This is a genomic window from Staphylococcus capitis subsp. capitis, from assembly GCF_040739495.1.
Taxonomy (GTDB): domain Bacteria; phylum Bacillota; class Bacilli; order Staphylococcales; family Staphylococcaceae; genus Staphylococcus; species Staphylococcus capitis.
Map to the genome: position 1 here is coordinate 1,268,770 of NZ_CP145263.1, position 115,343 is coordinate 1,384,112.

Annotated in this window: 111 protein-coding genes, 1 other RNA gene, 1 pseudogene and 2 riboswitches (2 of these 115 only partly in view); of the genes and pseudogenes, 89 read left to right on the forward strand and 24 right to left on the reverse strand. The window is 32.7% G+C overall.

Features of this window, described 5'->3' with window-relative positions; translation table 11 throughout:
- Positions 1-418: the 3' end of an alpha-glucosidase gene (locus tag V6C74_RS06440; RefSeq protein WP_103175543.1), read on the forward strand. The gene continues 1,235 nt to the left of window position 1, outside the view; the window shows 418 of its 1,653 coding nt (coding positions 1,236-1,653); the start codon falls outside the window, past its left edge; the stop codon is at positions 416-418.
- A gap of 104 nt (positions 419-522) precedes the next feature.
- Here the strand turns inward: V6C74_RS06440 and V6C74_RS06445 are convergent, their stop codons facing one another.
- Both V6C74_RS06445 and zwf read right to left on the reverse strand, forming a co-directional pair.
- Positions 523-1,398, reverse strand: a complete 876-nt coding sequence (locus tag V6C74_RS06445) for an AraC family transcriptional regulator (protein ID WP_002433855.1) — start codon at positions 1,396-1,398, stop codon at positions 523-525.
- Between the two features lie 255 nt (positions 1,399-1,653).
- Positions 1,654-3,138, reverse strand: a complete 1,485-nt coding sequence (gene zwf, locus V6C74_RS06450) for a glucose-6-phosphate dehydrogenase (protein ID WP_002433925.1) — start codon at positions 3,136-3,138, stop codon at positions 1,654-1,656.
- A 408-nt stretch (positions 3,139-3,546) separates the two neighbouring features.
- Between zwf and rnz the strand changes: the two genes are divergently transcribed.
- Positions 3,547-4,470 (forward strand): ribonuclease Z, encoded by a 924-nt coding sequence (gene rnz, locus V6C74_RS06455; RefSeq protein WP_002453308.1) that lies wholly within the window; start codon positions 3,547-3,549, stop codon positions 4,468-4,470.
- 55 nt (positions 4,471-4,525) lie between these two features.
- Here rnz and proC read toward each other — a convergent pair whose 3' ends face one another.
- Entirely contained in the window at positions 4,526-5,341 is an 816-nt protein-coding gene (proC, locus tag V6C74_RS06460) for a pyrroline-5-carboxylate reductase (protein WP_002433940.1), read from the reverse strand.
- A gap of 166 nt (positions 5,342-5,507) precedes the next feature.
- Here proC and V6C74_RS06465 point away from each other — a divergent pair, with 166 nt between their 5' ends.
- Together V6C74_RS06465 and V6C74_RS06470 are read left to right on the forward strand one after the other, a co-directional pair.
- Positions 5,508-6,263 (forward strand): SDR family oxidoreductase, encoded by a 756-nt coding sequence (locus tag V6C74_RS06465; RefSeq protein ID WP_002453307.1) that lies wholly within the window; start codon positions 5,508-5,510, stop codon positions 6,261-6,263.
- A gap of 54 nt (positions 6,264-6,317) precedes the next feature.
- Positions 6,318-6,545, forward strand: a complete 228-nt coding sequence (locus V6C74_RS06470; protein WP_002453306.1) for a hypothetical protein — start codon at positions 6,318-6,320, stop codon at positions 6,543-6,545.
- Between the two features lie 194 nt (positions 6,546-6,739).
- Here the strand turns inward: V6C74_RS06470 and V6C74_RS06475 are convergent, their stop codons facing one another.
- The gene (locus V6C74_RS06475) at positions 6,740-7,648 is read right to left on the reverse strand and encodes an aldo/keto reductase (protein WP_049389195.1); all 909 of its coding nucleotides are present in this window, start codon (positions 7,646-7,648) and stop codon (positions 6,740-6,742) included.
- Between the two features lie 82 nt (positions 7,649-7,730).
- Here V6C74_RS06475 and V6C74_RS06480 point away from each other — a divergent pair, with 82 nt between their 5' ends.
- The 3 genes from V6C74_RS06480 (at position 7,731) to xerD (ending at position 9,803) form a co-directional block, all read left to right on the forward strand.
- Positions 7,731-8,273 (forward strand): NUDIX hydrolase, encoded by a 543-nt coding sequence (locus tag V6C74_RS06480; RefSeq protein WP_016898175.1) that lies wholly within the window; start codon positions 7,731-7,733, stop codon positions 8,271-8,273.
- A 104-nt stretch (positions 8,274-8,377) separates the two neighbouring features.
- Positions 8,378-8,827, forward strand: coding sequence for a Fur family transcriptional regulator (locus V6C74_RS06485; RefSeq protein ID WP_002453303.1), 450 nt, complete (start codon positions 8,378-8,380; stop codon positions 8,825-8,827).
- Between the two features lie 88 nt (positions 8,828-8,915).
- Entirely contained in the window at positions 8,916-9,803 is an 888-nt protein-coding gene (gene xerD, locus V6C74_RS06490) for a site-specific tyrosine recombinase XerD (protein ID WP_002433630.1), read from the forward strand.
- A gap of 52 nt (positions 9,804-9,855) precedes the next feature.
- Here xerD and V6C74_RS06495 read toward each other — a convergent pair whose 3' ends face one another.
- Positions 9,856-10,389 carry a DUF309 domain-containing protein gene (locus V6C74_RS06495; RefSeq protein WP_002453302.1) on the reverse strand — a complete coding sequence of 178 codons (534 nt, stop codon included), beginning with the start codon at positions 10,387-10,389 and terminating at the stop codon, positions 9,856-9,858.
- A 97-nt stretch (positions 10,390-10,486) separates the two neighbouring features.
- Here V6C74_RS06495 and V6C74_RS06500 point away from each other — a divergent pair, with 97 nt between their 5' ends.
- The 6 genes from V6C74_RS06500 to V6C74_RS06525 all read left to right on the forward strand — a co-directional run bounded on the left by V6C74_RS06500 (position 10,487) and on the right by V6C74_RS06525 (position 16,199).
- Positions 10,487-11,218 carry a segregation/condensation protein A gene (locus V6C74_RS06500; RefSeq protein WP_002453301.1) on the forward strand — a complete coding sequence of 244 codons (732 nt, stop codon included), beginning with the start codon at positions 10,487-10,489 and terminating at the stop codon, positions 11,216-11,218.
- Positions 11,211-11,753: an SMC-Scp complex subunit ScpB gene (scpB, locus tag V6C74_RS06505; RefSeq protein WP_002453300.1), complete on the forward strand. Its 543-nt coding sequence runs from the start codon at positions 11,211-11,213 to the stop codon at positions 11,751-11,753. The genes V6C74_RS06500 and scpB overlap by 8 nt, the downstream gene beginning before the upstream one ends.
- Positions 11,746-12,483 carry a pseudouridine synthase gene (locus V6C74_RS06510; protein WP_002433632.1) on the forward strand — a complete coding sequence of 246 codons (738 nt, stop codon included), beginning with the start codon at positions 11,746-11,748 and terminating at the stop codon, positions 12,481-12,483. The genes scpB and V6C74_RS06510 overlap by 8 nt, the downstream gene beginning before the upstream one ends.
- A 135-nt stretch (positions 12,484-12,618) precedes the next feature.
- On the forward strand, positions 12,619-13,344 hold the full coding sequence (locus V6C74_RS06515; protein ID WP_002453298.1) for a response regulator transcription factor: 726 nt from the start codon (positions 12,619-12,621) through the stop codon (positions 13,342-13,344).
- Complete coding sequence (locus V6C74_RS06520) at positions 13,328-15,094, forward strand: ATP-binding protein (protein WP_002453297.1); 1,767 nt, start codon at positions 13,328-13,330, stop codon at positions 15,092-15,094. The genes V6C74_RS06515 and V6C74_RS06520 overlap by 17 nt, the downstream gene beginning before the upstream one ends.
- 353 nt (positions 15,095-15,447) lie before the next feature.
- A riboswitch (FMN riboswitch) is annotated at positions 15,448-15,597 on the forward strand.
- A 62-nt stretch (positions 15,598-15,659) separates the two neighbouring features.
- Complete coding sequence (locus tag V6C74_RS06525) at positions 15,660-16,199, forward strand: ECF transporter S component (RefSeq protein ID WP_016898174.1); 540 nt, start codon at positions 15,660-15,662, stop codon at positions 16,197-16,199.
- Positions 16,200-16,347: 148 nt separating this feature from the next.
- Here the strand turns inward: V6C74_RS06525 and V6C74_RS06530 are convergent, their stop codons facing one another.
- Positions 16,348-16,596: a ferredoxin gene (locus V6C74_RS06530; RefSeq protein ID WP_002433578.1), complete on the reverse strand. Its 249-nt coding sequence runs from the start codon at positions 16,594-16,596 to the stop codon at positions 16,348-16,350.
- A gap of 108 nt (positions 16,597-16,704) precedes the next feature.
- Here V6C74_RS06530 and V6C74_RS06535 point away from each other — a divergent pair, with 108 nt between their 5' ends.
- The 4 genes from V6C74_RS06535 (at position 16,705) to ypdA (ending at position 21,855) form a co-directional block, all read left to right on the forward strand.
- Positions 16,705-17,667, forward strand: coding sequence for a helix-turn-helix domain-containing protein (locus V6C74_RS06535; protein WP_002453294.1), 963 nt, complete (start codon positions 16,705-16,707; stop codon positions 17,665-17,667).
- Positions 17,654-19,033 (forward strand): ATP-dependent DNA helicase RecQ, encoded by a 1,380-nt coding sequence (locus V6C74_RS06540; protein ID WP_002453293.1) that lies wholly within the window; start codon positions 17,654-17,656, stop codon positions 19,031-19,033. Before V6C74_RS06535 ends, V6C74_RS06540 begins: the two co-directional genes overlap by 14 nt.
- A gap of 243 nt (positions 19,034-19,276) precedes the next feature.
- The gene (gene ebpS, locus V6C74_RS06545) at positions 19,277-20,677 is read left to right on the forward strand and encodes an elastin-binding protein EbpS (RefSeq protein WP_016898173.1); all 1,401 of its coding nucleotides are present in this window, start codon (positions 19,277-19,279) and stop codon (positions 20,675-20,677) included.
- A gap of 191 nt (positions 20,678-20,868) precedes the next feature.
- On the forward strand, positions 20,869-21,855 hold the full coding sequence (ypdA, locus tag V6C74_RS06550) for a bacillithiol disulfide reductase YpdA (protein ID WP_002453291.1): 987 nt from the start codon (positions 20,869-20,871) through the stop codon (positions 21,853-21,855).
- Between the two features lie 56 nt (positions 21,856-21,911).
- Here ypdA and V6C74_RS06555 read toward each other — a convergent pair whose 3' ends face one another.
- On the reverse strand, positions 21,912-22,880 hold the full coding sequence (locus V6C74_RS06555; RefSeq protein ID WP_002453290.1) for an asparaginase domain-containing protein: 969 nt from the start codon (positions 22,878-22,880) through the stop codon (positions 21,912-21,914).
- Positions 22,881-22,957: 77 nt separating this feature from the next.
- Between V6C74_RS06555 and cmk the strand changes: the two genes are divergently transcribed.
- The 25 genes from cmk (at position 22,958) to V6C74_RS06680 (ending at position 48,129) form a co-directional block, all read left to right on the forward strand.
- Positions 22,958-23,617 (forward strand): (d)CMP kinase, encoded by a 660-nt coding sequence (gene cmk / locus V6C74_RS06560; protein WP_002453289.1) that lies wholly within the window; start codon positions 22,958-22,960, stop codon positions 23,615-23,617.
- A 406-nt stretch (positions 23,618-24,023) separates the two neighbouring features.
- Positions 24,024-25,202, forward strand: a complete 1,179-nt coding sequence (gene rpsA / locus V6C74_RS06565; protein ID WP_002453288.1) for a 30S ribosomal protein S1 — start codon at positions 24,024-24,026, stop codon at positions 25,200-25,202.
- A gap of 212 nt (positions 25,203-25,414) precedes the next feature.
- Positions 25,415-26,725, forward strand: a complete 1,311-nt coding sequence (gene der / locus V6C74_RS06570; RefSeq protein WP_002453287.1) for a ribosome biogenesis GTPase Der — start codon at positions 25,415-25,417, stop codon at positions 26,723-26,725.
- Positions 26,726-26,745: 20 nt separating this feature from the next.
- Complete coding sequence (locus V6C74_RS06575; RefSeq protein ID WP_002453286.1) at positions 26,746-27,744, forward strand: NAD(P)H-dependent glycerol-3-phosphate dehydrogenase; 999 nt, start codon at positions 26,746-26,748, stop codon at positions 27,742-27,744.
- A gap of 170 nt (positions 27,745-27,914) precedes the next feature.
- Positions 27,915-28,187, forward strand: coding sequence for an HU family DNA-binding protein (locus V6C74_RS06580; protein WP_002433931.1), 273 nt, complete (start codon positions 27,915-27,917; stop codon positions 28,185-28,187).
- 436 nt (positions 28,188-28,623) lie between these two features.
- Complete coding sequence (locus tag V6C74_RS06585) at positions 28,624-29,196, forward strand: heptaprenyl pyrophosphate synthase subunit A (RefSeq protein WP_016898172.1); 573 nt, start codon at positions 28,624-28,626, stop codon at positions 29,194-29,196.
- A gap of 1 nt (position 29,197) precedes the next feature.
- The gene (locus V6C74_RS06590) at positions 29,198-29,923 is read left to right on the forward strand and encodes a demethylmenaquinone methyltransferase (RefSeq protein WP_002453284.1); all 726 of its coding nucleotides are present in this window, start codon (positions 29,198-29,200) and stop codon (positions 29,921-29,923) included.
- 1 nt (position 29,924) lies between these two features.
- A complete protein-coding gene (locus tag V6C74_RS06595; RefSeq protein ID WP_002433857.1) occupies positions 29,925-30,884 on the forward strand; it encodes a polyprenyl synthetase family protein in 960 nt (319 codons plus the stop codon).
- Between the two features lie 145 nt (positions 30,885-31,029).
- On the forward strand, positions 31,030-31,479 hold the full coding sequence (gene ndk / locus V6C74_RS06600) for a nucleoside-diphosphate kinase (protein WP_002453283.1): 450 nt from the start codon (positions 31,030-31,032) through the stop codon (positions 31,477-31,479).
- Positions 31,480-31,670: 191 nt separating this feature from the next.
- Positions 31,671-32,837: a chorismate synthase gene (gene aroC / locus V6C74_RS06605; RefSeq protein ID WP_002453282.1), complete on the forward strand. Its 1,167-nt coding sequence runs from the start codon at positions 31,671-31,673 to the stop codon at positions 32,835-32,837.
- Positions 32,838-32,863: 26 nt separating this feature from the next.
- A complete protein-coding gene (gene aroB / locus V6C74_RS06610; RefSeq protein ID WP_049389289.1) occupies positions 32,864-33,928 on the forward strand; it encodes a 3-dehydroquinate synthase in 1,065 nt (354 codons plus the stop codon).
- 9 nt (positions 33,929-33,937) lie between these two features.
- Positions 33,938-35,239: a 3-phosphoshikimate 1-carboxyvinyltransferase gene (aroA, locus tag V6C74_RS06615; protein WP_002453280.1), complete on the forward strand. Its 1,302-nt coding sequence runs from the start codon at positions 33,938-33,940 to the stop codon at positions 35,237-35,239.
- A 3-nt stretch (positions 35,240-35,242) separates the two neighbouring features.
- A complete protein-coding gene (locus V6C74_RS06620) occupies positions 35,243-36,487 on the forward strand; it encodes a tetratricopeptide repeat protein (RefSeq protein WP_016898170.1) in 1,245 nt (414 codons plus the stop codon).
- Positions 36,488-36,501: 14 nt separating this feature from the next.
- Complete coding sequence (locus V6C74_RS06625) at positions 36,502-37,068, forward strand: YpiB family protein (RefSeq protein ID WP_002453279.1); 567 nt, start codon at positions 36,502-36,504, stop codon at positions 37,066-37,068.
- Positions 37,065-37,664, forward strand: a complete 600-nt coding sequence (locus tag V6C74_RS06630) for a DUF1405 domain-containing protein (protein WP_002453278.1) — start codon at positions 37,065-37,067, stop codon at positions 37,662-37,664. The genes V6C74_RS06625 and V6C74_RS06630 overlap by 4 nt, the downstream gene beginning before the upstream one ends.
- 44 nt (positions 37,665-37,708) lie before the next feature.
- Positions 37,709-38,404, forward strand: coding sequence for a zinc metallopeptidase (locus tag V6C74_RS06635; RefSeq protein WP_002433625.1), 696 nt, complete (start codon positions 37,709-37,711; stop codon positions 38,402-38,404).
- Between the two features lie 170 nt (positions 38,405-38,574).
- Entirely contained in the window at positions 38,575-38,892 is a 318-nt protein-coding gene (locus V6C74_RS06640; protein ID WP_002453277.1) for a nucleotide pyrophosphohydrolase, read from the forward strand.
- Positions 38,893-38,914: 22 nt separating this feature from the next.
- On the forward strand, positions 38,915-40,045 hold the full coding sequence (gene bshA, locus V6C74_RS06645) for an N-acetyl-alpha-D-glucosaminyl L-malate synthase BshA (RefSeq protein ID WP_016898169.1): 1,131 nt from the start codon (positions 38,915-38,917) through the stop codon (positions 40,043-40,045).
- A gap of 1 nt (position 40,046) precedes the next feature.
- Complete coding sequence (locus V6C74_RS06650; RefSeq protein WP_002453275.1) at positions 40,047-41,249, forward strand: CCA tRNA nucleotidyltransferase; 1,203 nt, start codon at positions 40,047-40,049, stop codon at positions 41,247-41,249.
- A complete protein-coding gene (locus V6C74_RS06655) occupies positions 41,236-42,207 on the forward strand; it encodes a biotin--[acetyl-CoA-carboxylase] ligase (protein ID WP_002453274.1) in 972 nt (323 codons plus the stop codon). The genes V6C74_RS06650 and V6C74_RS06655 overlap by 14 nt, the downstream gene beginning before the upstream one ends.
- Before the next feature lie 27 nt (positions 42,208-42,234).
- Entirely contained in the window at positions 42,235-44,937 is a 2,703-nt protein-coding gene (locus tag V6C74_RS06660) for a helicase C-terminal domain-containing protein (protein WP_002453273.1), read from the forward strand.
- A 125-nt stretch (positions 44,938-45,062) separates the two neighbouring features.
- The gene (gene asnS / locus V6C74_RS06665) at positions 45,063-46,355 is read left to right on the forward strand and encodes an asparagine--tRNA ligase (protein WP_002453272.1); all 1,293 of its coding nucleotides are present in this window, start codon (positions 45,063-45,065) and stop codon (positions 46,353-46,355) included.
- A gap of 96 nt (positions 46,356-46,451) precedes the next feature.
- The gene (locus tag V6C74_RS06670) at positions 46,452-47,144 is read left to right on the forward strand and encodes a DnaD domain-containing protein (RefSeq protein WP_002453271.1); all 693 of its coding nucleotides are present in this window, start codon (positions 46,452-46,454) and stop codon (positions 47,142-47,144) included.
- On the forward strand, positions 47,134-47,793 hold the full coding sequence (gene nth / locus V6C74_RS06675; protein WP_016898168.1) for an endonuclease III: 660 nt from the start codon (positions 47,134-47,136) through the stop codon (positions 47,791-47,793). Before V6C74_RS06670 ends, nth begins: the two co-directional genes overlap by 11 nt.
- Before the next feature lie 6 nt (positions 47,794-47,799).
- Positions 47,800-48,129: a YpoC family protein gene (locus V6C74_RS06680; RefSeq protein WP_002453270.1), complete on the forward strand. Its 330-nt coding sequence runs from the start codon at positions 47,800-47,802 to the stop codon at positions 48,127-48,129.
- A gap of 141 nt (positions 48,130-48,270) precedes the next feature.
- Here the strand turns inward: V6C74_RS06680 and V6C74_RS06685 are convergent, their stop codons facing one another.
- Both V6C74_RS06685 and recU read right to left on the reverse strand, forming a co-directional pair.
- Positions 48,271-50,508, reverse strand: coding sequence for a transglycosylase domain-containing protein (locus tag V6C74_RS06685; RefSeq protein WP_002453269.1), 2,238 nt, complete (start codon positions 50,506-50,508; stop codon positions 48,271-48,273).
- Positions 50,505-51,131: a Holliday junction resolvase RecU gene (gene recU, locus V6C74_RS06690; protein ID WP_002433974.1), complete on the reverse strand. Its 627-nt coding sequence runs from the start codon at positions 51,129-51,131 to the stop codon at positions 50,505-50,507. The genes V6C74_RS06685 and recU overlap by 4 nt, the downstream gene beginning before the upstream one ends.
- 369 nt (positions 51,132-51,500) lie before the next feature.
- Between recU and V6C74_RS06695 the strand changes: the two genes are divergently transcribed.
- From V6C74_RS06695 to V6C74_RS06735, 9 genes are all read left to right on the forward strand, one after another.
- Complete coding sequence (locus V6C74_RS06695; protein WP_002433589.1) at positions 51,501-51,833, forward strand: DUF1798 family protein; 333 nt, start codon at positions 51,501-51,503, stop codon at positions 51,831-51,833.
- Positions 51,834-51,844: 11 nt separating this feature from the next.
- Entirely contained in the window at positions 51,845-52,387 is a 543-nt protein-coding gene (locus tag V6C74_RS06700; protein ID WP_002453268.1) for a DUF1273 domain-containing protein, read from the forward strand.
- A gap of 36 nt (positions 52,388-52,423) precedes the next feature.
- Positions 52,424-52,762, forward strand: coding sequence for a cell division regulator GpsB (gene gpsB / locus V6C74_RS06705; protein WP_002453267.1), 339 nt, complete (start codon positions 52,424-52,426; stop codon positions 52,760-52,762).
- Positions 52,763-52,815: 53 nt separating this feature from the next.
- Positions 52,816-53,199: RNase P RNA component class B (gene rnpB / locus V6C74_RS06710), an RNA gene on the forward strand.
- Positions 53,200-53,389: 190 nt separating this feature from the next.
- Positions 53,390-54,526 (forward strand): class I SAM-dependent RNA methyltransferase, encoded by a 1,137-nt coding sequence (locus V6C74_RS06715; protein ID WP_016898167.1) that lies wholly within the window; start codon positions 53,390-53,392, stop codon positions 54,524-54,526.
- Positions 54,527-54,683: 157 nt separating this feature from the next.
- The gene (locus V6C74_RS06720; RefSeq protein ID WP_002453265.1) at positions 54,684-55,322 is read left to right on the forward strand and encodes an SDR family oxidoreductase; all 639 of its coding nucleotides are present in this window, start codon (positions 54,684-54,686) and stop codon (positions 55,320-55,322) included.
- Positions 55,323-55,532: 210 nt separating this feature from the next.
- Positions 55,533-58,973 (forward strand): dynamin family protein, encoded by a 3,441-nt coding sequence (locus tag V6C74_RS06725; RefSeq protein ID WP_016898166.1) that lies wholly within the window; start codon positions 55,533-55,535, stop codon positions 58,971-58,973.
- Positions 58,974-58,993: 20 nt separating this feature from the next.
- Positions 58,994-59,872 carry a 5'-3' exonuclease gene (locus tag V6C74_RS06730; protein ID WP_002453263.1) on the forward strand — a complete coding sequence of 293 codons (879 nt, stop codon included), beginning with the start codon at positions 58,994-58,996 and terminating at the stop codon, positions 59,870-59,872.
- A gap of 390 nt (positions 59,873-60,262) precedes the next feature.
- Complete coding sequence (locus tag V6C74_RS06735) at positions 60,263-63,523, forward strand: DUF1542 domain-containing protein (protein ID WP_256661459.1); 3,261 nt, start codon at positions 60,263-60,265, stop codon at positions 63,521-63,523.
- A gap of 64 nt (positions 63,524-63,587) precedes the next feature.
- On the opposite strand, the gene V6C74_RS06740 is transcribed toward V6C74_RS06735, so the two are convergent.
- A complete protein-coding gene (locus V6C74_RS06740) occupies positions 63,588-63,980 on the reverse strand; it encodes a ribonuclease HI family protein (protein ID WP_002453260.1) in 393 nt (130 codons plus the stop codon).
- Positions 63,981-64,215: 235 nt separating this feature from the next.
- Positions 64,216-64,920, reverse strand: a complete 705-nt coding sequence (locus tag V6C74_RS06745) for a queuosine precursor transporter (RefSeq protein WP_016898164.1) — start codon at positions 64,918-64,920, stop codon at positions 64,216-64,218.
- 273 nt (positions 64,921-65,193) lie between these two features.
- On the opposite strand from V6C74_RS06745, the gene V6C74_RS06750 reads away from it, so the two are divergent.
- The 29 genes and pseudogenes from V6C74_RS06750 (at position 65,194) to V6C74_RS06890 (ending at position 92,984) form a co-directional block, all read left to right on the forward strand.
- Complete coding sequence (locus V6C74_RS06750; RefSeq protein WP_049389296.1) at positions 65,194-65,388, forward strand: zinc-finger domain-containing protein; 195 nt, start codon at positions 65,194-65,196, stop codon at positions 65,386-65,388.
- A 12-nt stretch (positions 65,389-65,400) separates the two neighbouring features.
- Positions 65,401-65,655 carry a NifU N-terminal domain-containing protein gene (locus V6C74_RS06755; RefSeq protein ID WP_002433917.1) on the forward strand — a complete coding sequence of 85 codons (255 nt, stop codon included), beginning with the start codon at positions 65,401-65,403 and terminating at the stop codon, positions 65,653-65,655.
- A gap of 33 nt (positions 65,656-65,688) precedes the next feature.
- Positions 65,689-66,801: a conserved virulence factor C family protein gene (locus tag V6C74_RS06760; RefSeq protein WP_016898163.1), complete on the forward strand. Its 1,113-nt coding sequence runs from the start codon at positions 65,689-65,691 to the stop codon at positions 66,799-66,801.
- Positions 66,802-66,853: 52 nt separating this feature from the next.
- A complete protein-coding gene (brxA, locus tag V6C74_RS06765; RefSeq protein ID WP_002453256.1) occupies positions 66,854-67,291 on the forward strand; it encodes a bacilliredoxin BrxA in 438 nt (145 codons plus the stop codon).
- A gap of 188 nt (positions 67,292-67,479) precedes the next feature.
- The gene (locus V6C74_RS06770; RefSeq protein ID WP_002453255.1) at positions 67,480-68,436 is read left to right on the forward strand and encodes a thymidylate synthase; all 957 of its coding nucleotides are present in this window, start codon (positions 67,480-67,482) and stop codon (positions 68,434-68,436) included.
- Positions 68,437-68,503: 67 nt separating this feature from the next.
- Entirely contained in the window at positions 68,504-68,989 is a 486-nt protein-coding gene (locus tag V6C74_RS06775; RefSeq protein WP_002453254.1) for a dihydrofolate reductase, read from the forward strand.
- 10 nt (positions 68,990-68,999) lie between these two features.
- A complete protein-coding gene (locus V6C74_RS06780; RefSeq protein WP_002453253.1) occupies positions 69,000-69,839 on the forward strand; it encodes a DegV family protein in 840 nt (279 codons plus the stop codon).
- 105 nt (positions 69,840-69,944) lie between these two features.
- The gene (msrA, locus tag V6C74_RS06785; protein WP_002453252.1) at positions 69,945-70,472 is read left to right on the forward strand and encodes a peptide-methionine (S)-S-oxide reductase MsrA; all 528 of its coding nucleotides are present in this window, start codon (positions 69,945-69,947) and stop codon (positions 70,470-70,472) included.
- Positions 70,465-70,893: a peptide-methionine (R)-S-oxide reductase MsrB gene (gene msrB / locus V6C74_RS06790; protein ID WP_002433862.1), complete on the forward strand. Its 429-nt coding sequence runs from the start codon at positions 70,465-70,467 to the stop codon at positions 70,891-70,893. Before msrA ends, msrB begins: the two co-directional genes overlap by 8 nt.
- Before the next feature lie 12 nt (positions 70,894-70,905).
- Entirely contained in the window at positions 70,906-71,406 is a 501-nt protein-coding gene (locus tag V6C74_RS06795) for a PTS glucose transporter subunit IIA (protein WP_002453251.1), read from the forward strand.
- Positions 71,406-71,630 (forward strand): YozE family protein, encoded by a 225-nt coding sequence (locus V6C74_RS06800; RefSeq protein ID WP_002433965.1) that lies wholly within the window; start codon positions 71,406-71,408, stop codon positions 71,628-71,630. Before V6C74_RS06795 ends, V6C74_RS06800 begins: the two co-directional genes overlap by 1 nt.
- A 357-nt stretch (positions 71,631-71,987) precedes the next feature.
- Entirely contained in the window at positions 71,988-73,466 is a 1,479-nt protein-coding gene (locus V6C74_RS06805) for a S41 family peptidase (RefSeq protein ID WP_002453250.1), read from the forward strand.
- Between the two features lie 217 nt (positions 73,467-73,683).
- The gene (locus V6C74_RS06810) at positions 73,684-74,187 is read left to right on the forward strand and encodes a GNAT family N-acetyltransferase (protein WP_002453249.1); all 504 of its coding nucleotides are present in this window, start codon (positions 73,684-73,686) and stop codon (positions 74,185-74,187) included.
- A 17-nt stretch (positions 74,188-74,204) separates the two neighbouring features.
- Positions 74,205-75,278, forward strand: a complete 1,074-nt coding sequence (locus V6C74_RS06815; RefSeq protein WP_002453248.1) for an undecaprenyldiphospho-muramoylpentapeptide beta-N-acetylglucosaminyltransferase — start codon at positions 74,205-74,207, stop codon at positions 75,276-75,278.
- A 12-nt stretch (positions 75,279-75,290) separates the two neighbouring features.
- On the forward strand, positions 75,291-75,905 hold the full coding sequence (locus V6C74_RS06820; RefSeq protein WP_002433679.1) for a phosphatase PAP2 family protein: 615 nt from the start codon (positions 75,291-75,293) through the stop codon (positions 75,903-75,905).
- Positions 75,906-76,234: 329 nt separating this feature from the next.
- On the forward strand, positions 76,235-77,326 hold the full coding sequence (locus tag V6C74_RS06825; RefSeq protein ID WP_016898160.1) for an ABC transporter ATP-binding protein: 1,092 nt from the start codon (positions 76,235-76,237) through the stop codon (positions 77,324-77,326).
- Positions 77,323-78,279 (forward strand): sugar ABC transporter permease, encoded by a 957-nt coding sequence (locus V6C74_RS06830; RefSeq protein ID WP_002453246.1) that lies wholly within the window; start codon positions 77,323-77,325, stop codon positions 78,277-78,279. Before V6C74_RS06825 ends, V6C74_RS06830 begins: the two co-directional genes overlap by 4 nt.
- Positions 78,280-78,290: 11 nt before the next feature.
- Positions 78,291-79,979 (forward strand): extracellular solute-binding protein, encoded by a 1,689-nt coding sequence (locus V6C74_RS06835; protein ID WP_016898159.1) that lies wholly within the window; start codon positions 78,291-78,293, stop codon positions 79,977-79,979.
- A gap of 15 nt (positions 79,980-79,994) precedes the next feature.
- Positions 79,995-80,891 (forward strand): carbohydrate ABC transporter permease, encoded by an 897-nt coding sequence (locus V6C74_RS06840; RefSeq protein WP_002453244.1) that lies wholly within the window; start codon positions 79,995-79,997, stop codon positions 80,889-80,891.
- Between the two features lie 14 nt (positions 80,892-80,905).
- Positions 80,906-81,760: a metallophosphoesterase family protein gene (locus V6C74_RS06845; protein ID WP_002453243.1), complete on the forward strand. Its 855-nt coding sequence runs from the start codon at positions 80,906-80,908 to the stop codon at positions 81,758-81,760.
- The gene (locus V6C74_RS06850; RefSeq protein WP_002453242.1) at positions 81,747-83,072 is read left to right on the forward strand and encodes an MATE family efflux transporter; all 1,326 of its coding nucleotides are present in this window, start codon (positions 81,747-81,749) and stop codon (positions 83,070-83,072) included. The genes V6C74_RS06845 and V6C74_RS06850 overlap by 14 nt, the downstream gene beginning before the upstream one ends.
- A gap of 6 nt (positions 83,073-83,078) precedes the next feature.
- Entirely contained in the window at positions 83,079-83,846 is a 768-nt protein-coding gene (locus V6C74_RS06855; RefSeq protein ID WP_002433585.1) for a DeoR/GlpR family DNA-binding transcription regulator, read from the forward strand.
- Between the two features lie 208 nt (positions 83,847-84,054).
- Positions 84,055-84,160: pseudogene (locus V6C74_RS06860) on the forward strand (hypothetical protein); the annotation flags it as partial.
- A 235-nt stretch (positions 84,161-84,395) separates the two neighbouring features.
- Entirely contained in the window at positions 84,396-85,055 is a 660-nt protein-coding gene (locus V6C74_RS06865) for a response regulator transcription factor (RefSeq protein ID WP_002433827.1), read from the forward strand.
- Complete coding sequence (locus V6C74_RS06870; protein ID WP_002453239.1) at positions 85,052-86,416, forward strand: HAMP domain-containing histidine kinase; 1,365 nt, start codon at positions 85,052-85,054, stop codon at positions 86,414-86,416. The genes V6C74_RS06865 and V6C74_RS06870 overlap by 4 nt, the downstream gene beginning before the upstream one ends.
- Positions 86,417-86,650: 234 nt before the next feature.
- Positions 86,651-89,455 (forward strand): 2-oxoglutarate dehydrogenase E1 component, encoded by a 2,805-nt coding sequence (locus V6C74_RS06875; protein WP_002453237.1) that lies wholly within the window; start codon positions 86,651-86,653, stop codon positions 89,453-89,455.
- Positions 89,456-89,472: 17 nt separating this feature from the next.
- Positions 89,473-90,738, forward strand: a complete 1,266-nt coding sequence (sucB, locus tag V6C74_RS06880; RefSeq protein ID WP_002453236.1) for a dihydrolipoyllysine-residue succinyltransferase — start codon at positions 89,473-89,475, stop codon at positions 90,736-90,738.
- A gap of 204 nt (positions 90,739-90,942) precedes the next feature.
- Positions 90,943-92,142 (forward strand): Fic family protein, encoded by a 1,200-nt coding sequence (locus V6C74_RS06885; protein WP_229716918.1) that lies wholly within the window; start codon positions 90,943-90,945, stop codon positions 92,140-92,142.
- A 149-nt stretch (positions 92,143-92,291) separates the two neighbouring features.
- Complete coding sequence (locus V6C74_RS06890; protein ID WP_103175544.1) at positions 92,292-92,984, forward strand: ATP-binding cassette domain-containing protein; 693 nt, start codon at positions 92,292-92,294, stop codon at positions 92,982-92,984.
- An 872-nt stretch (positions 92,985-93,856) separates the two neighbouring features.
- On the opposite strand, the gene V6C74_RS06895 is transcribed toward V6C74_RS06890, so the two are convergent.
- Positions 93,857-94,030, reverse strand: a complete 174-nt coding sequence (locus V6C74_RS06895) for a hypothetical protein (protein ID WP_016898156.1) — start codon at positions 94,028-94,030, stop codon at positions 93,857-93,859.
- A 199-nt stretch (positions 94,031-94,229) separates the two neighbouring features.
- Between V6C74_RS06895 and V6C74_RS06900 the strand changes: the two genes are divergently transcribed.
- The 5 genes from V6C74_RS06900 (at position 94,230) to brnQ (ending at position 99,626) form a co-directional block, all read left to right on the forward strand.
- Positions 94,230-95,039 (forward strand): lactoylglutathione lyase, encoded by an 810-nt coding sequence (locus tag V6C74_RS06900; protein WP_016898155.1) that lies wholly within the window; start codon positions 94,230-94,232, stop codon positions 95,037-95,039.
- A gap of 28 nt (positions 95,040-95,067) precedes the next feature.
- Entirely contained in the window at positions 95,068-95,271 is a 204-nt protein-coding gene (locus tag V6C74_RS06905) for a DUF6501 family protein (protein ID WP_002453229.1), read from the forward strand.
- Between the two features lie 111 nt (positions 95,272-95,382).
- The gene (locus V6C74_RS06910) at positions 95,383-96,174 is read left to right on the forward strand and encodes a MoxR family ATPase (protein ID WP_002453228.1); all 792 of its coding nucleotides are present in this window, start codon (positions 95,383-95,385) and stop codon (positions 96,172-96,174) included.
- A gap of 12 nt (positions 96,175-96,186) precedes the next feature.
- The gene (locus V6C74_RS06915) at positions 96,187-98,076 is read left to right on the forward strand and encodes a nitric oxide reductase activation protein NorD (protein WP_016898154.1); all 1,890 of its coding nucleotides are present in this window, start codon (positions 96,187-96,189) and stop codon (positions 98,074-98,076) included.
- A 194-nt stretch (positions 98,077-98,270) separates the two neighbouring features.
- The gene (gene brnQ, locus V6C74_RS06920) at positions 98,271-99,626 is read left to right on the forward strand and encodes a branched-chain amino acid transport system II carrier protein (RefSeq protein WP_002453225.1); all 1,356 of its coding nucleotides are present in this window, start codon (positions 98,271-98,273) and stop codon (positions 99,624-99,626) included.
- Positions 99,627-99,705: 79 nt separating this feature from the next.
- Here the strand turns inward: brnQ and V6C74_RS06925 are convergent, their stop codons facing one another.
- The 3 genes from V6C74_RS06925 to V6C74_RS06935 are packed head-to-tail and all read right to left on the reverse strand — an operon-like array spanning position 99,706 to position 101,783.
- Entirely contained in the window at positions 99,706-100,839 is a 1,134-nt protein-coding gene (locus V6C74_RS06925; protein WP_002453224.1) for a toxic anion resistance protein, read from the reverse strand.
- A 22-nt stretch (positions 100,840-100,861) separates the two neighbouring features.
- A complete protein-coding gene (locus tag V6C74_RS06930) occupies positions 100,862-101,488 on the reverse strand; it encodes a 5-bromo-4-chloroindolyl phosphate hydrolysis family protein (RefSeq protein ID WP_002453223.1) in 627 nt (208 codons plus the stop codon).
- Between the two features lie 25 nt (positions 101,489-101,513).
- Positions 101,514-101,783 carry an acylphosphatase gene (locus V6C74_RS06935; protein ID WP_002453222.1) on the reverse strand — a complete coding sequence of 90 codons (270 nt, stop codon included), beginning with the start codon at positions 101,781-101,783 and terminating at the stop codon, positions 101,514-101,516.
- Positions 101,784-101,942: 159 nt separating this feature from the next.
- On the opposite strand from V6C74_RS06935, the gene msaA reads away from it, so the two are divergent.
- Entirely contained in the window at positions 101,943-102,251 is a 309-nt protein-coding gene (gene msaA, locus V6C74_RS06940; RefSeq protein ID WP_002433682.1) for a regulatory protein MsaA, read from the forward strand.
- Positions 102,252-102,433: 182 nt separating this feature from the next.
- The gene (gene cspA / locus V6C74_RS06945; protein WP_002433901.1) at positions 102,434-102,634 is read left to right on the forward strand and encodes a cold shock protein CspA; all 201 of its coding nucleotides are present in this window, start codon (positions 102,434-102,436) and stop codon (positions 102,632-102,634) included.
- 582 nt (positions 102,635-103,216) lie between these two features.
- Here the strand turns inward: cspA and lysA are convergent.
- The 9 genes from lysA to V6C74_RS06990 all read right to left on the reverse strand — a co-directional run bounded on the left by lysA (position 103,217) and on the right by V6C74_RS06990 (position 113,595).
- Complete coding sequence (gene lysA / locus V6C74_RS06950; RefSeq protein ID WP_002453221.1) at positions 103,217-104,482, reverse strand: diaminopimelate decarboxylase; 1,266 nt, start codon at positions 104,480-104,482, stop codon at positions 103,217-103,219.
- Entirely contained in the window at positions 104,483-105,559 is a 1,077-nt protein-coding gene (locus tag V6C74_RS06955; RefSeq protein ID WP_002453220.1) for an alanine racemase, read from the reverse strand.
- A gap of 5 nt (positions 105,560-105,564) precedes the next feature.
- A complete protein-coding gene (locus V6C74_RS06960) occupies positions 105,565-106,716 on the reverse strand; it encodes an amidohydrolase (protein ID WP_070664276.1) in 1,152 nt (383 codons plus the stop codon).
- Between the two features lie 179 nt (positions 106,717-106,895).
- Positions 106,896-107,615 carry a 2,3,4,5-tetrahydropyridine-2,6-dicarboxylate N-acetyltransferase gene (dapD, locus tag V6C74_RS06965; protein WP_002453218.1) on the reverse strand — a complete coding sequence of 240 codons (720 nt, stop codon included), beginning with the start codon at positions 107,613-107,615 and terminating at the stop codon, positions 106,896-106,898.
- Positions 107,616-107,641: 26 nt separating this feature from the next.
- A complete protein-coding gene (dapB, locus tag V6C74_RS06970; RefSeq protein ID WP_002453217.1) occupies positions 107,642-108,367 on the reverse strand; it encodes a 4-hydroxy-tetrahydrodipicolinate reductase in 726 nt (241 codons plus the stop codon).
- Complete coding sequence (dapA, locus tag V6C74_RS06975) at positions 108,367-109,251, reverse strand: 4-hydroxy-tetrahydrodipicolinate synthase (protein WP_002453216.1); 885 nt, start codon at positions 109,249-109,251, stop codon at positions 108,367-108,369. The genes dapB and dapA overlap by 1 nt, the downstream gene beginning before the upstream one ends.
- 1 nt (position 109,252) lies before the next feature.
- Positions 109,253-110,242: an aspartate-semialdehyde dehydrogenase gene (locus tag V6C74_RS06980; protein WP_002453215.1), complete on the reverse strand. Its 990-nt coding sequence runs from the start codon at positions 110,240-110,242 to the stop codon at positions 109,253-109,255.
- Positions 110,243-110,310: 68 nt separating this feature from the next.
- Entirely contained in the window at positions 110,311-111,513 is a 1,203-nt protein-coding gene (locus V6C74_RS06985; protein WP_103175545.1) for an aspartate kinase, read from the reverse strand.
- A gap of 85 nt (positions 111,514-111,598) precedes the next feature.
- Positions 111,599-111,775: riboswitch (Lysine riboswitch) on the reverse strand.
- Between the two features lie 212 nt (positions 111,776-111,987).
- Positions 111,988-113,595, reverse strand: a complete 1,608-nt coding sequence (locus V6C74_RS06990) for an ABC-F family ATP-binding cassette domain-containing protein (protein WP_002453213.1) — start codon at positions 113,593-113,595, stop codon at positions 111,988-111,990.
- Between the two features lie 218 nt (positions 113,596-113,813).
- On the opposite strand from V6C74_RS06990, the gene cvfB reads away from it, so the two are divergent.
- Both cvfB and V6C74_RS07000 read left to right on the forward strand, forming a co-directional pair.
- On the forward strand, positions 113,814-114,710 hold the full coding sequence (gene cvfB / locus V6C74_RS06995) for an RNA-binding virulence regulatory protein CvfB (RefSeq protein WP_002433676.1): 897 nt from the start codon (positions 113,814-113,816) through the stop codon (positions 114,708-114,710).
- Positions 114,711-115,184: 474 nt separating this feature from the next.
- A protein-coding gene (locus tag V6C74_RS07000; protein WP_002453211.1) for a PstS family phosphate ABC transporter substrate-binding protein crosses the window boundary here: on the forward strand, positions 115,185-115,343 show its 5' end (the start). It continues 822 nt past the right edge of the window; the window shows 159 of its 981 coding nt (coding positions 1-159); it begins with the start codon at positions 115,185-115,187; its stop codon lies beyond the right edge, outside the window.

The window sequence follows — 115,343 nt, forward strand, 5'->3', positions numbered from 1 at the left end:
TAATTCAAGAACACCTATGCAATGGGATCAATCAACTAACGGAGGTTTTGCCAATGGCACACCGTGGTTCCCGGTCAATCCTAACTATAAAACAATCAATGTTGAACAACAAAACCATGATCCTCAATCAATACTACAATTCTATAAAGATTTAATTCAATTAAAAAAATCTGATGAAGTATACACATATGGACAGTTTAATTTAGTGGATGAAGACAATCCTAATCTCTTTGCATACACTCGTACACTGAATAACAAGAAGGTACTTGTAGTAGGAAACCTTACTGATCAAGTTTCAAAACTCAATGTCCCTTATCTCATTGAAAATGAACAGCAAGTCATGCTTCACAACTATAGTAGCCATGTTATAGACTTTGACAAAATACAGCCTTATGAAGCGTTTGCCATTAAAGTCTAAACACCACGTGAGAAGACGAGCAACAACAGTCTTCCACATAAAGAAAAGGTAAAGTGATGTATCATTCAAAGTTTACATCACTTTACCATTTGTCATTTTCAAATTTAATCTAGTTCATCAAAATCGTAAGCTTCTTGTTTAATAGGCAACCATAATTGTATTTTAGTGAATGGGTCGTCAAATGAAATATCGAATGGATAAACCTCAACATACAAACTATTTCGTTCATAAGGTAACGTGAGTTGTAAGCTCGATTCAATATAGTACCACGCTTCATTCGTAGCGTAATCAATTTCGCCTTGTAAATTAAATGTCGCATAATGCCGTCCTGGTAAGAATCTACTTTCTAAGTGAGCTGGATAACGTTCGCTAGGAACACCAACGAAAAGTTCTAAACCTTGGTCAAGCGGACAACTAACGACAAATAATTCATATGGACTCACATCATTATATCGTCTAAGTTCTTTAATAAGACCCTCAACCAGTAAATCCTCTAAAAAATCAGGGACATTAAAAGGATTAGATAAGTCCTTAGTAGGGATGAACCTAGAGTATCCAACAAGCGAAATATCCTCTGTTTCTTGAAGCCTGTATGTATACGGAGCTCTTTCTGTCGTTGACAATTTTATATATAATCTTTCTTGAAATTTAAGTTCATCTTTTTTTGTTGAGGCTTGGATAGGTGAAATGCCATGAAAATCACTAAAGTCATTAGCAAATTCATTAGAATTAGCATATCTATACTTTTTAGCTACATCCATTAAACGACTTGCGCCGTGCATGACGTCTGTTGCTGCAATCGTCATTCTACGAGCGCGAGCATATTGTTCTGGCGATTGACCAACAATCATTTTGAATGATTGTTCCAAATGATATGGCGAAAGACCAACGTAATCACTGAGTTCTTGCAAATTAAAAGGCTCTAATAGACGATCTTCAATGTATACGATTGCCTGTTGTATTTGCTTGATAACGTCCAAAACTTTCACTCCAATTACTTTGAATCATAATCATTATTGTACATTATTTTGGCCTAAGATACATCTGAAAGCCCTAGTATTTTAAAATTAAAATCAAAAAAGTGAACAACAACGGACTTTAAAGTATAGCTTGCTAAGTATTCATTAGATAAGAACACCTTATGTGCAATACTATAAATAAGTTCGCTATCATTCACTTAAATTTAAATTACTTTCTAAACAATCATTAAAAATCTATTACGTTATCACAGTAAATTAATGAATATCGTCCCACCAGTGATTTCCATCACGACTTAATAATAAATCACTTTCAAGAGGGCCATTAGTACCCGCTTCATAATTAGGGAAGCATGGTTCAACCATAGTCCATTCATCTTGAATAGCGTCAACAAATTTCCAAGTTGATTTCAATTCTTCCCAATGCGTAAAGTTAGTAGCATCACCTTTAAGACAATCAAATAACAAGTTCTCATATGCATCAACCGTATTCATTTTATCTTGTGCACTCATAGCATAAGATAATTGAACTGGTTCAGTATCGATGCCTTGAATATTCTTCTTAGCGTTTAAATGTAACGAAACGCCTTCATTAGGTTGAATATTAATGACTAGTAAATTGGAATCTAATAATTTATCTGTTTCATAATACAAGTTCATAGGAACCTCTTTAAATTCAACAACAACTTGAATCGATTTTGATTTCATGCGTTTACCAGTTCTAATGTAAAAAGGGACACCAGCCCATCTAAAGTTATCAATTGTTAATTTTCCTGATACAAATGTAGGTGTATTAGAATCCTCGGCCACACGATCTTCTTCACGATAAGACTTAACTTCTTTACCTTCTATAGTTCCTTTACCATATTGACCTCGTACGAAGTTCTTTCTAACTTCTTCAGGTTTAAATTGACGTAATGATTTAAGAACTTTAACTTTTTCAGCACGAATGTCTTCACTGTTCAAGCTAATAGGTGCTTCCATCGCTAATAAGGCAACCATTTGTAGCATGTGATTTTGCACCATATCTTTTAAAGCACCGCTTGATTCATAATAACCACCACGATCTTCAACACCTAAAATTTCAGAAGACGTTACTTGAATATTAGAAATGTATTTGTTGTTCCATAGGGGTTCGAACATGGCATTCGCAAAGCGTAGTACTTCAATGTTTTGCACCATATCTTTACCTAAATAATGATCAATACGATAAATTTCTTCTTCTTTAAATGAACGTCTAATTTGGTTATTCAATGATTCCGCTGATTTTAAATCACTACCAAATGGTTTCTCAATCACTAATCGTTTAAAACCTTTTGTATTAGTAAGGCCAGATGATTTTAAGAAATCAGAGATAACTCCAAAGAATTGAGGTGCCATCGCTAAATAGAATAAACGATTACCTTGTAAACCTAATTCTTTATCCAATTGATTGCTAAATTGTAGTAAGGATTCATAACTTCTTTCATCACTTACATCCGTCTTATGATAGAAGACATGATTCATAAATTCATCAATTCTATTCGTGTCTTTAACATGTTTCTGAATTGATGATTTAACTTGATCACGAAACTCCTCATTTGAATAATCACGACGACCTATACCAATGATAGCAATATGCTCATCTAAATTATCTTGTTGGAACAAATGAAATATAGAAGGGAATAGCTTTCTGTGACTAAGGTCACCAGTGGCACCGAATATTGTTATTAAACAAGGGATGTGTTTGCTTTTAGTACTCAAGATCAAAACCTCAATTCTTAAATAGATATATGATGAATATCAATTGACTCACCGATTTATATTAGTATCAATGCTTTCATTTTTAATAAATATATCATTATACTAGATTATTATATTATATGATAATCATTACTTATGGTCATCAAATATGCTTGAAATTAAGCACAATTTATTTTTTTCGAAAATGATTATTCCAATAGCACTAACACTATGAAATACATTGTTTTAATGTTAACAAAATCATATCATGATTATATCCTATTTAACCATATATCTTTACCATACAAATACACATAAGTGATTAGCAAGTATAAGGATTAAACACAATGTATTGATTATATTTTATTTCTTCATATAGAAAATATGATGACATATGATAGAATATATGAAAGAAAAGGAGGATCATGCATGGAAGTTACATTTTTCGGTACGAGTGCAGGGTTACCGACTAAAGAGAGAAACACACAATCCATCGCTTTAAATTTAGAACCATATTCAAATTCAGTATGGTTATTTGACGTTGGCGAGGGAACGCAACACCAAATCCTACATCATTCAATAAAGTTAGGAAAAGTTGATCACATCTTTATTACTCATATGCATGGCGATCATATATTTGGTCTTCCTGGATTACTTACAAGTCGCTCTTTCCAAGGCGGAGAAAATAAACCTTTAACTCTAATTGGTCCTAAAGGAATTCAAAATTATATTGAAACGTCTTTGAAGTTATCGGAATCACATCTTAATTACCCAATTACATATATTGAAATTAATCAACAATTTACATATCATCATGAGGGTTTTACGGTACAAGCAGAAGTGTTAAATCATGGTATTACATCTTATGGCTATCGTATAGAAGCACCAACCACACCAGGAACAATTAATGTGGAAGCTCTAAAATCCATTGGGTTAGAACCTGGTCCAAAATATCAAGAAGTAAAAATACAAGATACATTTGAACATAATGGTTTGATGTACCAATCTGATGACTTTAAAGGAGAAGCGAAACCTGGTCCAATCATTGCTATATTTGGAGATACGAAACCTTGTGATAATGAATATGTATTAGCTAAAAACGCAGATGTCATGGTACACGAAGCTACTTATATAGAAGGGGATAAGACACTTGCCAACAATTATCATCACAGCCACATAGATGATGTCTTTCAATTGATTAAGAACGCTAATGTTGGTAAAAGTCTTATTACTCATATTAGCAATCGATACAACTTAGAAGATGTAGAATCCATTTATAAAGAAATTAACAATCAATCTCAGATTCCACAATTTTATTTCGTTAAAGATTTTGAGACATATAAAATAAGCTAAAACGCTTTTTTCCTTACCCTTCAAGCCGGGAAAGGGAAAAAGCGTTTTAGCTTATTTATTCAGATTCTTTATTTGATAATTCTACACTACGATTAACAGCAGAACTTAAACAGTCTTCAAACATTGATACAATATCGTATTGAGATAGGGCATCCAAGCCTGCTTGAGTAGTTCCACCTTTAGAAGTAATATTCTTTCTTAATTGTTCCATACTTAAATCAGAGCGTTCTATCATCTTGCTTGTCCCGATAATTAAATTACGAATAGATTCTTCTACTTGATCTCTTTCTAATCCTAGTTCAGTACCTGCCTTAACATACTGCTCAAATACATGATATAAAAATGCAGGACCACTACCTGTAATCGCAGTCACTTGATGTAAATGATCTTCAGAAACCTCTATAACCGATCCAAATGCGTTAATTAATTCATTAACTTCATCTTTAGATTTAGGTCCAAAATTATTTGAAAAGCTAATTCCTGTTACAGAATGTCCCACTTGCGCATTAGTATTTGGCATAATACGTGCTAATGGGTTATTCGTATCTAATTGCTGTCTAATATAATCAATCGATAGGCCAGCCATAATAGAAATAAAGCGATTATCATCAGTAATATCATCTTTAATTCTTTCTGCTAATGCTTCAAAATCATGTGGCTTCGTTCCAAGAAAAACGTAGTCAGCATTTTTCAATAATTCTTTATCGTCATAACTATAATTAACTCCCAATCTTTCCGCGAAATCTTTCAGAGCTTGTTCATTTGATTTATTTGTTAAATAAATGTCATTGGGATCTAAATTATTAGAATTAATAATTCCTGTAAAAATAGCTTGTGCCATATTACCTGCACCATAGAATACAAGTTTCATTTTAACCACATCACCTTCATCTCTTTTGATTAATCATTTATATTGCCTTAAGATTATAAATACATAGTAACACATATCTATAAGAAGTAATATAACTCGTATAAACGCATGATATTGCTTCATTTTCCTTATAAAATGCATTGTTAGTACAAAAAGGATGTTAAATATGATAGGACAACATTATATCGTGACAGGAGGAACGAGTGGTCTTGGATTATCCCTCGTTCACCAACTTCTTAAAAGAGGCGCTCATGTCACTGTTTTAGCTAGAAATATTTCTAAATTTAATCAAATTGATTTCAGAAGCCATTCTAAAAATATAAATGTCATTCAATGTGACTTACAACAACGAGAAGATATTTACCAACTCTCAGAAAAAATAAAAGCGCCAGTCAATGGTTTCATATACAGTTCAGGTTTAGGTTATTTTAAATCCATTAATAACCATACTTTAGACGAAGTCATTGAAACATATGACGTTAATCTCGTAAGTTTTAATTTAATGTACCAAATTCTACGACCAAAGTTAGTAAAACAAGCACATATTATCGGCATTTCAAGTCAAGCGGCCTTTGTTACGCAAGCTAACGCGGCACACTATGGAGCTTCTAAAGCTGCATTGACTGCCGTTCTTAACGCATTGAGATTAGAAGAACCCGAACTTCATATTATGGCAGTACATCCCGGACCTATCGATACACCATTTCATAAAAAGGCAGACCCGTCACTTGCTTTTTTTAATAGATATAAACTTATAATGATTGATGCTGAGCAACTTGCCGAGCGCATCATTTTAGGAATTTTAAAGAATAAAAAAGAAATCAATCAACCTGGTTGGATGCATAATATTTTAAAATTATATCAACTTGCACCGAGAACACTAGAAAATTGTTTACCGAATTTATTTAAAAACAAAGAATAGTAATTAATTATGAAGCAGGCTTGCTATAAGTCCTTTTAAAAGGGAGGGCTATAAATGATATGTAGCATCGATGGTATTATTAATAAAGCAGTCGCTAATTCTAAGCGATTACCAATTAATAGGATTTTTACTTTAGAATATTTAGTTGGAACTGAATTTTATAACACGCTCAGTGATGCTGAAATTGAATATATTGAGGCAAAATTTTATCAACTTGTAATTCAACATCAGATTCTTGGAATAGAAGTGAATGCAAAGACGACTCAAAAGACCCATGTTTAAATCAAACAATTTTAATGACCGAAACCTATTTTAAGATTGGTGGCTTTTATTAAGAATGTTTATTGGTTTCAAGAAATCTATAATGAGACTACTCATACTACTTTCGCTTCGGAGTAAACAAAAATAAGCTTTAAGACCATTTCAAGTAAGTTGAAATCATCTTAAAGCTTTTATATTTTAAACTCTCTTTTACATTATTTTAGATGTTGAGTATATTCTAAATTCTTCACACGTTCACGCGCAGATTTAATTTGATCTAAACTTACATCCTTATAATAGTTACGTACATTTTCTTCTAATTGTTCTACACTACTTGCGCCGACGATGATTGAACCAAGAGCATCATGAGAAGTTAAATATTTAAATGAAAGGGCACTTAAATTACTTTCAATTTCTTTAACTGATGCAATGGTTTCACCTAACTCATCACGAGTATATTCAAAAATACCATCTTCAAACTTTTTATCTAATGCATCGACACTATTAGAGGTTAATAATCCCTTAAACACTGGTCCACGCGCTAACACTTTAACTTGTTGCTCATGAATAGTATCTAAAAGACTTTCGGGTCTATTATCTATTAAATTAAATTGAGACATTAAAGTTTCGATTTGACTATGTTTTAAATAGTAATCAATAACGTTTGGACGGATGGATGAAATACCATAAGCTCTAATAATACCTTCTTGTTTTAATTCATCAAAAGCACCGATAGTTTCATCTAGTGGATCATCAATTGTTCCACCATGCAATTGATATAAATCTAAATGGTCTAGTCCTAAACGTTTTAAAGATCCTTTCACACCTTCTTTAATGTGTTTCTTAGAGGGATCCCATGTTACGTTTCCATCGTCAGTTAGTCGATTGCCGACTTTCGTACCGATTACGATGTCATCACGATTTTGATATTTCTTTAAAGCTTTTCCTACAATTTCCTCATTAATTCCTTGATCATACATATCTGCAGTATCAAAATATGTAATACCCTGTTCGATTGCACTTTCAATGATAGGTTGCGCTTTATTAAAATCTGTACCTAAACTCATGCAACCCAAACCAAGTTCAGAAATTTCGATGCCACTTTTTAAAATATTTTTTTGCATGTCCATTCTCCTTTCGATACACTTTAACTGACGCATTCAGTTTATCAATTTATAAATATAAATAAAAGGGACGTGTTTACATATGAGATTAAACGAAAAAACGATTGACCGCACAGTCATTTACAATGGAAAAATTATTGACCTAGAACTACATGATGTTGAATTACCCGACGGCAGTACATCTAAACGTGAATTAGTTTATCATAATGGTGCCGTAGCAGTGTGTGCAGTAACACCTGAAGACGAAGTTCTATTAGTTAAACAATTTAGAAAGCCAGCTGAAAAACCTTTGCTTGAAATACCAGCAGGCAAACTTGAAAAAGGTGAAGAGCGTGAAGAAGCTGCGAAACGTGAATTACAAGAGGAGACAGGATATATTGCTTCAAATCTAGAATTTGTAACAGATATGTATGGATCTCCAGGTTTTTCAAGTGAAAAATTATCAATTTTTTATACAGATCAGTTATCTGAAGGTGAAATGAATTTAGATGATGACGAATTTGTAGAACTACATAAGGTATCTATTGAGAATGTAAAATCTATGTTAGAAAATAAGGAACTCGAGGATGCTAAAACAATTATCGCTCTACAGCACCTATTATTAAATTATAATCATTCTAAATAACTAGCGTAAACTCTTGCTTTTTACTGAGAATATTGATATTTTATTTAGTGAATCATAGATTAAATTAAAATGATTATAATTCTTAGTAGAGGAGTGAGGCTTCCGTGGAAGAACGTCTCAATCGCGTGAAGCAACAATTACAACAATCATCTTATAAATTAACTCCACAACGAGAGGCTACAGTTAGAGTTTTAATAGAGAATGAAAAAGATCATCTTAGTGCTGAAGATGTGTATTTAAAAGTGAAAGATAAATCGCCTGAAATTGGTTTAGCTACGGTATACAGAACCTTAGAGTTGTTAGCTGAACTCAAAGTCGTTGATAAAATAAACTTTGGTGACGGAGTAGCTCGTTTCGATTTACGTAAAGAAGGGGCTAAACATTTCCATCATCATCTTGTATGCATGGAATGTGGTAAGGTAGATGAAATTGATGAAGATTTACTACCTGAAGTTGAAAATCGTGTTGAAAATGAATTTAACTTTAAAATACTTGACCATCGTTTAACTTTCCATGGCGTTTGTTCTGATTGCCAAGCGAAAGGTAAAGGCTAATTAGGGGTTTATTTTCATAAATATACTTAAAAATTCTAACGCAATCTAATAAGTTTAAAGAAGCCACCGCTTCAATAGAGGTGCTTATATGAATACAATCATTGAAGAATATTTGAATTTTATTCAAATCGAGAAGGGTTTGAGTAGTAATACCATTGGCGCTTATCGTAGGGATCTAAAAAAATATGAAGAATATCTTGAAGAAAGAAAAATTTCCCATATTGATTTCGTGGATCGTCAAGTGATTCAGGAGTGCCTAGGTCATTTAATAGATTTGGGTCAATCCTCAAAATCACTTGCACGTTTTATATCTACAATTAGAAGCTTTCATCAGTTCGCATTAAGAGAAAGATATGCAGCGAAAGATCCGACAGTGTTGATTGAAACGCCAAAATACGAAAAGAAACTACCTGACGTATTAGAGGTTCAGGAAGTTTTGGATTTATTAGAAACACCAGATTTGAGTAAGAATAATGGTTATCGTGATCGGACGATGTTAGAGCTTTTATATGCTACAGGTATGCGCGTTTCTGAAATTATTCAATTAGAAGTCGAAGATGTCAATTTAATGATGGGTTTTGTCAGAGTTTTTGGTAAAGGAAATAAAGAACGTATTGTTCCTTTAGGTGATGCTGTTATTGAGTATTTAACTACATACATTGAAACAGTTCGTCCTCAATTATTAAAACAAACTGTCACACATGTATTATTTCTTAATATGCATGGCAAACCTTTATCACGACAAGGTATATGGAAGATGATTAAACAGAATGGTATTAAAGCGAACATTAATAAGACATTAACACCTCACACGTTAAGACATTCCTTTGCTACACATCTACTTGAAAATGGCGCTGATTTAAGGGCTGTCCAGGAAATGTTAGGCCATTCTGATATATCTACTACACAATTATATACACATGTATCAAAATCTCAAATTCGAAAAATGTATAATCAATTTCATCCTAGAGCTTAATTGTAATTTAAAAGACCAATAAACGTAGTGATTTAATGTAGCTATCATACGTTTATTGGTCTTTTAATGTATTATAAGGCCGTTGAGTATGTGAACGACGTAATTGTCTTGCTTCTTCACGGGCTTGTATAACTTCTGTTCGATCACGTTTTATATGATGATGAACAATGTAAGGCTCTGATATTACAAATTGAGTAAAACTGTAATCTTGATATACACGTTTAATAACTTTCTCAAATGATGTGTGTATAGGTAGTTTGACAGGTACAAATACATGATGATCTCTAATAGAATTTATTTGATGTAAAATCATGCTCTGATACTCATCAATATTTAAATGTAATTGAGTTTTATCTTTTGCTTGTTTAATAACAGACAGTGACTTTTCATATGATTTTAAAGCACCTTTAATATTATCCCGGCGATAATGATAACAAGCTGTGGCAAATAGTATTAAACTCACTACCGCGTCATTTTTAGAGAAAGAGGGATTTAATTTCCAAGCTTCTTCTAAAATATCATGACATAAAAAATAATGTTGATGTTTATGAAATTGATAATAGAAATGAATTAACGCGTCATCCATGGCAATCCACCCAAAATTTAAAAGTTATATGTATTCATGTTATAATATTTGTGTGAAATATGCACTAAAGATGCAACACGAGATTGAGGTAGATAGGATGTATGAAGTAAAACTAGATGCGTTTAACGGACCATTAGACTTGTTATTGCATTTAATACAGAAATTTGAAATAGATATTTATGATATTCCCATGAAAGCTTTAACTGAGCAATATATGCAATATGTTCATGCGATGAATCAACTTGAAATTAATATTGCTAGTGAATATTTAGTCATGGCTTCTGAACTTTTAATGATTAAAAGTAAATTATTGCTACCTCAAACGAGTGTAGAAGATGACATTGAAGAAGATCCCCGTGAAGATTTAGTAGGGCGTTTAATCGAATATCAAAACTATAAAGAATATACTGAAATACTTAATGATATGAAAGATCAACGAGAACTTTATTATACGAAGTATCCTACTGATTTATCATATTTGGAAACTGATGAATCATGGGATCCAAATCAGACTATAGATTTAACAGAACTCATCGTTGCTTATCAAAGAGTTAAAAATAGAGTAGAACTCAATACTCCTAAATCTGTAGAAATTAAAAAAGAGACATTTACAATTCAACAAGCAACCGAACAAGTTACAAATCGTCTAAAAGAGCACGAATCATTTAATTTCTTTAGTTTATTTACTTTCCACGAACCAGTAGAACAAGTAGTAACACATTTTCTAGCTATATTAGAAATGTCTAAATCTGGTATCGTCAATATTAATCAAAACAATCAATTTGAGGACATCGATATTATTAGAGGAGTGAATTACAACATTGGATAACCAAGGAATATTAGAGGCTTTATTATATACTTCTGGTGATGAAGGATTAGAGCAGAAGCAATTATTGGAAATTTTGGAGTTGAATGAAAATGAACTCGACCAGTTAATCGATACCTATCAATCTCCTGGTTTGGTTATCCAAAAATTTGGTACAACATATGTTTTAACAACGAAAAAAGACGCATCGTCTTATATTGAACAGCTTATTGAACAAAAATCTAAAATGAAGTTATCTCAGGCAGCTATGGAGACACTTTCTATTATCGCTTATAATCAACCACTCACTCGTAGCGATATAGAAATGATAAGAGGGATAAATTCCGATGGCGCTGTTAAAACACTTATAGCTAGAGGTTTAGTAGAAGCTAAAGAGGTCGATCATTCTAGAAGTCATCATTTAATAACTACCGATTTATTTTTAAATGTATTTGGTATAGAAAGTCTTGAGTCATTACCAACGACTGAAGAGGATGATGCTGAAATGGATGAATTCTTTAGTAATTTAGTTAATCAAAAAGGAGATTCAAATGAGTAAAGAATTAGAGAGACTACAAAAAAGAATTGCGAATAGTGGTTATACATCACGACGCAAAGCTGAAACACTCATAACCGAAGGAAAAGTCAAAGTAAATGGACAAGTTGTGACTGAATTAGGAACAAAAGTGTCTCACTCAGACACAGTTGAAGTAGAGGGCATTAAAATAGAACAAGAAGATAAAATGTATATCTTATTTTATAAACCTACTCAAGTTATTACGAGTGTATCTGATGATCGTGGTCGTAAAGTTGTGACAGATTATTTTGAAGATATTGAAACTCGTATATATCCAGTTGGACGTTTAGATTATGATACATCAGGTGTTTTATTGTTAACAAACGACGGAGAATTCACTAACTTAATGACTCATCCACGTTATCACATTAAAAAGAAATATGTTGCTAAATTAAAAGGCTATTTAATGAGAGAACAAGTTAAAGAATTAGAACAAGGCATTGAATTAGAAGATGGTTTTACTCAACCGGCTCAAGTAAAAATAAAAAGACAAGATAAAGAGAAAAACACTACATTAGTCGAAATTACTATTAGTGAAGGTAGAAATCGTCAAGTGCGCCGTATGTTTGAATATTTTGGTCATGAAGTGAATAAATTAACACGTATTCAATTTGGTCCTTTAGACTTGAAAGGTTTAAATGCCGGAGAAGGTCGTGTGTTGACCCCTCATGAGGTGAAAACGTTAAGACATTTAGCAGAAAATGGTAAATAAACACAAAAAATATGTTTTTACCAATAATATTGAGATTTTTTTCACATAGTTTTAACTATCAGTCACTTAATATGTTCAACCTGTGCTATAATAACAAATGAATTTGAACAGCATGTGTAGGAGGTAAAAAGTAATATGGCTAACGAAATTTTAATCGTTGATGATGAAGACAGAATCAGAAGATTGCTTAAATTATACTTAGAAAGAGAATCTTTTGAAATCCATGAAGCTAGTGATGGTAAGGAAGCTTATCAGCTTGCGATGGATAATAACTATGCGTGCATTCTTTTAGATTTAATGCTACCAGAAATGGATGGTATAGAAGTCGCATCTAAACTAAGAGAACACAAAGATACACCTATTATTATGCTTACGGCAAAAGGAGAAGAAACTAACCGAGTTGAAGGATTTGAATCCGGTGCCGATGACTATATTGTTAAGCCTTTTTCACCTAGAGAAGTTGTATTAAGAGTTAAAGCTTTATTAAGACGTACTCAATCTGCAAACTCAGAACAAAGCGAACCACATGCACGTGATATTATTGAATTCAATCATTTAGTGATTGATAATGATGCACATAGAGTACTTGCAGATAACGAGCAAGTGAATTTAACACCTAAAGAATATGAATTACTCATATATCTAGCTAAGACACCTAATAAGGTGTTCGATCGTGAACAATTACTTAAAGATGTATGGCATTATGAATTTTATGGCGACTTGCGAACAGTAGATACACATGTAAAACGTTTAAGAGAGAAATTAAATCGTGTATCTAACGATGCAGCTCAAATGATTCAAACTGTTTGGGGTGTAGGCTATAAGTTCGAGGTCAAAGCCAGTGATGAACCGACTAAATAGCGTAGTTATAAAACTGTGGTTAACTATTATTTTAATAGTAGCGACAGTTTTAATTTTATTAAGTGTATCCTTAATTACCTTTATTCAATATTATTTTACGCAAGAAACTGAAAATTCTATTAAAGAAGATGCCAAAAGAATTAGTTCACTCGTTGAGAAATCTCACAATAAATCACTTGCTATTCAAAACAGTCAAAAACTTGTAGATGGCCCTGGTGGTTTAATCATTATGAATAATTTTAATGATAAACCACACGCATCATATAATAATACGAAAACTCAAATGCTCAATGAAATTAAAAAGAGCCCTAAATTTAAAAGAGTCTTCAATAACGGCGAATTTGAAACTCAAAACGTCACAATTAAAAATAACGGTAATACACAATCATATATACTATTAGGTTATCCAATGAAACCACAAGAAGATGCTAGTAGTAAGCATAGTGGCGTGTTTATTTATAAAGACTTAAAATCTATTGAAGATACAAATAATGCTATAACTATTATCATTTTGATTACTGCAATTATATTTATAGCAGCTAGTACAGTATTTGCATTCTTCTTATCGAACAGAATTACGAAACCCTTGAGACAATTAAAGACACAAGCACAAAAAGTTTCTGAAGGTGATTATAGTCAAATATCTTCCGTATCTACTAAAGATGAAATTGGCGACTTATCAAGAGCTTTCAATAATATGAATTACGAGATTCAAGAACATATTGACGCTTTATCATCATCTAAAAGTATTCGTGACAGTTTATTAAACTCCATGGTCGAAGGTGTATTAGGTATAAACGATCAAAGAGTCGTTATCTTTTCTAACAAAATGGCTGATGATATCATCCATTTTATTGATGATTTTTCAAAAGAATCAATCGAACAACAAATCGAAAAAACGTTTGAATCCAAAGGAACTGAATTTCTCGAAATAGAAATTAGTACGCGTTATTACGTCTTTATCACAAGTTATATCAATCGTATTCAGCCGAATGGCAGAAGTGGTATTGTAGTGATTATTCGTGATATGACAAATGAACATAATTTAGATCAAATGAAAAAAGACTTTATCGCTAATGTATCCCATGAATTACGCACACCCATTTCCTTATTACAAGGTTATACAGAATCAATTGTTGATGGTATAGTCACTGAACCAGATGAAATTCGTGATTCGCTAGGTGTTGTATTAGATGAATCTAAGCGATTAAATCGTCTAGTTAATGAATTATTAAATGTTGCACGAATGGATGCTGAAGGTCTATCGGTTGAGAAAGAAGTACAACCAATAAAAAATCTTTTAGATAAAATGAAAGCTAAATACCGTATGCAAGCAGACGATTTAGGATTAACGATGGAATTTAACTCTGGCAATGATCATCTTCTATGGGATTATGACATGGATCGAATGGATCAAGTTTTAACTAATCTCATTGATAATGCATCAAGATATACACAACCAGGTGACACAATTGCAGTAACTGCAAGTAAAGATGAGCAATATAATATTTTATATATTAGCGATACAGGTACAGGTATTGCTCCAGAACATTTACAACAAGTGTTTGACCGCTTCTATAAAGTGGATGCCTCACGTAAACGTGGTAAGCAGGGAACTGGTTTAGGTCTCTTTATTTGTAAGATGATTATTGAAGAGCATGGTGGACAAATTGATGTAAAAAGTGAGCTCGGTAAAGGTACCACATTTATAATTAAGCTCCCTCAACCTAAAAATAATGAAGCAGAGTAAACAAAATTTTAAAATACGAATTCGATGTGCATCTCATTAAGTTGGAGATATACTCTAACTTTTGGGGTGCATTTTTGTGTTTCTAATATACTCTAACTTTTGGGGTGCATTTTTGTGTTTCTAATATGTTCTAACTTCACATCAATGATAAAGTTTCATCTTTGGTTTATAGAAAATTAGGTCAATTGAATGATTTGATGAAAGGAATCACTTTTATATTGATCGAATATCTTTTTGATAATAAATAACTAAGTACTTTATACTAACGATTTTATTTTTTAATAAGAAAGCAGAGTCATTGAGTTTATCACCTTTATCGTGTAATATAAAAATTAAATAAAAACATTATCATTATTCATCTTCGGGGCCGGGTGCAATTCCCAACCGGCAGTAAATTTAAGCCTGCGACGAAATAATTCGATAACACACGTAGTTGTCATATTATTTCTTGATTCAGTGAGATTCTGAAGCCGACAGTATAGTCTGGATGGGAGAAGATGGAGGTTTTTTGTTGTGCAAATTTCCTCCTTTTCTAAGCAAGATGAATGGAAGGAGAAAATTAAATATGCAACAAAATAAACGTCTTATAACTATAAGTATGTTAAGTGCGGTTGCGTTTGTATTAACATTTATAAAGTTTCCGCTACCATTCTTACCACCATACTTAACGTTAGATTTTAGTGATGTGCCAACGTTACTTGCTACTTTTTTATTAGGTCCCATTGCAGGTATTATTGTCGCATTCATTAAAAATATCTTAAACTTTTTATTTAACATGGGAGATCCTGTTGGGCCTGTAGCAAACTTTTTAGCCGGGGCAAGTTTCTTATTATCAGCTTATTATGTATATAAAAACAAACCCTCAACACGCACTTTAATTTATGGTCTAATAGTTGGTACGATTGTTATGACTATTGTACTTAGTATCTTAAATTACTTTGTATTACTTCCATTATATGGAATGATATTTAATTTAGGAGATGTCGTTAAAAATCTTAAAATTGTAATTGTTTCCGGTGTAATACCGTTTAATATTATCAAAGGTATCATCATTTCAATTATCTTTGTTTTACTATATAAAAGACTAAAAAATATTTTAAAATAAATAAATGCTCTTGATACTAAGTTATCTCAAAATATCTTAGTATCAAGAGCGTTTTTGATATCATTCTTAAATAAAAATGAGGCAAGTAGTAATCAAAAATAAAAACTCGAATTCCTAACAATTATAATTAAGAATTCGAGTCAATTTATTATTCAAATTTAAGCGCGTCACCATCAAATGGTTCGTCTTCAATTTTAATTGAATCAGTAGGACAACCTTCTAGTGCATCTTCCATATCTTCGTATAACTCTTCAGGCACTTCTGCAGTACCTTGGTTATCATCAAGGATTACGAAAGCAATACCTTCGTCGTCGTAATCATAAATATCTGGAGCTGCTGCACCACATGCACCGCATGCTATACAAGTATCCATATCAACGATTGTATATTTAGCCATTTTCATTCGCCTCCTTTGATAAAAATGCTACACTAGTATTACTAATACAATTGTAGACATCGACATTTTTCATTTCAATATATTCGTTTTATAGAGTGAGGGTTTAATTTGTACGATATATTATCTTATGCTATTGATCATGCATTTAACTACAAAACAAATAAAAGTATTTATAATATTTTAATAGGCAAGAAGTCTCATCAAACTTTTTTTGACGCTTCGAGCCAACAACTTTTGTCATTATATCATAGTTTACCCAATTTAAAATATCCTACTTTTGAGCGATTTATACTACAAAAGGATGATTTTAATCATGAATTAGATATCAAAACGCATCCTCGATATACATATGATAGTTTAACCCGAACATTTAGTTGTATACAACTACTTATCCAAACATTATCGAATACTCGCAAAGATTCTTTTAAATTTATTCCAGTAGTTCAAAATACTTACGTACAACAGAAAGTGAAACAGCTATATAATCATATCAAACTCTCTCAATTGGAAGCGTCATTTATATCAGAAATATATTCACTATTCGACGCAATAGAACGTCGCAATAATAAGAATGTGCTACATTACTATCTACAAGGGTATGAGGAACCTATGTATACTCGTCAGCAAATTAGTTTGATAGAGGATATAAAGCAATCTGAACTATTTGAATTAGAGATGAATCAACTGATAGATTTATTAGATGAGATTGAAGACGAATCTAATTATCCTATACTATCTCACACAATTATCTTACCTCAGTTGTTAAATCAAACTTTTCTAAGTTATCAAAAATTACTACACGGTATGAATATGAACGAAATAGCAGAACATCAAAACGTTAAAATAAATACTATTGAAGATCATATATTGGAAATATTTATTAAAGGTTATCAGAATGATTACAACACTTATGTCAATCAAAAACAAATTGATCAATTTATTCAATATTATGATCATCACATAGGCCTAAGATTAAGAGAATACAAACAAGCATTTGAAGACTTAACTTATTTTCAAATAAAATTAATCATCGTAGGTATTGAGCGAGGTGACTTACGTGTTAGAAGATAAACTTAAAGAATGGTTTGGATTTGAGACTTTCAAACGTGGCCAAAAGGAGATTATTGAAAGCATATTAGCAGGTAAACACACCTTAGGTATTTTACCTACAGGAAGCGGGAAAAGTTTATGTTACCAACTTCCTACATATTTAATTGAGAAACCAACGTTAGTCATATCACCGTTAATTTCTTTAATGGATGATCAAGTGATGCAAATGAAACTTAATGGTGAATCTCACGTCTCATATATACATTCAGGTATGGATGAAATCGAAAAGAGAAACCATATTAATCAAATTTCACAAAGTCGATTCATTTATTTAAGTCCCGAATTTTTATTACAGCCACAGAATTTCAAGTTAATATCACATTTAGACTTTGGTTTAATAGTTTTAGATGAAGCTCATTGTCTATCAGAATGGGGTTATGACTTTAGACCACATTATGCCCTTATTGGACAAATCACTTCTCACTTCAAAAATGCGCGTATACTTGCGTTAACTGCGACAGCTCCACCACATTTAGAAGAAGATTTATCACATATTCTTAGTATTGATTTAAATGTCATTAAAACGAGTATGAATAGAGATAACATTTCTTTACAACATAAGAATTTTAACGATGATGAAGAGAAAATAAAGTGGCTCATACCTTTTTTAAGCTATTCAGGACCCACGATTATTTATATTTCCTCTAAGAAAAGATGTCTAGAATTAGCTAAATTAATTTATGAGGCGGGATTCTTAACGGGCATTTATCATGGTGATTTAAGTTATCAAGAACGTCAAACTGTTCAACAACAATTTTTAAATAATGATATACCTATTATCGTAGCCACCAGTGCTTTTGGGATGGGAATAAATAAAAAAGATATCCGAACTGTCATTCACTTTCATTTATCTTCAAGTCCTTCCAATTATTTACAAGAAATTGGTCGCGCAGGAAGAGATGGTAAACCGAGTCAAGCCATTAGTTTGTATCAACCCGATGATAGTTTCATTTTAGAAACCTTATTGTTTGCAGATATGATGACTGAGGAGGATATCTCTATGTTTGAATTAGGTGAATTTTTACCACCCGTCAAAAAGGATATTCTAGATACGTTATATCGTCAGTTTACAATTAATGACCTTAAATCAATATTTAAAAAATCATTTCAACGTAAACGTTTAGGATACATGCGCATACTAGGTTATAAAAATTTAGATCAATGTCGCCGTAATTATTTACTCGAGTTTTTTGGTGAACATCCGGATAAACCTGTAAGATGTTGCGACAATGATACTGAATTGGAAGAAATAAAAACTTTTAATCGCAAAAAAGTAAAAAGGAAAATGAATTATAAAGAAAAATTGCAAAACTTATTTGAAGATTAACTTCAGATAATTATATCTAGTTAAAATGATTATGAAGCATCATTTATTTCTGACTAAATTGGCAATCTTCATTCTCAGGCTAGCTATCGCTTTACTTAAAGAATTTTATCAAGCTATAATTAAAATGTAAGACTTATTTAAATGTATTAAATATTTTTAAATTTCATACATATTCACACTTATTCGTGGGTATATTAAATGTAACGTTATTAAATTCACTTAAACAAAGAAAGGATGATGTTTGTGTCTAATAATAGTTTCAAAGATGATTTTGAAAAAAATCGTCAATCTATTGATCCAGAAGAACACAACAATCGTGTAAACGATGAACAGCAAGATGAATCAAAAGAAAATATTGAGGATAAATCAAATCAACAATTTCCTCCTAGAAACGCACAACGTCGTAAGAGACGTCGTGATGTTGCTACTAATCATAATAAACAACAAGATGACCGTAACGACAACTCGAATGAAAATAATTCACTAGATGATCGCTATGATGAAGCATCATTACATAATGGTGAAAACGATAATTACGACACAGCATCTCGCACAGACCACGGTCAACACGATCATGATGAAAATTTAAACCGTTCAAGTAATAATGTGCGTGAAGACCAAGGTGCACAAGATGATAGATTAGGTAGCGGAAAAGATGCAACTATAGCTGGTGGAGTTGCAGGTACTGGAGCTACTGGTAACGCTGCTCAACATTCTAATAAAAAAGCAGGTGCTCGTCCTGGACCTAAAGTTAATGAAGGTCATAATAATGATCTAACTGATGACAATCATCGTCGTCAACAAGACCACGAAGAGCGAGACTTTGATGAAGATAGAGAACGTCATGATAAGAAATCTGGTAAAGGTAAAAAAGCTGCTGCTATTGGAACTGGCGCTGCAGGTGCCGCTGGAGCTGCTGGATTAGCAAAACATGAACATGACAAACATAAAGATGATCGCAATCAACATGACCATGGGCGTAGAGACGATCGCAATTATGACCGTAGAAATGATAACCGTGACAATAAGAAAAAAGGTGGAATAATGAAGATATTATTACCACTGATTGCTGCAGTGCTTATACTTGGTGCAATTGCTATCTTTGGTGGAATGGCATTAAACAATCATAATAATAGTAAAAACGATGATAATAAAGTTTCTGACCAAAGTAAGAAAGATTCTGATAAAAAGGCAAATGATAAAGATAAAGCTTCTTCAGACAAAGACAAAGATAAAAATAAAGATGGCAATAAAGACGGCGACAAAGATAAAGCTTCTTCAAATAATAGCGCTTCAAATTCAGATGAAAATGGTAATAGTGCTAACGGTGGTGCTGCTGGTTCAGATCAAAATGCAAATAGCACAGATAATTCATCTAACCAAAACGGTACTGCTAACAACCAAAACCAAGGTACACAAAATAATCAACAAAATAACGGTAACTCTACACAAGGTAACAATAACAATCAACAAAATACCCAAGGTCAACAATCTCATACTGTAAACGGTAAAGAAAACCTATACCGTATCGCAATCCAGTATTACGGTGAGGGTACTCAGCAAAATGTTGATAAAATCAAACGTGCTAATGGTTTAAGTAGTAATGACATTCATAACGGTCAAACGTTAGTTATTCCTCAATAGAAACCATAAAGCACACTATAAAAAAACGTTCTCTCGGCAATTGCCAAGAGAACGTTTTTTAATTTCACTTCATTCTTTTATATTTATATTCACATGAATATACTCAATTTTTTTTAATTTTATTCTTTTCATGCTTAGCTAAAATCATTAATAACTGATATAATAATTTGGTGATTAAAGGAGGGCAAATCATGCAAAGAGTTGAAAGCATTATAATTGGTGGTGGCCCATGCGGTTTAAGCGCTGCTATAGAGCAGAAGAAAAAAGGGATTGAAACTTTAGTAATAGAAAAAGGGAATGTTGTAGAATCAATTTACAATTATCCAACTCATCAAACTTTCTTTTCATCAAGTGATAAGTTGAGTATCGGAGATATTCCATTTATTGTCGAAGAAAGTAAACCGAGACGAAATCAAGCGCTCGTCTATTACAGAGAAGTTGTTAAACATCATCAATTAAACATACATCCATTTGAAGAAGTTTTAACAGTTAAAAAAATTGATAATAAGTTTACCATTACAACAACTAAAGATGTTTATGAATGCAAATTTTTAACTGTCGCGACAGGTTATTACGGCCAACATAATAAATTAGAGGTTGAGGGCGCTGAATTACCTAAAGTATTTCATTACTTTAAAGAAGCACACCCATACTTCAATCAAAATGTGGTAATTATTGGTGGTAAAAATTCTGCAGTAGACGCAGCTTTAGAGTTAGAAAAAGCTGGAGCAAATGTAACAGTCATTTATCGTGGTGAAAGATATCCAAAAGCGATTAAACCATGGATATTACCAAATTTTGAATCACTCGTTAACCATGAAAAAATAACTATGGAATTTAACGCTAATGTAACACAAATTACTGAAGATACAGTCACTTATGAAAAGGATGGACGTACAATTGAGATTGCAAATGATTACGTGTTCGCAATGATTGGTTACCATCCTGATTACAATTTCCTAGAATCTATTGGTATAGAAATCAATACTAATGAATATGGTACAGCACCTGTTTACAATCGTGAAACGTATGAAACAAACGTTGAAAATTGCTATATCGCAGGAGTCATTGCCGCAGGTAATGATGCTAATACTATCTTCATTGAAAATGGTAAATACCACGGTGGCATTATTACACAAAGTATACTTAGTAAAAAACAAACACCACTTGAGTCATAATAAAATAAACGAGTTGTATACCTTGACTTAGAGGCATACAACTCGTTTTTTATAAATTATTCTTCAAAATAATTTTTTAATTTTTGATGATTCATATTTTGACTTAGACCAACTAATAATTTAAGTCTTGCTTTAGGTCCATTTAATCCATTTGAAAATATAACACCCTTTTCAAACAAATCAGCCCCGCCACCTTCATAAGCATAGACAGGACTTACAATACCGTTAAACGATCTTGAAACAAGAACGATAGGGATGTCATTATCAAGGATTTGCTTAAGTCCATGTAAACATGTAGTGGGTAAGTTACCTTGCCCGAGAGCTTCTACGACTATACCGTCGACACCTTGGTTCGCATAAAACTCTAAAAGGTCACTACCCATTCCCATATAAGACTTTATAAGAGGCACATACAATTGATGGTTTATCATCTTAAAAGAAGATTGACGATAAGGATGATGATGAAATTGTACTCTATCTTTTGTTAAAACCCCAAAAGGTCCATGGTTAGGGCTTTGAAATGTATTGATATTAGAAGTGTGGGTTTTGGTTACATTTCGAGCGGTATGTATTTCATCATTAAAGACCACCATTACGCCTTTTCCTGAGGCATCATTAGAAGAAGCAACTCTTATTGCAGAAATGAAATTATATAAACCGTCAGAACCAATTTCATTAGAGGATCTCATGGCTCCAGTAATAACAACAGGTTCTTCAATTTCAAGTAATAAGTCGAGTAGAAATGCTGTTTCTTCCAAAGTATCAGTTCCATGAGTAATAACATAACCATCATATTCACTTATTTCAACGCATTGTATAATTTTATGTTGAAGTTGAGTAACTTTTTCTATAGTCATGTGGGGAGAAGGAACATTAAATAAATGTGTCTCTTCCACTTGAGCGTATTGACCAATGATATCTTGATGTTTTGATATAGGATTATCATCATTGGTTACAACTTTATTTGAAGCATCTTGTGACATACTAATAGTGCCACCAGTATGTATAACAAGGAGTTTTTTCATTGTCTTTCCTCCTATTAATCTTTTACTTTTTTATGATAAAATAATATTTACAAAACAACAAGGAAGGTTAATGAATAATGAGTTCAATCAATATTGCATTAGACGGTCCAGCAGCTGCAGGGAAAAGTACTATTGCTAAGCAAGTTGCTAGCCGTTTAACTATGATATATGTTGATACAGGAGCAATGTATCGTGCCATAACATATAAATACTTACAAAATGGCAAACCGAGTAATTTTGACGAGTTAATTCAAAGTACTGAGTTAGAATTAACTTATGATAAAGAAAAAGGACAAAGAATTATTTTAGATGGGAAAGATGTGACTGATTATTTGAGAGAAAATGACATCACTAATCTTGTTTCTTACGTTGCTTCAAAAGAACCTGTTCGTTCATTTGCAGTACAAATTCAAAAAGATCTTGCTGCCAAAAAAGGGATTGTTATGGATGGAAGAGATATAGGTACGGTTGTATTGCCTAATGCTGAACTTAAAGTTTACATGATTGCTTCCGTTGAGGAAAGAGCAGAACGTCGTCAAAAGGAAAATGAATTACGTGGTATTGAATCTAATCTAGAGCAATTAAAACAAGAAATTGAAGATCGTGATAACTACGACATGAATAGAGAGATTTCACCATTAAAGAAAGCTGACGATGCAATCACATTAGATACAACTGGAAAGTCTATTGAAGTAGTAACTAACGAAATTTTATCTATGGTAGATCATCTTAAATAAGTATAAGTTATTAAAGACTATAATTGATGTACCACTTGGTATATGATTATAGTCTTTTTATTAAGCATATCAGTTTAACTAAGTATTAATGTTCTATATAATTAACTTGGAAAATAAGATTTGCATCCGTGAATAGTTACAAACTATATTTTTTCAAATTTATAATTTAACATATCTTAATAAGTAGATATCATTGAAATAATATTAAGGAATTGATGGATGCATTTAAAAGATTTAAATCATAATCTAAGCCATAATATTAAATGAAGTGGTTGGCTTATGACTGACAGTCAACTTTCTTAAGTGATTAACTTGAATAAGAAAGTATATTTAAAGTAGAATTTCTTGACAATTCTGTCAGTTTATAAGATGTTATAATTATGTAGTGTATAAGGAGGCAAACAAGATGACTGAAGAATTCAATGAATCAATGATTAATGATATTAAAGAAGGTGACAAAGTCACTGGTGAGGTTCAACAAGTTGAAGATAAACAAGTTGTTGTGCACATCAACGGTGGTAAATTTAATGGTATCATCCCAATCAGCCAACTTTCTACTCACCACATCGAAAATCCAAGTGAAGTAGTTAAAGTCGGCGATGAGGTTGAAGCTTACGTCACTAAAATTGAGTTCGATGAAGAAAACGACTCAGGCGCGTATATTTTATCTAAGAGACAGCTTGAAACTGAAAAATCATATGAATACTTACAAGAAAAACTTGATAATGATGAAGTGATTGAAGCTGAAGTTACTGAAGTAGTAAAAGGTGGATTAGTCGTAGATGTTGGTCAAAGAGGATTCGTACCAGCTTCACTAATTTCAACTGATTTCATTGAAGATTTCTCTGTATTTGATGGACAAACTATCCGCATTAAAGTGGAAGAGTTAGATCCTGAAAACAATAGAGTCATTTTAAGCCGTAAAGCTGTAGAACAAGCTGAAAATGATGTTAAAAAAGCATCATTATTAGATTCATTAAGCGAAGGTGACGTTATTGACGGTAAAGTAGCTCGCTTAACTAACTTTGGTGCTTTCATTGATATCGGTGGTGTAGATGGTTTAGTTCACGTTTCAGAACTATCACACGAACATGTTGAATCACCTGAACAAGTTGTATCTGTAGGTGATAATGTAAAAGTCAAAGTCAAATCAGTCGAAAAAGATTCTGAGCGTATCTCATTATCAATTAAAGACACTTTACCAACACCTTTCGAAAATATCAAAGGTAAATTCCACGAAGATGACGTTATTGAAGGTACAGTTGTACGTTTAGCAAACTTCGGTGCATTTGTAGAAATTGCACCTGCCGTACAAGGTTTAGTTCATATTTCTGAAATCGACCATAAACATATTGGTTCACCTAGTGAAAAATTAGAACCAGGTCAACAAGTTAACGTTAAAATCTTAGGAATAGATGAAGAAAATGAAAGAATTTCTTTATCAATTAAAGCTACATTACCTAAAGAAGATGTTATCGAAAGTGATGAATCTACAACACAATCTTATTTAGAAAATGATAATGATGAAGATAACCCAACTTTAGGGGATGTTTTCGGAGATAAATTTAAAGACCTTAAATTTTAATATTATCAATTAATTTTCTTGTATATTTTATATTATAAACTCCAATTAAGTCTTAGAACTTTAAGTAGTTCTTAGAACATTAATTGGAGTTTTATTTTTTATGAAAATTGTAAAAAGCCCTTTATACATGACGATAAACATCTAATGAAGTTTTGAATAAGCGCATTCATGTGATAAAATTATAGAGATTAAGAAAGAGAGGAAGTTACCTTATGACTAAACCGATAGTTGCAATTGTAGGCAAACCTAATGTTGGTAAATCTACAATTTTTAATAGAGTAGTGGGCGAACGTGTATCAATTGTTGAAGATACCCCAGGTGTAACACGTGACCGTATCTATTCTTCTGGTGAATGGTTAACTCATGAATTTAATATCATTGATACGGGTGGTATTGAAATTGGGGATGCACCTTTCCAAACTCAAATACGTGCACAAGCAGAAATTGCTATCGATGAAGCGGATGTTATCATTTTCATGGTGAATGTAAGAGAAGGACTTACACAAAGTGATGAAATGGTTGCACAAATGTTATATAAATCTAAGAAACCTGTTGTATTAGCAGTAAATAAAGTAGATAATCCTGAAATGCGTAATGATATTTATGATTTCTATTCATTAGGTTTTGGGGATCCTTATCCAATATCTGGGTCACATGGCTTAGGACTTGGGGATTTACTTGATGCAGTAGTTGAGAACTTTGGCGAAGAAACCGAAGATCCTTATGATGAAGATACAATTAGACTTTCTATTATAGGTAGACCAAATGTTGGTAAATCTAGTCTAGTTAATGCAATTCTAGGGGAAGAGCGTGTTATCGTTTCAAATGTTGCAGGTACAACTAGAGATGCTGTGGATACTGAATATTCATATGAAGGACAGGATTATGTTCTTATTGATACTGCAGGTATGCGTAAAAAGGGGAAAGTCTATGAATCCACTGAAAAGTATTCAGTATTACGCGCTTTAAAAGCAATCGAACGTTCAAATGTCGTACTTGTCGTCATCGATGCTGAACAAGGTATTATTGAACAAGATAAACGTGTAGCTGGATATGCTCATGAAGAAGGTAAAGCAATTGTTATTGTTGTAAATAAATGGGACACCGTTGAAAAAGATAGCAAAACAATGAAAAAGTTCACTGAAGATGTTAGAAATGAATTTCAATTCTTGGATTATGCTCAAATTGCATTTGTATCAGCTAAAGAGAGCTTACGTTTAAGAACACTTTTCCCATACATAACTGAGGCAAGTGAAAATCATAAAAAACGTGTTCAAAGCTCAACACTTAATGAAGTCGTAACGGATGCAATTTCAATGAATCCAACACCAACAGACAAAGGGCGAAGATTAAATGTATTCTATACAACACAAGTTGCAATAGAACCACCTACCTTTGTAGTTTTTGTTAATGATGTAGAATTAATGCACTTCTCATATAAACGTTATCTAGAGAATCAAATTAGAAATGCGTTTGGTTTCGAAGGAACGCCAATCCATATTATTCCTAGAAAGAGAAATTAATTAAAAAAGGGGATTTAATTATGACAAAAATAACAGTTTTTGGCATGGGTAGTTTCGGTACTGCACTTGCTAATGTTTTAGCCCAAAATGGTCACGACGTATTAATGTGGGGAAAAAACAACGATAGTGTTAACGAATTAAATACGCACCATATGAATAAAAATTATTTAAAAGATGCCAAATTAGATGAAACGATTCAAGCAACAACTCAACTTGAAGAAGCAACACAGCATGCAGATGTTTATCTAATGGCTCTACCTACGAAAGCAATGAGAGAAGTAGCTACTAATATTGATAAACTGCTTACTTCTAAAAAAACATTTATACACGTTGCTAAGGGAATTGAAAATGGTACATTTAAACGTGTGTCTGAAATGATAGATGATTCTATTTCATCAGAACACAATGCGGGTATTGGTGTTCTTTCAGGTCCAAGTCATGCAGAAGAAGTAGTTATTAAACAACCCACTACTGTAGCAGCATCTTCTAAGGATGAGAAAATCAGTGCTTTAATCCAAGATCTATTTATGAATGATTATTTACGAGTTTATACTAATAATGACTTGGTGGGTGTTGAACTTGGAGGCGCACTTAAAAATATTATAGCCGTTGCTAGTGGTATTGTAGCAGGTATGGGCTTCGGTGATAATGCTAAAGCTGCGCTAATGACGCGTGGTTTAGCAGAAATTAGTCGTTTAGGAGAAAAATTAGGTGCCGATCCAATGACTTTCTTAGGATTAGGAGGTATTGGGGATTTAATCGTGACATGTACCTCAACACATTCACGAAACTATACGCTTGGCTTTAAATTAGGACAAGGTAAAACAATGGATGAAGCTTTACAAGAAATGAAAATGGTAGTTGAAGGCGTTTACACGACTAAATCTGTTTATCATTTAGCTAAAAAAGAACATGTAGATATGCCTATTACAAGTGCATTATATCGTGTACTATTTGAAGATGTACCTGTTAATGAGAGCGTTAAAGAGCTTATGGGTAGAGATAAAAAAGCTGAATAACAAGTGTATAATTACACTTTTAGAAGGAATATTCAAAAAATTCATCATGAAACGCGTAAAATCAATGTTTCTGACGCATAAATCGTTGCGATGACAGTAATCAGTGTGTTAAAGTCAAAACATAATGATATTTAATATATCATTATAAAACCTCAGGAGGTGAATTCATAATGAATAAGACAGATTTAATCAATGCAGTTGCAGAACAAGCAGACTTAACTAAAAAAGAAGCTGGTTCAGCAGTTGACGCTGTATTCGAATCAATCCAAAAATCACTTGCTAAAGGTGAAAAAGTACAATTAATCGGTTTCGGTAACTTCGAAGTACGTGAACGTGCTGCTCGTAAAGGTCGTAACCCTCAAACAGGTAAAGAAATTGACATTCCTGCAAGTAAAGTACCAGCATTCAAAGCTGGTAAAGCATTAAAAGATGCTGTTAAATAATTTTACTTACAAAAAGCCCCACAGGGGCTTTTTTTATTTTTAGAACATCTTTATTTATTAATAAATAAATAGGTGTTCTTATGCATTAGTCAAAGACTAAGGCATTCATTTTATAACTGTGTTGTTATTAGTTGGTTTTATGCATTAGTCGAAGACTAATGTATTCCTAATATCATTTAATAGTAAGTATTCTTTTTTACATACTTAATTTTATTTTAAATAAAATAAATTGACTAAATAGGAGTGGGGTAATGAAGCTAACAAAGGAATTAGTTTTTTATTCAGCTCCCAATTTTTTACATATATAACATTAAGAGTAATATTTACATCAACACTTTTAAACAAATGGAGTTTTACATAAAAGAACAACTCCTATAGATTTTAATTTCATACATATAATGTTAATATTATTATGATAATATCGTGAGGTGTGAACATGGAAACGACAATAAGCAAACTAAATAAACAAATAGAACAAAGGCTTAAAGGTATAAACGATTACGAATCAATTCATATTAATTCTTCTTTAGGAAATTTACTTGATTCATATTCTATTCCTGAAAAAACTAAGCTTGCTTGCCTCACTATTGACACTTCAATGAGTCATCTAGATGATATTGCTAAGAATAACTTATCTAAAAATGGAATTTTAATTGGAGATTTGCTAAGTGCTCATTATTATACGTTATTAGCAGAAATTAATGATCTTTCTTATCAATTATCAATGAGTGAAGCTATTGTAAAAGTAAACGAATTAAAATCTTCACTTCATCAGCAAACATTGTCAGAATACGAGATAAGTGAAGCTATCATTGATATTGAAGTACTTTTCCCTTATATTACGCTTGCTCATTTTGGAAAAAAAGTTGATAAGTACGCTTTATTCTATGAATTAACTAAAAATGATGATGGCTATTATCCTTCATATTTAAATCAATATGATGAACAAGCAATCGACCAATATTTCAATACAATTAATCAAAGCTATATAAAAAGAAGAGGTAATTAACATGGGTGAAAATCAAGCAAAAAAAGAACAAGTACATACAGTATTCCAAAATATTTCTCAGAAATATGATCGTTTAAATAATATTATTAGCTTTGAACAACACAAAGTTTGGAGAAAACACGTGATGAAACACATGCGTGTTAAAGAAGGTAGTCAAGCATTAGATGTTTGTTGTGGCACTGCTGATTGGACAATCGCATTAAGTAAAGCAGTCGACAACAAGGGACATGTGACTGGATTAGATTTTAGCGAGAACATGCTAGAAGTTGGAAAAGAAAAAACATCTTCATTAAACAATGTGAAACTTGTTCATGGTGATGCTATGAACTTACCATTTGATGATAATACTTTTGATTATGTGACAGTTGGATTTGGACTTAGAAATGTACCAGATTATCTTGTTGCATTACAAGAAATGCACCGTGTACTAAAACCAGGTGGTATGGTAGTATGCCTTGAAACAAGTCAACCTACTTTACCATTATTCAAACAAGTTTATAGACTATACTTCAAGTTTGTGATGCCTATATTCGGTAAAATGTTCGCTAAGTCTAAAGAAGAGTATGAATGGTTACAGCAATCAACATTTAATTTTCCTGATAAGCAAACGTTAAAACGTTTATTCTTTGAAGCAGGATTTAATGATATAACAGTACGTAGCTTCACAGGTGGCGTTGCTGCAATGCACCTTGGCTATAAAGAAAAAGATTCTACCAAAGGTGATTAACGTGGCAAAGTTAAACATTAATAATGAAATAAAAAAAGTTGAAGAACGTTTGGAACGTGCGATTCAAAGTACGGATCAAACTCTAGAAGAGGCTTCTTTCCACTTATTATCTTCAGGTGGTAAAAGAGTACGTCCTGTTTTTGTAATTTTAAGCAGTCAGTTTGGCACAAGTGAAGGTACTTCAGAAGATACCTATCGTGTGGCTGTAGCACTAGAACTCATTCATATGGCTACACTCGTCCATGATGATGTTATTGATAAGAGTGACAAGCGTCGAGGACGTCCCACAATTTCTAAAAAATGGGATCAAACCACTGCTATATTAACAGGAAACTTCCTACTTGCATTAGGTCTTCAACATCTATCTGAGATTAAAGATGCTCGCGTTCACTCTATTATTTCTAACTCTATTGTAGACGTATGTAGGGGAGAGTTATTTCAATTTCAAGATCAATTTAATAGCGAACAAAATATTACAAATTATTTGCGTCGTATTAATCGTAAAACTGCTTTACTGATTCAATTAGCTACTGAAGTAGGTGCAATTACTTCTGGTGCTTCTAAAGAAACTATACGCAAATTGAAACTTATTGGTCATTATATTGGAATGAGCTTCCAAATCATTGATGATGTTTTGGATTTCACAAGCTCAGAAAAGAAATTGGGCAAACCTGTAGGTAGCGATTTGATGAACGGTCATATTACTTTGCCAGTACTTTTAGAAATGAGAAAGAATAAGGATTTCAAACAAAAAATCACTAACTTAAATGCTCAAAGTCCTCAATCTGATTTCGATACATGTATTCAAACTATTCGAAAATCCGATAACATTGAAGAATCTAAAGCAATAAGTGAGAAGTATTTAAATAAAGCAATTGCTTTAATTGAGGAATTAGAAGAAGGTCCTAATAAAACTTTATTTAAAAAACTCATTAAAAAAATGGGCAGTAGAAATAAGTAAGTTCTGTGAAAAGTATTGAAAGCGCTTCACTATCCTGTTACTATGGAATGGTGGCAGGATAAAAGCTTATCTTGTTCGATAGGAAATAAACCTATACATATTTCGGTAAATGAATGAAACACAACTTACGGGGGGGACACGCAAAGTGGAACGTACATTTTTAATGATCAAACCAGATGCAGTACAAAGAAATTTAATTGGAGAAATTGTTTCAAGAATTGAAAACAAAGGGTTAAAACTTGTTGGTGGTAAATTGATACAAGTACCTACTGAATTAGCTGAGAAACATTACAGCGAACATGAAGGTAAACCTTTCTATGAAAAATTAATTTCATTTATAACTTCAGCTCCTGTTTTTGCGATGGTTGTAGAAGGAGAAGATGCTGTCGCAGTATCTCGTCACATTATCGGTAGTACTAATCCTTCTGAAGCCGCACCTGGTACGATTAGAGGCGATCTTGGTTTAACAGTTGGAAGAAACATTATTCATGGTTCTGACTCTGTAGAATCAGCGCAACGTGAAATTAGTTTATGGTTTAATAGCAATGAAATTGCTGATTATACATCACCAAGAGAAGACTGGTTATACGAATAAAAATATAAATAAATGAATTTCATTTTATCCACTAAGAACCGATTTAGCGAAAGTTAAATCGGTTCTCTTTATTTTCATCAATGAAGTTACATGACGCTAAAGTTCAAGACTTATGTTGTGTGTATGAATATGATAATATATTAAACATATTACAATTTAATGCATTAAAGAAGAGAAAGGAGTGTGCGCTCATGAGATACCTCACTTCAGGTGAATCACATGGTCCACAACTTACAGTCATCATTGAAGGTGTACCAGCTAATTTAGAAATTAAAGCTGAAGATATTAATAAGGAAATGTTTAAACGTCAAGGCGGATATGGACGAGGACGTCGTATGCAAATCGAGAAGGATGCAATTGAAATTGTTTCTGGAGTAAGAAATGGTTATACGCTTGGGAGTCCAATTACTTTAGTCGTGACTAACGATGACTTTACACATTGGAGAAAAATTATGGGCGTAGCACCAATAAGCGATGAAGAAAGAGAAAACATGAAGCGTACCATTACAAAACCTAGACCTGGACATGCTGATTTGGTTGGAGGAATGAAATATAATCATCGTGATTTAAGAAATGTATTAGAGCGTTCATCTGCTAGAGAAACCGCAGCACGCGTCGCTTTAGGGGCTGTCTCTAAAATACTCTTAGAACAACTAGATATTTATATGTACAGTCGTGTGGTTGAAATAGGTGGCGTTAAAGATGAAGGCCTTTATGATACTGAAACTTTCAAAGCCAATATTGACAAAAACGATGTACGTGTAATTAATGAAGACATCGCACAACAAATGCGTGATAAAATTGATGAAGCAAAAAAAGAAGGCGACTCAATTGGTGGTGTAGTTCAAGTTATGGCAGAGAATATGCCTGTTGGCGTAGGGAGTTATGTTCACTATGATCGTAAATTAGATGGTCGCATCGCACAAGGCGTTGTAAGTATTAATGCTTTTAAAGGTGTTAGTTTTGGCGAAGGATTTAAAGCCGCTGAAAAACCAGGTAGTGAGATTCAAGATGAAATTCATTACGATAGCGATAGTGGTTATTTTAGAGCTACGAATCACCTTGGAGGATTTGAGGGTGGTATGAGTAATGGGATGCCAATCATTGTAAATGGAGTAATGAAACCTATTCCAACACTCTATAAACCTTTAAACTCAGTAGATATCAATACTAAAGAGGACTTCAAAGCGACGATTGAACGTTCTGATAGTTGTGCGGTTCCTGCTGCAAGTGTGGTATGTGAACATGTTATAGCTTTTGAATTGGCAAAAGCATTACTGGAAGAATTCCAATCTAATCACATCGATCAATTAAAATCACAAATCGAAGAACGTCGTCAGTTAAACATTGAATTTTAAATACCCCATCCTTAAGAGGTGATAACATGAAACTTGAAACAACTTATGAAAATAACAACTATCCAATTATTGTCGAGCACGATGCAATTGAATATTTGGATTCTTTTACCAAAGATTATGACAAAGTATTCTTCATTATTGACGCTAATGTGTATCACCAATTTTCAGAGAAAATAGATACCTTAACTAAAAAGCATCATGCGCAAAAAATTATCATTCCAGCTGGCGAACAAACTAAAACATTCGCCCAATACAATCAAACAATGGAGTCATTATTAAGTCATCAATTAACACGACAAACATGTATTATCGCTTTAGGTGGAGGGGCAACGGGTGATTTCGCCGGCTTCATTGCTGCAACTCTATTAAGAGGTGTAGGATTTATCCAAGTTCCTACTACGATTCTCGCGCATGATTCAAGTGTTGGCGGAAAAGTAGGTATTAATTCAAAGCATGGTAAAAATCTTATCGGTGCCTTTTATCGACCTAAAGCTGTCATCTATGATTTAAATTTCTTAGAAACGCTTCCTTATAATGAAGTTTTGAGTGGTTATGCTGAGGTCTATAAACATGCATTATTGAATGGTAAGGAAGCTACGCAAAATATAGAGGCACATTTTAGTTCTGATAAACAGTTAAAATCTTTAGATCAACTAGACTACTACTTATTTAAAGGCATAGAAACAAAATTGCACATCGTTGTTGAAGACGAAAAAGAAAAAGGTATGAGAAAATTTCTTAACTTAGGTCACACTTTTGGTCATGCTGTGGAATATGAACATAAAATACCACATGGTCATGCAGTAATGATAGGCATACTCTATCAATTTATTGTAGCTAATCAAATGTTGCATACCGAATATGATATTCAACATTTCATTAATTATCTCCAATGTTTAAATTATCCTTTAGAGATTATCCCTAAGCTTAATTTTGAAGACACATATCAATTTATGTTACTTGATAAGAAAAATAACAGTGAAGGTATTCAAATGGTCTTACTTCAAGATTGGGGTAGTCCTATTGTACTTCATGTTGATAAAACGAGACATCTTAAAGCATTTAATCAATTACAGTCATATTTTAGGTAGGTGATAAACATGACTAATAGTGAAGTTATCGACATCAATGGCCCTTTAAAGGGTGAAATAGAAGTTCCGGGAGACAAGTCCATGACACACCGAGCAATCATGCTTGCATCTCTAGCGACAGGTCAAACTACAATTTATAAGCCTTTACTTGGAGAAGATTGTCGCCGTACTATGGAAATATTTGAGTTATTAGGTGTTAAAATAACTGAACATGAAGAGACAATCATTATTGACTCACCTGGTTATCAACAATTTAAGACACCACACCAAGTGTTGTATACGGGGAATTCTGGAACAACAACACGTTTATTGGCGGGACTACTTAGTGGTTTAGGAATTGAAAGCATACTATCTGGTGATGTTTCTATTGGTAAAAGACCTATGGATCGTGTCCTAAAACCATTGTTACAAATGAATGCTCATATTTCAGGTATTGAAGGAAATTATACCCCTTTAATTATTAAGCCATCTATTATTAAAGGTATAGAATATCAAATGGAGGTTGCTAGTGCTCAAGTAAAAAGTGCAATTTTATTTGCGAGTATCTTTTCAGAGGAGGCAACAACCGTCACTGAAATTGATGTGAGTAGAAATCATACAGAGACAATGTTTGAACATTTTAATATTCCAATTGAGATTGAGGGTAAGACGATTCGAACTTCACCTCATGCAATTCAACACATCAAAGCACAGGATTTCCATGTGCCTGGAGATATTTCGTCAGCAGCGTTCTTTATTGTAGCCGCGCTAATTACACCTGGAAGCGATATTACAATTCATAATGTTGGCATTAACCCGACACGTTCAGGTATCATAGACATCGTTGAACTTATGGGGGGTAATATTGAATTAAACAATGTGACTCACGACGCTGAACCTACAGCTTCTATTCGAGTTAAATACACCCCAACTTTAAAGCCAATTACTATTGAAGGTGATATAGTACCTAAAGCGATTGACGAACTTCCTGTAGTCGCATTATTATGTACTCAAGCTTCAGGTACTTGTATTATCAAAGATGCAGAAGAATTAAAGGTAAAAGAAACGAATCGAATAGATACAACTGCTGATATGCTCAATATGCTAGGTTTCAGCCTACAACCAACAAACGATGGATTGATTATACATCCTTCTGAATTTAAAGCGAGTGCAACAGTAGATAGTCAAACGGATCATCGTATAGGTATGATGTTAGCTGTAGCTTCGTTACTAAGTTCTGAACCTTTAACAATAGAGCAATTTGACGCAGTTAATGTATCTTTCCCAGGTTTCTTACCAAAATTAAAGCTTTTAGAAAATGAGGGAAAATAAATTATGGAAGATATCTATAAATTAATAGACGATATCAATCTACAAAAATTAGAGAATTTAGACTCTCGTGTAAACGAAGCATTAAGTTCAAATAACGATGACGCGTTATTTATCTTAGGTGAAACATTATATAATTTCGGTTTAACACCTCAAGGTTTAGAAGTGTTTAGAACGTTATATCATAAATATCCTGATGAAAGTGAATTACTTATTTACTTCATTGAAGGATTAATGTCTGAGAATCAAACTGATGAAGCATTAGAATATTTAGCTGAAGTTGAAACATCAACTGAAAAGTTAATGCTAGAAGCTGATTTATATCAACAAATTAATATGTTGGAAGTTGCCATTGATAAGCTTCAAGAAGCGTTAGAAATTGAACCTAACGACCCAATTATTCATTTCGCTTTAGCTGAATTACTATACTTTGATGGACAATATTTACGCGCTACAACTGAGTATGAGACAGTACTAGAGACAGGCGAATACCAAGTGAATGGCGTTAATTTATTTTCAAGAATGGCCGACTGTAGTTTACAAAGTGGTAACTATACAGATTCTATTGGATTATTTGATGAAATTAGTGAAGATGAAATGAACTCTGAGGATTATTTCAAGAAGGCTATTGCTTATGAAAAGAACGATTTAACGCAAGAAGCGATAAAAATCATGAAAACATTATTGTCTAAAGATCCTGACTTTATTCAAGGTTATTTCTACTTACAATCATTATATGAAAATGAAAAGAACTACCCAGATGCGATTGAAACAGGTAAAGAAGGGCTTAGACTAAGTCAGTTCTACAAAGAGCTTATGGTGTCTACAGGTAGCTTAGAAATAGAGCATGGCGATGCGAATGAAGGTGTTGAATTATTAAAACAAGCACTTGAAGTCGACAATGCCTATCATGAACCATTGCTAATATTAAGTGATTTATACCGAAATGAAGAAGATTATGAAGCAATTATTCAACTTCTTACCTTTGTAGATGAGGAAGACTTAGACCCTGTGTTTATGTGGCATTTAGCATATGCTTATGGTCATGAAGAACTCGATAAAGAAGCTCAACATTTCTTCGAATTAGCATACCCGACTTTAAATACACAGTCTGAATTTTTAAGCGATTATTATTTCTATCTATTAGAAATTGGACATAAAGACAAAGCAAAATCAATTTTAGATAAATTATTAGAAATTGACCCTAGTAATGAAACTTGGCATGATGAAGCTATGAGAATCCAATCTTAAGTGGGTGAATACTAATGAATGAATCGCTCATACGAATGAAGCAAAGCTTTTTAGAGTATTTACTATTTCAATACCGTTTCAAATCACGCATTACCGTTTGGGTACTTAATTACTTAAAAGCAAATCATGACAAACTGAACCTTGTTCATTTCGTAAGTGGAAAAATTAAACAACATCATACTTTAGAGATTGCAGAAGTAAACGCACATGCTTCTGCAATTCATTTTACTAAAGACGATCAAACATACATTAACACGAACGAGATCTTTGAATATATCGCTAATAATACAATTCGTCTAGATATTCAAATACATTTTGCGGATAATCATAAGTATGAACCTCGCTACGACGATTTAATCTTGGCACAATTGATTCATTCACCAAGTTACTCCGCATACGTACAAGATTTATATGCGATTTCAATGAATCAAAGAAAGCAATCTTCTTTGATTGAAAATTTACAAGAAAATATTGATTTGAGTTTACAAATGAATGAACCAGAAAGATTTTATCAACTTACACAAATTTTAAATGCATTGAAAATGAAAGACGTTGATGCTATACACGAGGAAGAACAATGAGTGACTATAAATGGATATGGGAAATGACACTTTATAGGAAATGGGTGCTTATTTTCTTAATTATATGTAATGTGGCAGGAACGATTTACGGCTATGATTGGTATAGTGGACAACTATATATTACTCCACGTTATTTTAAACCATTTGTACCTGATAGCCCCACAGCATCACTTTTTCTAAGCTTATCTATCATGCTCATGTTGTTTAACAAACATTCCGCAATTTTAAATGCTCTAGCCTTTGTAACTTTAATTAAGTATGGCGTGTGGGCAGTTATCATGAATATTCTTATGTTTGTTGAGCAGGGTGAAGTGACAATTAACGGTATTATGTTAATTGTATCCCACGGTATTATGGCCGTTGAAGCTATCTATTTTTATCCACGCTTTAAAGTAACAATGACTGGGTTCTTAGTCGCTTTAATATGGGTATTGATTAATGACATAATCGATTATGGTTTCGGTCAATTTCCTTATTATGACTTTATTGCTTCACATACATTTCAAATCGGAGTATTATCAGTATGTCTGAGTATAAGTGCCTTAATTTTATACTTAGTTTTACAACGTTTTATGAAAGTTAAAACATTTGATTAAACACTATTTTGTCAGTAAAATAATACTAGAGGAGAGTGAGTTTAATGTCTTTAATATCTATGATTATATATTTCGTAATATTAATGGTCATCCCAATGTGGGCTCAACATAAAGTTAAATCTAATTATGAAAAGTATTCACAAGTGAGATCCACTAGTGGTAAAACAGGTAGAGAAGTTGCTGAAGAAATACTACATGCAAATGGTATTTACGATGTAGATGTCGTTAAAGGTGACGGATTCTTAACAGACCACTATGACCCTAGTAAAAAAGTTGTTTGTTTATCTCCTGCAAACTACGATAGACCTTCAGTTGCTGGTACAGCAATTGCAGCCCATGAAGTTGGGCACGCAATTCAACACCAACAAGGTTATGCACCATTAAGATTTAGAAGTGCACTTGTACCACTTGCTAATATCGGTAGTTCTTTAAGTTACATGGTTATCATGTTAGGTATCGTGTTAACTGCTTTCGGAAGTGCATTTGGTTCAACTGCATTATGGATTGGTGCTGGATTAATGTCACTTGCAGTATTATTCTCAATCGTGACATTACCTGTTGAGTTTAATGCTAGTTCAAGAGCAATGAAGCAAATCACTGCTTTAAATATCGTAAATGAGAAAGAATACAAACACGCTAAGAAAGTGTTATCTGCAGCAGCAATGACTTATGTTGCTTCAACAGCAGTAGCGTTAGCTGAACTTGCACGTATCATTTTACTTGCAAGATCAAGCGAATAATTAAATAAATACTTTTTATAAACCTGGTTAAGATTACATGTAGATGTAATACTTACCAGGTTTTTTATTTTCAACATAAATCTACAGTTTCTATTATTGCACTTGAAATGCATCAACTAACAAATTGTAATATACTATATGAGAAACGCATTAAAGGAGAATACCATAAAATGAAATCGATGGAACAAATGCAAAAAGAAGTTGACGAATATATTGGTCAATTTAAAGCAGGCTACTTCTCACCACTAGCAAATCTCGCTAGAATGACTGAAGAAGTAGGAGAGTTAGCAAGAGAAATTAATCATCATTATGGTGAAAAGAAGAAAAAAGATTCTGAAGCTGACAATACCATCAAAGCTGAATTAGGGGATAACTTATTTGTATTATTATGTATCGCTAATTCACTAGATATAGATATGACTGAAAGTTTTAATGAAACGATGGAGAAATTTAATACACGAGATAAAGATCGTTTCGAAAGAAAATAATATATAGAAAGGATGGGCACAGATGAAAATCGGTATTACTTGTTACCCGTCCATGGGCGGCTCTGGAATCATTGCAACAGAGCTTGGTATAAAGATGGCTGAACGCGGACACGACGTTCATTTTATTACCTCGAATATTCCTTTTAGAATACGTAAACCTTTACCGAATATTACTTTCCATCAAGTTGAAGTGAATCAATATGCAGTATTTCAATATCCGCCATATGATATCACATTAAGTACTAAAATATCTGACGTCATTAAAGAATACGATTTAGACGTTTTACATATGCATTACGCCGTACCACACGCGGTTTGTGGCATTTTAGCAAAGCAAATGTCTGGCAAAGATGTAAAGATTATGACTACACTTCACGGCACAGATATTACAGTGCTTGGTTATGATCATTCGCTTAAGAATGCTATTAAATTCGGTATCGAACAAAGTGACATTGTTACCAGTGTGAGTCATTCTCTTGCACAACAAACATATGAAATTATTGATACAAATAAAGAAATTGTACCTATTTATAATTTTGTTCGTGAAAATGAATTCCCAACACGACATAATGAAGAATTAAAGGATTGTTACGGCATATTACCTGAAGAGAAGGTACTCATTCATGTATCAAACTTCCGAAGAGTAAAACGTATTGATACAATCATTGAAACATTCGCCAAAGTACATGAACGAATTCCTAGTAAACTAATATTACTTGGAGACGGTCCAGAATTACTAGATATGCGCCAAAAAGCTCGCGAACTCAATGTAGAAGAGCATGTACTATTTTTAGGTAAACAAAATGATGTAAGTGCATTTTATCAACTATCAGATCTCGTGCTACTTTTAAGTGAAAAAGAAAGTTTTGGTTTAACTTTATTAGAGGCAATGAAGACGGGTGTATTACCAATTGGTACAAATGCTGGAGGTATCAAAGAGGTAATTAAGCATGAAGAGACGGGCTTTATAGTAAATATTGGTGACAGTGAACAAGCAGCGCAATATGCGATTCAGCTCTTAGAAAATCCCAATTTATATAAACAAATGCAATCAAAAATGCTTGAAGATATTCGTGATCGCTTTGCTTCAAAATTGATTACTGATCAGTATGAACATTATTATAAAAAAATGTTAGAACAAGGTGAAAATTAAGATGAGTAACGAGTTATTTGAACGTGCCAAACCAATATTAGATCATATTCAGCATCATGGATTTGAAGCATACTTCGTTGGGGGTTCAGTTCGTGATTATCTCATGGGACGAGAAATCCATGATATTGATATTACTACCAGTGCAACGCCTAATGAAATTGAAGATATTTTTGAGAAGACCATTCCAATAGGTAAGGAACATGGTACTATCAATGTCGTTTATCATCATGAAAATTATGAAGTAACAACATTTCGTGCTGAAGAAGATTATGTGGATCATCGTAGACCGAGCGAAGTGCACTTCGTACGTGATTTATACCAAGACGTACAACGTCGAGATTTCACTGTAAATGCCATTGCAATGGATTCTAATTATAAAACATATGATTATTTTGAGGGTGAACGCGATTTAAAAGAACGGCTGATTCGTACAGTAGGTGAACCTCGTGAACGATTTGAAGAGGATGCGTTACGTATCATTCGAGGACTACGTTTTCAAGCTCAACTCGATTTTAAGATTGTAGACAATACATTTGATGCGATGCGCAAGCAGATTGCTGATATTCAATACCTATCTATAGAACGCATTGTTGTTGAACTAAAGAAACTCATTAAGGGTATCAATGTTGCTCAAAGTTTTAATCAAATGAAAGAGATAGATGCTTTTAAGCACATTCCATTTTTTAATTCATTTAATATGCAACGCGTTCATATCGATGAACCATTAGAATTTGAAATGTGGATCGCTATCATGCTAGCTCAGCAACCGATTACTGATACACTTAAATTACTAAAGATTAGCAACAACGAAAAATCGAAAATTCACACCTTAGCGAATTTAATTGAAACTTTACCAAAGGTACAATCTAAGTCGGATTTAATTATTGTGATTTATGATAATGACATAAAAAATATTAAAAATGTATTAGCTACTAAAGAAACACTCAAGAAAAACAATCTTAACACACCTAATCCTTTAATCTTAAATGAACGTTCTATTGAAGAAGTTTATAACCAGCTACCTATCCATCATCGAAAGGAAATGGCTATCAATGGTGGTGATATTATCCAACACCTTAATACGAAATCAGGACCGTGGTTAAAAGATGTGTTAAGACAAATAGAAGTGGCAATTATCACAAAACAAATTAAGAATACTAAAGTTGAAATACTAGAATGGGTGGATGCGAATGTCAAAGTATAGTCAAGACGTAGTAAGAATGTTATATGAGAATCAACCAAATTACATCTCAGGACAATTTATAGCTGATCAACTTAATATAACACGAGCAGGCGTTAAAAAAATTATCGATCAATTAAAAAACGATGGTTGTGACATCGAATCCGTCAATCATAAAGGTCATCAGCTCAATGCACTCCCCGATCAATGGTACAGTGGCATTGTTCAACCCATCGTAAAAGATTTTGATTCAATTGATCAGATAGAAGTTTATAACTCAGTTGATTCAACACAAACTAAAGCTAAAAAAGCATTAGTAGGCAACAAATCATCATTTTTAATTTTAAGTGATGAACAAACAGAAGGACGAGGACGCTTTAATCGCAATTGGAGTTCATCTAAGGGTAAAGGTCTGTGGATGTCTCTAGTATTAAGACCAAATGTTCCATTTGCAATGATTCCTAAATTTAATTTATTTATCGCATTGGGAATTAGGGATGCCATTCAACAATTCTCTAATGATCGTGTAGCAATTAAATGGCCTAATGATATTTACATTGGGAAAAAGAAAATTTGTGGTTTTTTAACTGAAATGGTAGCTAATTATGATGCTATAGAAGCAATTATATGTGGTATAGGTATTAATATGAATCATGTTGAGGACGACTTTAATGATGAAATACGTCACATTGCAACAAGTATGAGGTTGCATGCTGATGATAAAATAAATCGTTATGATTTTCTAAAAATACTACTCTATGAGATTAATAAACGTTATAAACAATTCTTAGAGCAACCATTTGAGATGATTCGAGAAGAATATATTGCAGCAACCAATATGTGGAATCGTCAATTAAGATTTACCGAGAATGGTCACCAATTTATAGGTAAGGCATTTGATATCGACCAAGATGGTTTCTTACTTGTGAAAGATGACGAAGGGAATTTACATCGACTAATGAGTGCAGATATAGATTTATAAACACTGAAGACAAGGAGAGAGGGCGTTATGGGAATTGCAACCTATGCAGTTGTTGATTTAGAAACAACTGGTAATCAACTAGATTATGATGAAATTATTCAAATAGGCATTACTTTCGTAAGCAATCATAAAATTATTGATACTTATCATTCAATGATTCGCACTGATTTAGAAATTCCTCCATTTATTCAAGCTTTGACATCTATAGAAGAGGACATGCTCGCTCAAGCACCTTATTTCAATGAAGTTGCTGAGGATATTTACGACCAAATTAAAGATTGCATTTTCGTGGCACATAATATTTCTTTTGATCTTAATTTCATTAAAAATGCTTTCAATAACTGTGACATTCAATTCAAACCTAAGAAAGTGATGGATACACTTGAATTGTTTAAAATCGCGTTCCCAACAGATAAAAGTTACCAGTTAAGCGAGCTCGCTCAAGCACATGATATACCATTAGACAAAGCACATCGTGCCGATGAAGATGCTACAACGACTGCAAAGTTAATGATTAAGGCCTTCAAAAAGTTTGAAAGTTTACCTTTAGATACGCAAAAGCAACTTTATTATTTAAGTAAAAACCTTAAATATGATTTATACAATATCCTTTTCGAAATGGTAAGAACAAATCAATCGAAACCCTTGGATGACCAATTTGGCCAATTCGAACAAATCATATATCGTAAACAAGTAGATTTAAAAGGTCCACAAACAAATTTTGAAGGTTCTCTTAAAACGCTTTATAAAAAAGCTACGAAAGCTCTAAATATGACTTATCGTCCTCAACAACTTTATCTTTCAGAAATTATTCTTGATCAACTGATGCATAGTGATAAAGCAATGATTGAAGCGCCTCTAGGAAGTGGTAAGTCCCTTGCATATTTACTTGCAGCACTCATGTACAATATTGAGACTGGGCGACACGTGATGATATCTACAAATACTAAAATACTGCAGAGTCAGTTACTTGAAAAAGATATTCCTGCATTAAACGAGGCATTAAAATTTAAAATCAACGCATCTCTGATCAAAAGTAAAAATGATTACATTTCACTTGGTTTGATTAGTCAAATCTTAAAAGATGATACTAATAACTATGAAGTTAGCATTCTAAAAATGCAATTATTAATTTGGATTACAGAAACAACTACAGGTGATATCCAAGAATTAAACTTAAAAGGCGGACAGAAAATGTATTTCGATCAAAAGATTGAAACTTACGTTCCTGTACGTCATGACATCCATTACTACAATTTTATAAAACGTAACGCTCAAAATATTCAAATCGGTATTACGAATCACGCACATTTAATTCATTCGGATGCAGAAAATTCAATATATCAATTATTCGACGATTGTATCATTGATGAAGCACACCGATTACCAGATTATGCCCTAAATCAAGTCACTAATGAATTGAACTATTCTGATATTAAATATCAATTAGGCTTAATCGGTAGAAACGAAAATGAAAAACTACTTAAAGCTATAGACAAATTAGAACAACAACGTATTCTTGAGAAATTAGATATAGCACCTATTGATGTATTCGGACTTAAATCAAACATCAATGACATCCATGACTTGAATGAGCGTTTATTTACAACGATTTATGAAATTATTCAGTCATCTGAAGTCTATGACGATGAAGTTCATAAGTATCATTATGTTTACCAATTTGAGACTGATAATATATTAAAAGATTTACACGCTATCATTGATAAACTAAATAAAACGTTGGAAATTTTTAATGGCATTAGCCATAAAACAATTAAATCGATTCGTAAACAGTTACTTTATCTCAACGATAGATTTAAACAAATAGAGCAAAGTTTAAAAGATAATCATACAAGTTATATTTCAATCAAAAATCTAACTCAAAAGTCTACAATTCGTTTGCTTGTTAAAGACTTTGCAGTAAAAGATATTTTGACAACTCAAGTTCTTGATAAATTTAATTCGCTCACTTTTATTTCCGGTACGTTAACTTTCAATCATTCATTTGATAACTTTAAGAATTGGTTTAACGATCATACCGAATTTAATACATTTGAAGTATCGACATCGATGAAAGCCTCTAAAAATACGAGCGTTTTTATTCCTACTGATGTAGCTTCTTATAATTATAAGAATATTGAAGACTACGTGGCATCAATTGTGGATTATCTTGTCGAATATGTCACTATGACTCAATCAAAATGTCTCGTCTTATTTACAAGTTACAAGATGATGCATATGGTTCAAGATATGTTAAACGAATTACCACCATTTGAGGACTACGTGATACTCACTCAACAACAGAATCAAAATTATAAAATAGTTCAGCAATTTAATAACTTTGAAAAATCTATCTTGTTAGGTACATCAACATTCTTTGAAGGCTTCGACTTTCAAGCTGATGGTATTAAGTGTGTCATGATAGCTAAGCTACCATTTATGAGTAAACACAATACGAAATATTGGCTTATGGACACTGAATTTACGTCAACGTTCAAAGATTACGTCCTTCCAGACGCTGTCACTCGATTTAGACAAGGATTAGGTCGTTTGATACGTAATGAGGATGATAAAGGGCTTATAGTATCATTCGATGATCGTTTAATCAATAGTAATTTTAAGAATTTCTTTGCTCAAACCTTGGAAAATTATCGCCAGAAAAAAGGGGATATTCAACAATTCAATAAATTACTCGGACATATTCAGAAATCAATTAAAAAAGGAAAATAGAGTTTAATTTGACGTAGCGAAGTCATTTTCAAGAAAGCAATCACAGAAGTCAACATGTAGAAGTTAATAGAAGATTTTGTTAAAATAAATAAGTATTAAAAGAATAGAAAAATAGGAGTTTGGTTATGAAGACTACGATTAAACAAGCGAAACAACATCTAAACCAAGAAGTAACTATTGGTGCTTGGTTAACAAATAAACGTTCTAGCGGTAAAATCGCGTTCTTACAATTACGTGATGGTACTGGATTTATGCAAGGGGTTGTAGTGAAATCAGAAGTTGATGAAGAGACCTTCCAATTAGCTAAAGAGATTACTCAAGAATCTTCATTATATGTAACAGGAACAATCACTGAAGATAATCGTTCTGATTTAGGCTATGAAATGCAAGTAAAATCAATTGAAGTCATTCATGAAGCACATGATTACCCAATCACACCTAAGAATCACGGTACTGAATTCTTAATGGATCACCGTCATTTATGGTTACGTTCTAAGAAACAACATGCCGTGATGAAAATTAGAAATGAAATTATTCGTGCAACATATGAATTCTTTAACGACAATGGCTTTACTAAAATTGATCCACCAATTTTAACTGCAAGTGCACCTGAAGGTACAAGTGAGTTATTCCATACTAAATACTTCGACCAAGATGCATTCTTATCTCAAAGTGGCCAATTATATATGGAAGCTGCAGCTATGGCAGATGGTCGCGTATTTTCTTTCGGTCCAACGTTCCGTGCTGAAAAATCTAAAACACGTCGCCATTTAATTGAATTTTGGATGATTGAACCAGAAATGGCATTTACGAATCATGCTGAGAGTTTAGAGGTACAAGAACAATATGTCACTCATGTTGTACAATCAGTACTTAAAAATTGTGAATTAGAACTTAAAGCACTTGACCGTGATACGACTAAGTTAGAAAAAGTAGCAACACCATTCCCAAGAATTTCATATGATGATGCGATTGAATTCTTAAAAGAACAAGGCTTTGATGATATTGAGTGGGGCGAAGATTTCGGAGCACCTCATGAAACTGCAATCGCTAATCATTATGATTTACCAGTGTTTATAACTAATTACCCAACTCAAATTAAGCCGTTCTATATGCAACCTAACCCTGACAATGAAGATACAGTATTATGTGCTGATTTAATTGCTCCAGAAGGCTATGGCGAAATCATTGGCGGTTCTGAACGTATTAATGATTTAGATTTATTAGAACAACGTATTAAAGAACATGAATTAGATGAAGAAAGTTATAGTTATTATTTAGATCTTCGTCGTTATGGCAGTGTACCACATAGTGGTTTTGGTCTTGGTTTAGAAAGAACAGTTGCGTGGATTTCAGGAGTCGAACACGTACGTGAAACTTCACCATTCCCACGTTTATTAAATCGTTTATACCCATAATAGAGGCGAAGTAAGAACTTCATTTTCAAAATGATGCCAAAACGTCCAGTCAATTGATACGGCTGGGCGTTCATTTTAAATAGGAGGGGAAAACACTTGGATTTGTTTCAACTTAAAACACGTCCTGTCGTAATTCGAAGAGAATTATTAGATCATTATGCGGAATTAGGTATAGATGAACAAGATTTAGTGATTTTGATTAAATTGATTTACGCATCAGAGACGTCTAATAAGCAGCCCTCTATAGAATTGCTTCAAAAAGGGTCTCATATGCAACCTCGTGAAATCACTGCCGTCATTCAAAATTTAATACAACACGAATTATTAGAATTAAATGTGAGTAAAGACGAAGAAGGTAAATTCACTGAGTATATGAATTTAGATCCTTTTTATGAGAAATTAAGCCTAATACTAAAGAAACAAAATTTAAATAACCAAGAGCAAGATAGTAAAGAGCAATTTAAACAGCTATTTCAATTGATGGAACAATCCTTTGGGAGACCACTTTCACCCTACGAAATAGAAACATTAAACCAATGGATAGATGTGGATCAACATGATTTATCCGTCATTCAAGCAGCATTAGACGAAGCACTGAGTCAAAACAAATTAAGTTTTAAATATATAGATCGCATACTGTTAAATTGGAAGAAGAACAATGTTAAAACAGTAGATGACTCCAAAAAAATAAGAGAACAATTTAATCAGAAGCAACCTAAAATGAGACATGTAGTTAAACAAGTTCCCAAATTTGATTGGTTAAATGGAGAGAAACCAGATGATAAGTAAAAAGAAAGCATTAGAAATGATAGATGTCATTGCGAATATGTTTCCAGACGCAGAATGTGAATTAAAACATGATAATGCATTCGAACTCACTATTGCTGTATTACTCTCAGCTCAATGTACGGATAATTTAGTCAACCGTGTGACACGTTCACTCTTTGAAAAGTATAAAACACCGGAAGATTACCTTAATGTTAGCGATGAAGAGCTTCAAAATGATATACGTTCAATAGGACTATATCGTAATAAAGCGAAAAATATAAAAAAATTATGTCGTTCATTACTCGATCAATTTGATGGACGTATACCAGAGACTCAAAAAGAATTAGAAAGTTTAGCAGGTGTCGGTCGAAAAACTGCAAATGTGGTAATGAGTGTAGCATTTGGAGAACCTTCTTTAGCTGTGGACACGCATGTTGAAAGAGTTTCTAAACGTTTAGGTATTAATCGATGGAAAGACAATGTTAGACAAGTTGAGGATCGTCTATGTGATATCATCCCACGTGAAAGATGGAATAGAAGTCATCATCAACTTATTTTCTTTGGAAGATATCATTGTTTAGCTAGAAAACCTAAATGTGATATATGTCCTTTATTAGATGATTGTAGAGAAGGTCAGAAACGTTATAAAGCTAGTTTGAAGGAAGCGTGATTTATAGTGATTAAGAAAGATGATTTCGAACAATTAGAAACACTACTCGATAAGTTAGCGAGTCAGAAGAAGTTAAAATCTCAAGAGGCTCAACCTATTATTGATGATTATTTTGAGATGATACTTAATTACTTTAAACAAATTAATGAAATCAGTGAAATCAATTTTGATCACTTAAATGAGTATCCTGTAGTACCTATGAATTTTGATGAACGGTATCATTATATGATTGCTAGAAAATATCATTTTATGGGATATAGACAAATGAAAACGTTAAAAAGTGAGTTAATTAAAATGAATGCCTCTTATCAAATAAGGAAGAAGCGCAATCGTTAAGTAAGCCTATTTAAAAATTTAAGAGTCAAATTGTATTGTTATGAAAGGGAAGACGTTCCCCAAACAATGCAATTTGACTCTTTTAATATATAAAAAGAGTCCCAATTTCAAAACATGAAATTGGGACCTTTGCTATATTAATTATGATGCTTTGTTATCAAATATAGCATTTAAGTTAAATAAACGAGTTAGTGCGTTACCAGAGCTACTTTGAGAAGAGCTACTGTTATTGCTAGAACTATTACCTGAGTTTGAAGATGAGCTATTGCCTGATGACGAATCACTATCTCCGTGAACACTACGGTTAGTAGTGTCGTTGTCTGGGTGACCTTTAACAGATAAGTTATCCGCATCACTACCATTAACATCATTAGGTTTCTTGAAGTCTTCACCATCTTTAGAAGAGATATCAGACATTACATCTTCGAATAAATGTTGTGGATATTCTTGCTCAGTATGTCCTACAAATGAGTTAGTACCGTATTGTTTAACTTTATTGAAGCCCATCCAAATTGACATTGAATATTGAGGGCTGAATCCGTTAATCCATACGTCTTTAGCTGCACTGTCTGGTAAGTTATATTTTTGATAAATTTCAGAACCATAAGTACCAGTACCAGTTTTAGCACCCATATTAACTCCTGAAACACCGTGTCCATAAGCTGAACCGTATGCTTTGAATGTACCTTTCAAGATTTCAGCTAACATATAAGCTGTATAATCTTTCATCGCTTTGTGACTAGTATGATCATATTCAATAGTGTCACCATCATTAGTGACTACTTTTTGAATAGAGTGAGCATTGTTATAAGTACCACCATTAGCAATTGCAGCGAACGCTGAAGCTAATTGAGTAGGTGAGAATTCAGAAGATGAACCACCAAGTACTTCAGATGGACCTATTTTACTGTTGTAATCTAAGCCAACTTTAGAAGCGAATTTCTTAGGCGCATCGTTACCTGCTTGTTTCTTAACTTGTTGCCAAGTTTTAAGAGCAGGAATATTGAAACTTTGACGTAAAGCATCATAAGCAGAAACTTTACCATGACTTTTAGTGTCATAGTTTTTGAATTCTGAACCATCAACCCAATATGAAGATTCGTCTTGGATTGCGTGGTTAGTAGCCCATTGCATATTTTCAATAGCTGGACCATAAGCTAAGAATGGTTTTAATGATGAACCAGTAGGGTGAGCATCTGTAGCTTGGTTACGTTCTACGACATTTTTGTAGTCACGTCCGCCTGAAATAGCTACAAGACCACCAGTTTTACTATCTAAGATCGTAGCACCAACTTGTTGGTCATCATTTTTATAATAGTTAGAACCACCATTATTAACACGATCTTGAAGCGTTTTTTGAACGTCTTTGTCCATGTTAGTGTAAATTTTTATACCACTTTGTAGGACGTTGCCTAAGTTCTTGTCTTTGAAGTATTTATTATTCATTAATTCTGATTCAACGAAGTTAACGTAAGAATCATACTCTGAATCATTATTATTAGCGTTCATTTGACGATCTTTCTTAGAGCGTTCTACTAAGTTCGCTTTTAGATCAAGTTTCTTAGCATCAGCATATTCTTTATCAGTAATTCTGTGATGTTTATGCATTAAATAGAGCACTGTGTCTTTACGGCTATTCGCTTCTTTAGGGTTATTGTAGATGTTATATAAGTTTGGAACCTGTGGTAAACCTGCAAGATAAGCTTCTTCAGCTAAGTTTAAGTCCTTCAAGTCCTTGTTGAAGTAATATTTAGCTGCAGCTTTGACACCAGTAACACCATCAGAATAGTAAATTTTATTCAAGTAAACTTGGAATATTTCATCTTTACTATATTCTTGTTCAAGACGGTATGAAAGGTAAGCTTCTTGAGCTTTACGACCGATAGATTTTTGTTGTGTTAAGAATGAATCTTTTACAACTTGTTGTGTTAAAGTTGACGCACCCTGAGCACCAAATCCACCAGTTAAGTTCTTCCCAATAGCACCAAATAAGCGTTTATAGTCTAGCGCACCGTGATGATAGAATCGATTATCCTCTGTTGCTAAAACGGCATATTTCATGTGTTTTGGTACGTCTTTAATGTTGACGTGTTCATGACGTTGACCGTTATCTAACGTTTTAACTAGATCCCCATTCTTATCATAAATCTTAGCCGGAATTGGGTCTTCTAGTTTCGACTCAGTAAATGCTGGCGCTTTCCATGCATAGTAAGCAAACAACAAGATACCAAGTAACAACAGAACGAAAAAGGCGATAATCATAAAGCCGATTATCTTGATAATCGTTCTTTTAACATTCCTATTCTTTTGTTCGTCGGACTTCCCACCATTTTTACTATTATTTTTTTTAGGTTGGGAAGACCCTTTATTTTCCGTCATACGCGGTCCTCACTTTCATCTAATATCAACTTATCAACTGCCTTGAGGTAATTCAATCTTGGTTGATATTGATAAGGAATATGGTAACCATTTTTCCGAATTTCTTCAACTGTAATCGATTTTTTGATTTCTTGAGTATATCTTTCCCAGAAAAATTCAAACTTAGAATATGGCAATATATAGACTTCATCAAGTGTTTTGAAACGTATCATAAGAAAAACAATTCCCTTTTGAAGATATGTATTTTTCATATGTTCAACTTGATGTGCATGTATATTATTAAGGGGAAAAGAAGTTTTATTCTTCGTTTCCTTTGCCTCGAAATCGATATAATACCCATTATAAACGCCGTTATAATCGGTAGTTGAAGGTGTACGAAAATAAGCTTCATTAATCACAGCCTTACTACGTTTAGGATAGTGAACATTGACTATCTGAACGGGAGTAGGCTTCTTGTGAATGACTGCTATGCCACTTTTTAAATAGAACGTATTGGATTGTTCTATATCTTTTTCAAGCGACATTCCGCGTCCACCATATTCAATGTTACTTGAAAAGGGTGAAGGCTTTCGTCCATCCGAAGACTTATTTTTTGAGTATGGCTTACCATTAGGATAATTCATAATATTCACCACACAAGTTTGATGAGAAAACTTTAGATATGTAAATGAAAAAACTCAATCAAACTCTAGTATTTGAATGTATATGTTATTTAACAAACATACATCATTCATTATTTTAACGTGATTAGCCTATTCTGTCACGATTTCTTTCATAAATGAAAGATAAACGTAATCTATAATTTATTATTTATTAAAATTATAGTTATTTAAACGAGACTTAAATGATAAAAGTAACATAAATCTTTCAAAACAAATTTACCGATAACAAAATCTTTATAAATTTAATCATGTCTAATCAATGAAAGAATGATACTTTGCATGACTTAAGCTTTCTTATTGTGTTAAATTAACTTTGTAGGAGGCATCCTAATGCGAAAACTAATAGAACAACTTATCTCGGATATTGATGAAATGAATCATCGTTTTGAAAGGGTAAAATCTTCAGAAGTTGATTATGACTTTTATAAGGTAGTAAAACCTTATGCACATTCGATTGATTCAAAACTTAATGAATTAAACAATTATTATCAACAAATCATTAATACGCCGTATATGACACCATTAAAATTTAATTTACTTATATCAAACATTCAATCGCTATCTGTAGAATGTCATTTTAAACGTACGAGTAGAAAGCTTTTCACAGAAAAAATAAAAAGCGTACAGTATGATTTAAAAAATATTTTAACGTATCATGTTTAATGAGGGAGAATATGGTTAAAACTGTATATGTTACTGGATACAAATCTTTTGAATTAAATATATTCAAAGATGATGCACCAGAAGTTTCATATTTAAAGAAGTTTATATCTCATAAATTAGAACAATTATTAGATGAAGGTCTAGAATGGGTGCTGATTCAAGGGCAAATGGGTATTGAGTTATGGACAGCTGAGGTTGTTTTAGACTTAAAGAAAGATTATCCAGAATTAAAATTAGGGATTATCACACCTTTCTTAGGTCATACGCATCGTTGGAATGAACAGAACCAAGCTAAATACGCTTCAATCGATCAACAAGCAGATTTTACAGAGAGTATTCATCATACTGATTATCAAGGGCCTTTTCAGTTTAAACAAGCAGATCAATTCATGCTAGATCATACCGACTATACCATACTAATTTATGATGAAGAACAAGAGGCAAGTCCTAAATTCTTCAAGACTATGTTAGTTGAATTTATGGATAAAACAAACTATACTTGTGATATTGTGACGTTTGATGAACTCACTGACTTCATCAACGACTTGCAGTAGTCTCAAGATCAAAGTTTCGAATGAGGTGGATAAAAGATGTCAGATGTTTCATTAAAATTATCAGCAAAAGATATTTATGAGAAAGATTTCGAAAAAACTATGGCTCGTGGCTATAGAAGAGAAGAAGTAGACGCTTTTTTAGACGATATTATTACAGATTATCAAAAAATGGCGGACATGAATAATGAAGTTGTTAAGCTATCAGAAGAAAATCATAAATTAAAAAAAGAACTTGAAGAGTTAAGACTTCGTGTTGCTACAACAAGACCACAGGAAAATAAAAACTTTTCTTCTAATAATGGCAACAACTCATTAAACAATGTAGATATTTTAAAACGTATTTCTAATTTAGAAAAAGCAGTTTTCGGTAAGTAATAAAAATTTTTGTTACTTATTCACATGAAATTGTGTTATAATCGCAAAAGTGATATTTCGGGTAATCGCTATAGCAATATAGAGGAAAGTCCATGCTCACACAGTCTGAGATGATTGTAGTGTTCGTGCTTGATGAAACAATAAATCAAGGCATTAATTTGACGGCAACGAAATAACCTAAGTCACATGATATGGTTAGAATAGTTTGAAAGTGCCACAGTGACGTAGCTTTTATAGAAATATAAAAGGTGGAACGCGGTAAACCCCTCGAGTGAGCAATCCAAATTTGGTAGGAGCACTTGTTTAGCGGAATTCAACGTATAAACGAGACGACTTTCACACGAGCGTGAAAGTATGTAGACAGATGGTTACCACCGACGTACCAGTGTAACTAGTACACGTGATGAGTACAACGGTACAGAACATGGCTTACAGAAATATTACGACTAGTTTAGCTCTCCCTTATATATGGAGAGCTTTTTTATTGTTTATATTTATGGGCGCAAATGCTCTCATGAAAGCTATTTGTTTGATCATTTTCAAAAAATAAAAATGAGTTCATCCTTATATTAAAAAAAGATGATGAATTTGGTAAAATAAACACAATACGAATAAAGGAGCAATGAAATGTTTCAATTATTAGCAGTCTGTCCAATGGGACTGGAAGCAGTCGTGGCTAAAGAAATACAAGAACTTGGTTATGAAACACAGGTTGAAAATGGGCGCATCTTCTTTGAAGGTGATGAAGCAGCCATCGTTAAATGCAACTTATGGTTACGTAAAGCTGACCGCATTAAGATAGTAATGGGGCGCTTTGATGCTAAAACATTTGATGATTTATTCGAACAAACGAAAGCTCTACCTTGGGAAACAATTATCGATAAAGAAGGTAATTTCCCCGTTCAAGGTCGAAGCGTAAAATCAACATTGCACAGTGTACCTGATTGCCAAGCAATTACTAAAAAAGCCATCGTCGAGAGACTTAAAAAGGCATATGAAGAAAAAGGTTGGTTAAATGAGACTGGTGCAAAATATCCTGTAGAGGTTGCAATACACAAAGATAATGTTTTATTAACTATTGATACATCAGGTTCAGGATTAAACAAACGTGGTTATCGTCTAGCACAAGGGGAAGCACCAATCAAGGAAACATTAGCTGCTAGTTTAATTCGTTTAGCAAATTGGAAAGGTGATTCTCCACTGATTGATCCATTCTGTGGTTCTGGTACGATTGCGATTGAAGCATGTTTAATTGCACAAAACATTGCCCCTGGATTTAATAGAGATTTCGTATCTGAAGAATGGAATATCATGCCTCCAAATATTTATGATGAATTGCGTGATGAAGCAGATAGAATGGCAGATTATGATAAAGAAATTGAAGTTTACGCATCTGATATTGACCCTGAAATGGTAGAAATTGCTAAACGTAATGCTGAAGAAGTTGGACTGGGCGATATTATTCAATTTAATGTTAAAGACGTTAATACTTTAACTATTGATTCAGAAGGACCAGTAGCATTAGTAGGAAATCCGCCATATGGTGAACGTATAGGTGATCGCGAAGAAGTAGAAGAAATGTATCGCTATATTGGTTCACTAATGAAGCAACATCCTTATTTATCAACATATATTTTAACTAGTAATAAGGAATTTGAGTACTTAGTTAACCGTAAAGCAACTAAACGTCGTAAATTATTCAATGGTTATATCGAATGTACGTATTATCAATATTGGGGTAAAAAACCCGATTTTAAAAATTAAGGTTTACTTTTTATTATTTCCGTGTAATAGTAGTAACCTAAATATTCAATTCATTCGCACTCTTATCTCGACTATAGTACAGTTGAATAGGAGTGTTTTAATTTTAAAAATACTAAAAAATAAAATATTGAAGATGTTTAGAAAGGGGATTATAAATATGAAAACAGTATTAATCATCGGAGCTAACGGTAGAGTGTCTATCGAAGCAACTAAAATTTTCCTTGAAAACTCTAGTTTTAATGTAGATTTATTCTTAAGAAATGCACACCGTATCCCTGACTATGCTTCTAACCGTGTAACAGTATATGAAGGCGATGCAAAAAACTTAGAAGATCTTGAGAAAGCATTAGATGAAGTTGATGTAGTCTTTGCAAGTTTATCTGGATCACTTGATAGACAAGCTAAGACAATTGTTGAAGCTATGGCTAATAAGAATGTTAAACGCTTAATATTTGTGGCAGCACCTGGTATCTATAATGAATTACCTGAACAATTTAACGAATGGAATAAAGAACAATTTGGTGATAAATTAAATCTATATCGCAAAGCGTCTGACATTATTGAAAATTCAAATTTAGATTATACTATCATCCGTCCAGGTTGGTTAACTGATAAAAATGAAAATGTCTTTGAAGTTACTACTAAAGATGAGACATTCAAAGGTACAGAAGTTTCACGTAAAAGTGTTGCTTCATTAGCTGTTCAAATCGCTAAAAATCCAGAGCTACATTCTAAAGAAAATATTGGTGTTAATAAACCTGGAACAGAAGGCGATAAACCTGCATGGTTTGATTAATAAATATGCCATTTTAACATAGGTTTTACTTTGTCTATGTGATAAAATTTAAAATATCATAACTTTTGAAAATTAGGGTTTGTCATCTAGACTAACCTAATTTTTTTAATTTTTTTGAAGTTGATATACATAAATTTCTTACACTTTTGATAATGATCAGAGTAAAAACCTCTATCACATATTGAGGGAGCTAAAGGGGATTCAAAACACATGGATAACACTGAACAATTAGATATTTTATATAAGTTAAAAAAGGAAGTTGAGAAATCCAACAACTATGCCTTAGTTAACACTATTAACCAAGTAATAAAAAAAGTATATCTTAATCAATTTACCGCTTCTTTCGTAGGTCACTTTTCAGCTGGGAAATCAACGTTAATTAATCTATTACTTGAACAAAATATTTTACCTAGCTCACCAGTACCTACAACAAGTAATACTGCAGTCGTGTCAGTCGCTGAAGAACCAGGAATCATCGCGAATTTACCTCACCAACAATACACTAAATTAAAAACTTATGATGATGTGAAACAAATGAATCGTCAAAATGTGGATGTTGAATCAGTAGAAATTAACTTCCCATCAAATAAATTCAACAACGGTTTCACACTACAAGATACACCTGGCGTAGACTCAAATGTTGCCACACACCAGTCTAGTACTGAACAATTTATGTATACGAGCAACATTCTCTTCTATACTGTAGATTACAATCACGTACAATCTGCATTAAACTTTAAATTCATGCGACGTATTAATGAAGTAGGTATTCCTATCGTGTTTGTCATTAATCAAATCGATAAACATAATGAGGACGAAATATCATTTGATACATTTAAATCACGCGTAGAGAAATCAATTAAAGATTGGGATATTGAATTAACAGATACTTATTATGTATCTAAATTTGAGCATCCAGAGAACCAAATTAATGAATTATCTGATTACCTCGTTCAAATGGATAATCACCGAGAATCTGTCGAAGATTACGTGAATCGTACTATCGATTTTATTACTGAAGCACAACTTGCTTATATCCAAAAAGAAATCCAAGACATCCTCGATACACTTGATATCGAAGAGGAAGACTTTGAGCAAGCTTACATGAAGTTTCAACAAAATCAAGAAGTAAGCGAAGAAGCTCAACTATTAAACGACTCTGATAAATTACTAAATTATTTAAAGCAGAAACGTAAAGATATTTTAGATAACGCTTATATCATGACACATGATATGCGAGAACAGTTAAGATCTTATCTTGAAAGTAAATCTGAAGACTTTAAAGTAGGCGGGCTTTTCAATAAGAAAAAGAAAAAAGAAGAAGAACAGGAACAACGACTGAATCAAGCTACTGACGCGTTACAAGATAAAGTGAACCAACAAATACGTCAGCCACTTCGAGAAGACATGTCATTCTTAACACGCTTTATAAATGACAGTGAAGTTAATAATCAAATCCTAAACCAAGATTACCTTATAAAGCCATCATTAATTTCTGATTTATATCAACCTCAGACAAGTATTAGCAATACGTATGTTCTTACATTCTCTGATGAAGTAGTGAAAGCTTTAAATAAACATATTGAACATGAATCAAACCCTATCTTTAAAGATGCTGTGAATCACGCTCAAGCAAGCGAGTTAACAACAGAAGATAATGAGGATAAACAAGAATATGAAAAATTCATTGAGTTGAAAAATTTAAGAGAATCGTTAACTACTCATAATTATCAACATTATTATATCCATTTAGATGATTCACTGGATAAATTAATCGGAAGAACTGAAGCAAATTTCGAACTTAAAGAAGAAAATTCAACGGCTTACCACCACAAACATGAACAAGTCAACCATGATGAAGCAGAAACAGCAAATCAAGTTGATATTCAGAATGCACTTCAAGTAGTCGAAGATGTCCCTCTATTTGATCGTACGAAAAAGGACATCAAAGACACAATGCATCGCCTCAATAATCAAATCACTAAAATTGGTGTATTCGGAACTTTCAGTGCAGGAAAAAGTAGTTTAATCAATGCTTTATTAGGCGGTCAATATTTAGTAAGTTCACCAAATCCTACAACAGCAGCGACAACTGAATTATCATACGGTGAAGAAAGCCAAATCACCTTAAAATCATCTGAGCAATTACTAGATGAAGTCAACAATGTTCTTGAATATTACAATGCGTCATATGATTCATTAGAATCATTTATTAACAGTGATTTGAAGAAACTTAAGACACAACTTGAAAAGAATCAACTCGCATTTATTGATGCCATTGAGAAACATTATGATATGTATCTAGACATGTTAAATGAGGGAGAAGTGCATACCGTCTCTCAAGAAGACGTTAAAAAATGGAGTGCAGAAGATGAATACGCTACATTCGTTAAGACCGTGCATCTTAACCTTCCACTTGAATGGTTAAAAGGTAAAATTATCGTCGATTCATTAGGTCTTCACTCTAATAATCAACGACACACTAACGAAACTGAGCAGATTCTTACTTCTTCAGATTTAATCCTCTACGTAAGTTATTTTAATCATTCATTCACGGATAACGATAAAGCGTTTATCGAGCACATGAAAGCGATGAATCAATTAAATGAGAATCAAGCATTCAAGATGGTTATTAATGCAGTAGATTTAGCTGAAAATGAAGACGACCTCAACGCAGTGCGTGATTATGTTGCAGATGCACTTGGACAAGTTAACCTTCATTCTGAGATATTTAGCGTTTCAAGTCGTAAAAGCTTAAAAGAGGGCGATCAAGGTATAGATCAATTGCGCGATAGCATTCAGCGATTTGCTGATGTCGAATCTAAAACCATTTTAGAACAACAGATGGTTCATCAAATTCAACAAATGAATGATTCCTATAAAGAAATGATTCAAGAGTTCCATAATAATAAGGAACAAATACAAGCTAGACAAGAAAAATTATTAAACATTAAAGACCAAGATAGACTTAATAGCCAATTGATCAATACTACATCGCAACATACTAATAACGAAGTTGATGAACAAATCTATCATTTAAACAATAGACTCAATCTTCAATTATTAGACGAAGTGAAATCAGTTTATAACAGTCAAATGACTCAAAATAGTGATTTTAATGAAGAGAAAAAGATTTCTACTAAAACTTATCTTGATCAAATTCATCAACGATTATATTTAGAACAATCATTAATTACTGAAAGAATCAAAAAGTATTTTAATTCACAATTAGAAGAGCAAATTGCACCAATTATCAAGAAGTTAAATCACATACACGTACTAGTTAAAGCTCAATTTGATGTAGAACCTGATGTAAAGGAAACACCATTTTTAAAAATAGATTTAAATGATATGATTGCAGCCTTACCGAAGCAATTAACAAAACGTAAAATACTAAATCCTAATTCACAACGTGATATCCAAGAACAAATTGCAAATGTAACATTAGAATTGTTACAAGATGGTTTGAGTGAATTAAAACAAGAACTAAACGTCTATGTGCAACAGATGTCACGTCAAGCTGAAACGCAATTCAAACAACTAGAGCAACAAATTCAAGAACAAATTGATGAATTACTATCATTCAAATTAGATGATACGCTCATCCAACAACTCGAAACAAAATCGAAACAACTTGATGAAATCATATAAGAAGAAAGAAGAACGCTATCATGACAAATAGAGTATTAATCGTGGACGGAATGGCTCTACTATTTAGACATTTTTATGCAACGAGTCTACACAATCAATTTATGTATAACTCTAAAGGTATTCCTACAAATGGCGTTCAAGGCTTTGTAAGACATATCTTCAGTGCAATTAAAGAAATTAATCCTACACATGTTGCAGTATGTTGGGATATGGGGCAACAAACCTTTCGCAACGAAATGTTTGAAGGGTATAAACAAAATCGGCCAGAACCACCAGCAGAACTTATACCACAATTTGATTACGTTAAAGAAATCTCACAACAATTTGGATTTGTAAATATTGGTGTTACTAATTATGAAGCTGATGATGTGATTGGGAGCCTCGCTCATACTTATTCTGATAACAATGAAGTTTTTATCATTACAGGAGATAGAGATATTCTCCAATGTATAAATGAGAATGTAGAAGTTTGGCTTACTAAAAAAGGATTTACTATTTATAATCGCTATACTCTAGATCGATTTAAAAACGAATACGGATTAGAACCCAAACAATTAATAGATGTTAAAGCATTTATGGGAGATACGGCAGATGGTTATCCTGGAGTAAAAGGTATCGGTGAGAAAACAGCTATCAAATTAATTCAAAATCATCATAGCGTTGAAAACGTAATTCAAAATATATCTACATTGATACCAGCGCAGCAAAAGAAAATTAACGATAACATAAACAATTTACATTTATCAAAATCATTAGCTGAAATTCACACTCAAGTGCCACTCGAATCAGAACAGCTCTTTAATGAAATGGCATACGCACATGAACTAAATGAAATACTTTCAATTTGTAACGAACATGAGTTGTATGTTTCAGGAAAATATCTAGCAAGCAACTTTTAATCATTAAACCAAATGGACTTATCGAAATTAATTCGTAAAGCCATTTGGTTTATTTTATACCCATCATATACGCAACATAAAATTTATTTTATATAAATATTGTGAATTAATTTCACTTTCTTTATATAAAGTGATATTATTGTTTAGAACGAATAAAATATTGTTCGAAACTCTATTGTGATAGATAAGTGAGCATGCCGCATTCAAATTATGATTTTGATAAAACGACATTAGCTCTAAATTTTATTAAACTCATTTTGAATGGTATTCTTTTCATTTTAAATATCGTCATTATGGTCAATTTTAAGTACACGATATATTAAATCACATCAAACAACAAAGACATAACATCTAGAATAGGAGTGAACGGAAGATTTACACAATGCTTTAATAAGTAATGCAACACCTGTTCATGCGAGTGTTAACTACATCAATGCAGACGAGGATTTACAAAATCAATTTGATCAAGCGCTTCAACAAGCAAGAAATACATTGTCTAAAGCTAAAGGTAAACCTGCTTCAATTGAAGAAGTTCAAGGCTTAATTCAGTCTATTAAAGATACTAAAGAAGCATTAAATGGTGATCAACGTCTTGCTAAAGCTAAATTTAAAGCTGAGATATTTATTAATCAATTAAAAGATTTAAATAATGCTCAACGTGTAGACTCAATTAAACAAGCAAATGATACTGATAATCTAAAAGATTTATCGCAAATCGTTTCTACTGCATCAGATTTAAATAATTCTATGTCAGAATTAAAAGCCAAATTAAAAGAAACAGTTAATCCTGTTAAATCAAGCATCAATTACATTAATGCCGACTATGATTTAAAACGTCAATTTAATAAAGCAGTTAAAGACGCTAGAGAAGCATTAAGTAAAACTAAAGGCGCCAACCTCAACGAAAGAGATATTCAAGGTTTATCTCAAGCAATTGATAGCACTAAAGATGCATTAAATGGTGAACAACGTCTTGCCGAAGCTAAAGAGAAATCTAAACAATTTATAAAACAACTTGATACTCTTAATAATGCTCAAAACAATTATTTAACAAATGAGATTAATAAATCTGATAATATTAAAGATATAACAAACATAGTAGATAATGCTTCAAGTCTAAATGATGCAATGAAAGACCTTAGAGATACCGTTGCACAATTAAACCAATCTACTAAAGATAGTATTAATTATCAAAATGCAGACGAAGATTTAAAATTACAATTTGATAATGCGATAAATATAGCTAATAATGTTTTAAACAAAAAAGATGGCGACAACTTAGATATCACTGTTATTGAAGGTATGACTCAAGCGATTAAAGATGCTAAGGACGCACTTAATGGTGAACAACGCCTTAAAAATGCTCAACAAGCTGCACATAAAGCTATTGACGATGCACTTAAACATCAACTTGATGAAATCAATCATGCTAATGCTACAGATGAATCAAAAGCACAAGCTATTAAATCTGTAGAGAATGCAGCTAAACATGCTAATGCTGATATTGATCATGCAAGTTCTAATATAGGCGTTTTTAACGCTGAAAATGAAGGAACAACAGCTATTAAACATACGCATGCTGATGAATTACCAAAAGCTAAAATTGATGCTAATAATGAAATCGATCAAAAATTAAAAGGTTTATTGAATAATATTGATCAAAACCCTAATTTATCTAATCAAGAAAAAGAGAAACTCAAAGATGATTTAAATCATGCAATCGAGAACATTAAAAACGAGATTGATCGTGCTACTAATAAACAAGCTGTTGCAGATGAAAAAGCTAAAGCAGATCATTTAATGAAAGGTACTCAAGATATCATATCTGCAAAAGAACAAGCTAAACAATCAATTAAAGATTTAGCACAACGTAAGCGAGATGCAATCAATAACAATCCTGATTTGACTGACCAGCAAAAAGCACACGCACTTGCTGAAATCAATAAAGCGGAAAAAGAGGCTATTAAACAAATAGAGAACTCTAATTCTGTAGATCAAATTAACAAAGTTAAAGATGATAGTCTTAACCACATTGCGAAAATTGTAATATGGGATACTGATCAACAGCCATCAATACTTCATCGTCCTGATTTAAGCTTACAAGATGCGTTAGTTACAGGAAAAGTCATCGTGCATAGAGGTGCTACGATTACACTTAGTGAAATTGAAAGTGCCATGACTTTAGCTGATGGTCTTAAAGTTAGAATCATTTCATTACCTAACACAGATAAAGTTGCAGATAACCTAACTGCGAAAGTTGAAGTGACTCTTGCGAACGATACATCAGTTATTGTCGATGTTCCTGTAGATGTTATTGAAAAAGAACTTCAAGTTGCAAAAGATGAAGCATCACAACAAATTGATCAAGCTACTAAACAAAAGTTAGATGAAATTGATAAAGATAAAATTTTAACCGAACAGCAAAAAGAACAAGCTAAAGCTGAAGTTCAAAAACTTAAAGATCAAGCTATTGATAAAATTAACAATTCAACTAATGTAAAAGATGTTGAAAATAATCAAAATAAAGATTTAAATGATATTAATCATTTTGATCCTAGACAATTTACATTGGACAAAGCTAAAGAAGCTAATAAAGCTGAAGTTAATAAACTTACACAAGAAGGTGTACAAGAAATTAAACATATTTCTGATTTATCATCTGAAGAACAAGCTCAATTCAATCATCAACTAAAAGATCTTGAATCTAAAGTTAATAACATGATTAAAAATGCAAATGATATAGACGAACTCAAACGCATTCTCAAAGATTTCAAAGTGCAACGCGATCACATCATTGCACAAGCTCATTTACTCGGTGAAAAACATAAAGCTGAACGTAGACTCAATAACGTTGTTAATAATAGAACTCAACAAATTATTAATGATATGTCAGCAAGTCAATACCAAAGACAATTAGCAATCAATCGTATTAGACAAATAGAATTAGATACTATGAATGCAATTCATCGTGCTAAAACAATCAAAGAAGTCCAAGACGCGTTACTGAATGGTATTCGTAGAATCATGGAAGTAGGTTTAGAAGGTTCATTTGATTCAATTTCCAATCAACAACGCGCTGCTAACAACGCTTATAAACACGACGTCCGTCTAAGAGAAAATGATATAAAAAGTCATATAGGTCAAACAGAATCTTACAAAGAAGTATTAAGTCACACAGGTATTAAATCAGGTAAGAATAAACACAAAGACGATGATCCTAAACATGTTAAACATCATGATAATAATTTCATCAATCGAGTTATCGATGACTTTGGCAAAGCAGTAGGCTTCATCACACTAACTGGTTTACTTTCAGGATTCTGGCTAGCGCTTGCTAAAAGACGTAAAAAAGAAGAGGAAGAAGAAAAATTGAATGATAAGAAGGATCCTCATATTTCCGATTCTAAAAAAGTAGAACCATTGATTATAGCTAAACGAAAAAAAGATAAAGAAGAAGAAACTGTTATTGAAGAAGACAATAAAAAAGCAATTCCTGTAGTGAAAAATAAAAGAGAAAAAGAGGAGAACAAACAGATAAGAAGAGAGACATGTTCTTCGAAAAAAGCAAAAACAAACAAAACGCAACGTCCTTCTTCAAACACTAAGTCAAAAAAAGGTACTACTAAAAACAAAAAGCGTTCAAAAAAGTAAAAAATAAATAACCGCTTCTAAAGTAAGAACAGGTTATAGGAAATTCTATAGCCTGTTCTTTTTTTTATTTAATCAATTTATATAAAGCTTGTTGTGCATGCTGGTTTGCTTCTTTATTTTTATCTCTAGGAACCCATTTAACAAACATTAAATCAAAACTTTGTTCGAGAATTTTCATATTATCATAATAAGGTTTAAATTTAGCATTTTTTACACGACCACTATTAACACTATCTTCAATTAATTTTGAATCAGTATGAAGTAGGGCGTTTCTAACATTGAGCTCTCTTGCATGTTCTAACGCATAAATCATTGCTGCCCATTCCGCACTATGATTATCTAACTCTCTTAAATCATGAGTAAACACGTGACGTTCAGATTCTTCTTTAATTACAACTGCACATGCACTTCTACCCGGATTACCTTTAGTTGCCGCATCAAAGTATATTTTTGCCATCTCATATACACCTTCGTTTGTAAGTTTGACTATATTGTAGCAAATTTATAAATAGACAGGTCAAATCATTTCTTTCCTGACTTTTTCTTGAAAATAATTACCTTTATAGACTTGTTTTATACCTGTATATTGAGACAAGATTCTGAAAAAACGCGCACATAAAAAATGCCGACAAAGCCCGCAGACTTTATCGACAGTCTCAATTAACTTAGTTCTTTAATAAGTTGACTAAGAATTAATAGCCTTCATCAAGTTTTTGAATCTTACCTTTGCGATAGAAAGATTTAGCAATGTAACCGAAAGGCACATTGAATATAGTTGAAATAAGTTTTAATAGGTAAGTTGTTATAAATATTTCGAACACAGCCATATTAGGTAAAGTACCTGCGAATGCAATGATAACAAATAATGCTGTATCTATAATTGAACTTAAAATCGTACTACCATAAGCACGTATAATAAACGTTTTATCTGAGCTGAAAATCTTTTTAATCATTGAAAAGATAAACACATCTACATGTTGCCCGATAATATATGCAACGATTGAACCTAAAGCAATTCTAGGCACTAAATCAAAGATTGTTTTAAGCGCACCTTGAGCAGTATCTTCAGGTGCAGGTATAAAGTGTAAAGACATTTGCATTACAATAATCATTACTAATGTTGAAGAAAAACTCAGCCAAACGGCACGTTTTGCTACTTTTCTGCCGTAAATATCATTCAATATGTCTGTAGCAAGATAGATAGAGGCGAACATAACATTCCCTAATGTCGCCGAAATGCCAAATATATGAACTGTCTTTATGACTTGAATATTAGCTATAATTGTTCCCATTGCTACCCATGCAATTAAACCATGTTTCCCAAAAAAGCGATACATGAGAACCATTAAAATAAATGTAACTATAAACGAAGCTACACCAAAAATCTCATTAAACATCTTACATCCTCCTAAATTTTGTTAAAGCGGGTGTTTAGAAACCGCGAAAAAACAACCTAATTAGTTTACTTTAAAAAACAAAAATATGCAATAGCGTTACTAAAATTTACATAATACATACAACTCAATCAGCATTCTTTCTCAGTACCATTTGCAACAAACTTCCAATAATTAAATATAAATTGATTATTTCAAAATACGTCCCTAACAATGCTATAATACAAACATGTGAAACAAGAGATGTAACATTAATAAAGTATATAGCTAAAGGAAGTGGAGGCTATACTCACTTATTCAGAACAAAAAGCGATTAATAAAATCGACGAGCTCATGAACACTTATTGTTACCAATGCCCACTAAAAGCGCACAACAGAAAAACGCAAGGTAAAACACAAGCGCATCATTTTTGCATTAATGAGTGTTCAATAGGTAAACAAATCAAACAAATAGGGAACGAGCTACAATAGGAGGACACCAATATGGAAATCGTAGCAATTTCAGAAACACCAAATCACAACACTATGAAAATTTCTTTAAGTGAACCACGTCAAGATAATTCTTCAACAACTTATACTTCTGCTAAAGAAGGGCAACCAGAATTTATTAATCGATTATTCGATATCGATGGCGTCAAATCTATTTTTTATGTGATGGACTTCATCTCAGTTGACAAAGAAGATGACGCAAACTGGGATGATTTATTACCACAAATTCAAGCAGCTTTTAATCATTAATATAAACGTTTTATTTAAAAGGGGGGCTAAAAAATGGAGATTGTTCGTGTAGAACCTACTCCTAGTCCTAATACAATGAAAATTGTATTATCTGAAAAAAGAGAAGATAATCAATCCAATACTTATACTGAAGTAAGAGAAAATCAACCGCAATTTATTAACGATCTTCTCAAACTTGAAGGCGTAAAATCCATCTTTTATGTGATGGATTTCCTAGCAATAGACAAACAACCAAAGGCCAATTGGGAAGACGTCTTACCTCAAATCACTTCAACACTTAATAATGAATCAAGCTATAATCAAGAACCTCAACCAGACGAACATTATGGTGAAGTTCGTGCGGAAGTTCTAATGTTTAAAGGGATACCTTATCAACTTAAGATTACAACAAATAAAGATGAACAACGTAAACAATTACCAGAAATTTATATCGATAAAATGCTAGAAGCCCAAAAAGAAAATGATAATGTAGTATTCTTGAGAAAATGGGAAGATTTCGGCATTCGATATGGTAATGTGGAAGAAGTAATGGAGAGCGTTTATGAAGAAGTTATCGCACTTTATCCCGAAGAACGCCTTGATTCGCTAGTTAAAGAAGCACTTGAAACTGATATTAAAGTTCCAGAACAACATTATCAACATGTCACATTGGATGAGTATGATTCAGCACAAGATTGGAAAGCACGTCTCAGAATGCTTAAGGCATTTCCAACACCTACATTTGATGATATCCCGTTGTTAGAAACAGCACTTAATGAAGAGAAAATCCCTTTAAGACGTGAAGCTGTTGTGCTACTAGGGATGATTGAAGATCCTAAAATTTTACCTTATATTTATCAAGGTCTTCACGACAAAAGTCCAGCTGTAAGAAGAACTGCTGGCGATTGCCTTAGTGACTTAGGTTTCAAAGAAGCTTTACCAGAAATGGAAAAAGCACTTGATGACCCTCAAAAAATCGTAAGATGGCGTGCAGCGATGTTTATTTTTGATGAGGGTAATGAGGAACAATTGGCATCACTAAAAGCACATGCAGACGATTCAGCGTATGAAGTCAAACTTCAAATAGAAATGGCTATCTCCAGAATAGAAAATGGAGATGAGGCTTTAGGTTCAGTTTGGAAACAAATTGCTAATCGGAAAAGATAACTTATTTAATGTTTAATAATAAATGACAAAAGAAGTATCAAGGAGTGTTAATATGAACGGCTATGAGTCTTATATGAGAGAATTAGCTCAGCAAATGCGTGCTGAACTTACTGAAAATGGTTTCAAAAGTTTAGAAACTAGTGACGATGTGAAGGGTTACATGAATGACGTAAAAGATGATGAAACAACATTCGTTGTTATTAATTCAACATGTGGTTGTGCAGCAGGATTAGCTAGACCAGCTGCTGTAGCGGTTGCTGAACAAAACGAAGTGAAACCCACAAATAAAGTAACTGTTTTTGCAGGTCAGGATAAAGAAGCAACACAAACAATGCGTGAATACATCCAACAAGTGCCTTCTAGTCCTTCATATGCCTTGTTTAAAGGGCAAAACTTAGTTCACTTTATTCCACGTGAACATATTGAAGGCAGAGATATTAACGATATCGCAATGGATTTAAAAGACGCTTTTGATGACCATTGCCAATAATTTTTTAATTGTACTACCCCGAGTTACAGCATTTCACAATGTAACTCGGTTTTTTTATCCAAAAAAAGAAATTTGTCATCTTAAATAGCTCTCCCTATCAACAGTTAATGATTTCTAGTATAATATTCAGTAATATAATTTATTAATAATAACTAAAATAAAGTGATTTACTTAAAGGAGCTGTACATATGTATAATCCATTCGACAAAGCGTATCATAGCTTATGCGAAGAGGTATTAGAAATAGGTAATCAACGTGATGATCGTACTCATACTGGTACAATTTCTAAGTTTGGTCATCAATTAAGATTTGATTTATCAAAGGGGTTCCCTTTATTAACAACTAAAAAAGTTTCATTTAAATTAGTAGCTACAGAATTGTTGTGGTTTATTAAAGGTGATACGAACATACAATATTTACTTAAATATAATAATAATATATGGAACGAGTGGGCCTTCGAAAATTACGTTAATTCTGAAGACTATCAAGGACCTGACATGACTAACTTTGGACATCGTTCTCAAGAAGATCCAGAATTTAATGAGCAATATAAAAAAGAGATGAAAAAATTTAAAGAACGTATTCTAAATGATGATGAATTCGCTCGCCAATATGGTGATTTAGGTAATGTTTACGGTAAACAGTGGAGAGACTGGGAAGATAAAGATGGTAATCACTACGATCAGCTAAAAACAGTGATTGAGCAAATTAAAACAAATCCTAATTCTCGCCGTCATATTGTGTCTGCGTGGAATCCTACAGAGATTGAGACCATGGCGCTACCACCATGTCACACTATGTTCCAATTTTACGTCCAAGATGGTAAATTAAGTTGCCAGCTTTATCAACGTAGTGCTGACATTTTCTTAGGTGTACCTTTCAATATTGCGAGCTACGCCTTACTTACTCATCTCATCGCAAAAGAATGTGGACTTGAAGTAGGTGAATTTGTTCATACCTTCGGAGATGCACATATTTATTCAAACCATATGTCAGCTATTGAAACTCAACTTTCTCGTGAGAGTTACAAAGCACCGACTTTACAGATAAATTCAGACAAATCCATTTTCGATATCAATTATGAAGATTTAGAAATTGTGGATTATGAATCACACCCTGCTATCAAAGCACCTATAGCGGTATAGATTGACTTACTTTATAAATAAAAACATAGAAATCTAATCATATTTACCATAAGAAAGGGGGAAGACGATGACTTTATCCATCCTCGTCGCACATGATAAACAAAGAGTTATCGGATATCAAAATCAATTACCTTGGCACCTTCCAAATGATTTAAAACACGTTAAACAATTATCAACTGGTCACACATTGGTAATGGGTAGAAAAACTTTCGAATCTATTGGGAAACCTTTACCAAATAGACGAAATGTTGTATTAACAAATAATCATTCATTTAAACACGAAGGTGTCGATGTCATTCATTCTATTGAAGAAATTAATGATATTCCTGGACAAGTATTTATTTTTGGTGGACAAACACTTTTCGAAGAAATGATAGATAAAGTTGATGACATGTATATCACTGTTGTCGACGGTAAGTTCCAAGGAGATACATTCTTCCCTCCTTATACATTTGAAGATTGGGAAGTTGAGAGTTCTGTTGAAGGACAATTAGACGAAAAAAATACTATTCCGCATACATTTTTACATTTAGTGCGCAGAAATGACCAATAGGAGGCTATTTATGACTAAACAAGTTATCGTCACGGATTCCACCTCTGATTTATCACATGAATACTTAAAGAAACATGATATTCACGTTATTCCTTTAAGTATCACTATTGATGGTAATTCTTATACTGATCAAGAAGACATTTCTTCTAAAGAATATATTGAATATATCGAGGCAGATGCAGACGTCAAAACGAGTCAACCGCCCATCGGTAAATTTATAGAAAAATATGAAGAGTTAATTAAAGAAGATGTAGAGATTATTAGCATACATCTATCTTCAGGTCTGAGTGGTACTTATAATACTGCCGTTCAAGCTAGTCAAATGGTAGGCGGTAAAATTACTGTTATCGATTCTAAATCAATCTCATATGGCTTAGGTTATCAAATAGAGCACATCGTTGATTTAGTTGGAAAGGGGACACCTACAACTGACATTGTTGAAAGTGTCGACAAACTACGCGATAATATTCAACTTTTCGTAGTCATAGGACAATTGAATCAACTTATTAAGGGCGGACGTATTAGTAAAACTAAAGGTTTAATAGGGAATATTATGAAGATTAAACCCATAGGTACATTAAATGAGGGAAAATTAGAACTTGTTCATAATGCTAGAACTCAAAAATCTAGCATTCAATATTTAAAGAAAGAAATAACTGAATTTATTGAAAATCATAATGTTAAATCAATAGGTGTCGCGCATGCGAATGTGATTGAATTTGTTGATAAACTCAAAAAGTCATTTAGCGATGCTTTTCATTTTGATCAATTTGATGTCAACATCACAACTCCAGTTATTTCAACTCACACAGGTAAAGGTGCTATTGGTCTAGTTGTACTTAGAGATTAATTCTATAGGATAAACTCTAGCTATTTAATGTTGAGTAAAATACTTTAAATTACATGGTGTTTAGCGTAAATTATTAAAAAAGAGACAACTTAAGGAGGTACTACTATGGCATATGCAACGCTTGCAGGAGGTTGTTTCTGGTGTATGGTAAAACCATTTACTTCTTACCCAGGAATAAAATCTGTCGTTTCAGGATATAGTGGTGGTCACGTTGAAAATCCCACTTATGAACAAGTCTGTACGAATCAAACTGGTCACGTTGAAGCTGTACAAATTGAATACGATCCTGAAATTACTTCCTTCGAAAATATATTAGATGTTTACTTTAAAACATTCGACCCCACAGATGATGGTGGTCAGTTCTTCGATAGAGGTGAAAGTTATCAGCCAGTAATCTTTTATCATGATGATAATCAGAAAAAGGCAGCTGAATTGAAAAAACAACAAATTGATGAGCAAGGTATATTTAATAAACCTGTCATCACACCAATCAAACCTTATAAAAACTTCTATCCTGCTGAAGATTATCACCAAGACTATTATGAGAAAAATCCATTGCATTATGAGCAATACCAACGTGGATCTGGCAGAAAAGCATTTATAGAATCACATTGGGGGTCTCAAAATGATTAAGAAAAATAAAGATGAATTGAATGAAATGGAATATCTTGTCACTCAAGAAAATGGCACAGAACCACCATTCCAAAATGAATATTGGAATCATTTTGATAAAGGTATTTATGTTGATAAATTATCTGGTAAACCTTTATTCACATCAGAAGAAAAATTTGAATCTAACTGTGGTTGGCCAAGTTTCTCCAAAGCATTAAATGATGATGAAATCATTGAACTCGTTGATAAATCTTTTGGTATGATAAGAACTGAAGTACGTTCTGAAGATGCTAATAGTCATTTAGGACATGTATTCAATGACGGTCCGAAGGAAACCGGTGGTCTACGCTATTGTATTAATTCAGCAGCTATTCAATTTATTCCATATGAAAAGTTAGAAGAACTTGGATATGGTGATTTAATTCCACACTTTGAAAAATAGGAGTGAACAACAATGTTTAAAAAATTATTCGGAAAAGGCAAAGAAATCAATAAAGATATTAAAATATACGCACCGTTAACAGGTGAATATGTGAAAATTGAAGATATTCCTGACCCTGTATTTGCACAAAAAATGATGGGTGAGGGTTTTGGTATAAATCCTACAGAAGGTGAAGTCGTTGCACCAATTGAAGGCAAGGTCGACAATGTCTTCCCAACTAAGCACGCTGTAGGACTTAAAGCAGACAATGGATTAGAACTACTCGTACACATTGGTCTAGATACTGTTCAACTTGATGGGGAAGGCTTTGAAGTATTAGTCGAAAGTGGTGACACTGTGAAGGTAGGCGACCCACTTATTCGTTTTGATTTAGAATATATTAAAAATAATGCTAAATCAGTCATTTCACCAATTATTATCACAAATTCTGACCAAACTGAGTCTATTCATTTAGAAGATGTAGAAGCAGTTGTTAAAGGCGAGACTCAAGTTATTGATGTGACTGTAAGCTAATGGTTAAAAATTACTCATTCTATCAATTTGTTATGACTGTTCGTGGTCGTAAAGACGATAAAGGGGAATTAGCTGAGCAAATCTTTGATGACCTTGCATTTCCTAAACATGAAGATGACTTCAACGTCCTTTCAGAGTACATTGAAACTCAAAGTGAGTTTACTGTACCCATGTATGTCTTTGATGATTTATACGAAGAGTATACTGAATGGTTAAAATTTTAAAATTAAACAAAGTTTTTACTAATAAAAAAGGGAGTGAACTTTGTGTTCAAACGATTAAAGTTGAATACTATTTCACTCCCACATTTTTGTTTGATTTTGTATATTAATTAAAGCCATCATTTACATATGTTAGCATGATTCTCAATTTTTCAAATTAATTTAAGATACATCTTACGACTCATGTATATGAAACATAGTTATATAATAATGAAGAGTAGTCTTCGCTTAATTTGCTTCACAGTTGGAGAAGTTGTCTATTTTATATATTTTCTAACTTCATTTTCATAAAAAAGGGAGAACTAAGAGCATATACATAATGATTAATATAAATTTAGCAAGTACAAGGGATGTGATAAAGTGAGTAATGATTCAGAACGTAATGATGCACAACAACAAGACGACGAAAGTCAATCAAATTCTCAAAATAAAAACAAACAAGTGAGATTTAAACTTTGGCAGTTTCTGTTGATTCTTCTTGGAGTTATTTTAATAACAGCAGGAATCACTGTGGCCGCGACGATATTGATTAGTCATAAGATGAGCGGACTCAATAAAGATCAACGTGCAGATTTAAAAAAGATAGAATATGTATATAAGACGCTAAATAAAGATTATTATAAAAAGCAAGATTCAGATAAATTAACACAATCAGCAATTGATGGAATGGTTAAAGAATTAAAGGATCCATATTCAGAATATATGACTTCTGAGGAAACTAAACAATTCAATGAAGGTGTGTCAGGAGATTTCGTTGGTATTGGCGCAGAAATGCAGAAGAAAAATGATCAAATTAGTATTACCAGTCCAATGAAAGACTCACCAGCTGAAAAAGCAGGAATACAACCGAAAGATGTTGTAACGAAAGTTAATGGTAAATCTGTTGAAGGCAAACCATTAGACCAAGTCGTAAAACTAGTCAGAGGTAAAAAAGGTACTAAAGTAACTTTAACTATAAAACGAGGTTCTCAGGAAAAAGACATTAAAATTAAACGTGATACGATTCATGTTAAGAGTGTCGAATACGAGAAAAAAGGCAACGTTGGTGTCTTTACTATTAATAAATTCCAAAGTAATACATCTGGAGAATTAAAATCTGCAATTATCAAGGCACACAAACAAGGTGTACGTAAAATAGTATTAGATTTACGTAACAATCCAGGTGGTCTTCTAGACGAAGCTGTTAAAATGGCCAACATCTTTATCGATAAAGGAAAAACAGTTGTTCAATTAGAAAAAGGCGATGATAAGGAGCAATTGAAAACATCAAATGATTCATTGAAACAAGCAAAAGATATGGATGTTTCTATCTTAGTTAATGATGGTTCAGCAAGTGCATCAGAAGTCTTTACAGGTGCTATGAAAGATTATCATAAGGCTAAGGTTTATGGCTCTAAAACATTTGGTAAAGGAATTGTACAAACTACACGTGAATTCGGTGATGGTTCATTACTAAAATATACTGAAATGAAATGGTTAACACCTGATGGTCATTATATTCATGGTAAAGGTATTCAACCGGACAGTAAAATAGCTACACCTAAATATCAATCTCTTAACGTTATACCTAATAATAAAACTTATCATTTAGGTGACGAGAATAAGAATGTTAAAACGATGAAAATTGGACTCACAGCCTTAGGTTATAAAGTGAATAATGAGTCTAACCAATTTGATTCAGAATTAGAATCTACAATTAAATCCTTCCAGAAAGACAATCATTTGGAAGTAACCGGAAAATTTGATAAAAAGACAAATGATAAATTCACTCAAGAATTAGTTGAAAAATCAAATAAACATGATACTGTATTAGACAAATTACTTAAAAAACTTAAGTAAGATATTGTTTGAAAAGTAAATATAGGTTTGATTAAATCGTATTTATATGACTTAAAGTACTATTAGAGAGAATGTATCGCTCATTTATTTAACACAATCTATATAATAGTTAGCGACTTTAGTTATATAAGTTTAAAATACGCCTCATTTGTTAAATTATATAAGAAATGGGGCGTATCATTTTTTTAATAATATAAAAAAGAGGTGTTTTGGCAAGATGATTAGAATAGCAACAAAAAATGATTTACCTGTAATTGAAAAACTCGTTGATGAAGCAAAAGAAAAAATGAAAGAATTTAATAATAATCAATGGGACGATAAATACCCTGTAACCGAACATTTTGAGAAAGACATCGAAACCGAAACACTTTATGTATTGGATGTAGATAGTAAAATTTACGGTTTTATTGTTATCGACCAAACACAATCAGAGTGGTATGATGACATTGAATGGCCAGTTAATCGTGAAGGTGCTTATGTTATCCATAGATTAGCTGGATCAAAAGATTATAAAGGTGCAGCAACTGAACTTTTCCAATTTGCGGTAGATTTAACAGAGGAACATGGCATACATGTTATTCTTACTGACACGTTTGCGCTAAATAAACCCGCGCAAAATCTTTTTGAGAAATTTGGATTTACTAAAGCTGGAGAAGCAGAAATGGATTATCATCCTTTCGATAGAGGCGCACCATTTTACGCTTATTATAAAAAAATATAGGAATAGAGGTTGTAACTATGTCGAAAATTGCATTTACCGGTGGAGGAACAGTAGGACACGTATCTGTTAACTTGAGTCTTATTCCTACTGCTGTGGAAAAAGGTCATGAAGCGTTTTATATCGGTTCTAAACAAGGAATTGAAAGAGAGATAATTGAATCTCAACTACCAGATATAAAATACTATCCTATTTCTAGTGGTAAATTACGTCGTTATTTATCATTTGAAAATGCTAAAGACGTTTTTAATGTATTAAAAGGCGTGTTAGATGCACGTAAAATTCTAAAAAAACATAAACCTGATTTATTATTTTCAAAGGGCGGATTCGTAAGCGTTCCTGTGGTCATTGCAGCCCGCTCACTAAAAATACCTACAATCATCCACGAATCTGATCTAACACCAGGACTTGCGAATAAAATCGCACTTAAATTCGCTAAAAAAATTTATACGACATTTGAAGATACACTTCAATATCTTCCTAAAGACAAAGCTGACTTTGTTGGCGCAACCGTTCGTGAGGATTTGAAACAAGGTAATAAAGAACGTGGTTATCAATTAACCGGTTTTAACACAGATAAAAAGGTCTTACTCGTCATGGGTGGTAGTCTTGGTAGTAAGAAACTCAATGAAACAATTCGTGAAAATCTAGAGGCCTTATTACATGATTATCAAATTATCCATTTAACTGGTAAAGGACTAGTTGATAACACTATTGATAAAAAAGGTTATGTTCAATATGAGTTTGTTAAAGATGATTTAACTGATTTATTAGCTATAACAGATACAGTAGTAAGTCGTGCCGGTGCAAATGCGATTTATGAATTCTTAACATTAAGAATACCTATGTTATTAATCCCATTAGGTTTAGATCAATCTCGTGGAGACCAAATTGATAACGCTAAAAACTTTTCATCGAAAGGCTATGGCCGATATACACTTGAAGATGAACTAACTCAAGTAGGTTTATTACAAGAGTTAAATGATATTGAAACAAATCGTGAAAATATCATTAAACAAATGAAAACATATAAAGAAAGTTACACTAAAGAAGATTTATTTGATAAAATTGTACATGATGCATTAAATAAGTAGGGGGCACCAAGCATGAACCGTTGGACGCGCATTTCATTACTCATTGTTTTCACACTCGTTTTTGGGATAATCGCATTTTTCCATGAATCTCGTCTAGGAAAGTGGATTGATAATGAGGTTTATGATTTTATTTATGCATCAGAGAGTTTTATCACTACATCAATTATGCTAGGTGCGACTAAAATTGGTGAAGTTTGGGCCATGTTATGTCTATCACTCACACTTGTAGCATATTTAATGTTAAAACGTTATCAAATTGAAACATTATTCTTTGCTATAGCAATGGGTCTTTCAAGCATACTTAATCCTGTCCTTAAAAATATTTTCGACAGAGAACGTCCAACACTCCTACGTTTAATTGATATTTCTGGATTTAGCTTTCCTAGTGGACACGCAATGGGCGCAACCTCTTACTTTGGAAGCATCATTTACATTTTAAATCGCCATGATTCAGGTATTTCTAAAGGTGTTTTAATAGGATTAAGTGCATTATTCATATTATTAATTTCAACATCAAGAGTCTATTTAGGCGTTCATTATCCTACTGATATTATTGCAGGTATTATTGGTGGCGCCTTTTGTATTGTACTATCGACACTTATCCTAAAGAAACAACTCGCCATATAAACTTTGCACGACAAATAATAACCTAACCACTGAAATGATTCTTAAAAAGAAGATTTCAGTGGTTTTTTTGTGTTTGAATGAGAATTTATTTATGCCTTCTTGAATGTAATTTTAATGTAAATAATATTTATATAATATAAATATCTTTGTTTTATTTTTGAATCAATATAGACTATAAATGCTTTTATATAAGTGTTTATAGTCTTTTTGTTTTTGAAAAATAATAAACAAAAGTTTTTGATTTACGAAAACTTAATTTTGAAAAAAGTTTCCTTTAATAGAAAATTCTTATACTGAATTTGCGATTACATCTTCAAAGGAGCAAAGACATGATACAAATCAAGGATTTAAACAAAGTTTATGAAAATGGTAGTCACACAGTTAAAGATTTTAATCTAGATATTCATGACAACGAATTTGTTGTATTTGTTGGACCATCGGGATGTGGGAAGTCTACGACCTTACGTATGATAGCAGGTCTAGAAGATATTAGTAAGGGAACAATTAGCATCGACGATAAAGTGATTAATGATTTACAACCTAAAGATCGTAATATAGCTATGGTGTTTCAAAATTATGCACTTTATCCTCATATGACTGTTTATAAAAACTTAGCATTTGGATTAAAAATGCGTGGTATTAAGAAGAGAGTTTATGATAAGAAAATTCAAGATGCTGCCAAAATATTAGAAATAGAAAATCTTCTTCAACGTAAACCTAAAGCATTATCCGGAGGCCAACGTCAACGTGTGGCGTTAGGAAGAGCAATAGTGAGAGACGCACAAATCTTTTTAATGGATGAGCCACTTTCAAATTTAGATGCCAAATTAAGAAGTAATATGAGAAGCGAAATCATTAAAATACATAAAGAAATGAATGCAACAACAATCTATGTCACACATGATCAAACGGAAGCAATGACGATGGCCTCACGCATTGTGATACTAAATCAAGGTGAAATTCAACAAATTGGCACGCCAGAAGAAATCTACCGTCACCCAGTAAATGAATTTGTTGCAACATTTATAGGTAGCCCTTCGATGAATATTATCCCGTTAACTTACCATATGGACGCATGGTATTTCGACGCTCAAAAAGTTGCTGATCAATCTGTAGTACAACTTTCGTCACATTCACAATGTAGACTTGGTATTCGTCCTGAAGATTTGCATCTCATTACTAACGATGATAAGCGTGCATATCCTATTCAACTCACAAATTTAAAAATCGATTTAGTCGAATTGACGGGCTCTTACAAATTACTCCATTGTCATCATGACGATCATAAAATTGTAGCCGCTGTAGATAGTAACCTTAATTTTGAATTAGGACAAAACGTATCTATCGGCATTCATTCGAAAGATGCACATTATTTCCATTCTGAGTCAGGTGAACGAATGAAAGAGGAGGTTGTATCGTGAGTAAAATCAAGCAACATGGAATTCAATCCACTTATCAAAAATCTTTGCTCAAAAGAATGTGGGAACATAAAGTTTTATATCTTATGATTTTACCTTGCTTACTTTTTTTCCTTATTTTCAATTATATACCTATGACAAGTCTAATTTTAGCGTTTAAAGATTTCCGTTTTGATACGGGTATTATTGGTGGGGATTGGAAAGGGCTACACTACTTCCAAAGATTCTTCACTGATTCAAGATGTGTACAAATCATTATAAATACACTTGTTATCAGTGGAATGAAGCTCATTCTAGCTCTTCCTTTTCCTATCATTTTAGCCATTATGTTTAATGAAATTAAAGATTCTAAATTAGGTAAAATCAGAGGACTATTCCAAGGAATATTATATATACCTCACTTTTTATCGTGGGTCGTTGTGATAGGTATATTCAAGAAGTTACTCGCACCAGATGACGGTTTAATGAATCAACTTATTCACAAATTCGGTGGTGATGGCTCAACTTATTTTATGATGAACCCTGAATATTTCCATACCATCATGTTTTCTAGTTATATTTGGAAAAATGTCGGCTGGGACTCCATCATTTATTTTGCTGCAATCATGAGCATCAACCCTGAAATTTACGAATCAGCAGCAATAGATGGGGCGAACCGCTTCAAACAAATTATACATATTACTTTACCAATGCTCACGCCTACAATAGTTATTCTATTTATTATTTCATTAGGAGATATTTTAAAAGCTGGCTTTGATCAAATCTATTTACTCAAGACACCTGGAAATGCGAGTGTATCAGAAATATTAGACACCTTTGTAATACGCACGGGAATCGAACAGGGAGACTTCAGTTACGCCATATCTATAGGACTTTTACAAGGTGTTATTGGTCTAATCGCGGTCGTCATTATCAATAGATTTGCCGATAAAAAACTGGATACTTCATTATATTAAGGAGAATGTACATGTTTAGAAAATCAATACTCATCTTACTTATTGCGGTAATGATACTCACATCGGCGTGTGGCAAAGATAAATCACAAGATGAAGCAAAGAGAAAAGCAGATGCCAAAGGGAAGCCAGATACATGGATTGCTGATAGAAAATTAAAAGGTTTAGTCTTCCAAAGTGATAATGATGCCTCTCCGAAGATGAATAAAGAGGTTGCTAAAGAACTAAAGAAAAAAACCGGAATCACTTTAGAATTACAGACAGTTTCAAATGAAGATTCGACTGAAGCACTAACATCAGGTCTCGCTTCTGGTGATTTACCTGACTTCATCGTTTATTACTTAGACGATAGTGGTCGCCCTGAAATGAAAGTTCTAAATAAAGCAGCTAAACAAGGTCGACTCACTGATCTTACAAAGATGCTTAAAAACACAAAAATCTATAGTAAATATTTTAAGAAAGGCTACCTTCCTAAAGATACGAAAGATAATATTATGTTCAACAAAGAAATGGACGGCACTTACCTTGTACACATGGGTATCAATCGTCATCCAGGTCAAGAAGAACGTCGCACAGTAGGAGGTCCCTATGTTCGTAAAGATATTATGGATAAACTTCATATAAAGCCTTCATCAATTAAAACTTCCAAAGATGTAGAAAAGCTAGCACAAAAAATGAAGGATCATCACTTTAAAGATGATAATGGTAGAGAAATTACACCAATTGGTCCTACAGCTTGGGGAGGCGACGATCGCACTAAATTCTACAACGACCTCGTATGGACTGGACAGTCAGATGAGAAATTTTTAAACAAAGGGAAAAAGATTGTTCACGAATCTCAAACTGATTATCCACTTAAAAGAGTGAGATATGTCAAAGAATTAATGCAAAAAGGACTCATGACGAAAGAATTTTACACAATGGAAGAGAACAAAGCGAAAGAAGGACTTGTTAATGGTTCATGGGGCATAGTTTCAGATTTACATAATTACGTCACTGAAAATCAAAACATGAAATATGTACCCCTTGGCCCACTTAATACAGTCAAAGGTAAATTTAGAGTTGAGAAACCTTATAAATCTGGTGCAAACGGATGGGCTGTTTCAAGTACGACTGAACATCCAGAGGATGTAGTTAAACTTGCTGATTTCTTAGCTAGTCGTGAAGGTAAATTATTAGGACAATATGGCATTAAAGGTCGTGATTACACATTAGATAAAAAAGGCAACCCACACGTCAAACCAGAAGTATTAAAAGAAGTCAAAAACGACCCTGACAAAGCGAAAAAACGTGGTTTCAGAGGCGCAGGTTCATACTGGGCTGATCATCTTGGTTATACAGATATAGATAATAAAGCTGACTTTGGTGAAATCGAATACGGCGATAATACTAAAACAAGCAAAACCACACCTGAAAAGATTGCTGATATGTGGCATTATGACGAACGCCAAAAGCACGCAAAAATTGTTAATGGTCTAACAGTAAAATCTTTCTTATCTAAATATGAGTATGGTGAAGATTTAGAGGTAGCACTTGATGATTATAGCGACGCAATTAAACGCGCTTATTATTCAAGAACTGACAAAGAAGCCAAGCAAATAATCGATAGTGCGAAACAACGCTTGAACGGAGCTGGTTTAAATCAGTTTGAACGTTATGTAGAAAATCAAAGAGATAAAAAAGGAACGCAAATTATTTACTAAGAGGTGTATTAGACAATGAAAATATCCCAAGACAAAAGTGCTATTGTCATTCGCATCATTTCATTAATTATCATAATAGGTTTAGTTATTACTATTATATTACCACTAATCAATATCTTTGCCTTAGCATTTAATTCCGGTGTAGATGCGCAAAAAGGTGGTATAACATTCTTTCCTCGTAAGTTTTCGCTAGATAATTTTAAAGAAATATTTAAACAAGGAACATTATTGAATGCATTGTTTATTAGTGTAGCTAAAACTGTCATAGGTACAATCTTAAGCGTGATATTAACCGCCATGGCAGCGTATGTCTTAACAATAAAAACACTGCCATTCCGAAGAATCATTTCATTCTTCTTAGTATTTACGATGTTATTTAGTGCTGGAGTAGTTCCACTATACATTTTATTAAATCAATTACATTTAACAGACACTTTCTGGGTCTATATTTTACCTTCACTCTATAGTGTTTATAACATTTTAATCATGCGTACATTTTTTAATCAGTTACCAACAAGTGTTATCGAAGCTGCGAGGGTAGATGGTTGTAATGACTTTCAAATCTTTTGGAAAATAGTCCTTCCAATGAGTAAACCGGTAGTCGCATCAATTACTTTATTTAATGCTGTGAGTCAATGGAACGACTGGTTTACAGGCGCATTCTTCGTACGCAACCCAAATTTAAAACCTTTAGCAACAGTATTACAGGATATGCTCACTAAGCAAGCCGCAATTGCTGAAGCACTTAAACAGAAATCAGGTTCTTATGCAATATTGGATAAAGTAACAATTACTGGTGATTCTATGCAAATGGCAATGATAGTGTTGTTAACAATTCCAGTACTATTCTTGTTCCCATTTGTTCAAAAACATTTTGTAAAAGGAATCAATATAGGTTCAACTAAGGAGTAAAGGAGATTTAAAAAATGACGAAAATCCTACAATTAAGTGATTTACACATTGGCCCACATAATGACGCCAAAGATCAAAAAACATATGATTTGATTCAACATATGATGAAACATTATCGTCCCGATATCACTGTATTAACTGGTGATCAAATATGGTCTGAAGGAGTCATTGATTCTGGACGAGTTTATAAAGAACTTATCGAATATTTAAATCAATTTGATACTCAAATTGCAACAACATTTGGTAATCATGACACTGAAGGACATCTTAAACGGGGCGATTTACGCGCCATTGAAGAACAATATTCTAAAAATTTTGTCCAAAAACATCATAGTTTAATTATTGATGATAAAGAAGCTTATACTATTGAAGTAAGCTCTCAAGATACACTTACACACGTTCTTTATGTTATTGACGGAGGGGATTATAACCCATTTGGCATAGGTGATTACGACTTTATCAGACCTGAGCACGTTAACTGGCTTAAAGAGACTTATGAAGCGTATCAGTCACAATACAAACGTAGCTTTCAACATAATTTACTATTTACACACATTCCTCTACAGGAATATCGAGAAGTAGAGAATATCAAGGAATTTCATGGCATATTTAATGAGCCTATTGCTTGCTCTAAAATTAATTCTGGATTATTTAGTCAAATGCTATTAAATGGAGATATGGAAGGGATGTTCTGTGGTCACGATCATGATAATGATTTCACTATTAACTTATATGGAATTCGTCTAAGTTTTGGTCGCGTCGGCGGCTATAACACTTATGGTGACTTACAACGTGGTGCACGATTAATAGAATTACAACCTCATGAAATATTTAAATCGAAAGTATTAGAATTTGATGATCGTTACTAAAGGCGCATTTAGATCCTTATATGTACCTATACTTATTGAACAACTGTTCATACTTCTCATGGGGCAAGCTGACACATTAATGCTCAACAGTTATAGTACGAATGCAGTTGCAGCATCCGGAATGACGAGTCAAATATTAATGCTCATTACGTTTCTTATTACAATCATTCACGTGGGAACTAATATTCGTATTGTTCATTTAAAAGCACACCAAACATCAATGATTACAAAAGAAATTTTTCACAATCTTCTTTTCAATATCATCGTTTCGATTGTATTTACATTAGTCGTAGGTATGGTGTTTTCACCGTTATTACAACTTTTTCAAGTACCTAAGGACATATTTAATCTAACTTATCAATTTGGTTTAGTTATATTGAGTGTCTTAACTTTGACCTCAACTCAAATGTATATAGGAACCGTACTTCGTGTTATGAATTATGCTGCGATTGCTACACGCATCACAGTAATTAGTAATTTGACTAATATCATTCTAAATGCTTTCGTACTTTTTATAATTCCAGATTTGGTAGGTAATCCTGTATTAGCAGTTGCTTATGCTACAGCCATTAGCCGTCTGCTTGGTTGTCTCTTAGCATTCATAGCACTTTTAAAAATTTACAGACCGAAACTGCATTACTTTAAAATTAATTTTAAAATACTTTATCAAGTTTCAACATTAGGTATACCTAGTGCTGGCGAGCAAATTTCATATAACTTTGCACAAACATTTACGACAGCATTTATAGCAATGTTAGGAACACAAGTTATTGCAGCTAAATCTGTTGCAACTGTGTTAAGTGGTTTATCTTTCAGTTGTGCGATGGCATTTAGCGCTGCATGCCAAATTTATTTAGGCCATTTTATAGCTAGACATCGCTATAGTGTACTAAAGAAAACTGTGTTAAGAAGTATATGGTTTAATGTGATTCAATCCTTAATTATCATGGTATGCGTTTTAGTAGGTTTCGTCGCTGTCGGTAGATGGCTTACACATGATGTTCAAACATACCATTTAATTATCTACTATCTAGTTATTCTTATAGGATTGGAACCGATTCGTGCAATTAATAATTTAATCGTAGATTTATTAAATGTAGCTGGGGATGTGCGTTTTCCTGTTACAGTCAATATCATAACTACTTGGTTGTTACTGTTGCCTGGAAGCTTTCTATTAGGCATTCATTTAGGGTTTGGTTACACCGGTATTATTCTAGTGAGTATTGCAGATGAAGCGCTGCGATTCATCATCATGTATTTCAGATGGCGAAATGATAAATGGCGCGCACGCATGAAGCAGATAGGAGTATAGATAACAATGTACAAGAGAAAAGAACGATTAAACCTTATACGTAAACGTGTTGATCAGTACGGTGAGGTTGCTGTTAAAGATTTAGCATTATTTTTACAAGTCACACCTGAAACCGTGAGAAAAGACTTAGAAACATTAGAATATGACAAACTTATTACTCGCACGCACGGTGGGGCAGTTAAATATAATCATATTAACAAGGAGAAATCATACGCGAATAAATGGCAGAAACAATCAAATGTGAAAGAAAGAATAGCTAAAAAAGCAGCTTCACAAATTCAATCTGGAGAAATCGTGGTTATAGATGGTGGGACGACAACAGGTCGAATTCCTCAGTATTTAAATGATATTATACAAACTACTATAATCACTAATTCCCTAAAGATTGCAAATGAGTTGAATCGTGCAATAGAGGAACAACGTATTCAAGGCGAAATTATTATGCTCGCAGGTAAGACAAATACTGAGCAAGATGTAGTGAAGGGGCATTTAACAAACGAGTTATTACAACGTTTCAAATTTGATAAAGCCTTTATTTCATGTGGTTCATTTGATAAGAACGATTGTTATGAATTTGATTTAGAGGAAGCACACGTCAGTCAAATTATGATTCAACAAAGTCAATTAAGTTATTTATTAGCAGATAGTAGTAAACGAGATGCTCGTGCATCGTATCGTATTAGTGAATTTAGTGAGATTGATTATATGATTTCTGATTACGCTAAGCCACAGGATATGGAGCATTTTAATCATAAATCATGGTTACAAATTTAAAATATTAGTTAAGCTTATCGCTAAAGCGATAATATTTTTTGTAACACTTGAGGCTTTGCTCAAGTATAAGTGCCACTAGCAACCAGTTACATTGGTTGCAGTGGCACTAAAAAGCAGTAAACCTCAAGTGTCAAAGGTTTACTGCTTTATTGAAACGTTGTTTCTCAACGTTAGTCTTTTACGGGCATATAAAAGGGGATAATTGAAAATGACCAATCCAATAAGAACGAAATATATGTGGGGGGAATGTTCTATTCGGTATTGATAATCATTTTCAACTAGTATTATACATGATTGAGAATCATTGTCAATTATAAATATAAACTTTTTCTATAAATTCCCTATAAATGTATAAAACCCTTGTCATAACAATGTTGAAAAGCTATCATTTTCAGCCATAACCTCATTATAATGTTTCATCAATTACAATTGATATGTGGTAAAATGAATCAAGTAAATATAGATTAATTATTAACAATTCATAACAATTAGGGATTACATCTTTTTCATTCATACTGGATTAGTTAAGATGTAGCATGAGGTGCAAATATGACAAATATTTTAATCGTAGAAGATGAGCAGAATCTTGCTCGATTTATTGAACTTGAACTTAAACATGAAGATTACAACGTTGATATAGAATATGACGGACGCACGGGTTTAGATAAAGCACTTAATAAATCATATGATCTTATTATATTGGATTTAATGTTACCTAATATTAATGGCTTAGAAATTTGTAGACAAATTCGCCAAGAACAATCAACACCTATCATCATTATTACTGCTAAAGGTGAAACATATGATAAAGTAGCCGGATTAGATTATGGTGCAGATGATTACATCGTCAAACCATTCGATATTGAAGAGTTGCTCGCTCGTATAAGAGCTATTTTACGTAGACAACCTCAGAAAAATGTCATCGATATTAACGGCATTATTATTGATAAAGATGCCTTCAAGGTGACTGTAGATGGTACTCAACTAGAACTGACGAAGACGGAGTACGATTTGTTATATGTTTTAGCTGAAAATAGAAATCACGTGATGCAGCGTGAGCAAATTTTAGACCACGTATGGGGATTTAACAGCGAAGTAGAAACAAATGTTGTTGATGTTTACATTCGATATTTACGCAATAAATTAAAGCCTTTTAATAAGGAGAAATCTATCGAAACTGTACGTGGCGTAGGATACGTGATTAGATGATCAAACGTCGTAAATTAAAATATAAATGGATGATTATAACGACACTCATTACGTTTACCACTATATTACTATTTTGCTTAATTATTATCTTTTTCTTAAAAGATACTCTTAGAAATAGCGAACTTGATGAAGCTGAAAGAAGTTCTACTGATATTGCGAATTTATTTCATTCTAAATCTTTGGCTCAAATATCAGCACTTGATATAAATGCTTCATTAGAAAACTTTCAAGAAGTCATTATATATGATGAAAAAGGGAAGAAGTTAATTCAAACATCAAATGACAATATCGTTAATTACAATAAGAAATTTGATATGAACCATCCAGAACGTATAAACATCTATAATAGTCATGGCATTAATTACTTAGTAATCACTGAACCCATTCATTCGAAAGATTTTAATGGATACAGTGTACTAGTACATTCTCTACAAAATTATGACAATCTTGTACGTTCACTATATATAGTAGCTTTAGCATTCGGTTTAATCGCTACTGTGATAACTGCTGGAATTAGTTATATCTTTTCATCTCAAATCACAAAACCCATTGTGACTATGTCGAACAAGATGAATCAAATTAGGCGCGATGGTTTCCAAAAGAAACTAGAATTAACAACTAATTACGAAGAGACAGATAATCTTATCGTTACATTTAACGACATGATGTACCAAATTGAAGAATCATTTAATCAGCAACGACAATTTGTTGAAGACGCTTCTCACGAATTAAGAACACCTTTACAAATCATTCAAGGTCATCTCAACTTAATTCAGAGGTGGGGGAAGAAAGACCCAGAAATTCTTGAAGAATCTCTAGATATTTCTATAGAGGAAGTCAATCGAATCACTAAACTTGTCGAAGAATTACTCTTATTGACTAAAGATAGTGTGAATAGTCATGTTCTTGAAGCTGAAAATGTAGACATTAACAATGAGATTCAATCACGCGTGAAGTCATTAAGACATCTACATCCTGATTACCAATTTGAAACGCACTTGTCCAATAAGCCAATACAAATGAAAATGAATAGACATCAATTTGAACAATTACTACTTATTTTCCTAGATAATGCAATGAAGTATGATACTGATAATAAATATATAATGATCAATACCTCGCTAAAGAACAAAGTCATCAGTATCGAAATTACAGACCACGGCATGGGTATTCCTAAACAAGATTTAGATTTCATTTTCGATAGATTTTACAGAGTTGATAAATCTCGTGCCCGTAGTCAGGGTGGAAATGGTTTAGGTTTATCAATCGCTGAGAAAATTGTGCAATTAAATGATGGTACGATCCAGGTAGAAAGTGAAGTTCAAAAATTTACGACATTTAAGATTAATTTCCCTTTGTAAAATAAGGTTAGAATCGTATGAATTTAAAAGAAATTAGAGAATTTAGATTGCTAAAAATTGGTATAAAATACAACTTCAAATACGCAACTCAATGCAATTTTCAAAATAACGCAGAACCGATCTATATTTGGTTCTGCTTTTTGTATATTAATAGGTAAATGCACTTTAACAAAATTTGAAATAATGCTATTATTATCTTGTAAGCGTTTCAACATTTTTGTGGAGGGTGTAAAAATGACTAAGGACAAAAAAGAAGTTACAGAGGCACCTGTAAACTTCGGTGCAAATCTCGGTTTAATGCTAGATTTGTATGATGATTACCTACAAGATCCATCATCAGTTCCAGAAGATTTACAAGTCTTATTTAGTACAATTAAAACAGGTGAAGCTCATGTCGAGGCTAAACCGGCCACTGGAGGAAGTGGTTCACAAGTGGGAGATAGCACTATTAAACGTGTAATGCGCTTAATTGATAACATTCGACAATACGGACATTTAAAAGCAGGCATATATCCAGTTAATCCTCCAGAGCGTAAACATGTCCCTAAATTAGGAATTGAAGATTTTGATTTAGATCAACAAACTTTGGAACAAATATCAGCTGGTATTGTATCAGAACACTTTGAAGATATTTATGACAATGCCTATGAAGCGATTGTTCGTATGGAAAAACGCTATAAAGGACCAATTGCTTTTGAGTACACTCACATTAATAACAACAAAGAGCGAGTTTGGTTGAAAAGACGTATCGAAACGCCTTATAAAGCGAATTTAAACAATAATCAGAAAAAAGAACTTTTCAAAAAATTAGCACATGTTGAAGGATTTGAAAAATACTTACACAAAAACTTTGTAGGTGCAAAACGTTTCTCAATTGAAGGGGTAGACACGTTAGTACCAATGCTTCAGCATACAATTACTTTAGCGGGTAACGAGGGAATTAAAAATATACAAATCGGTATGGCTCACCGTGGTCGTTTAAACGTATTAACTCACGTACTTGAGAAACCATACGAAATGATGATTTCAGAATTTATGCATACAGATCCGATGAAATTCTTACCAGAAGACGGTAGCTTAGAACTTACTTCAGGTTGGACTGGAGACGTAAAATATCACTTAGGTGGCGTGAAGACAACAGATTCTTATGGCACTGAACAACGTATTTCTTTAGCTAACAACCCAAGTCACTTGGAAATTGTTGCTCCAGTTGTTGAAGGTAGAACACGTGCTGCACAAGATGAAACGCATCAAGCAGGTTCTCCTTCAACTGATTTCCATAAAGCCATGCCAATTATCATTCATGGTGATGCTGCTTACCCAGGACAAGGTATTAACTTTGAAACAATGAACTTAGGTAGCTTAAAAGGGTATACTACTGGTGGTTCATTACACATTATTACTAATAATAGAATTGGCTTCACTACTGAACCTACTGACGGCCGTTCAACAACATATTCTACTGACGTTGCAAAAGGGTACGATGTTCCAATCTTGCACGTTAATGCAGATGATGTTGAAGCAACAATTGAAGCGATTGATATCGCGATGGAATTCCGTAAAGAGTTCCATAAAGACGTTGTTATCGATTTAGTTGGTTATCGTCGTTATGGTCATAATGAAATGGATGAGCCTTCAATTACAAACCCAGTTCCTTACCATAATATTCGTAAACATGAATCAGTTGAATTACTTTATGGTAAAAAGTTAGTTGAAGACGGCATCATTTCTGAAGACGAAATGAATGACGTTATTGATAGTGTTCAAAAAGAAATGCGTGCAGCGCATGATAAAATTGATAAGTCTGATAAGATGGATAATCCAAACATGGAAAAACCTGAGTCACTTCAATTGCCATTGCAAAGTGATGACAAAGACTTCTCATTTGATCACTTAAAAGAAATTAATGACGCTATGCTAACTTATCCTGAAGATTTCCACGTTCTTAAAAAATTGAACAAAGTACTTGAAAAACGTAGAGAACCATTTGAAAAAGAAGGCGGCTTAGTTGATTGGGCTCAAGCAGAACAACTTGCCTTTGCAACTATTTTACAAGATGGCACTTCAATTCGTTTAACTGGTCAAGATAGTGAACGTGGTACTTTCAGTCATAGACACGCTGTGCTGCATGATGAAGAGAATGGCGACACATACACTCCATTACATCATGTCCCAAATCAGCAAGCGACGTTTGATATTCACAACTCACCGCTTTCAGAAGCAGCAGTTGTTGGGTTCGAATATGGCTATAATGTTGAAAATAAAAATAGCTTTAACATTTGGGAAGCACAATACGGCGACTTCTCTAACATGGCACAAATGATTTTTGATAACTTCTTATCTAGTTCTCGTGCCAAATGGGGAGAACGTTCAGGCTTAACATTATTCTTACCTCATTCATATGAAGGTCAAGGTGCTGAACACTCTTCAGCTCGTTTAGAGAGATTCTTACAACTTGCAGCTGAAAATAATAGCACAGTAGTGAACTTATCTAGCTCAAGTAACTACTTCCACTTATTACGTGCTCAAGCAGCAAGTCTTGATTCTCAAGAAATGAGACCATTAATCGTCATGTCACCGAAAAGTTTATTACGTAATAAAACTGTTGCTAAACCTATCGATGAATTTACTTCTGGTGGTTTCAAACCTATTATCACCGAAGAACATGATGCAGAAAAAGTTAAGAAAGTGATTTTAGCTTCAGGTAAAATGTTTATAGACTTAAAAGAACATTTAGAGAAAAATCCAGACGAATCTACTTTAATTGTTGCAGTTGAGAGATTATATCCATTCCCTGAAGAAGAAATTCAAGAAGTACTTGAATCATTACCAAATCTTGAAGAAGTATCATGGGTTCAAGAAGAGCCTAAAAACCAAGGTGCATGGTTATTCGTTTATCCTTATCTTAGAGCACTTGTTGCTGATAGATATGACCTTAGCTATCATGGTAGAATACAAAGGGCAGCACCTGCTGAAGGTGATGGAAAAATTCATAAACTTGTTCAAAACAGAATTATTGAAAGTAGCATTAATAATTAACTAGGGGGAAATAAAGTATGCCAGAGGTAAAAGTTCCAGAATTAGCTGAATCAATCACAGAAGGTACCATTGCAGAATGGTTAAAAAACGTTGGAGATAGCGTCGATAAAGGTGACGCTATCTTAGAATTAGAAACAGATAAAGTTAACGTTGAAGTAGTTTCAGAGGAAGCAGGCGTACTATCTGAACAATTAGCTGAAGAAGGAGATACAGTTGAAGTAGGTCAAGCTGTAGCCGTAGTTGGTGAAGGCAGTGGCAACGCATCAAGTGGTTCTTCAAATGAAACTCCACAAAAAGAAGAATCTAAAGATGCTAGTGAATCTCAAGATAAATCACAATCATCTTCAGATAATAAACAAGACGATCAAGATAGCAGTAATCAACGTGTAAATGCTACACCTTCTGCTCGTCGTCATGCACGCGAAAACGGTGTTAATTTAAGCGAAGTTTCTGGTAAAGGAAATGACGTTTTAAGAAAAGACGACGTTGATAACAGTCAAAAACAAGCTAGCCAACCATCTCAAAGCGAAAGCAAATCACAAGATAGTGGCTCTAAAAAATCTAACGATAATCCGTCTAAGCCAGTAATACGTGAGAAAATGTCTCGTCGTAAGAAAACTGCTGCTAAAAAATTATTAGAAGTGTCAAACCAAACAGCAATGTTAACCACATTCAATGAAGTTGACATGACTAATGTTATGGAATTGCGTAAACGCAAAAAAGAACAATTTATGAAGGATCATGACGGTACTAAACTTGGTTTCATGTCATTCTTCACTAAAGCAGCAGTCGCAGCGCTTAAGAAATATCCAGAAGTTAACGCTGAAATTGACGGCGAAGATATGATTACAAAACAATTCTATGATATCGGTATTGCCGTATCTACTGATGATGGTTTATTAGTACCATTCGTTAGAGATTGTGATAAGAAAAACTTTGCTGAAATTGAACAAGAAATTGCGAACTTAGCAGTTAAAGCACGTGATAAAAAATTAGGCCTAGACGATATGGTTAATGGTTCATTTACTATCACTAATGGTGGAATCTTCGGTTCAATGATGAGTACACCAATTATCAACGGTAGCCAAGCTGCTATCTTAGGTATGCACTCAATCATTACTCGACCAATTGCAATTGACAAAGATACTATTGAAAATCGTCCAATGATGTACTTAGCGTTAAGCTATGACCACAGAATCATTGATGGTAAAGAAGCAGTTGGATTCTTAAAAACAATCAAAGAATTAATTGAAAATCCAGAAGATTTACTACTAGAATCATAATTCTGAACTTAATACAATCTATTAATACTCATACAACGGTGTTTGACACCGTTGTATTTTTTTAGCTATTTTATATTTCATTTCGATTTTTACTTATACATAGAATAATTTTTCCGTATTTTATGATATAGTTATTGTACTAGACTTATTTAAGTGATAAAATTTACCAAAAATATAACTTAAGAGGCGATCATTTTGGAGTTAATGTATAAATATTTTTATAAGTTTCCCAAAGATTATGAAAATGAATATCAGAAAAGATTAGAATCCCCAACTGCGGAAGTTTTAGACTTTAAAATTAAGCCCTATAAACATAATGAATACTTCAATTTATATTATGTTCCTACATCAGAAATATTAAATTTAGTTTATTCGATTGAAAAAAATAACTCGAATTTAATGAAATTAACGAACAACTTACCGAATGTAGCTACTGAGTCACTACACCAAGATATTATTGTGAATGAATTGTATTCCACTAATCAAATAGAAGGTATTAAAAGTAATAAACAAGAAATCGTGCGAAGTGTGAGAGAATTAAAAGAAAATCCTAAGAAAGACATACGATTTAAAAGTATGTTAAATTCTTATTTTGGTATATTACATGGTAAAAATAACCTTCCCGAAGTACCAAAAGATATTAAAACTATTTATGAGATGATTGCAGAAGAAGAGGTCAATCCTGAAGACGAACCCGATGGCGAGTTATTTAGAAATAATTCAGTGAGTGTTGTTACCTCTACAAATAAAGTTATTCATGAAGGTATTACTCCGCATAGTAAAATTGTAAATCACATGCAATCATTATTAAATTTCTTAAATATGCCTAATAGAATCATTCCTATTATAAAAATTGCTATATCACATTATTATTTTGGTTATATTCATCCGTTTTACGATGGAAATGGACGTACATCACGCTTTATGAATAGTTTGTACTTAAGCAAAGAATATGATGAGTTAACAGCAATTTCACTATCAAGCATGATAGAAAATAATAAAAAAACATACTATGATATGTTTGACAAAACAAATAGTGTAATAAATAAAGGCGAACTCAATTACTTTATTAACAACTTTTTAAGCTTTATAAAAGAGGGGCAAGAAAATTTAATTGAAGATTTAGAAATTAAAAAAACTCAATTAGACTACGCTAACAAAAAAATTAATGGAGACTCTAAACTAACAACTTTATCTGAAAAACATAAAATTATAATGTTCATTCTTGCTCAAATTCAATATTTTTCTTCAGAAGATTATATAACTGTACAAGAGCTTTCAAAATATTTAAATACTACGAGTCAAACAACAAGAAAGTTATTAAATGATTTAATTTTTGCAAATATTGTTGAAAAAATAGGGGAACGTCCTGTAATGTATAAAACCATTGAGGGATATTTCTAATTAAATTGCATACTTTGTTTTGGTTGTACAACGTCGTTAAACGTCGTTGTATTTTTCACTTGAATATAACTCAAGTATGATTTAGTTTATTATGTTTAATGCTAAGATATATAGAAATAAAGATAAGTCACAATTATTGGGAGTTTAATATGTCTTATAACATAATAGAAGGGCATCATATAACTAAGAAGATAAATAATCATATGATTATCCATAATATTAGTTTCAATATTCCTAAGAATTCAATAACTTTAATCGAGGGACATAATGGTTCTGGAAAAAGTATCTCGTTAAAAATAATTTCTGGATTAATTAATCATTATGAAGGATCATTATTCATTTCGGGAAGTGTCAGTTATGCAATAGATGTTTTTCCTGGAAACTTAAATTTAACTATCAGGGAATATTTGAGATTCTTATCAAAATTTAACTCATATAAACAGTCAAGAAAGCAAGTTCATTATTTTATCGAACATTTAAATCTTACTCCATTTTTAAATCGTAAATTAAAAGACTGTTCTAAAGGTACTAAGCAGAAAGTAAATATTATACAATGCCTCACTAAAAGTGCAGACTTATATATATTAGATGAACCATTTTCTGGATTAGATCAAGAGACAACAGATTTTCTATTAAAATATTTAGCTAAGTTAAAATTATCTGCTACTGTTATCATGACTTCTCATGAATTTCATCATCACAACCATATCATCACTCATACGTTGAATATTGAGACCGGTAAATTTCGTAATCTCAAAGTAGAAAATAATCTTTCTAATACTGCTGCTAAAGTTATAGTCATTAACTATGACTCAAATATTACTAAACGCTTAACTAATTAGAAAAATATCACAAACATCTATACTGAAAACAATAAGGTGTATATAAAAACGCATCAGCAACATTTAAATGAATTGCTAATGCAATTAATTACTCATCAGTGCGAGATCATTGAAATTAAGGATGTGAACCACTTTTGATTGCTTATATACAATATCAGTTTAAAAATTACTTGCGCTCATACCAATTTATACCTCCAATGATGATTTTTGTAATTTGGATTATTCTTCAATATTTATATAATGAACAACCTATATTATCTAGCTATGCATTTAGCTGTTTAGGATTATTTATCATTACATGTTGGTTAACATTAAATATATTAAATTTAGAGTCATTAAATGAAAAATACTTATTATTTATATAACTAGAATCTAAACTCAAATATCTCATAGCTAAATGGTTATTTATACTTTTAATTAATTGTGTATTAATTGTATTTTCAATAATATATCCGTTACTATTAGGTAGTTTCAAAAATCACATTTCTTTTAAACAGGGTGTATTAGCCATACTTTTGCATCTTATTGTATGTATGATGTGTATTTTAATTTCTACTTTAATTAAAAATCTTAATGTAATTTCTAAAAAATACATGTGGTTGCTTATTAGTCTAATTGGAGTCGTAAGTTTATTACGTCCGATTTTAATACAATCATATCCATTTATTAAATATATTTTATGGCTCATACCACCAATAGGTGATTTAATAAAGTTGTATGATTCTGACAACCCCAATTATGATGTGCTTTTATTACTAACTTTATGGACGTTAATATACATTATCATTTTATTCATACTCAATCTCATCATCTTTTCTAAATTAGATCAAAAACAAACGTCCTAACCAAATAGGTTAGGACGCTATTATTAATTATCGAGCTAGGAATATGATTTCAATAATTGCAAGAATGACACAAACAATAAATGCAATTGTGAAATATTTAAAACTAGACTTCTGCTTATTATTTAAATTAGTAAATATTTGTATACCTGAATAAACAGCTATTAAAACTGTAATCGCAAATATTATCCACAAATTAGACATATGTACGCCTCCTTATACATGTCTTTTATTATATTTTAATATATACAAATATTTTATCCAATGCGAAATGATAACTTTCAAATTAATGACAACACTGAATCATAAATTAACTCAAATAGAATGAGGGTTCATCATATTCATTCACATTAAAATACGTTATAATAAGGATTGTAAAGACAAAAACTAGGGGTGTCAGTTTATGAGCGGACTTAGAAGTGTCACTATAGGAACAAGTGACCTGTCTAAAACGAAAGAACTTTTTGGAAATATTCTAGGATTACAATATTCCGATAAAAATGAAAATGCTTTAAGATTTGGAGATGCTAACTTAAGTCCAGGTACTCGCATTCACTTTGTTGAAATTCCTAATAAGGACTATAGCAATCAACATATTGATAGCATAGGACTACGTACACCATCTGATTTAGGGCTAGATGAATATCAAAACATACTTTCAAATCATAATATTAATTATAGCTCATTTACTGAACTCAATGGCAATAAACATTTTAGTTTTGAAGATGATAATCATCAAACTTATGATATCTACTCCAATGAACACAATACTGGAGTCGGGCTAGGTATGCCATCTTTTGATAGTTCTGTAAATCCTCTTCACCAAATTCAAGGTTTAGGACCAGTTATTCTTAAAGTCAATGAATTATCAATCACTACATCAATTTTAACGAGAGTATTTGGATTAGATTTATTTGCTGAATATCTACCAAGTAAAGATGCTAATGAAAATATCCAAGTTTTCAAAATTGGAGAAGGTGGCTTAGGCGGAGAATTACACCTATACCAAGCACATGAGGAAATACAACTTTCAGAGTATGGACCAGTTGAACAAGTTGAATTTTCTACACATCACCGAAATGAATTTGTTCAAGCCAAAGAACAATTAGATAAAATAGGAATACCGTATCAAACATTGGAACAAGAGGAATCTGAATCGTTAAGAATCACCGAAAGTAGTGGTATTTCATTTATTTTCACCCTTGAAAAGTAAATCATTTTAAATAGAGGAAGGTTATACAATGTTACATGAAACTTGGAAAGAACGTACACCTATTAAAAAGGTAGAAGTTACGAATACAGATGCGAAGAAATTTACAGTTGCTGATATGCTGACTGTAGGCAAACAATATGATGTTGTTAATGAAACCGAAGAGTATTATCAAATCGTTGATAATTCTGGTTTAGTAGGTGGCTATTATAAAGATTACTTCAAAGAAGTTTAAGTTTTATTACGTAAAGTAACAGTACGTGTATTTAATTATTAATAAGACTAAGACAGGTCAATAATGACTTAATTGTCTTAGTCTCTTTTTATACATAAAGGACGGGAAATTATGACTAAATCAATTTATAAAAATTCTGATGAATCAGTATTTAAAGATGCGAAAGTTCTATTTGAATTAAATAAGAATATTTTACTTAAGGGGCCTACAGGTTCAGGAAAAACAAAACTTGCTGAAACGTTAAGCGATGAAGTTAGACGTCCAATGCATCAGGTTAACTGTTCTGTCGATTTAGATACTGAAAGTTTGCTTGGATTCAAGACAATTCAAACTAACGAAGAGGGGCAACAAGAAATTGTCTTCATTGATGGGCCTGTAATTAAAGCTATGAAACAAGGACACATTTTATATATCGATGAAATTAATATGGCTAAACCAGAAACGCTTCCGATTCTTAATGGTGTCTTAGACTATCGCCGTCAAATTACTAATCCATATACAGGTGAGGTCATTAAAGCTGCACCTGGCTTCAATGTGATAGCCGCAATTAATGAAGGTTACGTAGGCACATTACCAATGAATGAGGCACTTAAAAACCGTTTTATCGTTATAGAAGTAGATTATATAGATGGACATATTTTAAAGACTGTTATAAAAGAACAAAGTCGATTACAGGATGACAAAGTAATTGAACAAATCATTAAATTTAATGAGGACTTAAGAACAATGACTAAACAAGGACAAATTTCTGAGGAAGCTGCTAGTATTCGTGCCCTCATAGATTTAAGTGATTTAGCTACAGTGATTCCAATCGAACGTGCAATTAAAAGAACAATTATCGATAAATTAGAAGATGAGCGTGAACAACAAGCAATTATTAATGCGATTGAGTTAAATTTTTAAAGAGGGATACTTATGAGTGATCGTTTTATAAAATTCAACGATGAACAGTTAGATGCTAAGCAGGTAATGATGTTACAAGACTTAGCTCGTCTATTATTAAAAGATGAACAAACACAAGTGAAAATACAAAAGTTTCCTTTTTACAATCCTTTCAGCAATACCCTAATCACAAGTTGGTTCTGGTCACACCGTCCGCATCATATTGAGCAAGCCGGCTTAAAAACTGATGTTTTACTCGCTGCATATGGATATCAACATATGGATATAGACATTGTTAATCATGTTTTACATAATGATGATTTTCATCATACTAAATTTTTCCATCAATTATTTAAGTTACTTGAAGATGTACGTATTCTCGAACTTATTCGAAAAGAACGTCCTAGTACTGCTAAGTATATAGATCTACGCTTGGATACTCGGTTAGCTTTTACTGATTCACAAATCAATGTTTATAAAACTAAAACTGTATTCACAGATTTGCTATTTCTCAATTTAGAACGTGCTTTTCTTAGTCAAAACTTCTATGACGTACCATCAATTCATCCGACATTTGATGATGTACTAGTGAATATGTATCAGTATTTGCCAAATATTTTCCAAAACAAAACCTCAGAAGATAACATGTATCTGGCTGAACGTATAATGTATCAGGTAGATGATTTGCTTAAAGAAGATATGTTAAATGAATATTATTATTTACCTCTAAAACTGTATGAAGACATTCAAGCAACCGCCTTTGAGGACTTGAAAAGAACTGACGCGAGTAATACAGATGGTAACGATAAACATCAATCTGAAGAAGATGTTGAAACAGCTGAAGCAGAAACTAAAACAGCGGATAGCGAAACTAAAGGTGGCGCTTACTTAGAGATGGAACTTCACGAGGGAGAAAACAGCGAAGTGATAGCTGATAATGATACTGCTCGTGAAGGGGATTCCACAGACGATATGACAGATATGATGACTAAGAAAGGCAAGGGCTCTCAGAACACTTTAGACCATGATGAAGGTGGTTTCATAGGTCAGAATCAAGCATTTGCACTAGAAGGAATTAATAAAAATGTAAAAGTTGAATGGAAGGTTCCAAACATCCAACCGCAACATATTTTAGACTATCAACATTCTAAAAATGATGTTCAATTTGAAATCAAGGATCTTATTCAAATCATTAAAAAGACAATCAATAGAGAGCATCAAGATGAACGTCATAATCTAACTAAAGGGCGTCTTCAAAAAGATTTAATCAATTGGTTTATCGATGATCAATATAAATTATTTTATAAAAAGCAGGATTTAAGTAAAACATTTGATGCAACGTTCACATTGTTAGTTGATGCGTCTGCAAGCATGCACGATAAAATGGATGAGACCATTAAGGGCGTTGTCCTATTCCATGAAACATTGAAATCGTTAAACATTAAACACGAAATTTTAGCTTTTAATGAGGATGCATTCGAAGCAGATGATCGTGAGCAGCCAAATATTATAGATGAAATTATCAATTATAATTATTCAATTTTTGAAAAAGAAGGCCCACGTATCATGTCTTTAGAACCTCAAGATGATAATCGTGATGGTGTAGCTATTCGGATAGCTAGTGAAAGACTACTACAACGTAGTCATCAACAATGTTTTTTAATTGTATTTTCGGATGGAGAACCATCTGCATTTAACTATAGCCAAGATGGTATTATAGATACGTATGAAGCCGTAGAAACTGCTCGTAAATTTGGTATTGAAGTCTTTAATGTATTTCTGAGTCAAGAAGCTATTACTGAAGATATTGAACAAACGATTCATAATATTTATGGACAATTCTCAATATTTGTAGAAGGCGTTGAACACTTACCAAACCTATTATCTCCATTATTGAAGAAACTTTTACTTAAATCATTTTAATAATCACACTAATTAAACATCAAAATTAATTGTATGTATTTAATAGTTGATAAATGACATTCAACCTTATCTTTTAAATAATTACCAATTAAATTTGTATAAGTTTTTAAATTTTCTGAAATTATATAGACTTATAATTCCTGATTATGATAGAATGTTTAATGTTGCATTATTAGATAAAAAGGAGCAGCATTATGAATAAAAACACTTGGATTATAGGTTTTACTTTGTTCGCTATGTTTTTTGGCGCAGGGAACCTTATTTTTCCAACGAATCTAGGCCTTGATAGTGGACATTTCCTTTGGCCAGCTATACTCGCATTCGCACTAACTGGTATTGGTTTACCATTACTAGGTGTCGTTGTTGGGGCACTAGATCATCAAGGATATATCGGTGCTTTTAATAAAATTTCACCAAAATTCTCTTTAATCTTTTTAATTGTTATCTATTTAACAATAGGACCTTTGTTCGCGATTCCGCGTACAGCTTCGACTTCATTTGAAATGACTGTCACGCCAATCGCTAACACTAATGGGAATATAGCATTATTAATTTTCACTATTATTTACTTCTTAATTGTGCTTTATTTATGTCTTAATCCTAATAAAATGATAGATCGCATTGGTTCATTGTTAACTCCATTGTTATTAATAACTATATTAGCTATGATTATAAAAGGATTTATAGACTTTGGAAGTAATGCTCCCGGAGAAGGTAATACAAAATTATTCCATTCAAGTTTTTCCGGTTTTTCACAAGGGTTTACTCAAGGTTATTTAACAATGGATGCAATCGCTGCAATTGCATTTTCAATGATTGTTGTTAACGCTATTAAAGCTACCGGAATTAAACATTCTGATAAAATATTTAAGCAAACAGTGATAGCAGGACTTATTGCTGCTACAGCTTTAATCTTTATATATATTTCATTAGGATTTATTGGAAATCATATGCATATTACTTCAGGAAAGATGAAAGAACTCACTGCTAATGATCAAAATATTGGTACATACTTACTAACTACTATGGCTGCGAAGGGATTTGGTACCTTCGGTAAATATCTATTAGGAATTATCGTTGCATTAGCTTGTATCACTACAGCTTGTGGTCTTATTGTTTCAGTAAGCCAATATTTCCACAGAGTTTTTCCTAAAATTTCTTATAAAGTTTATGTAATATTATTTACATTAATAAGCTTTATCATAGCCAATCAAGGATTAAATTCAGTTATATCTATGTCAGTACCTGTATTAAGTATTGTATATCCAATAGCTATAACAGTTGTTTTACTAATATTAGTGGCTCGATTTATACCGACGAAACCAATTGCGCAACAAATTCCATTGATTATTGTTGCAATAGAATCTATATTAAGTCTTATTACTACTCAAGGATGGTTTAAAATTTCATTTATAGACCATTTACCACTTAAACAACATTCACTTGAATGGTTTCCAATCGCGGTAATTGCAACCATCTTGGGTTATATTATTTCATATTTCGTTAAACAAGATTTTATAGTTTATCAAAAAGAAGATAATAACAACTAAAACTTAAATATGTATAAAGGCACTCGTACTATAAGTGATTTTAACCATCACTAAAGAATACGAGTGCCTTTTTCAATTATTATTCTTTTCTCATTGACAATAGATGTTGCTTCAAGTCGTTTTCTAAGCCATTAAGCTCTTTTTCAGCTGCTTGTCGCTTTTGACGACCATCTTGTTGGATTTGTAATGTCTGTTCAATTGTTTCTATAATGTCATTTTGAGTTGTTTTCAGAGTCTCAATATCAACGATGCCACGCTCATTTTCAGTGGCAGTTTCAATAGCGTTTTGCTTTAACATTGAAGCATTTTGAGTGAGTAAATCATTTGTAGTATCTGTTACGGCACGCTGAGCTGAAACTGCATTACGTTGTCTCATTAAGGTTAAGGCAATTGCCATTTGATTTTTCCATAAAGGGATACTTGTGAGAATTGAACTTTGAATTTTTTCAGCTAATGCTTGATTCACGTTTTGAATCATACGAATTTGTGGAGCTGTTTGAATAGCAATTTGTCTAGACAATTGTAAGTCATAAATACGTTTATCTAAACGATCTACAAATTGTTCCATATCCGCCACAGCTTGAATATCCATTTGATTTCCTGAGTTATGAGCTTTCTCTTGTAGTTCAGGTATTGTTTCAGATTGAATCTGTTGTTTCTTACGTTGTGCAGCAGCAATATATAAAGTTACATCGTCAAAGTATTTTTTATTTTGATCATATAAACCGTCTAATAATTCAACATCTTTAGTTAGATTCCCTTTATGTTTGTCTAGTTGAATCGTAATACGATCAATTTGAGAGCTTACTGATTGCATTCTTGAAAAGACTTCATTAATTGAAGCTTTTGTTCTTCTAAATATACGTTTAAGTTTAGATTGTTTATTTGGATCTAAATCATTAGGATTAACTGACTTTAATTTGCCCATTAATTGATTTAATGAATCTCCAACAGGCCCCATATCTTTAGATTGAACTTCATCTAGCATTTGATGTGAAAATTGAGACATACTTTGTTGTAAGTTAGTACCAAACTGTAATAAGCCATCATGGTCTAAAGGCTTTATTTGTTGACTAATTGTTTCTATTTTTTTCTTGTCCTCATCACTAAATTGAGGATTGAAGTCTTGAGCTACTGTAGGATTAGTATTTGTATTATCATCAATATATTGATCGAGTGGATGTGATTGATTGCTATTAATTTCATGCGTCATCTCATTCATCTCTCCATTTCTCTTATACATCTTTGCGGCGTTCTTGTTCTAATTTGTTTAATTCCATTTCAACATCTAATCGTTCATAATCTTCTTCATTTAATCTTTTTAAATCAGCAATTAGTGTACGTTTAACTTCATCTAGAGTAATACGCGTCTGTTCAAGCTTTTGTTTTTCTTCTTTTGATTTACGTGGCATCCTTGAAAGGCGAGTATAAGAATCTACTAGATTCAGAGCATTATCAAGATGAGAATAGAAGAAACCCTCTACTTTGAAAAACATACCCGGACGTTGTTTGATACTTGTATATATAGAACGTGATATACGGTAAATATCATTAACTTGTCTAAAATCTTTTATAGATCTGATGTTCATAAATGATTTTAAAATAGTTCTAATTTTTAATTGAGCTTGATTAAGCTGAGTTCTAACATATCTATAATCTCTACGTGACAATCCGATTTCATTAAGATATTTGCGTGAAGTAAGCCTTTGAGTAGGGAAGTACGATAATAGAAAACCACCTGCACCAACGATAGCATAAATCAGGAATGATAAATCCCATGCGAAAACAGTAACCATCCAAACAATAAATGCTACTGGTATGCCTACTAACACTCCAAATAAACGTGAAATGTTATATCTCAAATGTCATCTTCCTTTATATTAAAGTCTATATAGTTTTAAATTCTGTTAATGAGTCATCAATATCTAGATTTTTAATATTATAATCGGATACTGATGACGCAGGTGAAGCACCTTTAATTACAGATTGAATAAAATGTTCTAATTCTTTATCTTCACCTTGAGCATATATTTCTACATAATCGTCAACATTTTGGACTGTACCTTTAATGTGATATTGGTTAGCAATGCGTTCAGTATAATATCTGAAGCCCACACCTTGAACAGTTCCAAAAACTTGAATATGTTTACGTTCCATAATATCACCTCATAACTTCATTATACGTACTTTAGTTGTAAAAAACTAATATTTGCTATATGATTTATCGGCCAAAAGTATGAGTCTTGAAACTTGATTTTGAATTCTGAAAAGTTACAATTAAGTTTAAAGGTTTAACCGTGGAAGGGGATTTTAAACATGTGGACAGTTGCAAAAATGAGAGCTGACTACGAAGGTTGGTGGCTATTTAGTGATTGGCCTGAAAGAGTTATCGAAACACTAAACTTCAACACATATGAAGAAATGCTTGAAAAATACACAAAACTTCTTCAAGACTGTAAGGATTGTTTCGATAATTATGTAGTAGGTAAACATAACATTTATGCTTTCTATAACAACTGTGACTTAAATTTTTGCGAAGATTGCGATGAAGATTTACAAATATTTTATAGTTTTATTATTTTAAAAAATAATGAGGTTTATTTTAATCTTCCAAAAATTGATTAAATGATAATTTTCTATAATTGTATTGCAATTTAGCTATGACTAAACTATAATGATTATTAAGCAATTGTTTTATTCCATATTGCAAAGAATATTTGGATTTATCATACATATAAGCACACGTATTTTTTGTAATATGCGAATAACGCATATTGAAAGAATTTAGTCTTGGAGGTTTCAGAAATATGAAACAAGGTACAGTTAAATGGTTTAACGCTGAAAAAGGTTTCGGCTTCATCGAAGTTGAAGGAGAAAACGACGTATTCGTACATTTCTCAGCAATCAACCAAGATGGTTACAAATCATTAGAAGAAGGTCAATCAGTTGAATTTGAAGTAGTTGAAGGCGATCGCGGTCCTCAAGCTGCAAACGTTGTTAAACTATAATAAATAGATTATAATTATTGACTTTAACTAACACCTTACCAAGATGTAGGGTGTTTTTTATATCAATACATACAGTAGCTCAGAAAGAAATTGATGTTAATTTCTTTCTTTTTTTATGCACAAAAAGAAACAAAATATCTTTATAATAATATAGTCTGAAATATAATTTTTATTGATTTATTAATCAATTTTTTATAATTTAAGTGATAAGTAGGAGAAAGGAAACAATATTATGCCAAATCCTTTTAAATTATTACAACTTTCAATTGGTCGTTTTTATTTTGGTTACCGTGGTCTTTTCATTTAATGGTAAATCTTATTTTACAAATTTAAATACCGATAAAGATTTCATTTTCAGCTTATTAGCAATGAGCACTATTACTGTTGTTTATATAATTATTTTTTATGTTTTAGAAATTACGATATTCAGGAAAATTCAATTTTAAATCTTGTTCATTTCAATAGAACTTAAAACGCCTTGGAAATGTTGAGACAACATCTATCCAAGGCGTTTTAAAATTCATCTTTCATTAAATTAAAATTATATTATAGTAGGTGAGTTTCGCTTGCTCATTTTTACTATCATTTCGTATCATTAATTATTAATTGTCTTAGTGACTGACGCTTTATCACTTCACGTGCTTTTCCATCTTTTAAGAAGAATACTGATGGCTTCTGCATTTGATTATAATTTGATGCCATTGAATAATGATATGCACCAGTTGATAAAATTGCTAAATAGTCTCCACGCTTAATAGAGGAGGGTAACTTAGCTTTTTTAATGATAATATCACCGGATTCACATAGTTTACCTGCAATCGTCACAGTATCATCTGCTTCCTCATTACGATTAACTAATAACGCTTGATATTTAGCATCATATAAGGCTGTACGGATATGATCGCTCATACCTCCATCAACTGAAACATATTTATTCACTTCAGGTATTTCCTTTATAGTACCGACCTCATATAAAGTAATTCCTGCTTCACCAACAATTGAACGACCAGGCTCTATACCAATTTCAGGCACTTCATAATTAAGTGAATGAGCAGTTTCTTTAATTGCATCAGCAATTTCTGCAATGCCTTCTTCAATAGGGAAACTTTCATCACCTTCAACATATTTGATACCGAAACCGCCACCTAAATTAAGTAATTCTACTTTGATTTCATTTTCAGATAACCAATGAAGCACAAGCTTAGCAGTTTCTATCATAGCTTCGGTACCTTCAATCTGAGATCCTACATGGAAGTGAACACCTTTTAATTGTAAGTGTTTAGAAGCTTTTACTTTATTAATAGCTTCTAGAGCTAATCCATGTTTAATTGATAGACCAAACTTACTATCTTCTTGACCAGTTTGTATAAATTCGTGTGTATGTGCTTCCACGCCAGGATTAACACGTAATACGATATTCACTTCATCACTTGCATATTTATCAATTAAATCAATTTCTTCTAATGCATCTATAACAAAGTACCCGATATTATTTTCTAATGCGTATTGAATTTCTCGCTTAGTTTTATTATTACCGTGAAAGTGAATACGGTTTGCATCAAAACCAGCTTCTAGAGCAGTATAAAGTTCTCCTTCAGACACCACATCTAATTGTAAATCTTCTTCTTGCACTAATTTAACCATTTGAATACAAGTAAATGCTTTAGAAGCATAAGAAATATTATATTTTAAACCACTTTTCTCAAATGCACTATGATATCTGCGCATTTGATTACGAATTTGATCTTCATCATATACGATAGTAGGGGTACCAAAGCTTTGAGCTACAGTCTTTAAACTTGTACCTCCCATTGTTAATTCGCCATACTCATTATATTTGACTACCATTTATATGTACTCCTTTATTAGAGAATCATGATTCATAGCGCTTAATTGTTCAGAGTTTGCGCCCACACCTTTAAAAGTAAATTCATCGATGCGTATATCGTTATTATATAATACTACTTCATCTTGTGCATGAACTTCATCATCCACTTCAACAAACATATGACTCATCATTAGCGCTCTAATCGGATAACGTTTACCATTAATAATCGCCTCATGTTGAGCTCTGGATTTGAGGATGCCATCTCCATACCCAATATCAACCACTGCCAATTGTGTTTGATTCTTAGTAGCTTCATAAGCGAAGCTATATCCGCAATAATCTCCAGCATTAACTTCACGAACTTGAATCACATTACCTTTAACTGTCAAGGATTGTTGAATTTCAGATTCTTTTAATTTGCTATAAGGTCTAGAACCATAAAGTGCAATGCCTACACGTGCATGGGTATGGTGAGGAAGGACTACTTGACCTTCACGGTAAAAACTTGCACTATTTTGTGCATGTATCATATCAAATGAGTAACCTTCACCCAACAAAGTATTTAGAACATTTAACCATGCCTGTCTCTCAATATCATACTCAGGAACATCGAACTCATCAGCATATCCAAAGTGAGTCCATATACCAGAAATAATCATTTTGTTATCACTTTTATTTTGAGCATGATCTTCTAAAACTTCATGCAACTCTTCTAAATCTTTGAAACCTGAGCGATGTAAAAGATTTTCAAATTCTAAATGCACATGTATATTTCTTAAATCCTCTTTGTGTTCATAATAATAAGTTAAAGAGGGTAGTGTCATATGAATTTCATACTCTCTTACTGTATCAAATTCATACACAGCATTCATTAGGAATATGGTTGCATGAGGTGCGATTTCTCTCACACGGATAGCTTCTTTTAATGATGTTGTACTAAATGTTTGAATGCCTGCTTTTAAAAACTCTTTAACTGAAAATTCTAATCCATAATGATAAGCGTTATTTTTTACTACTGCCATTATTGATTGTTCATTTCTAACTTTTACAGCATTCTGATAAAACACTTCTGTATCTACTGACCAAATTGCTGTCAATTGACTTACACCTCTTTGTAATTTCTTAATAATTCTTCATAATAATTTGCTACATCAATTAAAATCTTTTCATCAAAATTTAAATAAGAGGTATGCAAACCTGTAACATAACCTTTAGCTTTATTCTGAGTGCCTACAAATACAAAATATGCAGGAGCTAATTGTTGTCCATAAAAACTAAAATCTTCTCCAAATAAAAATGGGGTAGGTTTATCAATGACTTCTAGATTAGCCTTATTTAAGGCTTGTTCTACACTTTCTCGAAGTTCAGGACTATTCATAGTAGGAGGATAGCCTTCTTCAAATTTTACTTGGCAATCTACATTAAATAGTAATTGGACACTTTCTGCTATTTTATACATTTGTTGTTTAACCACAGTTAAGTCATCTACATCATACGTGCGTATTGTACCTTCAAGATAACCATGACTCGGTACTGTATTTATAGCTTCACCAGCTTCAAAATGTCCCATATGAACTATATTACGTTTTAAACCATTAAGATGGTACTGTTGTATTTGTCCTACTTGTGCTAAGACATGTTGTAACGCTTCACCACATGAATGACCTTGTTCTTTATCAGCCACATGACTTGATAAACCATTTAAATAAAAGCGATACTCAGTCGCACTTGCAGTAATTTCTTCATCCCGAATCACTACTTTACCTTCTTCAGCGAACGGGTTCACATGAATACCAAATACTGCTTCGATAGGGTACTTTTCAAAGGCGCCTGCTTTAATTAAGCGATTAGCACCACCACCAGTTTCTTCAGCAGGCTGAAAGATAAACACAACATTGTGGGGAAGTTCACCTTTATCCGCCATCGCTTTGCAACGTTTTACAAATAACATTAATGCTGTTGTATGACCATCATGACCACATGCATGCATCACATTGTCCGTTTTACTTCGATAGTCGATATCATTTTCCTCAAATATTGGTAAAGCATCGATATCAGCACGAAATGCTATCGTATGATTACTTTGACCTTCTAAATACGCTATTGCTCCGGTTTCAAGTGGGCAATCATATTCAACGCCTAATTTATCAAGAAATTCTTTAATATACGTCGTTGTTTCGAACTCATGTAAACTTAATTCTGGATATTGATGTAAATGTCTTCTATGTTTTGTTACAAATTCTAATTCACTCATATTAATCATCCCTTATATGAAATTGTTTTAATTTATTATGTAATGATGACGCTTTTTTACTTAGTTATAATAAAAAGGTGAAACAAACGTGCGAACCTACATATAAGAGTGTTCAACATCATCATTTGCTTCAACCTTTAACATTCATCTATATGAAAATGATTAAAACATACAAGCTATTAATCATTTAACTTTCTTAAAGCTGAGACAATTTCACGTTTAGAGTCTTCAACTTCAGATGTTTGTTTAATTACTTTAGCAGGGGTACCAGCTACAACAGCACCAGCTGGAACATCTTGAGTTACAATAGCACCCGCAGCAACAATTGCACATTCGCCAACGCGAACGCCTTCAAGAATAACTGCATTAGCACCAATTAAGACATTATCTTCAATTACCACTGGAGAGGCGCTAGGGGGCTCAATTACTCCAGCTAATACAGCACCTGCACCAACATGTACATTCTTACCAGTTGTTGCACGACCACCAAGCGTGGCGTTCATATCAACCATTGTGCCTTCACCAACTACTGCACCAATATTTATTGTGGCGCCCATCATAACTACAGCACCATCTTCAATAATCGCTTGTTCACGAATGAATGCACCTGGTTCAATACGTGCGTTTGTATTTGTTAAGTCTTTAAGCGGAATCGCTGAATTACGTCGATCCATTTCAATTTCTAAATCTTCAATTTTTGCTTGATTTTCTTCATAGAAGGGTTTCCAATCATCCGCTTCACAAAAGATAACTTTAGAATGTTCTGATCCAAATACTTTAAAACTTTCTGGGAAAGTTACGCCTTCAAAATTACCATTCGCATAAACTTTTAAAGGTGTAGATTTTTTTGCATCACTGATATATTGAATAATCTCTTGAGCTGATAAATGTTGTACCATAATTTTAACCTCTCCTTTGTTTACTTTTATAAATTATCAAAAGTATAATATCCATTTTCTTTATGAATTAACTTTTCAGCGGCACCAATGGCGCCATTTGCAAAAATATCTTTAGATTGTGCCTTATGAGAAATAGTGATTGACTCATCTGTGCCAGCGAATAAAATATCATGTTCACCAACGATTGTTCCTCCACGCACAGCATGAATACCAATTTCATCTTTCGTACGTTTCTCAGTATTCTCATGACGATCATATACTGGCGTTACTTGGTCTCTAAGTTCTTTGATCACATCATACAATTTAACTAATGTACCACTAGGAGCATCTACTTTCTTATTGTGATGAGCCTCAGTTAATTCAATGTCAAAATCTTGTAGTAGGGGTACGGCAGTTTCTAAAATCTTAGTAAGGGCGTGTATACCATAACTCATATTTGCACTAAAGAATACAGGCATATGTTGACCTAATGTTTGTAGCTTTTGAATGAGCGTATCTTTCTCACCAGTTGTAGCAATAACTAACGGTAAATTGAATGACTCATCTAGTAATGGTATTAATAATTCAGGGTTTGAAAAGTCAATTACTACATCAGCAACGTCTTGAGCTTCAGCTATACTATTGTAATGCTTGTATGGTGTTGAATCTTTAGGAGTTCTATCTATAACTCCTACAATCTCATGATTTTTTTCTTCAGCTAGTCTAGCAACTCGTTGATTCATCGCTCCATAGCCTATAAGTAAAATCTTCATTAATGTTCACCTGCTTTAAACTGATCATAAGCTTGCTCTAATACATAACGCTCTGCGCCATCTAATGGGATAAGTGGTAATCTTAATTCATAATTACCAAAACCTAAATGTGCCGTTAGTGCCTTAATAGGAATAGGATTAACATCCACAGATAATGAGTCTAATAATTGCCCAATAGGTTCAAATTGACTTGAAATATTTTCTCCACTTTGTTTAGCATCGTATAAATCTTGAAATTCTTGAGGGATAACATTTGCAATAACTGAGATAACACCTTTACCTCCACGTTGATAGAATTCAACAACATTGTCATCATTGCCACTATATAATGCAAATTCATCTTCATTAATGCGTTTTTTAACTTCTTCCATATAATCAAAGTCATTCGTTGCATCTTTAAGTGCAACAATGTATGGGTTATGACTTAATGTTTCAACAGTTTCTACTTCAATCGTCATATTCGTCCGTGATGGTACGTTGTAAAGTACAACTGGTAATTTTACTTCATTTGCGATAGTTTCAAAGTGTTTAATTAATCCTCGTTGGTTTGTTTTATTATAATAGGGCGTAATAAGCATCACTGCATCAGCACCAATTTCTTTAGCTCTTTTAGAGGCTTCAATTGATTTCTGAGTATTATTGGTACCAGTTCCAGCAATGATAGGTACACGTTTATCAACTAATTTAATTACAGTTTCAAGTACTTGTTCTTTTTCTTGATCTGTTAAAGTAGGGCTTTCAGCTGTTGTTCCATTAACTATAATCGCTTGTGTGTTATTTTCTAATAAAAATTTTACATGTCTTTCTAATGCGTCAAAATCAATTTCATTATTAGTAAATGGTGTAGCTAGAGCTACGCCAACGCCTTCAAACATGTGTGTCATATTATCGTTCTCCTTTCATAGTTAAAACTTGCTCTAATACTTGAACTGCGTTTAATGCCGCACCTTTAAGTAAGTTGTCTGATGTACACCATACATGGAAAGTGTTATCTAACGAATCATCTCTACGAATACGGCCTACAAAGACTTCGTCTTTACCTATAGAGTGAATTGCTAATGGGTATTCATTGTTTTCAGGATTATCTACAAGTACAACTCTGCTATCTTGGTCGAAAAGGTTTTGGATATCTTTAACGTTAGCTTCTTTATCTAAAGTAACGTCAATTTCAATGCTGTGACTGTCTTGCACTGGTACACGTACACAAGTAGCAGTAACTTTCAGGTCTTTATCGTTTAAAATTTTTCTTGTTTCATCAATCATTTTTTGCTCTTCTTTGGTGTAGCCATTTTCAAGAAAAACATCAATATGTGGTAACACATTATTATAAATAGGGTGAGGGTACGCTTCAGGAGCTTTTCCATTAGGCCCCTCAGATAAATCTCTTTTACCCTTGATACCTGAGCCTGAAACCGCTTGATATGTTGTATAAGCAACACGTTTTAAGCCATATGCATCTTGTAAAATTTTAAGTGGCACTACGGATTGAATTGTTGAACAGTTAGGATTAGCAATAATGCCACGAGTTAGTTTAGGTTCATTCACTTCGGGAACAATTAAATCTACATCTTCGGTCATTCTCCATTGACTAGAGTTATCAATGACGATAGCACCTGCTTGTTCAAATAGTGGGGCGAAATGTTCACTTGTACCTCCACCAGCACTCATTAACACGTAGTCGAAGTGTTCACTTGCTGCTTCATCTGTTAACTCTTGAACAGTATATGTTTGTCCTTGGAATTCTACTTCCTTACCCGCTGAACGCGCTGATGAAAAAAGTACTAATTCATCGAAAGGAATATTCTTACGATCCAATGTTTCTAACATTTTTGTTCCTACTAATCCTTTTGCTCCGGCTACTGCTAATCTTGTCATAATAAAGTCACTCCATTTGTAATGTTGTTAATTTTAAGAAAATTCTTTATAAATATATCATACCAATTTTAGATATCGAATGCGTTATATAATTCTTCTACCGCTCTTTGACCATTTTCTGCATCAATAACATATGAAATACTAATTTCTGAAGTCGTTGTTTGATAGAATGGAATTTCAGAATTGATTAAAGTGATAAACGCTTTAGATGCTACTCCAGACATATCTCTCATACCTGATCCAATTAACGAAATTTTGACGTATGCTTCATTGATTTTATAATCTAAGGCTTCAAAGTGAGTGGATAGATTTTCCAATATAGATGAAATTTGATTAACGTCACTATCTTTTATCGAAAATGATAGCTGTAATCCTCCGAGATTAACGATTTGCGAAATCATATCGACATTGACAGAACCTTCCTCTAACTCAGTAAATAACTGAGTTAATAAGCGATTGTCAGGTAGGGGATAACTAATTGTGACGTGCATCATATGCGTATCTAAAGCTACTCCTGTAACAGCTTTTTTCTCTAATAAATCTGATCTAGACATAATCCACGTTCCTTTCACATTTGATAAAGTTCTCCCTAAATAAAGGGGGATTTCATAGTTTTTAGCAAGTTCAACACTTCTAGTTTCAAGTACTCCAGCACCAAGCGCACTCATTTCCATCATTTCTTCATAAGACACGTATTCTAAACGCTTAGCATGACTTAATATTCTTGGATCTGTTGCATAAACTCCATCAACGTCAGTATAAATCTCGCAAGGGATTTGGTTACTTGCTGCTAGAGCCACTGCAGTAGTATCAGAACCTCCACGGCCTAAAGTAGTAAGCTCAAACTCATCATTTATACCTTGGAAACCAGCTACTACCAGTACATCGTTATTTTCAAATGCTTGATTAAATGTATCTGGATTAATCTCTGCAATTTTACTTTTCAAATGATGACCAATCGTTTTAATACCTGCTTGGTATCCAGTCATTGCTTTGGCTTTTACACTAATATCATTAAGTACCATTGAAAGATAGGAGACTGTCTGTTGTTCACCCGTAGTAAGTAGTAGGGCAAGTTCTTGATCTTTAGGTGTAGATGTCAACGTTGACACATTTTCCATTAATTGATCAGTTGTTTTACCCATTGCACTAACTACAACGATTAATTCTTCTCCCTGTTCAACTCGTGTTTTAAGCATTTCAGCAATATTTTTTATCTTTGTAAAATCACTGACGGAAGACCCGCCAAATTTCAAAACACTTCTGTTCAATTTCAGTCCTCCTAAAATTAGGGGAGGCTCACACGATATAAAAAAAGAACAAGTTCGGAATGCGCGAACTTGCTCTACATTTATGTACAAGTGATGCACTCCATTATTTAGTAATAATGACAAACTTTCAGCTCTTAACCAAAAAGTCCAACGACTCATAACTGCTATTATGAATTGTTTCGGCATCGCACCCTTTCAAAATTAGTTGTTAGCAGACAAAATACTAAAATTTACTCATGATTGATGCTCCTCATCAAAATCTTATTCAATTGATATGAGTTTATTATACATAGAGTGTATATCTCTGTAAACCAACATGTTAGATTTTTAAAAATATACTGAAAATTTAAGAGTAAGATAACACAATTTGTGATTTATTATAAATAAAACTTTATTATTGATTGCTTAAATATCAATTTCCAAAAGAAAAACTCTAGAGAATCATGAAGATGCTCTAGAGTTAAAGAAAATTTATTAACTATTTTGTAAAACACCAATTTCTTGAAGATATTCTTCATAAGGAACTTCTTTAGATAAACCACCTGGTTGATTTAAATCAATAACACGGTTTGCAATTGTATTGATGAACTCGAAGTCATAAGAAGTGAAGATGATAGAACCTTTAAATGATTTCAATCCATCATTAACTGCAGTGATACTTTCTAAGTCTAAATGGTTTGTAGGTTCGTCTAGTAATAAAACGTTAGCACTTGATAACATCATTTTACTTAACATACAACGAACTTTTTCGCCACCGGATAGAACACTTGCCTTCTTCTTAACTTCTTCTCCGCTAAATAGCATACGACCTAAGAAACCACGTAAAAATGTTTCAGTTTGTTCATCTTCAGGCGCATATTGTCTTAACCAATCAACTAAGTTCATGTCGACACCATCAAAGAACTCTGAATTATCTTTAGGGAAGTAGCTAAGGGAAGTAGTGACACCCCATTTAAATGTTCCTTCATCTGGTTCCATTTCACCAGCTAAAATTTTAAGCAATGTTGTTTTGGCAATCTCACTATCACCAACTAAAATAGTTTTATCGTTAGGATTCATTGTGAATGAAACATTATCTAATACTTTTTCGCCGTCAATTGTTTTAGATAGATTTTCAACAGTTAATAAATCATTTCCAATTTCACGTTCAGGAGTAAATTTAACATATGGATATCTTCTTGAAGATGGTTGAATATCATCTAATTCAATTTTTTCTAATTGTTTCTTACGACTTGTAGCTTGTTTTGATTTAGAAGCATTCGCAGAGAATCGTGCAATGAAATCTTGTAATTCCTTAATTTTTTCTTCTTTTTTCTTATTTTGTTCTTGAGCCATTTTTTGGGCTAACTGACTTGACTGATACCAGAAATCATAATTACCTACATATAGTTTAATCTTACCGTAGTCTAAGTCAGCAATGTGCGTACATACGTTATTTAAGAAGTGACGGTCGTGGGATACAACAATAACTGTATTTTCAAAGTTAATTAAGAAATCTTCTAACCAGCTAATTGCAGGGATATCTAAACCGTTAGTAGGCTCGTCTAGTAGAAGTACATCGGGATCACCAAATAAACTTTGTGCTAATAATACTTTTACTTTTTGATTGTTTTCAAGTTCAGACATTTTTCTGTCATGTAAATCTGCTTGAATACCTAAACCAGAAAGTAGGTTAGCAGCATCGGCTTCTGCGTTCCAGCCATTCATTTCTGCAAATTCACCTTCAAGTTCTGCAGCACGAATACCATCTTCGTCACTAAAATCTGGCTTCATATAAATCTCATCTTTTTCTTTCATAACTTCATATAAACGCTCATGTCCTTTAATTACGACATCTAATACGCGTTCATCTTCATATGCGAAGTGATCTTGCTTTAATACTGCTAGACGTTCATCTTTTCCTAATGAAACATGACCTGTTTGCGAATCAATTTCGCCAGATAAAATTTTAAGAAATGTTGATTTACCAGCACCATTAGCACCAATTAAGCCATAACAATTACCTTCAGTAAATTTTATATTTACATCTTCAAATAGTTTACGATCTCCAAAACGTAAACTTACATCAGTTACTTGTAACATGCATTTGCTCCTTTATCGTTATTCTAACGGAGAAATTATATCATATAATAGTAGGAGTTTCGACCACGTTGACATAGTAATGATAGAATAAGTGACTCATGTTATAATTAAAAGGAATTTTATCGTAGTGAATCATTTATTTTAATTTTGAAAATAACTATTTATATAGAAGAAACAATAATAAAATTTAGAAATTACATTAGTATAAGGAGAAAATAATGGCATTAGATAAAGATATCGTAGGTTCAATAGAATTTTTAGAAGTTGAGGGCTTACAAGGCTCAACTTATTTATTAAAGGGACCCAATGGGGAACAAGTTAAACTTAATCAATCAGAGGTAGCCGATGAAGACGAATTTGAAATAGGGGAAGAGTATAGTTTCTTTGTTTATCCAAACCGTTCAGGTGAACTATTTGCAACTCAAAATATGCCTGATATCACCAAAGATAAATATGATTTTGCAAAAGTTTTAAAAACTGACCGTGACGGCGCACGTATTGATGTAGGGCTTCCTCGTGAAGTGTTAGTTCCATGGGAAGACCTACCAAAAATCAAAGAATTATGGCCTCAAGCTGGAGATTATCTCCTTGTTACTCTAAGAATTGATAGTAACAATCAAATGTTTGGACGCCTCGCTAGTGAAACAATTGTTGAAGGTATGTTCACACCAGTAATGGATGATAGTAAACAAAATGAAATGATTGAAGCTCGAGCATATCGCTTATTAAGAGTAGGAAGTTTCTTATTGAGTGAAGATGGCTACAAAATTTTCGTCCATGAATCTGAACGTAAGCAAGAACCTCGTTTAGGAGAGAAAGTTGAAGTGCGTATCATCGGACATAATGATAAAGGTGAACTCAATGGTTCATTCTTACCGCTAGCTCATGAACGTTTAGACGATGATGGACAAGTTATTTTCGATCTACTCGTAGAATATGATGGCGAATTACCATTTTGGGATAAATCCAGTCCTGAAGCCATTAAAGAAGTGTTCAATATGAGTAAAGGCTCATTCAAACGTGCTATTGGTCATTTATATAAGAAGAAAATAATTAATATTGAAACTGGTAAAATCACGCTTACTAAAAAAGGTTGGAGTAGAGTAGAAGAATAAGAAGTATATATTAGTAAGTAATGATTGATGTACAACATACTTTAATGTAGTTAATTTAAGAATAGAATTAGAAAAATTCAAATCTTATGCGAAGGCTTATTCCTAAAATTCTAGGAATAAGCTTTTTTTATCGAATTATTTTAAATAGAGAATTAAGTTTAAAACATCATTAATAAGCGGGAGCTTGTGATCTGTCTGACTATCTAAGTACAATTTTTAATTTGTGATATTGCCACTATACACACTCACACCTCTATGTATTCTAAATAACAACTATTGTATTTATGAGTTAAATTAATTTTTCAAAAATATAAACTTCATCTATACCTCTATAAAGCGCGTTATACCAACCTTTAAACATTCTTAACAAAAGATTTACAATTACTCTATTTTTAATTAACAAAAGGTATGTATTATAAAAGCTGTAAGAAATACATATAATATTAGGGTTATTTATACTAGGAGGATGTTTCAATGAAAAAGTGGCAATTAGTCGGTACTACTGTATTAGGTGCTTCATTCTTACTTGGCGCTTGCGGCGGTAATAATGGAGGTTCTGGTAGCGGAAGTGATCTTAAAGGTTCTGCAAAAGGTGAAGGTTCATCTACTGTAGCTCCTATCGTCGAAAAATTA

What these genes read in the sequence shown, in the direction of transcription:
- V6C74_RS06500 (WP_002453301.1), top strand. Translation starts at nt 10,487, where the DNA reads ATGTATGAAGTAAAACTAGATGCGTTTAACGGACCATTAGACTTGTTA.
- V6C74_RS06525 (WP_016898174.1), top strand. Translation starts at nt 15,660, where the DNA reads ATGCAACAAAATAAACGTCTTATAACTATAAGTATGTTAAGTGCGGTT.
- V6C74_RS06650 (WP_002453275.1), top strand. Translation starts at nt 40,047, where the DNA reads ATGAGTAACGAGTTATTTGAACGTGCCAAACCAATATTAGATCATATT.
- V6C74_RS06800 (WP_002433965.1), top strand. Translation starts at nt 71,406, where the DNA reads ATGGTTAAAAATTACTCATTCTATCAATTTGTTATGACTGTTCGTGGT.
- V6C74_RS06475 (WP_049389195.1), bottom strand. Translation starts at nt 7,648, where the DNA reads ATGCAAAAAAATATTTTAAAAAGTGGCATCGAAATTTCTGAACTTGGT.
- V6C74_RS06620 (WP_016898170.1), top strand. Translation starts at nt 35,243, where the DNA reads ATGGAAGATATCTATAAATTAATAGACGATATCAATCTACAAAAATTA.
- V6C74_RS06725 (WP_016898166.1), top strand. Translation starts at nt 55,533, where the DNA reads ATGGATAACACTGAACAATTAGATATTTTATATAAGTTAAAAAAGGAA.
- V6C74_RS06590 (WP_002453284.1), top strand. Translation starts at nt 29,198, where the DNA reads ATGGGTGAAAATCAAGCAAAAAAAGAACAAGTACATACAGTATTCCAA.
- cspA (WP_002433901.1), top strand. Translation starts at nt 102,434, where the DNA reads ATGAAACAAGGTACAGTTAAATGGTTTAACGCTGAAAAAGGTTTCGGC.
- aroA (WP_002453280.1), top strand. Translation starts at nt 33,938, where the DNA reads ATGACTAATAGTGAAGTTATCGACATCAATGGCCCTTTAAAGGGTGAA.
- dapA (WP_002453216.1), bottom strand. Translation starts at nt 109,251, where the DNA reads ATGACACACATGTTTGAAGGCGTTGGCGTAGCTCTAGCTACACCATTT.
- gpsB (WP_002453267.1), top strand. Translation starts at nt 52,424, where the DNA reads ATGTCAGATGTTTCATTAAAATTATCAGCAAAAGATATTTATGAGAAA.
- V6C74_RS06510 (WP_002433632.1), top strand. Translation starts at nt 11,746, where the DNA reads ATGAGTAAAGAATTAGAGAGACTACAAAAAAGAATTGCGAATAGTGGT.
- V6C74_RS06730 (WP_002453263.1), top strand. Translation starts at nt 58,994, where the DNA reads ATGACAAATAGAGTATTAATCGTGGACGGAATGGCTCTACTATTTAGA.
- V6C74_RS06515 (WP_002453298.1), top strand. Translation starts at nt 12,619, where the DNA reads ATGGCTAACGAAATTTTAATCGTTGATGATGAAGACAGAATCAGAAGA.
- V6C74_RS06810 (WP_002453249.1), top strand. Translation starts at nt 73,684, where the DNA reads ATGATTAGAATAGCAACAAAAAATGATTTACCTGTAATTGAAAAACTC.
- V6C74_RS06770 (WP_002453255.1), top strand. Translation starts at nt 67,480, where the DNA reads ATGTATAATCCATTCGACAAAGCGTATCATAGCTTATGCGAAGAGGTA.
- V6C74_RS06915 (WP_016898154.1), top strand. Translation starts at nt 96,187, where the DNA reads ATGAGTGATCGTTTTATAAAATTCAACGATGAACAGTTAGATGCTAAG.
- aroB (WP_049389289.1), top strand. Translation starts at nt 32,864, where the DNA reads ATGAAACTTGAAACAACTTATGAAAATAACAACTATCCAATTATTGTC.
- V6C74_RS06875 (WP_002453237.1), top strand. Translation starts at nt 86,651, where the DNA reads ATGACTAAGGACAAAAAAGAAGTTACAGAGGCACCTGTAAACTTCGGT.
- rpsA (WP_002453288.1), top strand. Translation starts at nt 24,024, where the DNA reads ATGACTGAAGAATTCAATGAATCAATGATTAATGATATTAAAGAAGGT.
- V6C74_RS06775 (WP_002453254.1), top strand. Translation starts at nt 68,504, where the DNA reads ATGACTTTATCCATCCTCGTCGCACATGATAAACAAAGAGTTATCGGA.
- V6C74_RS06865 (WP_002433827.1), top strand. Translation starts at nt 84,396, where the DNA reads ATGACAAATATTTTAATCGTAGAAGATGAGCAGAATCTTGCTCGATTT.
- V6C74_RS06755 (WP_002433917.1), top strand. Translation starts at nt 65,401, where the DNA reads ATGGAAATCGTAGCAATTTCAGAAACACCAAATCACAACACTATGAAA.
- dapB (WP_002453217.1), bottom strand. Translation starts at nt 108,367, where the DNA reads ATGAAGATTTTACTTATAGGCTATGGAGCGATGAATCAACGAGTTGCT.
- xerD (WP_002433630.1), top strand. Translation starts at nt 8,916, where the DNA reads ATGAATACAATCATTGAAGAATATTTGAATTTTATTCAAATCGAGAAG.
- V6C74_RS06625 (WP_002453279.1), top strand. Translation starts at nt 36,502, where the DNA reads ATGAATGAATCGCTCATACGAATGAAGCAAAGCTTTTTAGAGTATTTA.
- V6C74_RS06685 (WP_002453269.1), bottom strand. Translation starts at nt 50,508, where the DNA reads ATGACGGAAAATAAAGGGTCTTCCCAACCTAAAAAAAATAATAGTAAA.
- asnS (WP_002453272.1), top strand. Translation starts at nt 45,063, where the DNA reads ATGAAGACTACGATTAAACAAGCGAAACAACATCTAAACCAAGAAGTA.
- V6C74_RS06905 (WP_002453229.1), top strand. Translation starts at nt 95,068, where the DNA reads ATGTTACATGAAACTTGGAAAGAACGTACACCTATTAAAAAGGTAGAA.
- V6C74_RS06795 (WP_002453251.1), top strand. Translation starts at nt 70,906, where the DNA reads ATGTTTAAAAAATTATTCGGAAAAGGCAAAGAAATCAATAAAGATATT.
- V6C74_RS06575 (WP_002453286.1), top strand. Translation starts at nt 26,746, where the DNA reads ATGACAAAAATAACAGTTTTTGGCATGGGTAGTTTCGGTACTGCACTT.
- V6C74_RS06465 (WP_002453307.1), top strand. Translation starts at nt 5,508, where the DNA reads ATGATAGGACAACATTATATCGTGACAGGAGGAACGAGTGGTCTTGGA.
- V6C74_RS06520 (WP_002453297.1), top strand. Translation starts at nt 13,328, where the DNA reads ATGAACCGACTAAATAGCGTAGTTATAAAACTGTGGTTAACTATTATT.
- brnQ (WP_002453225.1), top strand. Translation starts at nt 98,271, where the DNA reads ATGAATAAAAACACTTGGATTATAGGTTTTACTTTGTTCGCTATGTTT.
- msrA (WP_002453252.1), top strand. Translation starts at nt 69,945, where the DNA reads ATGGCATATGCAACGCTTGCAGGAGGTTGTTTCTGGTGTATGGTAAAA.
- msaA (WP_002433682.1), top strand. Translation starts at nt 101,943, where the DNA reads ATGTGGACAGTTGCAAAAATGAGAGCTGACTACGAAGGTTGGTGGCTA.
- V6C74_RS06885 (WP_229716918.1), top strand. Translation starts at nt 90,943, where the DNA reads ATGTATAAATATTTTTATAAGTTTCCCAAAGATTATGAAAATGAATAT.
- V6C74_RS06695 (WP_002433589.1), top strand. Translation starts at nt 51,501, where the DNA reads ATGCGAAAACTAATAGAACAACTTATCTCGGATATTGATGAAATGAAT.
- V6C74_RS06640 (WP_002453277.1), top strand. Translation starts at nt 38,575, where the DNA reads ATGAAATCGATGGAACAAATGCAAAAAGAAGTTGACGAATATATTGGT.
- proC (WP_002433940.1), bottom strand. Translation starts at nt 5,341, where the DNA reads ATGAAACTTGTATTCTATGGTGCAGGTAATATGGCACAAGCTATTTTT.
- V6C74_RS06850 (WP_002453242.1), top strand. Translation starts at nt 81,747, where the DNA reads ATGATCGTTACTAAAGGCGCATTTAGATCCTTATATGTACCTATACTT.
- V6C74_RS06470 (WP_002453306.1), top strand. Translation starts at nt 6,318, where the DNA reads ATGATATGTAGCATCGATGGTATTATTAATAAAGCAGTCGCTAATTCT.
- V6C74_RS06480 (WP_016898175.1), top strand. Translation starts at nt 7,731, where the DNA reads ATGAGATTAAACGAAAAAACGATTGACCGCACAGTCATTTACAATGGA.
- V6C74_RS06870 (WP_002453239.1), top strand. Translation starts at nt 85,052, where the DNA reads ATGATCAAACGTCGTAAATTAAAATATAAATGGATGATTATAACGACA.
- V6C74_RS06720 (WP_002453265.1), top strand. Translation starts at nt 54,684, where the DNA reads ATGAAAACAGTATTAATCATCGGAGCTAACGGTAGAGTGTCTATCGAA.
- V6C74_RS06495 (WP_002453302.1), bottom strand. Translation starts at nt 10,389, where the DNA reads ATGGATGACGCGTTAATTCATTTCTATTATCAATTTCATAAACATCAA.
- V6C74_RS06845 (WP_002453243.1), top strand. Translation starts at nt 80,906, where the DNA reads ATGACGAAAATCCTACAATTAAGTGATTTACACATTGGCCCACATAAT.
- V6C74_RS06935 (WP_002453222.1), bottom strand. Translation starts at nt 101,783, where the DNA reads ATGGAACGTAAACATATTCAAGTTTTTGGAACTGTTCAAGGTGTGGGC.
- V6C74_RS06925 (WP_002453224.1), bottom strand. Translation starts at nt 100,839, where the DNA reads ATGACGCATGAAATTAATAGCAATCAATCACATCCACTCGATCAATAT.
- V6C74_RS06890 (WP_103175544.1), top strand. Translation starts at nt 92,292, where the DNA reads ATGTCTTATAACATAATAGAAGGGCATCATATAACTAAGAAGATAAAT.
- dapD (WP_002453218.1), bottom strand. Translation starts at nt 107,615, where the DNA reads ATGGTACAACATTTATCAGCTCAAGAGATTATTCAATATATCAGTGAT.
- V6C74_RS06825 (WP_016898160.1), top strand. Translation starts at nt 76,235, where the DNA reads ATGATACAAATCAAGGATTTAAACAAAGTTTATGAAAATGGTAGTCAC.
- lysA (WP_002453221.1), bottom strand. Translation starts at nt 104,482, where the DNA reads ATGGTAGTCAAATATAATGAGTATGGCGAATTAACAATGGGAGGTACA.
- rnz (WP_002453308.1), top strand. Translation starts at nt 3,547, where the DNA reads ATGGAAGTTACATTTTTCGGTACGAGTGCAGGGTTACCGACTAAAGAG.
- V6C74_RS06715 (WP_016898167.1), top strand. Translation starts at nt 53,390, where the DNA reads ATGTTTCAATTATTAGCAGTCTGTCCAATGGGACTGGAAGCAGTCGTG.
- V6C74_RS06815 (WP_002453248.1), top strand. Translation starts at nt 74,205, where the DNA reads ATGTCGAAAATTGCATTTACCGGTGGAGGAACAGTAGGACACGTATCT.
- V6C74_RS06960 (WP_070664276.1), bottom strand. Translation starts at nt 106,716, where the DNA reads ATGAGTGAATTAGAATTTGTAACAAAACATAGAAGACATTTACATCAA.
- V6C74_RS06980 (WP_002453215.1), bottom strand. Translation starts at nt 110,242, where the DNA reads ATGACAAGATTAGCAGTAGCCGGAGCAAAAGGATTAGTAGGAACAAAA.
- V6C74_RS06840 (WP_002453244.1), top strand. Translation starts at nt 79,995, where the DNA reads ATGAAAATATCCCAAGACAAAAGTGCTATTGTCATTCGCATCATTTCA.
- V6C74_RS06630 (WP_002453278.1), top strand. Translation starts at nt 37,065, where the DNA reads ATGAGTGACTATAAATGGATATGGGAAATGACACTTTATAGGAAATGG.
- recU (WP_002433974.1), bottom strand. Translation starts at nt 51,131, where the DNA reads ATGAATTATCCTAATGGTAAGCCATACTCAAAAAATAAGTCTTCGGAT.
- V6C74_RS06780 (WP_002453253.1), top strand. Translation starts at nt 69,000, where the DNA reads ATGACTAAACAAGTTATCGTCACGGATTCCACCTCTGATTTATCACAT.
- V6C74_RS06990 (WP_002453213.1), bottom strand. Translation starts at nt 113,595, where the DNA reads ATGTTACAAGTAACTGATGTAAGTTTACGTTTTGGAGATCGTAAACTA.
- V6C74_RS06835 (WP_016898159.1), top strand. Translation starts at nt 78,291, where the DNA reads ATGTTTAGAAAATCAATACTCATCTTACTTATTGCGGTAATGATACTC.
- cmk (WP_002453289.1), top strand. Translation starts at nt 22,958, where the DNA reads ATGAGTTCAATCAATATTGCATTAGACGGTCCAGCAGCTGCAGGGAAA.
- msrB (WP_002433862.1), top strand. Translation starts at nt 70,465, where the DNA reads ATGATTAAGAAAAATAAAGATGAATTGAATGAAATGGAATATCTTGTC.
- V6C74_RS06900 (WP_016898155.1), top strand. Translation starts at nt 94,230, where the DNA reads ATGAGCGGACTTAGAAGTGTCACTATAGGAACAAGTGACCTGTCTAAA.
- der (WP_002453287.1), top strand. Translation starts at nt 25,415, where the DNA reads ATGACTAAACCGATAGTTGCAATTGTAGGCAAACCTAATGTTGGTAAA.
- V6C74_RS06655 (WP_002453274.1), top strand. Translation starts at nt 41,236, where the DNA reads ATGTCAAAGTATAGTCAAGACGTAGTAAGAATGTTATATGAGAATCAA.
- V6C74_RS06910 (WP_002453228.1), top strand. Translation starts at nt 95,383, where the DNA reads ATGACTAAATCAATTTATAAAAATTCTGATGAATCAGTATTTAAAGAT.
- V6C74_RS06745 (WP_016898164.1), bottom strand. Translation starts at nt 64,920, where the DNA reads ATGTTTAATGAGATTTTTGGTGTAGCTTCGTTTATAGTTACATTTATT.
- nth (WP_016898168.1), top strand. Translation starts at nt 47,134, where the DNA reads ATGATAAGTAAAAAGAAAGCATTAGAAATGATAGATGTCATTGCGAAT.
- V6C74_RS06740 (WP_002453260.1), bottom strand. Translation starts at nt 63,980, where the DNA reads ATGGCAAAAATATACTTTGATGCGGCAACTAAAGGTAATCCGGGTAGA.
- V6C74_RS06635 (WP_002433625.1), top strand. Translation starts at nt 37,709, where the DNA reads ATGTCTTTAATATCTATGATTATATATTTCGTAATATTAATGGTCATC.
- bshA (WP_016898169.1), top strand. Translation starts at nt 38,915, where the DNA reads ATGAAAATCGGTATTACTTGTTACCCGTCCATGGGCGGCTCTGGAATC.
- V6C74_RS06700 (WP_002453268.1), top strand. Translation starts at nt 51,845, where the DNA reads ATGGTTAAAACTGTATATGTTACTGGATACAAATCTTTTGAATTAAAT.
- cvfB (WP_002433676.1), top strand. Translation starts at nt 113,814, where the DNA reads ATGGCATTAGATAAAGATATCGTAGGTTCAATAGAATTTTTAGAAGTT.
- V6C74_RS06530 (WP_002433578.1), bottom strand. Translation starts at nt 16,596, where the DNA reads ATGGCTAAATATACAATCGTTGATATGGATACTTGTATAGCATGCGGT.
- V6C74_RS06820 (WP_002433679.1), top strand. Translation starts at nt 75,291, where the DNA reads ATGAACCGTTGGACGCGCATTTCATTACTCATTGTTTTCACACTCGTT.
- V6C74_RS06660 (WP_002453273.1), top strand. Translation starts at nt 42,235, where the DNA reads ATGGGAATTGCAACCTATGCAGTTGTTGATTTAGAAACAACTGGTAAT.
- V6C74_RS06760 (WP_016898163.1), top strand. Translation starts at nt 65,689, where the DNA reads ATGGAGATTGTTCGTGTAGAACCTACTCCTAGTCCTAATACAATGAAA.
- sucB (WP_002453236.1), top strand. Translation starts at nt 89,473, where the DNA reads ATGCCAGAGGTAAAAGTTCCAGAATTAGCTGAATCAATCACAGAAGGT.
- V6C74_RS06855 (WP_002433585.1), top strand. Translation starts at nt 83,079, where the DNA reads ATGTACAAGAGAAAAGAACGATTAAACCTTATACGTAAACGTGTTGAT.
- aroC (WP_002453282.1), top strand. Translation starts at nt 31,671, where the DNA reads ATGAGATACCTCACTTCAGGTGAATCACATGGTCCACAACTTACAGTC.
- V6C74_RS06585 (WP_016898172.1), top strand. Translation starts at nt 28,624, where the DNA reads ATGGAAACGACAATAAGCAAACTAAATAAACAAATAGAACAAAGGCTT.
- V6C74_RS06555 (WP_002453290.1), bottom strand. Translation starts at nt 22,880, where the DNA reads ATGAAAAAACTCCTTGTTATACATACTGGTGGCACTATTAGTATGTCA.
- V6C74_RS06895 (WP_016898156.1), bottom strand. Translation starts at nt 94,030, where the DNA reads ATGTCTAATTTGTGGATAATATTTGCGATTACAGTTTTAATAGCTGTT.
- brxA (WP_002453256.1), top strand. Translation starts at nt 66,854, where the DNA reads ATGAACGGCTATGAGTCTTATATGAGAGAATTAGCTCAGCAAATGCGT.
- ypdA (WP_002453291.1), top strand. Translation starts at nt 20,869, where the DNA reads ATGCAAAGAGTTGAAAGCATTATAATTGGTGGTGGCCCATGCGGTTTA.
- V6C74_RS06580 (WP_002433931.1), top strand. Translation starts at nt 27,915, where the DNA reads ATGAATAAGACAGATTTAATCAATGCAGTTGCAGAACAAGCAGACTTA.